Origin of the sequence: Xylanibacter ruminicola 23, from assembly GCF_000025925.1 — a bacterium.
Classification (GTDB): domain Bacteria; phylum Bacteroidota; class Bacteroidia; order Bacteroidales; family Bacteroidaceae; genus Prevotella; species Prevotella ruminicola.
Genome location: NC_014033.1, coordinates 2,302,452 through 2,417,794 on the forward strand (window position 1 = coordinate 2,302,452; position 115,343 = coordinate 2,417,794).

At 49.4% G+C, this 115,343-nt stretch carries 96 protein-coding genes (2 of these 96 cut by a window edge); 50 read left to right on the top strand and 46 right to left on the bottom strand.

The genetic code is table 11. From position 1 onward, the window contains the following. From PRU_RS09895 to PRU_RS09935, 9 genes are all read left to right on the top strand, one after another. On the top strand, positions 1 to 1,777 hold the 3' portion of the coding sequence (locus tag PRU_RS09895) for an LptF/LptG family permease (RefSeq protein ID WP_013065150.1). It extends 212 nt beyond the left edge of the window; 1,777 of the gene's 1,989 nt are visible here — the last part of the coding sequence; its start codon lies beyond the left edge, outside the window; it ends in the stop codon at positions 1,775 to 1,777. Between the two features lie 30 nt (positions 1,778 to 1,807). Continuing rightward, positions 1,808 to 3,019 carry a bifunctional 3,4-dihydroxy-2-butanone-4-phosphate synthase/GTP cyclohydrolase II gene (locus PRU_RS09900; protein WP_041386080.1) on the top strand — a complete coding sequence of 404 codons (1,212 nt, stop codon included), beginning with the start codon at positions 1,808 to 1,810 and terminating at the stop codon, positions 3,017 to 3,019. A 102-nt stretch (positions 3,020 to 3,121) separates the two neighbouring features. Next, on the top strand, positions 3,122 to 4,315 hold the full coding sequence (locus PRU_RS09905) for a pyridoxal phosphate-dependent aminotransferase (RefSeq protein ID WP_013063435.1): 1,194 nt from the start codon (positions 3,122 to 3,124) through the stop codon (positions 4,313 to 4,315). A 117-nt stretch (positions 4,316 to 4,432) separates the two neighbouring features. Then, entirely contained in the window at positions 4,433 to 5,263 is an 831-nt protein-coding gene (locus PRU_RS09910; protein ID WP_013065435.1) for a MotA/TolQ/ExbB proton channel family protein, read from the top strand. Positions 5,264 to 5,305: 42 nt separating this feature from the next. After that, positions 5,306 to 5,923: an ExbD/TolR family protein gene (locus PRU_RS09915; RefSeq protein WP_013065030.1), complete on the top strand. Its 618-nt coding sequence runs from the start codon at positions 5,306 to 5,308 to the stop codon at positions 5,921 to 5,923. A gap of 7 nt (positions 5,924 to 5,930) precedes the next feature. Continuing rightward, complete coding sequence (locus PRU_RS09920) at positions 5,931 to 6,596, top strand: ExbD/TolR family protein (RefSeq protein ID WP_013064302.1); 666 nt, start codon at positions 5,931 to 5,933, stop codon at positions 6,594 to 6,596. 22 nt (positions 6,597 to 6,618) lie between these two features. After that, complete coding sequence (locus PRU_RS09925; protein ID WP_013065441.1) at positions 6,619 to 7,452, top strand: energy transducer TonB; 834 nt, start codon at positions 6,619 to 6,621, stop codon at positions 7,450 to 7,452. A gap of 20 nt (positions 7,453 to 7,472) precedes the next feature. Beyond that, positions 7,473 to 8,432 carry a PstS family phosphate ABC transporter substrate-binding protein gene (locus PRU_RS09930; protein WP_013064523.1) on the top strand — a complete coding sequence of 320 codons (960 nt, stop codon included), beginning with the start codon at positions 7,473 to 7,475 and terminating at the stop codon, positions 8,430 to 8,432. 75 nt (positions 8,433 to 8,507) lie between these two features. Next, entirely contained in the window at positions 8,508 to 9,932 is a 1,425-nt protein-coding gene (locus PRU_RS09935; RefSeq protein WP_013063888.1) for a tetratricopeptide repeat protein, read from the top strand. A gap of 176 nt (positions 9,933 to 10,108) precedes the next feature. On the opposite strand, the gene PRU_RS15720 is transcribed toward PRU_RS09935, so the two are convergent. Next, positions 10,109 to 10,276, bottom strand: coding sequence for a 4Fe-4S binding protein (locus PRU_RS15720; protein ID WP_013065171.1), 168 nt, complete (start codon positions 10,274 to 10,276; stop codon positions 10,109 to 10,111). A 171-nt stretch (positions 10,277 to 10,447) separates the two neighbouring features. On the opposite strand from PRU_RS15720, the gene porT reads away from it, so the two are divergent. Beyond that, positions 10,448 to 11,155: a type IX secretion/gliding motility protein PorT/SprT gene (gene porT / locus PRU_RS09940; RefSeq protein ID WP_013065400.1), complete on the top strand. Its 708-nt coding sequence runs from the start codon at positions 10,448 to 10,450 to the stop codon at positions 11,153 to 11,155. A 2-nt stretch (positions 11,156 to 11,157) separates the two neighbouring features. On the opposite strand, the gene PRU_RS09945 is transcribed toward porT, so the two are convergent. After that, a complete protein-coding gene (locus tag PRU_RS09945) occupies positions 11,158 to 12,000 on the bottom strand; it encodes a bifunctional metallophosphatase/5'-nucleotidase (RefSeq protein ID WP_013063822.1) in 843 nt (280 codons plus the stop codon). A 4-nt stretch (positions 12,001 to 12,004) separates the two neighbouring features. Continuing rightward, positions 12,005 to 12,769 (bottom strand): 5'-nucleotidase C-terminal domain-containing protein, encoded by a 765-nt coding sequence (locus PRU_RS09950; protein ID WP_013064242.1) that lies wholly within the window; start codon positions 12,767 to 12,769, stop codon positions 12,005 to 12,007. A gap of 174 nt (positions 12,770 to 12,943) precedes the next feature. On the opposite strand from PRU_RS09950, the gene rplS reads away from it, so the two are divergent. After that, the gene (gene rplS / locus PRU_RS09955; RefSeq protein WP_013065233.1) at positions 12,944 to 13,303 is read left to right on the top strand and encodes a 50S ribosomal protein L19; all 360 of its coding nucleotides are present in this window, start codon (positions 12,944 to 12,946) and stop codon (positions 13,301 to 13,303) included. 42 nt (positions 13,304 to 13,345) lie between these two features. Here the strand turns inward: rplS and PRU_RS16115 are convergent, their stop codons facing one another. After that, on the bottom strand, positions 13,346 to 13,498 hold the full coding sequence (locus PRU_RS16115) for a hypothetical protein (RefSeq protein WP_155267466.1): 153 nt from the start codon (positions 13,496 to 13,498) through the stop codon (positions 13,346 to 13,348). Positions 13,499 to 13,568: 70 nt separating this feature from the next. Here PRU_RS16115 and PRU_RS09960 point away from each other — a divergent pair, with 70 nt between their 5' ends. The 3 genes from PRU_RS09960 to PRU_RS09970 are packed head-to-tail and all read left to right on the top strand — an operon-like array spanning position 13,569 to position 16,255. After that, positions 13,569 to 14,762 (top strand): phosphoribosylaminoimidazolecarboxamide formyltransferase, encoded by a 1,194-nt coding sequence (locus PRU_RS09960; RefSeq protein WP_255397378.1) that lies wholly within the window; start codon positions 13,569 to 13,571, stop codon positions 14,760 to 14,762. A 29-nt stretch (positions 14,763 to 14,791) separates the two neighbouring features. Next, the gene (locus PRU_RS09965; protein WP_013064993.1) at positions 14,792 to 14,980 is read left to right on the top strand and encodes a hypothetical protein; all 189 of its coding nucleotides are present in this window, start codon (positions 14,792 to 14,794) and stop codon (positions 14,978 to 14,980) included. A 21-nt stretch (positions 14,981 to 15,001) separates the two neighbouring features. Continuing rightward, positions 15,002 to 16,255 carry a glycosyl hydrolase 53 family protein gene (locus tag PRU_RS09970; protein ID WP_013065744.1) on the top strand — a complete coding sequence of 418 codons (1,254 nt, stop codon included), beginning with the start codon at positions 15,002 to 15,004 and terminating at the stop codon, positions 16,253 to 16,255. 25 nt (positions 16,256 to 16,280) lie between these two features. Here PRU_RS09970 and PRU_RS09975 read toward each other — a convergent pair whose 3' ends face one another. The 9 genes from PRU_RS09975 to PRU_RS10015 form a co-directional block, all read right to left on the bottom strand. Beyond that, positions 16,281 to 17,612 (bottom strand): TolC family protein, encoded by a 1,332-nt coding sequence (locus PRU_RS09975; protein WP_013065148.1) that lies wholly within the window; start codon positions 17,610 to 17,612, stop codon positions 16,281 to 16,283. 6 nt (positions 17,613 to 17,618) lie between these two features. Continuing rightward, positions 17,619 to 18,731: an efflux RND transporter periplasmic adaptor subunit gene (locus PRU_RS09980; RefSeq protein WP_013063976.1), complete on the bottom strand. Its 1,113-nt coding sequence runs from the start codon at positions 18,729 to 18,731 to the stop codon at positions 17,619 to 17,621. 44 nt (positions 18,732 to 18,775) lie between these two features. Then, a complete protein-coding gene (locus PRU_RS09985) occupies positions 18,776 to 20,020 on the bottom strand; it encodes an ABC transporter permease (protein WP_013064804.1) in 1,245 nt (414 codons plus the stop codon). Positions 20,021 to 20,051: 31 nt separating this feature from the next. Further along, entirely contained in the window at positions 20,052 to 21,308 is a 1,257-nt protein-coding gene (locus tag PRU_RS09990) for an ABC transporter permease (protein WP_013064327.1), read from the bottom strand. A gap of 82 nt (positions 21,309 to 21,390) precedes the next feature. Continuing rightward, positions 21,391 to 22,110 (bottom strand): ABC transporter ATP-binding protein, encoded by a 720-nt coding sequence (locus PRU_RS09995; protein WP_013064621.1) that lies wholly within the window; start codon positions 22,108 to 22,110, stop codon positions 21,391 to 21,393. A 41-nt stretch (positions 22,111 to 22,151) separates the two neighbouring features. Next, positions 22,152 to 22,514 (bottom strand): GntR family transcriptional regulator, encoded by a 363-nt coding sequence (locus PRU_RS10000; RefSeq protein WP_013065157.1) that lies wholly within the window; start codon positions 22,512 to 22,514, stop codon positions 22,152 to 22,154. Further along, on the bottom strand, positions 22,498 to 23,334 hold the full coding sequence (locus PRU_RS10005) for a hypothetical protein (RefSeq protein ID WP_013063679.1): 837 nt from the start codon (positions 23,332 to 23,334) through the stop codon (positions 22,498 to 22,500). Before PRU_RS10005 ends, PRU_RS10000 begins: the two co-directional genes overlap by 17 nt. 5 nt (positions 23,335 to 23,339) lie before the next feature. Then, a complete protein-coding gene (locus PRU_RS10010; RefSeq protein WP_013064987.1) occupies positions 23,340 to 24,140 on the bottom strand; it encodes a hypothetical protein in 801 nt (266 codons plus the stop codon). A 19-nt stretch (positions 24,141 to 24,159) separates the two neighbouring features. Further along, the gene (locus PRU_RS10015) at positions 24,160 to 24,975 is read right to left on the bottom strand and encodes an ABC transporter ATP-binding protein (protein WP_013065276.1); all 816 of its coding nucleotides are present in this window, start codon (positions 24,973 to 24,975) and stop codon (positions 24,160 to 24,162) included. Between the two features lie 568 nt (positions 24,976 to 25,543). Between PRU_RS10015 and PRU_RS10020 the strand changes: the two genes are divergently transcribed. After that, on the top strand, positions 25,544 to 26,956 hold the full coding sequence (locus PRU_RS10020; protein ID WP_041386084.1) for a YfjI family protein: 1,413 nt from the start codon (positions 25,544 to 25,546) through the stop codon (positions 26,954 to 26,956). A gap of 91 nt (positions 26,957 to 27,047) precedes the next feature. Further along, the gene (locus PRU_RS10025) at positions 27,048 to 29,657 is read left to right on the top strand and encodes a glycoside hydrolase family 3 C-terminal domain-containing protein (protein ID WP_013065423.1); all 2,610 of its coding nucleotides are present in this window, start codon (positions 27,048 to 27,050) and stop codon (positions 29,655 to 29,657) included. Here PRU_RS10025 and PRU_RS10030 read toward each other — a convergent pair whose 3' ends face one another. After that, positions 29,658 to 30,542 carry an NAD kinase gene (locus PRU_RS10030; RefSeq protein WP_013063591.1) on the bottom strand — a complete coding sequence of 295 codons (885 nt, stop codon included), beginning with the start codon at positions 30,540 to 30,542 and terminating at the stop codon, positions 29,658 to 29,660. Positions 30,543 to 30,648: 106 nt separating this feature from the next. Between PRU_RS10030 and PRU_RS10035 the strand changes: the two genes are divergently transcribed. The 6 genes from PRU_RS10035 to PRU_RS10060 all read left to right on the top strand — a co-directional run bounded on the left by PRU_RS10035 (position 30,649) and on the right by PRU_RS10060 (position 37,380). Next, positions 30,649 to 31,221 carry a DJ-1 family glyoxalase III gene (locus tag PRU_RS10035; protein WP_013064333.1) on the top strand — a complete coding sequence of 191 codons (573 nt, stop codon included), beginning with the start codon at positions 30,649 to 30,651 and terminating at the stop codon, positions 31,219 to 31,221. Beyond that, positions 31,221 to 31,883, top strand: a complete 663-nt coding sequence (locus tag PRU_RS10040) for a 2-C-methyl-D-erythritol 4-phosphate cytidylyltransferase (protein WP_013064790.1) — start codon at positions 31,221 to 31,223, stop codon at positions 31,881 to 31,883. The genes PRU_RS10035 and PRU_RS10040 overlap by 1 nt, the downstream gene beginning before the upstream one ends. After that, entirely contained in the window at positions 31,883 to 33,976 is a 2,094-nt protein-coding gene (gene recG / locus PRU_RS10045; protein WP_013065155.1) for an ATP-dependent DNA helicase RecG, read from the top strand. The genes PRU_RS10040 and recG overlap by 1 nt, the downstream gene beginning before the upstream one ends. Positions 33,977 to 34,065: 89 nt before the next feature. Continuing rightward, positions 34,066 to 34,614, top strand: a complete 549-nt coding sequence (locus tag PRU_RS10050) for a C40 family peptidase (RefSeq protein WP_013064209.1) — start codon at positions 34,066 to 34,068, stop codon at positions 34,612 to 34,614. 160 nt (positions 34,615 to 34,774) lie between these two features. Beyond that, the gene (locus tag PRU_RS10055) at positions 34,775 to 35,710 is read left to right on the top strand and encodes a M23 family metallopeptidase (protein WP_013064255.1); all 936 of its coding nucleotides are present in this window, start codon (positions 34,775 to 34,777) and stop codon (positions 35,708 to 35,710) included. A gap of 95 nt (positions 35,711 to 35,805) precedes the next feature. Then, positions 35,806 to 37,380: a helicase HerA-like domain-containing protein gene (locus tag PRU_RS10060; RefSeq protein ID WP_041386085.1), complete on the top strand. Its 1,575-nt coding sequence runs from the start codon at positions 35,806 to 35,808 to the stop codon at positions 37,378 to 37,380. On the opposite strand, the gene PRU_RS15395 is transcribed toward PRU_RS10060, so the two are convergent. From PRU_RS15395 to PRU_RS10070, 3 genes are read right to left on the bottom strand one after another with little or no spacing between them, the layout of a single operon-like run. After that, a complete protein-coding gene (locus tag PRU_RS15395; RefSeq protein ID WP_013063463.1) occupies positions 37,381 to 37,941 on the bottom strand; it encodes a 4'-phosphopantetheinyl transferase family protein in 561 nt (186 codons plus the stop codon). Between the two features lie 11 nt (positions 37,942 to 37,952). Beyond that, a complete protein-coding gene (locus PRU_RS15725) occupies positions 37,953 to 38,102 on the bottom strand; it encodes a GxxExxY protein (RefSeq protein ID WP_080517198.1) in 150 nt (49 codons plus the stop codon). 34 nt (positions 38,103 to 38,136) lie between these two features. Beyond that, positions 38,137 to 39,438 (bottom strand): DNA recombination protein RmuC, encoded by a 1,302-nt coding sequence (locus PRU_RS10070; protein ID WP_013065466.1) that lies wholly within the window; start codon positions 39,436 to 39,438, stop codon positions 38,137 to 38,139. Between the two features lie 654 nt (positions 39,439 to 40,092). Between PRU_RS10070 and PRU_RS10075 the strand changes: the two genes are divergently transcribed. From PRU_RS10075 to PRU_RS10105, 7 genes are read left to right on the top strand one after another with little or no spacing between them, the layout of a single operon-like run. Continuing rightward, positions 40,093 to 43,284: a SusC/RagA family TonB-linked outer membrane protein gene (locus PRU_RS10075; protein WP_013063744.1), complete on the top strand. Its 3,192-nt coding sequence runs from the start codon at positions 40,093 to 40,095 to the stop codon at positions 43,282 to 43,284. A 44-nt stretch (positions 43,285 to 43,328) separates the two neighbouring features. Continuing rightward, positions 43,329 to 44,861, top strand: a complete 1,533-nt coding sequence (locus PRU_RS10080) for a RagB/SusD family nutrient uptake outer membrane protein (RefSeq protein ID WP_013065666.1) — start codon at positions 43,329 to 43,331, stop codon at positions 44,859 to 44,861. Between the two features lie 34 nt (positions 44,862 to 44,895). After that, a complete protein-coding gene (locus PRU_RS15400; protein WP_049769142.1) occupies positions 44,896 to 47,319 on the top strand; it encodes a hypothetical protein in 2,424 nt (807 codons plus the stop codon). A 23-nt stretch (positions 47,320 to 47,342) separates the two neighbouring features. Next, entirely contained in the window at positions 47,343 to 48,440 is a 1,098-nt protein-coding gene (locus tag PRU_RS10090) for a family 16 glycosylhydrolase (protein ID WP_041386086.1), read from the top strand. Continuing rightward, positions 48,441 to 49,817 carry a CotH kinase family protein gene (locus PRU_RS10095; protein WP_013064014.1) on the top strand — a complete coding sequence of 459 codons (1,377 nt, stop codon included), beginning with the start codon at positions 48,441 to 48,443 and terminating at the stop codon, positions 49,815 to 49,817. It begins immediately after the preceding gene. Next, positions 49,814 to 51,076, top strand: a complete 1,263-nt coding sequence (locus PRU_RS10100; RefSeq protein WP_041386087.1) for a glycoside hydrolase family 5 protein — start codon at positions 49,814 to 49,816, stop codon at positions 51,074 to 51,076. Before PRU_RS10095 ends, PRU_RS10100 begins: the two co-directional genes overlap by 4 nt. 20 nt (positions 51,077 to 51,096) lie before the next feature. After that, positions 51,097 to 53,343 carry a glycoside hydrolase family 3 C-terminal domain-containing protein gene (locus tag PRU_RS10105; protein ID WP_041386789.1) on the top strand — a complete coding sequence of 749 codons (2,247 nt, stop codon included), beginning with the start codon at positions 51,097 to 51,099 and terminating at the stop codon, positions 53,341 to 53,343. Positions 53,344 to 53,605: 262 nt separating this feature from the next. On the opposite strand, the gene PRU_RS10110 is transcribed toward PRU_RS10105, so the two are convergent. The 9 genes from PRU_RS10110 to PRU_RS10150 form a co-directional block, all read right to left on the bottom strand. Beyond that, positions 53,606 to 55,819: a glutamine synthetase III family protein gene (locus tag PRU_RS10110; RefSeq protein ID WP_013063918.1), complete on the bottom strand. Its 2,214-nt coding sequence runs from the start codon at positions 55,817 to 55,819 to the stop codon at positions 53,606 to 53,608. Between the two features lie 196 nt (positions 55,820 to 56,015). Next, complete coding sequence (dapF, locus tag PRU_RS10115; protein WP_013063306.1) at positions 56,016 to 56,819, bottom strand: diaminopimelate epimerase; 804 nt, start codon at positions 56,817 to 56,819, stop codon at positions 56,016 to 56,018. Between the two features lie 24 nt (positions 56,820 to 56,843). Beyond that, on the bottom strand, positions 56,844 to 58,253 hold the full coding sequence (locus tag PRU_RS10120) for a glutamate synthase subunit beta (RefSeq protein ID WP_013064499.1): 1,410 nt from the start codon (positions 58,251 to 58,253) through the stop codon (positions 56,844 to 56,846). Between the two features lie 91 nt (positions 58,254 to 58,344). Then, complete coding sequence (gene gltB, locus PRU_RS10125) at positions 58,345 to 62,838, bottom strand: glutamate synthase large subunit (protein ID WP_013063255.1); 4,494 nt, start codon at positions 62,836 to 62,838, stop codon at positions 58,345 to 58,347. 155 nt (positions 62,839 to 62,993) lie between these two features. Continuing rightward, positions 62,994 to 63,362 carry a hypothetical protein gene (locus PRU_RS10130; RefSeq protein ID WP_041386088.1) on the bottom strand — a complete coding sequence of 123 codons (369 nt, stop codon included), beginning with the start codon at positions 63,360 to 63,362 and terminating at the stop codon, positions 62,994 to 62,996. A 29-nt stretch (positions 63,363 to 63,391) separates the two neighbouring features. After that, entirely contained in the window at positions 63,392 to 65,614 is a 2,223-nt protein-coding gene (locus tag PRU_RS10135; protein ID WP_013063610.1) for a DUF3987 domain-containing protein, read from the bottom strand. 249 nt (positions 65,615 to 65,863) lie between these two features. Further along, the gene (locus PRU_RS16335) at positions 65,864 to 66,562 is read right to left on the bottom strand and encodes a BRO family protein (protein ID WP_013063585.1); all 699 of its coding nucleotides are present in this window, start codon (positions 66,560 to 66,562) and stop codon (positions 65,864 to 65,866) included. Between the two features lie 463 nt (positions 66,563 to 67,025). Continuing rightward, complete coding sequence (locus tag PRU_RS10145) at positions 67,026 to 67,721, bottom strand: hypothetical protein (RefSeq protein ID WP_041386090.1); 696 nt, start codon at positions 67,719 to 67,721, stop codon at positions 67,026 to 67,028. Between the two features lie 2 nt (positions 67,722 to 67,723). Then, positions 67,724 to 68,359 carry a hypothetical protein gene (locus PRU_RS10150; protein WP_013065083.1) on the bottom strand — a complete coding sequence of 212 codons (636 nt, stop codon included), beginning with the start codon at positions 68,357 to 68,359 and terminating at the stop codon, positions 67,724 to 67,726. 238 nt (positions 68,360 to 68,597) lie between these two features. Here PRU_RS10150 and PRU_RS10155 point away from each other — a divergent pair, with 238 nt between their 5' ends. From PRU_RS10155 to PRU_RS10175, 5 genes are all read left to right on the top strand, one after another. Continuing rightward, complete coding sequence (locus PRU_RS10155) at positions 68,598 to 68,822, top strand: hypothetical protein (protein ID WP_041386092.1); 225 nt, start codon at positions 68,598 to 68,600, stop codon at positions 68,820 to 68,822. Then, complete coding sequence (locus tag PRU_RS10160) at positions 68,812 to 69,153, top strand: type II toxin-antitoxin system RelE/ParE family toxin (RefSeq protein ID WP_041386094.1); 342 nt, start codon at positions 68,812 to 68,814, stop codon at positions 69,151 to 69,153. Before PRU_RS10155 ends, PRU_RS10160 begins: the two co-directional genes overlap by 11 nt. 241 nt (positions 69,154 to 69,394) lie before the next feature. Continuing rightward, complete coding sequence (locus tag PRU_RS10165) at positions 69,395 to 69,595, top strand: helix-turn-helix transcriptional regulator (protein ID WP_041386792.1); 201 nt, start codon at positions 69,395 to 69,397, stop codon at positions 69,593 to 69,595. Next, entirely contained in the window at positions 69,592 to 69,915 is a 324-nt protein-coding gene (locus PRU_RS10170) for a HipA N-terminal domain-containing protein (RefSeq protein ID WP_013065151.1), read from the top strand. Before PRU_RS10165 ends, PRU_RS10170 begins: the two co-directional genes overlap by 4 nt. Continuing rightward, positions 69,908 to 70,852, top strand: coding sequence for a HipA domain-containing protein (locus tag PRU_RS10175; RefSeq protein WP_013063193.1), 945 nt, complete (start codon positions 69,908 to 69,910; stop codon positions 70,850 to 70,852). The genes PRU_RS10170 and PRU_RS10175 overlap by 8 nt, the downstream gene beginning before the upstream one ends. Before the next feature lie 232 nt (positions 70,853 to 71,084). Here PRU_RS10175 and PRU_RS10180 read toward each other — a convergent pair whose 3' ends face one another. After that, complete coding sequence (locus PRU_RS10180) at positions 71,085 to 72,494, bottom strand: Ig-like domain-containing protein (RefSeq protein WP_013063573.1); 1,410 nt, start codon at positions 72,492 to 72,494, stop codon at positions 71,085 to 71,087. Positions 72,495 to 73,131: 637 nt separating this feature from the next. On the opposite strand from PRU_RS10180, the gene PRU_RS10185 reads away from it, so the two are divergent. From PRU_RS10185 to PRU_RS10195, 4 genes are all read left to right on the top strand, one after another. Continuing rightward, positions 73,132 to 73,683, top strand: a complete 552-nt coding sequence (locus PRU_RS10185; RefSeq protein WP_013064352.1) for an HU family DNA-binding protein — start codon at positions 73,132 to 73,134, stop codon at positions 73,681 to 73,683. Positions 73,684 to 73,813: 130 nt separating this feature from the next. Then, entirely contained in the window at positions 73,814 to 73,915 is a 102-nt protein-coding gene (locus PRU_RS16120) for a smalltalk protein (RefSeq protein ID WP_177168134.1), read from the top strand. 204 nt (positions 73,916 to 74,119) lie between these two features. Continuing rightward, positions 74,120 to 75,715 (top strand): CTP synthase, encoded by a 1,596-nt coding sequence (locus tag PRU_RS10190; RefSeq protein ID WP_013064762.1) that lies wholly within the window; start codon positions 74,120 to 74,122, stop codon positions 75,713 to 75,715. Between the two features lie 41 nt (positions 75,716 to 75,756). Next, positions 75,757 to 77,505, top strand: a complete 1,749-nt coding sequence (locus tag PRU_RS10195; protein WP_013064081.1) for an amidophosphoribosyltransferase — start codon at positions 75,757 to 75,759, stop codon at positions 77,503 to 77,505. Between the two features lie 30 nt (positions 77,506 to 77,535). Here PRU_RS10195 and PRU_RS10200 read toward each other — a convergent pair whose 3' ends face one another. Beyond that, positions 77,536 to 78,768 (bottom strand): LL-diaminopimelate aminotransferase, encoded by a 1,233-nt coding sequence (locus tag PRU_RS10200; protein WP_013063476.1) that lies wholly within the window; start codon positions 78,766 to 78,768, stop codon positions 77,536 to 77,538. A 314-nt stretch (positions 78,769 to 79,082) separates the two neighbouring features. On the opposite strand from PRU_RS10200, the gene PRU_RS10205 reads away from it, so the two are divergent. From PRU_RS10205 to asnB, 4 genes are all read left to right on the top strand, one after another. Then, positions 79,083 to 79,430 (top strand): P-II family nitrogen regulator, encoded by a 348-nt coding sequence (locus tag PRU_RS10205; RefSeq protein ID WP_013065263.1) that lies wholly within the window; start codon positions 79,083 to 79,085, stop codon positions 79,428 to 79,430. 81 nt (positions 79,431 to 79,511) lie between these two features. Continuing rightward, positions 79,512 to 80,768 carry an ammonium transporter gene (locus PRU_RS10210; RefSeq protein ID WP_013064493.1) on the top strand — a complete coding sequence of 419 codons (1,257 nt, stop codon included), beginning with the start codon at positions 79,512 to 79,514 and terminating at the stop codon, positions 80,766 to 80,768. Between the two features lie 70 nt (positions 80,769 to 80,838). Continuing rightward, on the top strand, positions 80,839 to 81,576 hold the full coding sequence (locus PRU_RS10215) for a hypothetical protein (RefSeq protein ID WP_013063350.1): 738 nt from the start codon (positions 80,839 to 80,841) through the stop codon (positions 81,574 to 81,576). A gap of 58 nt (positions 81,577 to 81,634) precedes the next feature. Beyond that, positions 81,635 to 83,299: an asparagine synthase B gene (gene asnB / locus PRU_RS10220; RefSeq protein WP_013064937.1), complete on the top strand. Its 1,665-nt coding sequence runs from the start codon at positions 81,635 to 81,637 to the stop codon at positions 83,297 to 83,299. Positions 83,300 to 83,404: 105 nt separating this feature from the next. On the opposite strand, the gene PRU_RS10225 is transcribed toward asnB, so the two are convergent. The 9 genes from PRU_RS10225 to PRU_RS10265 form a co-directional block, all read right to left on the bottom strand. Continuing rightward, positions 83,405 to 84,079: an ABC transporter ATP-binding protein gene (locus PRU_RS10225; RefSeq protein WP_013064157.1), complete on the bottom strand. Its 675-nt coding sequence runs from the start codon at positions 84,077 to 84,079 to the stop codon at positions 83,405 to 83,407. A gap of 39 nt (positions 84,080 to 84,118) precedes the next feature. Further along, on the bottom strand, positions 84,119 to 86,470 hold the full coding sequence (locus PRU_RS10230; protein ID WP_177168133.1) for an ABC transporter permease: 2,352 nt from the start codon (positions 86,468 to 86,470) through the stop codon (positions 84,119 to 84,121). Between the two features lie 135 nt (positions 86,471 to 86,605). Next, positions 86,606 to 88,957, bottom strand: a complete 2,352-nt coding sequence (locus PRU_RS10235) for an ABC transporter permease (protein ID WP_013064984.1) — start codon at positions 88,955 to 88,957, stop codon at positions 86,606 to 86,608. 18 nt (positions 88,958 to 88,975) lie between these two features. After that, positions 88,976 to 89,530, bottom strand: a complete 555-nt coding sequence (locus PRU_RS10240; RefSeq protein ID WP_041386096.1) for a DUF3836 domain-containing protein — start codon at positions 89,528 to 89,530, stop codon at positions 88,976 to 88,978. A 156-nt stretch (positions 89,531 to 89,686) separates the two neighbouring features. Further along, positions 89,687 to 90,460, bottom strand: coding sequence for an ABC transporter permease (locus tag PRU_RS10245; RefSeq protein ID WP_187288009.1), 774 nt, complete (start codon positions 90,458 to 90,460; stop codon positions 89,687 to 89,689). Next, on the bottom strand, positions 90,382 to 92,040 hold the full coding sequence (locus PRU_RS10250) for an ABC transporter permease (protein ID WP_080517199.1): 1,659 nt from the start codon (positions 92,038 to 92,040) through the stop codon (positions 90,382 to 90,384). Before PRU_RS10250 ends, PRU_RS10245 begins: the two co-directional genes overlap by 79 nt. Positions 92,041 to 92,053: 13 nt before the next feature. Beyond that, positions 92,054 to 94,432 (bottom strand): ABC transporter permease, encoded by a 2,379-nt coding sequence (locus tag PRU_RS10255; RefSeq protein WP_013064771.1) that lies wholly within the window; start codon positions 94,430 to 94,432, stop codon positions 92,054 to 92,056. A 6-nt stretch (positions 94,433 to 94,438) separates the two neighbouring features. After that, on the bottom strand, positions 94,439 to 95,692 hold the full coding sequence (locus tag PRU_RS10260) for an efflux RND transporter periplasmic adaptor subunit (protein ID WP_013064155.1): 1,254 nt from the start codon (positions 95,690 to 95,692) through the stop codon (positions 94,439 to 94,441). After that, positions 95,680 to 97,047, bottom strand: coding sequence for a TolC family protein (locus tag PRU_RS10265; RefSeq protein ID WP_177168132.1), 1,368 nt, complete (start codon positions 97,045 to 97,047; stop codon positions 95,680 to 95,682). Before PRU_RS10265 ends, PRU_RS10260 begins: the two co-directional genes overlap by 13 nt. 228 nt (positions 97,048 to 97,275) lie before the next feature. On the opposite strand from PRU_RS10265, the gene PRU_RS10270 reads away from it, so the two are divergent. Together PRU_RS10270 and PRU_RS10275 are read left to right on the top strand one after the other, a co-directional pair. Further along, entirely contained in the window at positions 97,276 to 97,803 is a 528-nt protein-coding gene (locus PRU_RS10270; RefSeq protein WP_041386100.1) for a response regulator transcription factor, read from the top strand. 23 nt (positions 97,804 to 97,826) lie between these two features. Continuing rightward, positions 97,827 to 98,705, top strand: a complete 879-nt coding sequence (locus PRU_RS10275) for a sensor histidine kinase (RefSeq protein ID WP_143040028.1) — start codon at positions 97,827 to 97,829, stop codon at positions 98,703 to 98,705. Here PRU_RS10275 and PRU_RS10280 read toward each other — a convergent pair. Further along, positions 98,675 to 100,099 carry an ATP-dependent DNA helicase gene (locus PRU_RS10280; RefSeq protein WP_041386102.1) on the bottom strand — a complete coding sequence of 475 codons (1,425 nt, stop codon included), beginning with the start codon at positions 100,097 to 100,099 and terminating at the stop codon, positions 98,675 to 98,677. The genes PRU_RS10275 and PRU_RS10280 overlap by 31 nt on opposite strands. Positions 100,100 to 100,271: 172 nt before the next feature. Here PRU_RS10280 and PRU_RS10285 point away from each other — a divergent pair, with 172 nt between their 5' ends. Both PRU_RS10285 and PRU_RS10290 read left to right on the top strand, forming a co-directional pair. After that, positions 100,272 to 101,072: a DUF3822 family protein gene (locus PRU_RS10285; RefSeq protein WP_013064599.1), complete on the top strand. Its 801-nt coding sequence runs from the start codon at positions 100,272 to 100,274 to the stop codon at positions 101,070 to 101,072. Next, positions 101,069 to 101,620 carry an RsmD family RNA methyltransferase gene (locus tag PRU_RS10290; protein ID WP_013065358.1) on the top strand — a complete coding sequence of 184 codons (552 nt, stop codon included), beginning with the start codon at positions 101,069 to 101,071 and terminating at the stop codon, positions 101,618 to 101,620. Before PRU_RS10285 ends, PRU_RS10290 begins: the two co-directional genes overlap by 4 nt. Here PRU_RS10290 and cls read toward each other — a convergent pair. Genes cls through nadB form a run of 3 tightly spaced genes read right to left on the bottom strand, consistent with a single transcriptional unit; the run spans position 101,592 to position 106,526 of the window. Beyond that, positions 101,592 to 103,010 carry a cardiolipin synthase gene (gene cls, locus PRU_RS10295; protein ID WP_013063048.1) on the bottom strand — a complete coding sequence of 473 codons (1,419 nt, stop codon included), beginning with the start codon at positions 103,008 to 103,010 and terminating at the stop codon, positions 101,592 to 101,594. The genes PRU_RS10290 and cls overlap by 29 nt on opposite strands. Further along, positions 103,007 to 104,938 carry a DNA primase gene (gene dnaG / locus PRU_RS10300; RefSeq protein ID WP_013064913.1) on the bottom strand — a complete coding sequence of 644 codons (1,932 nt, stop codon included), beginning with the start codon at positions 104,936 to 104,938 and terminating at the stop codon, positions 103,007 to 103,009. The genes cls and dnaG overlap by 4 nt, the downstream gene beginning before the upstream one ends. A gap of 1 nt (position 104,939) precedes the next feature. Further along, positions 104,940 to 106,526 (bottom strand): L-aspartate oxidase, encoded by a 1,587-nt coding sequence (gene nadB / locus PRU_RS10305; protein WP_013063265.1) that lies wholly within the window; start codon positions 106,524 to 106,526, stop codon positions 104,940 to 104,942. Positions 106,527 to 106,647: 121 nt separating this feature from the next. Between nadB and PRU_RS10310 the strand changes: the two genes are divergently transcribed. From PRU_RS10310 to mutY, 4 genes are read left to right on the top strand one after another with little or no spacing between them, the layout of a single operon-like run. After that, entirely contained in the window at positions 106,648 to 107,862 is a 1,215-nt protein-coding gene (locus PRU_RS10310) for a carboxypeptidase-like regulatory domain-containing protein (RefSeq protein WP_033149566.1), read from the top strand. A 17-nt stretch (positions 107,863 to 107,879) separates the two neighbouring features. Continuing rightward, on the top strand, positions 107,880 to 109,109 hold the full coding sequence (gene dacB, locus PRU_RS10315) for a D-alanyl-D-alanine carboxypeptidase/D-alanyl-D-alanine endopeptidase (RefSeq protein ID WP_013064704.1): 1,230 nt from the start codon (positions 107,880 to 107,882) through the stop codon (positions 109,107 to 109,109). Positions 109,110 to 109,166: 57 nt separating this feature from the next. Next, positions 109,167 to 110,399: a phosphoserine phosphatase SerB gene (serB, locus tag PRU_RS10320; RefSeq protein WP_013063908.1), complete on the top strand. Its 1,233-nt coding sequence runs from the start codon at positions 109,167 to 109,169 to the stop codon at positions 110,397 to 110,399. Between the two features lie 13 nt (positions 110,400 to 110,412). Then, on the top strand, positions 110,413 to 111,429 hold the full coding sequence (gene mutY / locus PRU_RS10325) for an A/G-specific adenine glycosylase (RefSeq protein ID WP_013063479.1): 1,017 nt from the start codon (positions 110,413 to 110,415) through the stop codon (positions 111,427 to 111,429). Here the strand turns inward: mutY and PRU_RS10330 are convergent. From PRU_RS10330 to PRU_RS10350, 5 genes are all read right to left on the bottom strand, one after another. Then, the gene (locus PRU_RS10330) at positions 111,401 to 111,880 is read right to left on the bottom strand and encodes a C-GCAxxG-C-C family protein (RefSeq protein ID WP_013065475.1); all 480 of its coding nucleotides are present in this window, start codon (positions 111,878 to 111,880) and stop codon (positions 111,401 to 111,403) included. The genes mutY and PRU_RS10330 overlap by 29 nt on opposite strands. 78 nt (positions 111,881 to 111,958) lie before the next feature. Next, entirely contained in the window at positions 111,959 to 112,546 is a 588-nt protein-coding gene (locus tag PRU_RS10335) for a hypothetical protein (RefSeq protein WP_013064906.1), read from the bottom strand. Continuing rightward, positions 112,543 to 113,814 (bottom strand): cell division protein FtsZ, encoded by a 1,272-nt coding sequence (gene ftsZ / locus PRU_RS10340; RefSeq protein WP_013064148.1) that lies wholly within the window; start codon positions 113,812 to 113,814, stop codon positions 112,543 to 112,545. Before ftsZ ends, PRU_RS10335 begins: the two co-directional genes overlap by 4 nt. An 85-nt stretch (positions 113,815 to 113,899) precedes the next feature. Beyond that, positions 113,900 to 114,433, bottom strand: a complete 534-nt coding sequence (locus tag PRU_RS10345; RefSeq protein ID WP_041386105.1) for a hypothetical protein — start codon at positions 114,431 to 114,433, stop codon at positions 113,900 to 113,902. A 36-nt stretch (positions 114,434 to 114,469) separates the two neighbouring features. Beyond that, on the bottom strand, positions 114,470 to 115,343 hold the 3' portion of the coding sequence (locus PRU_RS10350; RefSeq protein WP_013063374.1) for a tetratricopeptide repeat protein. 1,172 nt of this gene lie beyond the right edge of the window; only the last 874 of its 2,046 coding nucleotides appear in the window; the start codon falls outside the window, past its right edge; the stop codon is at positions 114,470 to 114,472.

The window sequence follows — 115,343 nt, forward strand, 5'->3', positions numbered from 1 at the left end:
CATACTGTTGTCGTCGCTCATTGCCTTTGGTAACTTAGGTGAGAGCTCGGAGCTTACAGCCATCAAGGCTGCAGGCATATCACTTATGCAGGCATTCCGCTCGCTCATCATCATATCGGTGCTGATGGCAGGCATATCGTTCTACTTCCAGAACGTGGTAGGTCCACGAGCCAATCAGGACTTCTACCGCTTGTTGCTGGGTATGAAGCAAAAGAGCCCTGAACTTGAAATCCCCGAGGGCGTGTTCTACGACGGTATCCCAGGCTCGAACATCTACGTACAGAAGAAAGACCTGAACACAGGTATGCTGTACGGCATTATGATTTACCGCATGACGGGCAGCTACGAGGATCAGGCCATCATCCTGGCCGACTCGGGTATGATGCAGAGTACAGCCGAAAAGAAGCACCTGCTGCTTACACTGTATAACGGCGTGTGGAACGAGAACATGCGCTCGCAGGACCTGGCAGGTACAGCCGATGTACCCTACCGCCGCGAGACTTTTGTTACCAAGCGCATTGTACTCGACTTTGACAACAACTTCAGCATGGCCGATATCAACGATATTGCCGGCGATGCGCGTGCAAAGAGCTTAGGAAAGATTATGCACGATAAGGATTCGCTGCAGGAGTTTAACGACAGCGTGGGCCGATCGTACTACATAGATGGTAAGCGGTTCTACTTCAGAACCAACGAGGTATCGGCCAGCGACTCTGTCAAGATATCAAAGCTGGTAGCCGAGAACAACGAATCGCTCGACTCGATGTTCACGAAGCTGAACGATGGCAAGAAAAAATCGGTTCTGCAGACAGCTCTCAACAGTGCACAGTCGTGTGCTACCGATCTGGAGATGAAGGGCGCTTATGCCAACAGTCTGCATCGCTATTTCCGTACGCACCAGATTCAGGCCATCCTTAAGTTCACGCTGGCACTCACCTGTATCATCTTCTTCTTTATCGGAGCTCCATTGGGTGCTATCATCCGCAAAGGTGGATTGGGCGTACCAGTTATTATTTCGGTATTGGTATTCATTGTGTACTACATTCTGGACAGTACCGGACAGAAGATGGCACGCGACGACCAGTGGACCGTGTGGTACGGTATGACGATATCAACCGTGGTACTGGCCCCTATCGCCTGCTTCTTTACCTACAAGGCTAACAACGACTCGGTGGTATTCAACATCGATATGTACAAGCAGGTGTTTATGCGCATTCTGGGATTGCGCACCCATCGCCACATCTATCGCAAGGAGGTGATTATCGAGGATCCTATCTACGCACTCGACTCGTACCACCTGCTGCAGATCAGCGAGCAGATCAAGCAGTACAGCGAGGAGCACAAGCTGCTGCATCTGCCTAACCCCATCCACGTATTCTTCCGTCCTGGCGACGACCAGACCATCGAGAAGATTGTGGGTCAGCTGGAAGATGTTATCGACGACTTGGCCAACACCAAGGACGCACAGATACTGGGCTACCTGAACCACTACCCCGTAGTGGCCACCCATGCCCACACCCGTCCGTTCCGCCGCAAGTGGCTCAACATTATTTCGGGTTTGATTCTGCCATTAGGCATATTCTTCTACTGTCGCATGTGCCGTTTCCGCCTGCGTTTGCGCAAGGATCTGAACCGCATTCTCGAAACCAACCAGTGGGTACTTGAGCGCGTGGCCGTATATGCGGCACCCGCCCCCAAAACCATGGAAGATTTGGAGAACATGCCATTTATAGCCGAACTGGTGCGTGATTCTGAGACAAGAAAACATAAGGATTAACTACTATATATATAAATAAGGTGTAAGAAAATGGAAGAGATGAAGTTGAACAGCATAGAAGAGGCCGTAAAGGACTTCGAGCAGGGTGAGTTCGTAATTGTAGTGGATGATGAAGACCGCGAGAACGAGGGCGACCTGATTATCGCTGCCGAGAAGATTACAGCAGAGAAAGTGAACTTCATGTTGAAACATGCACGTGGTGTGCTCTGCGCTCCCATCACCATTGAGCGATGCAAGGAGCTCGACCTGCCACATCAGGTGCAGGACAACACCTCGGTTCTGGGTACACCCTTTACCGTTACAGTCGACAAACTGGAGGGTTGCACCACAGGTGTAAGTGCCCACGACCGTGCCGAAACCATCAAGGCACTGGCCGACCCAACATCAAAAGCCGAGACATTCGGACGCCCAGGACATGTAAATCCTCTTTACGCCCAGGACAACGGTGTGCTGCGTCGTAGTGGACATACCGAAGCCGCCATCGATCTGTGTCGTATGGCAGGACTCTATCCTGCAGGTGCACTGATGGAGATTATGAACGAGGATGGTACCATGGCCCGTATGCCCGAGCTCATGGCCTTTGCCAAGGAGTGGAATCTGAAGATTATCAGCATTAAAGATATGATTGCCTACCGACTGAAGAAGGAATCGCTGATTGAGGTGGGCGAAGAGGTGGACATGCCAACCGACTACGGTCACTTCCGCCTGATCCCCTTCCGTCAGAAGAGCAACGGTCTGGAGCACATGGCGCTGATTAAGGGCGAATGGAAGGAGGACGAGCCCATCCTGGTACGCGTACACTCATCGTGTATGACTGGCGACATCCTGGGCAGCAAGCGCTGCGACTGTGGTGAGCAGCTGCACAAGGCCATGCAGGCCATCGAGAAAGAGGGCAAGGGCGTGGTGATCTACATGCAGCAGGAAGGTCGTGGTATCGGCTTGATGAACAAGATTGCCGCCTACAAGCTTCAGGAAGAGGGACTGGACACCGTGGATGCCAACGTGCACTTAGGCTTTAAGCCCGACGAGCGCGACTATGGTTGCGGTGCCCAGATGCTGCGCCACATCGGTGTGCACAAGATGCGCCTGCTTACCAACAACCCCGTGAAACGCGTGGGATTGGAGGCATACGGCCTTGAGATTATCGAGAACGTACCCATCGAGGTTACCCCCAACCAGTACAATCTGCGTTATCTGGAGACCAAGAAGAACCGTATGGGACATACGCTCCACCTGAAATAACTCACAATTTGTCGCAAATTCACCTTAGGAAAGTGAAAAAGTGGCACATTTATTTCGTATTCAAAAATAAAATGCGTAATTTTGCACAAAATTTTTAATCATATGGCACAATTATCTAATCGTCTGCAGCGTCTGGCTCCATCGGCCACGCTGGCAATGTCTCAGAAAAGCTCCGAAATGAAGGCGCAAGGTATCGATGTTATTAACATGAGTGTTGGAGAACCCGACTTCAATACCCCCGACGCTATTAAGGAAGCTGCTAAGAAGGCAATAGACGACAATTTTTCACGTTACTCACCAGTACCAGGTTATCCCGATCTGCGCAAGGCCATCGTAGCTAAGCTCAAGAACGAGAACCAGCTCGACTATACTGTAAATGAGATTCTGGTAAGCAACGGTGCCAAACAGAGCGTGTGCAACGCCGTAATGGCTCTGGTTAACGACGGCGAAGAGGTGATCATCCCCACCCCATACTGGGTAAGCTATCCCCAGATGGTACTGCTGGCTGGTGGTACACCAAAGTTCGTAGAGGCCGGTTTCGACCAGAACTTCAAGATGACTCCCGAGCAGCTCGAGGCAGCCATCACCCCCAAAACACGCATGATTATCCTCTGCTCGCCCAGCAACCCTACGGGCAGCGTGTACAGCAAGGCTGAACTGAAGGCGCTGGCAGATGTAATCCTGAAGCACGACGACCTGTTTGTGCTGGCAGATGAGATCTACGAGCACATCAACTATATCGGCAAGCACGAGAGTATCGCCCAGTTCCCTGGCATGAAGGAGCGCGCCATCATCGTAAACGGTGTATCAAAGGCGTATGCTATGACAGGATGGCGTATTGGCTACATTGCCGCCCCAGAGTGGATTGTAAAGGGCTGTAACAAGCTGCAGGGCCAGTATACCAGTGGTCCATGCTCAGTAAGCCAGAAGGCCGCTGAGTTTGCTTACGTAGCCGATCAGCAGTGCGTAGAGGATATGCGCCAGGCATTTGAGCGCCGCCGTAACCTCATTGTCAAGCTGGCTAAGGACATCCCCGGACTGGAGGTAAACGTGCCCGAGGGCGCCTTCTATCTGTTCCCCAAGTGCAGCAGTTTCTTTGGCAAGAGCGATGGTGAGACAACCATCAATAACTCTACCGATTTTGCTATGTATTTGTTGGAAAAAGGTCACGTAGCAACCGTTGGTGGTGATGCGTTTGGCGACCCTGAATGCTTCAGAATGAGCTATGCTTTGAGCGATGAAAACATCGTAGAAGCAATGAAGCGCATCAAAGAAGTGGTAGCAAAACTAAAATAATTCGGAAATTCATAGTTAAAATGTATTAATTAGGCTTGTATTCCGCTTTATTTTGCTACTTTTGCGAGGTGAAACAAATCTTTATTTATTTATAATAACTAAAAAATTAATTATTTTATGGCAACAACAACAAAGGCTGCAGCCCCAGCCAAAAAGAATTCGGGCTTTGGTGGTATTAAGGCAGCATGGATTATCCTGGTAATTTGTGCATTAGCTGGTTATGGTGTATGGTACTTCGTAATGGGTAACCCCGACAACTTCGTTGGTGGCGATCGCAGCGGTCATCCTGCAAACCTGCTGGGTACTGTTTATAAGGGAGGTTTCGTAGTAGGTCTGATCCTGACTCTTCTCTTCACCGTTATCTGCCTGGGTATTGAGCGTTTCTTCGCTATCAAGACCGCTTCTGGTAAGATCAACCTCGCTAAGTTCACTGCACAGGTTAAGGAGCTCATCAAGGCTCAGAAGTTCGACGAGGCTGACAAGCTTTGCGACAAGATGCAGGGTTCTGTATCTAACGTAGTTAAGGCTTCTATCGCCGCTTATAAGGACGTTGAGGGTAACGACACTCTGAAGAAGGCTGCTAAGGTTGCTAAGATCCAGCAGGCTCACGAGGAGGCTACTCAGCTTGAGATGCCTACTCTGCAGATGAACCTCCCAATGGTTGCTACCATCGTATCTCTGGGTACTCTGACCGCTCTGTTCGGTACCGTACTTGGTATGATCGGTTCGTTCCAGGCTCTGTCTGCTGGTGGTGGTGCTGACTCTATGGCTCTGTCTGCAGGTATTTCTGAGGCTCTGGTTAACACAGCTTCTGGTATCTTGACATCATGGGTAGCTACCGTAGTTTACAACTTCTTCTCAAACAAGATCGACAAGCTGACATACGCTCTCGATGAGATTGGTTACACAATCGCCGCTACATACGATTCTAACCACAACGAGGCTTAATTTTTTACCATTCATTTATTAACGCATTAAAGCAATTAGAGAATGGCAAAAATTAAGATACAGAAAAAAGACATCTGGATTGACATGACGCCAATGTCAGACGTGATGACGCTGCTTCTGTGTTTCTTTATGTTGACTTCAACATTCTTGACACCAGAACCAGTTCAAGTCACAGCGCCTAATTCTGTGTCTGAGGTTAAGATACCAGAGCAGGACGTGCTCAACATTCTGGTAACTCCAGAGGGACGCATCTTCTGTGGTACCGAAAACAAGAACAACATGCAGGCCATGTTGGAGACCATGACAGACAAGTTTGGTATCCAGCTGAACGCCAACCAGATCAAGCACTTCCGCGAGGATGCTATGGTTGGAGCTCCAATGGCTCAGCTTGGTAACTATCTGAACCTCGATACAGAAAAGATGGGTGAGGCAATCCAGAAGCTCGGTCTGCCGCTTGATAGTATCAACGGTGGTAAGAGCGAGTTCCAGGAGTGGGTTACAGCAGCCCGCGAGGCTAACCCCGACATCAAACTCGCCATCAAGTGCGATTCTAAGACTCCTTATGCTTCAATTAAGAAGTTGATGTCAGAGCTCCAGGATATGAGCGAGAACCGTTTCCAGCTGATCACGAATCTCGATGTTAAACGTTTAAACGACTAGTAGTATTATGGCAAAAAAGAATCTATCAAAGCAGAAAAAGATGGATACCCGCGTGAACTTCACGCCAATGGTAGACATGATGATGCTTCTTATCACCTTCTTCATGCTGTGTACTACACTGGCTAAGCCGCAGGCTATGCAGCTTACCATGCCGTCAAACGACGACACCAAGCAGATGAACGAAGAGGATAAGCAGGTAACAAAGGCTTCTCACACTATCACACTCTATCTGGGTGCTAACGATAAGGTTTGGTATGTAGCTGGTCTGCCCAACTACGACGATCCTTCATGCGTAAAGCCAACCAGCTATGGTAAGGATGGTATCGAGAAAGTTCTTAACGAGCACACTACTGAAGAGGGTGTTAACCCCGTAGCCAAGATTAAGATGGCTAAGAAGGAGCTCGATGCTAAGAAGAATGAGTATAACTCAAAGATGACCGACGAGCAGTATCAGGAGGCTCTGAAGAAGCTGAAGAAGGGTGAACTGCCCTCAGGCGAGAAGGTGCCTACTATGACCGTCATCATCCGTCCTCTCAACTCAGCTACCTATGAAAATATGGTTGCTGCGCTCGACGAGATGCTCATTAGCAATATTGATAAGTATGTGATTGACAATGTCGACAAGATGAGTGACGACGATAAGGCTCTCATCGAGAAGGCAGGCGTCAAGTAACCCCTAAAATGTAGAATAGACTATGGCAAAAATAGATCTTATTGACAACAGCTGGGTCGACCTCGTATTCGAAGGTAAGAACCAGGCATACGGAGCTTATCAATTGCGCAAGAGCACAGGTACACGTAACCTGAAGGCACTGATCACAATGTTCGTTGGTTTTGCTATCATCGCAGCCATCGTCATCGCTAAGGTGTCTATCGATAATTACATGGCCTCTCGTAACGCTGCTATCGAAACCGACGTAGAGCTCGCCAGTCTGGCTGAGAAGAAGGAGGCTAAGGTAGAGCGCAAAGATGAGCCCGAAGTTGAGAAAATTGAGGTAGAGAAGGTAAAGAGCTCAGTAGCCTTCACCGTTCCTGAGATTAAGAAAGACTCTGAGGTTAAGGAAGACCAGGAGATGAAGTCACAGGAAGAACTTCAGGAAACTAACACTGCAATCGGTGCATTCGATGTAAAGGGTGACGACGATGCAGCTGGTGAGGTACTGAAGGTTAAGGAAACTATCGCAGAACCCGAGCCACCAAAGGTTGAAGAGACCAAGGTATTCGACGTGGTAGAGGAGATGCCTCAGTTCCCTGGTGGTAGCTCAGCTCTGTTCGAGTATCTGTCTAAGAATATCAAGTATCCAGTAGTAGCCGAGGAGAACGGTGTACAGGGTCGTGTAGTTGTAACCTTCGTTGTAGAGCGTGATGGTTCTATCACCGACGTTAAGGTTGTAAAGAGCGTTGACCCATCACTCGACAAGGAGGCACAGCGCGTTGTTAAGTCAATGCCACACTGGATTCCTGGTAAGCAGAACGGTAGCGCAGTACGTGTAAAGTACACCGTACCTGTAACATTCCGCCTGCAGTAATTGCTCAACAAAATTTTGAAATGAACGCATTCAACAAAATATATCATTTAGTTGGATTAACACTGATATTAGGCTTGTTCCCTGGATGTGGGAACAAGCCTAATCCTGAAAAGGAGCAAGCATATCAGAAGGCTGCCAGCATACTGACGGCCGACGAAAGTTTCTTCCCCATCATCGATGAGGAACTATATTATTTTACCAATCAGACCCTCGACTCTATCACACCCGTTTACATCAACGAGCAGGATGCAGTTAAGAAGCTGATGAAACAGGAAACATGGTTGGCATTCACCACACGCGACTTTACAAAGAAAGAGCGCCAGGACCTGATTGCCCAGAAGTTCCTGCCAAGAGCCATCCCCATCGCTTACGACGGACTGGCCATTATCGTAAACAACTCAAACCCCGACTCGTGCATTACCATCAAGGATTTTGCACGTATCCTGAAGGGCGAGATTACCAAGTGGGACGAGATTTACCCACAGAACAAGCTGGGAGTCATCGACGTGGTATTCGACAATCCACTCTCGAGCACCGTTCGCTGGTGTGTTGACTCTATCCTTGGTGGCAAACAGTTTAAGGCTCCAAACATTGGAGCTGCCAAAACAAGTGCTGCCGTTATCGACTATGTTGAGAACCACCCCAACTCACTGGGTATCATCGGTTCGAACTGGCTGAACGACAAGCGCGACACCACCAACGTTACCTTTAAGAAGAATATAACAGTGATGGGCGTTTCAAAGCTCGACTCAGCAACGAAGCATAACAGCTGGAAGCCCTATCAGTACTATTTATATAATGGCAACTATCCCCTGCGCCGCACTATCTACGCCCTGCTGAACGATACCCGCAACGGTGTACCAAGCAGCTTTACACACTTTGTGCAGCTACCCAAGGGACAAAAGATTATTCTTCGCTACGGATTACTGCCACGCATAGCCAATATGAACATTAGAGATGTAATTGTAAACAATAAATAATTTAAACCAAATTCTAATCAAAACGTCATAAAAGAGAGAACAATAAACAGAATGTAGAACTTAAAAACAGAAATTATGAAAGCAATTAAATATCTAGTTATGGGTGCGTTGCTGACAGGTTTCAGCGCCACCGCTAATGCACAGGAAGCAGAGCTCAATGCAGCTCTCGACGGTATTAAGTCAAAGGCTCCCAATGTAGCCGAGTTAGCAAAAGCTGCCTACAAGAAGAACAAGAAGGACGCTGCTGCGCTGATTAAGATTGGTCAGGCCTTCTATGCTCAGAAGGACACAGCAAATGCCCGCTTGTTTGCCAACTACGCTAACGAAGCTGGTAAGCCTAAGTATCAGTTTGCTCCTGCCTATCTGCTGTTAGGCGACATCGAGTCGGCTTACGGAACAGATGGTGGTAAGGCTGCAGGTTACTACAACCAGGCTATCACTTTTGACCCAAAGAATCCTGAGGGTTACAAGAAGTGGGCTATGGTATATCGTAAGATCAGCCCAAGTCAGGCTGCCAAGAAGCTGCAGGAAATGAAGGCTCAGTGTCCCAACGAGGATGTTGACGCTATCACAGCTCACATCTACATGCTGGCTGGTGATGAGAAGCAGGCTTACGAGAACTATGCCAAGGCTAACATCGGCAAGCTGGATAAGCTGGGACTGAACGAGTTTGTACGCGCCAGCTACTTCACTGGTCACTTCCAGGATGCACTCCGTGCTGCCGAGGCTGGAATCAAGCTCGAGCCACGTAACCCAACATTCAACCGTTTGGCTATGTTCTCAAACTACGAGCTGAAGAACTACGAGGCTGCTAAGGCTTACATCCACAAGTACTTCTTCGAGACCGACAGTGCCAAGGTATCTGAGTACGACCACTTCTACACAGCTCTGATTTATCAGGCTCTGGAGGATAAGGCTAACATGTACACGCACTATGACAAGGCTCTTGAGCTGGTTAACGATCAGTCAATGATCAAGCGCTGGGCTATTCTGAAGAGCGTATCAGACTCTTATCTGAAGGACAAGGAGTTCGACAATGCCATCAAATACTACGATCAGTATCTGGCATGTAAGCCCGATGTTAACTCTGACGATATGGAAGGTGTAGCAAAGATCTACTCTAAGTACGCTGACGAGGACGAGGCTCGCAAGGCTGAGTTCATCAAGAAAGCTATCGAAGCTTATCGCGCTATGGCCGAGAAGTTCCCTGTACAGAGCACATACGCTGCTTACCAGTGCGCTACAATGAACAACAAGCTGGATAAGAACGGTGAGAAGGGTCTTGCTAAGCCCGACTACCAGAAGGTTGTAGAGCTGCTCGAGTCTAAGGCTGATCGCACTAAGGGCGAGGATATCATGCTGAAGTACAGCTTACACTACCTGATGTCGAACGCTTTCCTGTATGGTAAGAATAAGGCTTTGGCTAAGGAGTATGCTAACAAGATCCTGGCTATCGACCCAGAGTATCCTGCAGCTAAGCAGATTCGTGATCTGAAGTAATTCAAGCATTACAATACAAAGAAAGAGGTGTTCAGCAAAGAACATCTCTTTTTTTGTGATTATTTTCCAAGTTAGAAAATGGTGTTTTCTAAGTTAGAAAACATCGGTTTCCAATAAAGAAAACAGGTGTTTCCTTATTGGAAACACCTGCTATACTTTCAATATGTCCTATCTTATTAGGGAAGGCTGATAGCCTCAGAGGGACAAACAGAAGCACAAGTACCACACTCTGTGCAGAGATCGGGGTTGATAGAATACTTCTCACCCTCAGAAATAGCCTCTACTGGGCACTCACCCTGACATGTACCGCAAGCGATGCAGTCGTCACCAATTACATATGCCATAATTCTTAATCAATTAAATTGTTAATACTGTTAATACTCACTTTTAATGATGCAAAGGTACGATAAAATTTTGTTCATACCAAACTTTAGGTAGAAAATTTAAGTAATTTATACAATGTCGAAATAAGATTTTATATAATAAGATGACCATTTTTGCGTTATTATATATGTATGAGACTTAGAATTCTATCCATCATAGCAGCACTCTGCATCGCCACAAGCTGTGTAGCCCAACGACGATACGTGATACAGCACAAGCCATATATCGACTTGCGCCCTATGCACTTTGGTATTGCAGTAGGCATGAACCTGCAAGATATTGAGTTTGAAACCGAAGCTCCAATCGTGTGCGATGCCGACCGCTGGAATACCGGATTCTCGGTAGGTGTACTGGCCGACATGCGCCTATCCAACAATCTGAACCTGCGCATCGTACCCACCATGCACTTTGGTGCCAAGCACCTAACCTTGCACAAGTTGGACGAGACAGACACGCATGGCAACCCAAGAACTGAGACACAGGACCTGAAGAATACCTATCTTTCGGTACCCGTCGACCTGAAGTTCTCGGCCCAGCGATGGAACAATATCCGCCCTTACATGCTGGCAGGTGTTAACGGCATGGTGAATCTTACCAACAAGAGTCAGGAGATAGTGCAACTGCAGCGTACCGACCTGATGCTGGAAGTTGGCTTGGGATGCGATCTGTATCTACCCTTCTTCAAACTGGCACCCGAATTGAAGTTCTGCTATGGATTAGGCAACAGGATCGACAAAAGTCACGTAGCCGATATCAAGGACGACTATAAAAAAACGTATGCCAACTCGATTAAGAGCGGGCATACGAAGATGATTGTATTAACGTTCTACTTTGAATAAACTTACTTCTCGAACGTAAGCACCATTTTGCCGATAAACACGCCGTGCTTACCGTTCTGGTCGTCAGGAATCTGCTTGCCAGTCTTATCAGGTGCGTACTCCAGTGTGGGCATGTAAGTGTGGGTATGTCCACCCAGCACCAAGTCGAGTCCCTGCACCTCGCTCATAAACTTATGATCGGGATACTCAGAAATCGCCCAACCTAAGTGTGAGAGACAGATAACCACATCGCACTTCTCGCGACGGCGCAGGATATCGATATACTTCTTCGATGTCTCAATAGGATCGAGGAACTTGACGCCTTCGCAGTTCTTATTAGCCACAAGTCCCTTCATAGGAGCACCCAGAGCATAAACACCAATCTTCAAGCCATTACGCTTCAGGATGACATAATCCTTTACCAGACCTTCGCAAGGTGTACCTGTAAAGTCATAGTTCGAACAAACTACAGGGAAATTAGCCATACGGAACAGCTTGGCCATATTCTCCAATCCAAAATCAAACTCATGATTACCGATGGTAACAGCATCGTAGCCCATCTGATTCATCAAGCCAATCTCAACCTCACCCTTGAAGAGGGTATAGAAACCAGAGCCCTGCGAGAAATCGCCTGAGTCGAAGAACAACAGATCAGGATTCTGACGGCGCTCTTCCTTAATCATATTAATACGGCGTATAAAGCCACCGCGACCTGCCAGATCCTTATTATCAAGATTCTCGTTAAGCGGCATAATGCACGAGTGGGTATCGTTGGTGTGCAGCACTACAAGCTGCTTCTTGGTTTTAGCGCTGGCAGAAACAAAAGCCAGGAGCGCAACCATTATAATAAGATGAAATTTACGCATAGCTTTACTGGATTTTAATACGTCCTTCAACTTTAGAATCTACTTCAACACCACGAGCCTGATGATCCTTGAAATAGTTCATAATCAGGAATCGGGTGTTATTGCTCTTTGCATCGGGGGCGATAATATCCCTACCCTCTTTAAGAACAGGCATACCATCGTTACCCTCAATCAGGTAATTGATAGTAGCAATACGATAATCGGCCTTAGGGTCGATTTCCTTACCATGCAGCTTACCCGACAGCAGTTTGCCATCCTCAGTGGCCACAATCTCCACGCCATGACTTACACCCTCGCCACCACGATGAGCAATCTGGGCATACAGCGTAAGAACCTGCTCGCCTGTAAGTGTAATAAAGCAAATCTTGTTCTCGAAAGGTGCCACATCAAGCACATCGCCATAGGTTACCTTACCCTTTGTCAGGTCGGCACGTATTCCACCCATATTGTAAATACCCAATACAGGATCCTCGCCATAATCCTTACCCGACCATACCAGAATATCGGCCAGGAGATTAGAGAGATTACTCTCAGGACGTGTGGCATGCATGTTACGTGCCACGGTACCAACAATGGGCCCCATAATACTGTCGTTTACATGCTTGTAAGGCTCAAGAAACTTCACAGCAGCCTCATCAGGATTCTGATCGTAACGACTGTCTACAATCACGCGAGTGCGCTCAATACCAGTTAGTTGGAATTGTTTGGGTGCACACGAAACCAATAATAAAGAGGCTAATGAAGCATAAAAAACATGTCTTTTATCCATCTCAACTTAATTTAATGGTGCAAAAATACAAAAAATATCCGAAATATTTCTTTGATTCCAAAAAAAGTTGTACCTTTGCACCCGCTTTTCGGCGTAATCGCTGGCAGGAAGTTTCGTGAGGCCTGTTATGTTGCGTTGGAACGATACAACAATTTAATTACATATTAAAGTACAATGGATTTAATTAAGATTGCTGAAGAAGCATTTGCAACCGGCAAGAAGTTCCCAGAGTTCAAGGCTGGTGACACAATCACTGTCGCTTACAAAATTATCGAGGGTTCAAAGGAGCGTATCCAGCTCTATCGTGGTGTAGTAATTAAGATTGCTGGTCACGGTGACAAGAAGCGCTTCACTGTACGTAAGATGTCAGGCACCGTTGGTGTAGAGCGTATCTTCCCAATCGAGTCTCCCAACATTGAGAGCATCGAGGTTAACAAGGTAGGTAAGGTTCGCCGCGCTAAGCTTTACTATCTGCGCAAGCTCACTGGTAAGGCTGCTCGTATTAAGGAGAAGCGCCACAACGTTGGTGAATAAAAAAGAAAAAGAGGCTGCACCTAAGTGTGCGAGCCTCTTTTTTTATTCCCCATGCAGGGCGTGCTGAAAATCATCCCAACTCTGAAATCCTGCCAACAGCGCCAAACGGTCGAGTGTTTTCTTATCAGGTTTCTTCAGAATCTCCTTCTCTACTGCCTCCAGCAGCTTTCGAAGCGCCAATCGTTTCTTCTCCATGTTAATAATTTAAGTTTGGTGCAAAATTACAAAATTATTTTGTACCTTTGCACACAGAAATAAAAAAAATATCGCAAAAATGAAAGAATTAGCACTCAAGTACGGATGTAATCCCAATCAGAAGCCCTCGCGCATTTTCATGACCGAGGGTGAGCTACCTATCGAAGTCATCAACGGTCGTCCTGGATATATCAATTTCCTCGATGCTTTCAATGCCTGGCAGCTTGTTAAGGAGCTGAAGGCTGCTACCGGTCTGCCTGCAGCAGCTTCGTTCAAGCACGTTAGCCCTGCCGGTGCTGCAGTTGGTCTGCCTCTGAGCGACACACTGAAGAAGATCTACTTTGTAGATGACGTGAAGGACCTTGATGAGAGCCCCATCGCTTGTGCTTATGCACGTGCCCGTGGTGCCGACCGCATGTCGAGCTATGGCGACTTTGTAGCTCTGAGCGACACCTGCGATGCTACCACCGCCAAACTGCTGAAGCGTGAGGTGAGCGATGGCGTGATTGCGCCTGATTTTACACCTGAGGCTATCGAGATACTGAAAGATAAGCGTAAGGGTACCTACAACGTGATTAAGATTGATCCTAACTACGTACCCGAGCCTATCGAGCGTAAGCAGGTATTCGGCATCACCTTCGAGCAGGGTCGTAACGAGATTAAGCTCGACGACGATGCACTCTTCGAGAACATGCCTACACAGAATAAGACCTTTACTGCCGAGGCTAAGCGCGACCTGATTATCGCACTTATCACCCTGAAATATACTCAGTCTAATTCAGTTTGCTATGTAAAGGATGGTCAGGCCATTGGTATCGGAGCTGGTCAGCAGAGCCGTATCCACTGCACACGCCTGGCTGGTAACAAGGCTGATATCTGGTGGCTGCGCCAGCATCCAAAAGTGATGAATCTGCCTTTCATCGACAATATCCGCCGTGCTGATCGCGATAACACCATCGACGTATATATCTCAGAGGACCACGATGATGTACTGCGTGATGGCACCTGGCAGCAGTTCTTTAAGGAGAAGCCCGAGGTGCTGACGATGGAAGAAAAGAAGGCATGGATAGCTCAGAACACCAAGGTGGCTCTGGGTAGCGACGCTTTCTTCCCCTTTGGCGACAATATCGAGCGTGCTCATAAGAGCGGCGTAGAGTTCATTGCTCAGGCTGGTGGCTCAGTTCGCGACGACAATGTAATTGAGACTTGCGATAAGTATGGTATCGCAATGGCGTTTACTGGTGTACGTCTGTTCCATCATTAAACATTAAACATTAAACATTAAACATTTTAATGGACGATTTTCAGAACATTCTTGAGAACGGCATCAACTTCGGACGTGGAGGTGACAAGCCGAAAGACGATGGCAAGGTAAAAACCAAGGCCAAAAAGAAAAAGTATATCACTGGTGCTCATGGTAGTGGCTCTGCAAGGCAGAAAGCCAAATACCGTGAGCAACGGGCAAACAGACATAAGAAATAACACTCTTATAAAAAGGAACTAATGAAACTACTAAAACTACTATTCTCAGCTACCCTACCACTTCTGAGCACGAGCAATACTTTTGCTCAGAAGTACGTAGGTGGCGATATCTCCATGCTACCCAAATACGAAGAGGCTGGCGTGGCATATAAGGATCAAGCAGGTAATACAGTAACTGATGTACTGGCATTCTTTAAGCAAGAAGGCCTGAATGCTATGCGTGTGCGCTTGTTTGTCGACCCGAGCAAGGACAACGACAAGGCCGTATGTCAGGATCTGGAGTATGTAAAAACCTTAGGCAAGCGCATTAAGAACGCGGGCTTAAAACTAATACTCGACTTTCATTATAGCGACACCTGGGCCGATCCTGGCAAACAGTGGACACCCGATGCGTGGAAATCGCTTACTGACGAGCAACTGAACACCAAGATTTACGAGTACACCAAAGATTGCTTGGAGCAGTTGACAGCCGCAGGGTCAACACCCGACTTTATCCAAACAGGCAATGAGATTTCGTTCGGCATGCTATGGGGCACCAAAGCAGTAGCTGATGGCAATAACACCAATCGCTGTTATACCAACTCGCCCGCAGCCAACTGGACGCGCTTTATCAGCCTATTGAAACAGGCAGGCAAGGCTTGTCGCGAGGTGTGTCCTGAGGCCAGAATCATTATCCATAGTGAACGTACCCCAGATACCGATGTGCTTGCAGATTTCTTCGACCGTATGAAGACAGCCTCGCTCGATTTCGATATCATCGGTCTGAGCTACTACCCTGCCTATCATGGCGATCTGAACCAACTCGAAGCGGCCATCACAACCTTGGAGAACAAGAATTATGGCAAGGACATCATGGTGGTAGAAACTGGCTACAGCTATGCATGGGCATTAAGCGAGACCACATTCGATTATAGAGCCACCTACCCTTACAGCGAAGAGGGCCAGCGACAGTTTACCGCCGACCTTGTGACGATGCTGAACAAGCACGAATCAGTAAAGGGCCTGTTCTGGTGGTGGATGGAAGATAACGGAGAAAAAGGTGTTACTGATGGTTGGTGGAACGCAGCCTTATACAATCACAAAACAGGGCAACCCTACGCAGCCTTCTACGAGCTGAAGAACTTTGCCAACAGCAGTACCGGCATACAAGGTGTTAAGAATGGTAGATGCGAGGATTGTGCATGGTACTCGATGGATGGGAGGCGATTAGCCAGCACGCCATCCAAAAACGGCATATACATCAAGAACAAACAAAAAGTAGCTTTTCGCAAATAGAAAAGCTACTTTCTGTTTTTATGCATTAGAAGTTCAAATCCTTACCTCGGTAGAACTCTAACAGGGCCTGCTGGTAGAGATTCTCGTATCGGGCCTGAACCAGATCCGACTCTGATTTCATATAATTATTCTTAGCCTCGTTAAACTCCGTGATAGTAGCTTTACCATTCTCGTACTTAGCCTGTACCAGATCGAAGGCATCCTTCGAACTCTTAACAGCCTCAGCAGAGCTCTGAGTCTTGGTCTGCGCATTCAGGGCATTATAGTACACCTGCTGAATCTCCTTATACAGGGTTTTCTTGGTGTTGTCGAGCTGCAGCTGCTGATTAGCCTGATCTACACGTGCACTACGAATGCGATTCCGGGTAGAGAAACGGTTAAAGATAGGCACACTCAGATTTAAGCCGATATACTGACTGAAGTTGTTCTCCAACTGCTTACCCAAACCATCTGACTTGAGACCTGAAGTGGTGTAGTAGTTAGTACCCAAACCGCCACTGAGCGAGAGTGTAGGATAGTAACCTGCCTGAGCAATCTTAATGCTATGAGCAGCACCCTTCAGTTTTAACTGCTGTGAGAGAATCTCTGGTTTGATACCAAGCGCCTCTGCATAAACCTGATCAGGAGTAACAATATTAACCAGATTGGCAATCATATCCAAATCTTCTTTGGTTGGGCGATTAATTGCGAATCCCTCAGGTGTATCAAGTTCCAGCAGTTGGGTTAGCGTCAGGACGGCCAGACGCATATTGTTATCTGCCTGAGTAGCAGTCAGCTTACTGTTGGCCAGAGTAGCTTTCTGCTGTGAGAGTTCAACACCACTGGCCTTACCATTATCAACAAAAGCCTGAAGTCGAGCCACCTGAGCAGAGTCGATTTCAATCTGGCGATGAGCCACATCAGCCATCTCCATATCGTACAGAATCTGCACATAAGCCTGAGCCACCTGCATGCGGATATCGTTCTTAGCCTTCTCCAGATCAGCAGTAGCTGCTTCGAGATTCAGCTGATTCAGTTTAATCTGGTTGGGGATCTCGAAACCTGTGAACAAAGGTACACTTGCGCCCAACTGCAGCGATGTGCTACTGGTATTCTTATTGGTATAGGTATTATCCATTGTCAAACCACGTCCGAACGAGAAGTTCTGACTTACACTACCGCTCAAATCTGGCAAACGCGAGTTCTTGGCAGTAGAGAGTTGTATCTCCTGCTGGCGGCACTGGTTCTGCTGCTGCTTAATGCCGATATTATGCTCCACTGCATATTCACAGCATTCACGCAAGCCCCATGCCTTCTGGGCACTAGCAGTACCAAGGCCCAGCGAACCAATCATCAATGCAAAAACATATCTTTTCATAATCGCTTATTTTTCATTATCGTCTGTAACAATCTCTGGGCCACGTACCTTATCCTTGGCAGTTATACCCTTCTTAATCTCAATGTTCACACCGTCAGAGAGACCTGTTTCAACAAAAGTGCGATCGTAGGTTTTATTTTTGCCTTTACCTTTGATCACGTAAACAAAGGTGCTGTCGCCACTAAACTCGATGGCGCTTTCTGGGATGCAGAGCACCTTGTTGGCCTTGTCCAACACGATTTCGGCATTAGCACTGTAGCCAGAACGGATTTTTCCACCCTCTACAAGTTTTACAGCTGCCTTAATCTCAAACTGGTTGGTTCCGTTGCTCTCGATAGCCTTTGGCGAGATGTATTCCAATGCAGCATCAAACTTCAGGTCCTGCAGGGCACCAATCGTAATTTTCATATTCATGCCGTTAACCAACTGTCCTACCTCAGTCTCATCGATATTACCACGGAAAATCAAATCCTTCATATTAGCCACTGTGGCAATCGTGGTACCATCGTTAAAGGTATTCGACAGGATAACCGAATTACCCACCTTAACAGGGATATCGAGAATAACACCGCTAATGGTAGAACGGATGAGAGTTGAAGAAGCTTTAGCATTCGACTTCGACACACCATCGCGCACCACTTCGAGAGCATCCTGTGCAGCCAGCTTTTCGTGCTTGGCCTGATTCAGGCTAATCTTAACCTTATCAAACTCATCAGCACTCACCAGTTTCTGGTTAAAGAGGTTCTGCTCACGCTCGAAATCAGTCTGAGCCTGCTTCAGGTTGATCTCAGCCAGACGTACACGCATCTCAGCACTCGACAGCTGGGCCATATCAGGAATCACCTTAACCTTAGCTATCACATCGCCAGCGTTCACATAGTCGCCAGGCTCTTTCAACAATTCTGAGATGATACCAGAGATCTGGGGTTTGATATTCACCTCGTTACGGGGCTCAATCTTACCTGTAATAATGGTGGTTTTCTGGATGCTGTCGAGCTTTGGAGTAAACTCGTTGTAAACAACTTCCTTGGGCTGGCTCTTCTGCCACAGGAACACGAATGTTCCGATGAAAATCAACGCGATAATAGCGGCGATAATCAGTTTGCTGTACTTTTTCATACTTCTTATAGTTTTTATTATTATATTCTATATTTTTGCTAATTTTACTCGTCTCTCATTGCGTCTACCGGTTTAATGCTCATGGCTCGAGCGGCAGGGGCTAATCCAGCTAACAAGCCAAGCGAGCTTACGATAAAGGCGCAGAATATAGCCGTCCAGAAGGTCACCTGGAAGTGAATACTCACGATGCCATCTTCTGTATTGGCCATTTCGAGCATCTGCAGTATCATGACGGCAAACAGGATGCCGCTCATACCCGCCACAAGCGTTAGCACAATGCTCTCGCTGATAATCTGCGATAGGATCATCTTAGGGGTAGCACCGATGGCACGACGGATACCGATCTCTGTGGTACGTTCCTTAACCGTTACCATCATGATGTTCGACACGCCTATGGCACCAGCCAAAAGAGTTCCAAGACCAACCAACCAGATGAGGATATTCACACCCTTAAACAGATTATTAATCAACTGGAACATCAGTTCGGTATTAAATACAAACACCCCTTGCTCGTCAGTAGGATCCACATAGTGCGCTCTGGCCACCGTCTCACGGATACGTGGTGTGATTTTACTCATCAGCACACCTGGGCGACCAATAGCAGCAATGACGTCAACGGCGTTACCACGATTAAAGGCTGCCTTCATCATCGTGATGGGAATGGTGACTCTTTCTTCTGATCGACCACCAATAGAAATACCGCCTGCACTATAATCGACACCCACCACCTCGTAATAGGTGGAATCCACACGTATTTTCTTTCCGCAAGGGTCGCCACCTTCCTTAAACAGGTCCTTGTAGATTTTTTTACCAATCACGCACACCTTGCGTTGTTCCTGTATGTCCATCTCGTTGATGAAACGACCGTAGTACATCTTTGGTGCGATGATTTTCACCATCTCAGGCACGGCACCCTGCATATTAGGTGTGGTCTTCTGGTCGCCATAGTAGGCCGTCGAGCCACGTCCCATCAGGATAGGAGCTACAGCTTCCAGTTCAGGAATCTGCTGTTTCAGGCGTTCCACATCCTTATAATCCATATACCAGCTACGCCCTTTACGGAACCCTTTATAGGGTTTCGAGGTCTGCTCGGCACCAACAATCACTGTATTCTGCGCAAAGCCTTCGAAATTGCTATACAACTTCTCCTTCACGCCCTTTCCGCCTCCCATCAGGGCAACAAGCATAAACACGCCCCAGAACACACCGAAACCGGTGAGGAACGAACGCGACTTGTTTCGCGTCAGCGTGTCGATGATTTCTCTGTATGAATCTATATCCAGTCTCATTTGACTATTTCACTATTTACGATTTTACAATTTAATCTGCGCGAAGTGCCTCAATGGGGCGGATTCTACTTGCTTTATAGGCTGGAATAAGTCCTGCGATAGTACCTGCAATCACCATCACCAGTGTGGCCTCGATACAAACATCCAGTCCCACGGTAGGGTTAACAAACAGTGTAAGCTTCTCAACTCCCAGGTCGGTAACCTCATGCCCCAGCGTTGCGTCCATATACTCATTAGCAAACACACCACACAGCATACCTACGTAGCCAAACAGGGTGGTGATAATAACACTCTCGACAATAATCAGTCGCAGGATGCTCCAAGGCTTTGCACCAATAGCCTTACGGATACCAAACTCGTGGGTGCGCTCCTTAACGGTGATGAGCATGATATTACTTACGCCCACGATACCAGAGAGCAGTGTGAAGAGTCCGATGACCCAAAGGAAAGTATGGATGATATCTATTCCTTTCTCCATCTGCTGGCTTTGAGCATAGTTATTCCATATCCAGATGCCGCGATCATCCTCAGGGTGAATCTGGTGCATACCATTCAGTCGGCGACGATAGTCCTTCTCAAAGGCCTCGTTGGCATCCTCAGAGGTCAATCCCTTAAACGTAAACTCGATGCTGCCCAGACTAGGTGTATCGGCGCCATAAATACTCTTGATCGCAGTGTAAGAAGAATAGGCTCTGCCATTACCTTCGCCACGGCTCTTGTAGATGCCAACAACCTTGAACGAGATATCGCCCACCTTGATATACTTGCCCAACAACGTTTTATAGTCCTTAGGTTCCAACTCCTTAGCCTGGTTATCACCGAGCACAATCACCTTACGGCGATCCTTCAGGTCGATATCATTAATGAATCGGCCACACAGCATGTGCTCTTTGACAATCTTGGTATGAATAGGATGCACACCTGCGATGCGGATATTCATGTAGTTCTCGCCATAGCTGGCAGTGCCACTGGTAAAATAGTTGGCTCCCACCTCGTCAATATTCTCAGTAAACTCTGTCCGAGTGGCTTCCAGGTCCTTCACGTTCAACTGTATATCGCGCCCTTCCTTCAAGCCTTTATAGGGCATCGAAGTCCAACCGCCATCAACCTCCATCGAGTTGGTCAGGAAGTCGCCGTTCATCTTCATCGTGGCATTGATGAGACCGTTTCCGGCTCCCAACAGCACGATGATCATAAAGATGCCCCACGCCACAGCAAATCCCGTGAGCGTAGTACGAAGTTTATTCCTTCGCGCTGTCTGCCATATTTCAGTTATTATATCGTGCATAATCTTTATTCTTTTGCAACGGACTACAGGACTTTACGATTTTTCCTTAGTCATTAAGTCGTGTTGTCCGTTGCTAAAAATACTACTTCATTAAACCTCCGCTGCCAAAAGGACTAGCATTATGATCGAGATTCTCTTCTATCTGACCTATGACACCATCCTTGATATGTACAATCTTGTTGGTTTCATTAGCCACACCGCTCTCATGAGTTACCACTACGATGGTCATGCCATCCTCTTGGTTCAGCTTCTTCAGCAGCTGCATCACCTCCACAGATGTCTTCGAGTCGAGTGCACCTGTAGGCTCATCGGCCAGGATAATCTGTGGACGGGTGATGAGTGCTCTGGCTATTGCCACACGCTGTTTCTGTCCTCCCGACAGTTCGTTGGGGTAATGTTCGGCCCAATCGGCCAAGCCCAGCTTATCCAGATATTCCATCGCCATCTGGTGACGCTTCTTTCTGGATACCCCTTGGTAGAATAATGGCAACTCAACGTTTTCCACGGCGGTCTTGAAAGAGATGAGATTAAAGCTCTGGAAAATAAAACCTATCATCTTGTTGCGATACTCGGCAGCCTTACGCTCTGAGAGGTTCCAGATGGGAGTTCCGGCGAGCTCGTAGCTCCCTGAGTCGTAGTTATCCAGAATACCTAAGATATTAAGCAGCGTGCTCTTACCCGAGCCCGAAGCACCCATGATGCTGACGAACTCACCCTTTGCGATGTCGAGCGAGATACCCTTCAGCACATGCAGTGGCTGGGCACCCTGATAGGTCTTGTTGATGTCTTTTAAATGTATCATTGTTATTTATAACTTAGTTTATTTGTATGTTTTGACGTAGCTTACTCGCCAAAAGTTGCATTATATGCATTTTTAACATCTTCTAACGTGATGCCTAACAGCTGCATCTGGCGGAATAATTCTGGCAGTCGCTCTTTCACGAACTCCTGCTTGCGCGCCTTCAGAATCTGCTGTTTGGCACCTGGAGTAACAAAGTATCCCAGTCCACGCTTGTTGTAGATGATTTCCTCGCGTGCCAACTGTTCATAGGCTTTTACAGCGGTATTAGTATTCACCTCGAGCAGCACGGCATACTCACGTACGCTGGGGATGCGATCATCGTCTTTATATACACCCGAGAGGATCTCCTCGCACAGCCTGTCGGCCATCTGGATGTAAATCGGTTTATCATTTGTAAAAGTCATAATTCAACCACTTATTAGTTATTAATTCAAATCCTTTGAAGATACGGAACGATAACCAGTAATTTACAACAGAGAAGACAGCGAAGAATGCTGTAAGTACATAGGTCATGGCACCAACCCCCTCTTCCATCACATCAGCTGTATAGTAAGTATAAAACATGCTTCCGCCATGATGACGCTTAAACCATACAAATGCTGTAATGCCTGCCACAAGTACAATGCTACTGATTACGAATGCATACTTGCGGAACAGCGTGCCACCAAGGGTATAGAAAGAATGCAACCATACGAGTCCACTCACCAGAAATGCCAGAGACATCAGGCGATAACCCAATGAATGATATGAACTTATACCATCAAATGTCATCATCTTAACCACTTCCGGAAAAACAAACGAATTCCACGAATCACCATAGAACAGAGCACGGAACACTACACGCAGCGTATCGCCTACGATAAACGACAGGTGCATCGTCAGGAATCCACATACAGTAGAGAATATGGTGGCTGCCAGAAACTTCTCTAAGTTGGTAGCAGGCAGCATCAGGAATGCCTGGCGATTTGGTTTCTTATCCAGCTCGACAAACAGGTTACAAATACCTGCCACTACACCAATAATGATGAAAACCACAAAGAATCCAGCCAGGCCACCAGTATGGGTTCCTACAGGTTCTGTAGAACGGAATATGCCCAACACCATCATCTCCCCCAAGAAAACACCCAGTATGAGTGTCAAGGCCCACATCAGCTTCGAGTGCATGTTTACACTGATCATCCAGCGCAAAGCCTTTCCAAATCTATTAATATCGAAACTATTCATAACTTTCAAATGTTTACAAATTTACCAATGTTCTGAGTGCGGCAGAAAATCCTGTACGACAACCAGTAGTTAACGATGGCCCAAATGCCGTAAACGGCATCAGAGATATGAAGCAGCGTAATAGCATCACCGTGAATCATATCAAACTGATTTTCGTAAGAAATAGGGAACAACCATGTTTGTACCATCGACAAGAAGATGAGCACCAATAAGGTGAAAATCCACGAGTACTTGTGCGAACGGAAGAAGGTGGCACCAAGGGCGAAACACGACTGAAGCCAAAGAAACAAAATAATCAGGGCATTAATAACCGTAACCTTCTTTGAGCCAATGGCTTCCCAATTAACAGTGAAAGGATTTAAGCGACCGAACAGAGCGCCTGTTACAGACTGCGGATTGTTACCTATCAGCCAGTTAAAAACATACTGCACCAAGTCGGCTCCAAAATAAGCTACAACTATAATACCTATTACAAAAATCCAAGTGGCATAGCGCATCAGGTATTTCTCGAAATTCGAGGCTGGCAACAACAACAGAGCCTGCATATCGTGTTTCCCTTTCATGCTGTTAAACATCATCGCTGGGCCTAAGGCTACTTGAATAAAAAACATCATCACCACAACCACGCAACAAGGTTTATAACCTGTATCAGCACCTTTCAGCCAATAAAAGCTGGTAGTAAAAAACAGGAACACCAGCGTAAGAAACACAAACATCTGGAGCAGCGAGCGCATGTAGTAGCTCTTGTCGTTAGTGAGCGACCAACGAGCCACCTTTGCAAACCTATGTATATTAAACTGTATCATAAGATTTAATGTTTAATCTCTAAATTTTACCCTCGTTTACAGCATTAAACAGCAACTCCAAATTAACCTGAGTTTCAGCACTATCCTCCTTGCGTGGTGCAATCACAGCATTACCCTGAAGCGAAGGCTCGGCATAAAGCACATCGTCCATCTCGGCAGGTGTGCGATACTCAAAAGTAAACTTCTCCTGGATATCAGCCACACTGGCATTCAGCAACAGCTTCTGTGGACTCAAGATAAGGATATGATCCAACAGCGATTCCACATCGTGCACCTGATGGGTTGAGATTATCAGCGTGCGATCGCCAGTCATATACTGGGTAACCACCTTACGGAACTGACTCTTCGAAGGGATATCCAGTCCGTTGGTAGGCTCGTCCATCAGTAGCACACGGGTGTTGGTAGCCAAGGCAAAGGCCATAAACACCTTTTTCTTCTGTCCCATCGAGAGGGCATTCAGTTTCAGGTCGGTGGTCAGTTCAAAATCCTTCAGACAGCCCTCCAGAACGGTTGTGCTGAACAAGGGATAGAAGGGGCGGTTGATCTTTACATACTCATCGAGCGACATAGCGGGCAGGTCGAACTCCTCAGGAACGATAAAGATATCCTGCAGTGTTTCAGGGCGGCGCAGTTTGGTCTCGATACCATCAAAGCTTACAGTACCCTTCTTGGGGCGCAGCAGTCCAGCAATCAGGTAAAGCAGTGTACTCTTACCTGTACCGTTCTTACCCAGCAGACCATAAATATTATCCTGCTTCAGTTCCAGACTGAAATCATCGAATACCAGGTTCTTACCACCTGCGTACTTAAAACTGATGTTGTTTACCTCGATCATAATTCTATTTAATTTTAATGTTCAATGTTACGTGTTATAGTGTACCACTTTAATAGTACACTGCAAAAGTAGAATAAAAACAAATACGCTCCAAGCTTTTATGCAAAAATCTGCAATCTATTAACACTATTTAGCACTTCAACCCTCACGCGTACATAACTAATAAACAGGGAGATAGTACGGCACTATCTATGAGATACTCGTAACTTATCTGGTAGATATCCGGCACTTATCTGCCCACGAAGTTACGGTTACTATTAATGGTAGCGATTGCTACATTTAATGGTAGCAAAAATTCCCATTAATGGGAACAATGGCAGCACAGTGTAACACTGTAACATACGACAGGAGAGAGAAAAAATATGGTCAAGATAGAACAAGTAATAGCTTATAAGATTATTTATATATTATAATATATAAATAATTAATATATAATATTATTATAATAATAGATATTATACAACCATGACCAAACTTTTTTTCGTTCCTGTCGTAAAATTAACGTTACACTCTTGGTAGATTGAAATATTTTTTGTACCTTTGCAGTGTAATCTTAAAAGACTGAATAATGACAAAAGAGACTAACTTAAATGACCGTTCAATCATCGAACGACAGATGCTATTCGCAGGTAAAGAAATCGAGAAGCTGATGGATGTATATCCCTGCTTACGCGAGGTGTGCAAGGGCCTTAAAACCGAGGCCTACCCTGCTGCTATGTTTGCATCGTCGGCCTTCCTGGGTACGCTGATGACACGTTGTACCTATCGTTTTTACCATCGCCCTCAGGAGTTGCGTCGCCTCAACTATAGCGTGTTCATCATTGGCGACCCTGGTTCAGGAAAATCGTTTGTAACCAATCTCTACGAACTTTTAGCCGGTCCTATCCGCAAAGTATCTAAGGAGGGGCAGAATGCCGAGAATCGCTATCGTCGCAAATACAAGGAGTGGCTGGACAACGGACAGAAAGGCGATGGCCCCAAGAAGCCCCAGGTAATTATCCGTACCCACCCTGCCCGTACATCCAACAAGGTGTTTATCGAAGACATGAAGCATGCCGTTGAGATGGTGGATGGCCAGGAGATGCACCTGCACATGCTCTCGTTCGACACAGAGCTCGACAATGCCATCAATCAGCAGGGCGAGGCATGGAGCAACAAGACCTATCTGGAATTGAAGGCTTTCCACAACGAGGAGGATGGACAGTTCTTCTCGAACTACGACTCAGAGCTTTGCGACTTCAATGTGTTTTGGAACTTTGTTTATACAGGCACACCCCGCGCTCTGAAAAACAAGGTGAATGCCAACAACGTAGGCAATGGATTCTCAACCCGACTGGCAGCTATTCCCATGCCCTCAACCCACTTCGAGATGCTGAAACGTGAGGAGTTGGAAGATGCGAACGTAGAGCCTGAGGAGCACAAAACCCTGCGCATGTGGGCCGAGCGATTAGACTCTACCCATGGCGAACTGCCCATTGGCAAACTGGTAGAAAGCACCTACGAATGGGCCAAGGAGCACATGGAAGAAGCCGAGGAGGACCAGTCGAAAACCGACGAACTGTTGCTTAAGCGTGTACCCTACTATGGCATCGCCGTAAGCGTACCTTTCATTATGATGCGCCATTGGGATGAGTGGCAGCAGCACCACACCCTCACTCTCGACGACACCGACCTGTACTTGTGCCGTTTGGCCATGAACATCCAGTTCGCATGCCAGCGCCATTTCTTTGGCAAATACTGGGATTACTACTTTATGCAGCAGGCTAACTGCATTAGCTATCCCACCCGCAAGCGCCACACCAAACTGATGCGTTCGCGTTACAGTGTTCTACCTGATGAATTCAGCGTGCCTTCCATGCAGATATTCCTAGGCGTGTCCCAGCGTACCGCCGAAAAGATGATAGAGCGCTGGCTCAACGATGGCTACATCAAGCGCATAGAACCCGGCAGGTACCAGAAATTATATCTCGAGCTAACATAATTGCTTATTGCAATTAAACTTTCTACCACTTACAACATCTAAGATTTACAGCATTATCTAACAATTACAACTATATCAAACAAACAGTGAAATGAAAAGGCTTTTAACTTTAACCATCGCGGCGATGATGGGGGCAAGTGTGTTTGCCCAGGTTAAGTATCCGTATCTGGATACAAAGTTATCAAACAAAGAGCGCGTTGAGAACTTGCTGAGTCTGCTCACACCCGAGGAGAAGGTGGGACTGATGATGAACAAGTCGATCTCGATCGACCGTCTGGGCATCCCTAGCTACAACTGGTGGAGCGAGGCTTGTCATGGTGTGCGTCAGGATGGCTATACGGTTTATCCACAACCCATCGGCATGGCAGCAGCCTTTAATGCACAGCTGTTCTACGATGTATTCTCGCAGGTGTCCGACGAAGCCCGTGCCAACTGGAACCGTACCGACCACAACGATCCTAAGCTGTTTAACGTGCCCATGGGCGTTACCTATTATCCTGGCAACCCTGAGCTTACGTTCTGGTGTCCGAATGTAAATATCTTCCGTGACCCTCGCTGGGGACGCGGACAGGAAACCTGCGGCGAGGACCCTTATCTGAATGCCGTATTAGGCGTACAGACCGTATTGGGTATGCAGGGTAACAACGACAAATACTTTAAAACCCACGCCTGCGCCAAGCACTATGCCGTGCATAGCGGTCCAGAGCCCTTGCGCCACTCTATGAACGTAGAGCCAACCAACCGCGACCTGTGGGAAACTTACCTGCCAGCCTTTAAGGCACTGGTAAAGAAAGGTAACGTGCGCGAGGTGATGTGCGCCTACCAGCGTTTCGAGGGTAAGCCCTGCTGCACCAGCGACCGTTTGTTGATTGATATCCTGCGTAACAAGTGGGGCTACGACGCCATCGTACTGACCGACTGCGACGCTATCAACAACTTCTTTAATCGTGGACAGCACGAAACCCATAAGGATGGCTTGTCGGCCTCGGTTGATGCTGTGTTGAACGGTACCGACCTGGAGTGCGGTAAGGTATTCATGTCGCTGGTTGAGGGACTGAAGAAAGGCCTCATCAAGGAGAGCGACCTTGACAATCATCTGCGTAAGACCCTGATGGGCCGCTTTGAGTTGGGTATGTTCGATCCTGCCGATATGCTACCTTGGGCCAAACTGGGTGCCGATGTGATTAGTAGCGAGAAGAACGATGCGATGGCTGTTCAGGCTGCACGCGAGAGTATGGTACTGCTGGAGAACAAGGCTGGTATCCTGCCACTCTCAAAGAGCATCAAAACACTGGCAGTGCTTGGTCCTAATGCCGACGATGTGAACATGCTGAATGGTAACTATGGTGGCACACCTACTGCCGCCCACCAGCACTCACTGCTCTCAGGTATCAAGGCTGCAGTACCTGGTGCCAAAATCATCTATAACAAAGCTTGCGAACTGAACGACGAATATACCACCATCCACCATCTGCAGGACTTTAACGATGGCAAGGGTGTGAAGGCAGAGTTTTATAATAATAAGGAATTAGCAGGCGAACCTGCCAAGACTGATTACTACAACGAGTTGAACTTCTCGACCTTTGGTGCCTGGGGATTTGCTCAGGGCGTGAATCGCGATACCCTCAGTGTTCGCATCAGCGGTAAGTACACCTCAACTTTTACTGGCGAAATGAAGTACACCCTGACTACTGACAACGGCTACGTGCTGAAGGTAAATGGCGAGGTAGTAGAAGAGGCTCAGGCAGGTGGCCGTCGTGGTTTCTTCGGATTTGGTCGCAAGCCCCAGTACAAGTCGTTCCCTGTTGAGGCAGGTAAGACCTACGACGTAGTCATCGAGTACAAGCATGGTAACGGACAGTTTGCTATGCTGCGTGGCGATATCTGCGAGCGCAACCTGGTTGACTTTACCGACCTGGCCAACCAGGTGAAGGAGGCCGATGCTATCGTGATCATCGGTGGCATCTCAGCCCAGATGGAAGGCGAAGGTGGCGACAAACAGGACATTGAGCTGCCAAAAGTTCAGCAGATGTTGGTAAAAGCTATGCACAAGACTGGCAAGCCTGTTATCTTTGTAAACTGCTCAGGTTCGGCCATTGCCTTTGGTAGTGTCGAGGGCGAGTACGATGCTCTGTTGCAGGCCTGGTATGCTGGTCAGGGTGGTGCTAAGGCTTTGGCCGAGGTGCTGTTTGGCGATTACAACCCTGGTGGAAAACTGCCCGTAACCTTCTATCGCTCTAACAACGACCTGCCCGATTTCCTCGACTACTCGATGAAGAACCGCACCTATCGTTACTTTACAGGTGTGCCTCAGTATGCATTCGGCTATGGTTTGAGCTACACCACCTTTGCGCTCGGCGATGCCAAGATTTCAGCCAAACAGATGAAAAAGAATGGTAAGGTAACCCTGACCGTACCTGTAACCAACACTGGCAAGCGCGAGGGAACCGAGACCGTTCAGGTATATGTAAAGCGTCTCGATGATGCAGGCGCACCTATCAAGGCCCTGAAGGGTTTCCAGAAGCTGAATCTGAAAGCAGGTGAGACACAGAAGGCCACCATAACACTGGATGGCGAGGCATTCGAGTATTACGATGAGATGATCGACGAACTGGCCACAAAGGCAGGTCGCTATCAGATTCTTTACGGTACCTCATCAATGGATAAGGACCTGAAAACCATCGATTTTGTTGTTAAGTAATCAGCGTGTATCAGCACCCCACATCATTTTTTCACGAAGGGTGTTGAAATAACGATGATCAGAACGCTTAACAACCTTGATATCATATGGGGCACGACGGAGCACAATCCTCGTGCCCTCTTTGCATTTCTCCGATCGACCGTCGATAGCCACCAGGAAGTTATGCGAGCGGCTCTCTACATCGAGCTCAATCACCGACGAATCGGCCAACACTATGGGGCGCACATTCAACGAATGGGGCGCAACTGCCGTCATCGAGAACACCTTGGTGCCAGGCACAATGATTGGGCCGCCATTTGAGAGCGAGTAAGCCGTTGAACCCGTAGGAGTAGAAATCACCAGTCCGTCAGCCTGATACGTATTCAGATACTGTCCGTTCACACTGGCACGTATCGAAATCATCGATGCTGTATCGCGTTTCAGGATGGCCACATCATTCAGTGCACAACTGCACTCTCCCAATGGTGCACCATCAGCCTCCACCTGTATCAGCGCACGACTCTCTACCGCATAGTCGTCGTTATAGAGTGCACGCATACAATGTTCGATATCATCGGGACTGATATCAGCCAGGAAACCCAGTCGGCCCATATTTACGCCTAAGATGGGGATATTCTTCTTGCCCACACGGCAAGCCGCCTTCAGGAATGTACCATCACCACCCATCGAAATCACAAAGTCGGCATCAAAATCATTGTCCGAGAAAACCTTAGTAGCCTTCACGTCCAGTCGCTGATTATCCTTCAGGAAGTAATAATACTCCATGTCAACATAGAGCTCCGCGCCATAGTTGGCGATCGTTGAGAGCACCTTCTGGATACTGGCCGATTTGCGGGCCTGATAAATATTGCCCAACAGGGCAAACCTGAGTTTACGATGTTCCATTCTTGTATCTTTTGGGTGCAAAGATATAAAAATTCGTGCAATTCGTGTAATTCGTGCCAAAAAATTTGTATCTTTGCCGTCAGAATAACAAATTATCGAGAATATTATGGCAAAAGTTTATGTTTTCCTAGCAGAAGGTTTCGAGGATGTAGAGGCCTTGATTCCTATAGATGTATTACGTCGTGGAGGTGTTGATGTAACCACCGTTAGCATCTCTGAATTTCCTTTGGTAACGTCGGCCCACGGCGTGAATATCGAAGCTGATATTCTGTTTGAGCAGGGCGAGTTCGATAATGCCGACCTGCTGATGCTGCCAGGTGGTATGCCAGGCGCCAGCAACCTGTTCAACCATTCTGGTTTGTGCGAAGCCCTGAAGGCTCAGTACCAGGCAGGCAAGAAGATATCTGCCATCTGTGCTGCTCCAGGCGTAGTACTCGCCCCACTGGGTATTCTGGAGGGCAAGCAGGCTACTTGCTATCCAGGCTTTGAGAAAGCATTAGCCGAGAATGGTGCCCGCTATACAGGCGATTTGGTAACCGTAGATAGTAACATCACCACTGCCGAGGGTCCTGCAGCAGCTTTCCCCTACGCCTACGAACTGCTCGGACAGTTGGTTGACAAGCAAACTGCCGACCAGATTGCCGAGGGTATGCGCTTTAAACATTTAATGCAGAAATAATGGATTATATTATCATAGTAGCAGGCGGTAAGGGCTTGCGCATGGGGTCGGACATCCCCAAGCAGTTTCTGCCCATTGGTGGCAAGCCCGTACTGATGCGCACACTGGAGCGATTCCGCGAGTACTCTAAGGACATCCAGATTATTCTGGTATTACCCGAAGCCCAGCAGGCCTATTGGCATCAGCTGTGCCAGGAGTACCATTTTGATGTGGAGTACACCTTAGCCAATGGCGGACAAACACGCTTCCACTCAGTACAGAACGGACTGGCCAAGGTACCCGATGATGCTATCGGCGTGGTAGGTGTACACGATGGTGTGCGCCCCTTCCCCAGTATCGAGGTAATTCGTAACTGCTATACGACAGCAAGAGAAAAAAAGGCCGTCATTCCAGTCATCCCCGTTGTTGAGACCGTACGCCATCTGGAAGGCGACCAATCCAAAACAGTGCCTCGCGATGCCTATCGACTGGTGCAGACACCCCAGACCTTCGACATCCAACTGCTGAAGGCAGCCAATCGTCAGCCCTACAACGACGGTTTTACTGATGACGCCTCGGTAGTTGAAGCATTCGGCTACAACATTACCTTGGTAGAAGGCAACCGCGAAAACATCAAGATTACCACTCCCTACGATTTAAAAATCGCAGAGGTTCTTATATAATGGACATACTCAATCAGGATATCAAATACTTACCCGGCGTGGGACCTAACCGTAAGAAGATGCTGAGCAACGAGCTTGGCATTGAGAGTTACGGCGACCTGCTGGAGTACTACCCCTACAAATACGTCGACCGCTCGAAGGTGTACACCATCCACGAGCTTACGGGCGACATGCCGTTTGTACAGGTGGTAGGACATATCCTGAGTTTCGAGACCTTTCCGATGGGCCCGCGTAAGGAGCGCGTAGTGGCACACTTTACAGATGGCACCGGCATCTGTGACCTTACCTGGTTTAATGGTGGCAAATACGCCAAACAGAATTATAAGATAGGTACCGAGTATCTGGTGTTTGGCAAACCCACTGTGTTTAACAACCGCATCAACTTCACCCATCCCGACCTGGATGATGCTTCTAAGGTTGATCTCACAGCGATGGGACTTCAGCCCTATTACAACACCACCGAGAAGATGAAGAAGAGCGGATTGAACTCGCGTGCCATCGAACGACTCACCAAGACGCTCATCGAGAAACTTCCGCCACAACCCGAAACCATCCCCGATTTTATCTACCAGCCCTTGCATCTGGTAGGTCGTGACTTCGCCCTGCGCACGGTACACTATCCACAGAACGCCAAGGACCTGGAGCGTGCCCGATTGCGTTTGAAGTTCGAGGAACTGTTTTTTATACAACTTAATATATTAAGGTACGCGAGCGATCAGCGTCGCAAGTTCCGTGGGTATGTATTCTCTACGGTAGGCGATGTATTCAACACTTTCTATAGTCAGTATCTGCCCTTCCCACTCACAGGTGCCCAGAAGCGTGTGATTAAGGAGATTCGCAAGGATATGGGTTCTGGCCGCCAGATGAACCGATTGTTGCAAGGTGATGTGGGTAGCGGTAAAACACTTGTGGCACTGATGTCAATGCTGATTGCCATCGATAACGGCTATCAGGCCTGTATCATGGCCCCAACCGAAATCCTGGCCGAACAGCATCTGCAAACCATCATGGGATTCCTCAAGGATATGAACCTGCGCGTAGCCCTGCTTACCGGTATGGTAAAGGGGAAACGTCGCGAAGAGGTGCTCGAAGGTCTGTTGGATGGTACCATCAACATTCTGGTGGGCACCCACGCTGTCATCGAGGATACTGTGCAGTTTGCCCGATTAGGCTTTGTGGTGGTCGATGAGCAGCACCGCTTTGGTGTGGCCCAGCGCGCCAAGCTTTGGAGTAAGAGCACTAACCCACCCCACGTATTAGTGATGACTGCCACGCCTATCCCACGCACCTTAGCCATGACTCTGTATGGCGATCTCGACGTGAGCATTATCGACGAGTTGCCTCCAGGCCGTAAGCCCGTACAAACCACACATGTGTTTGATTCGCGTATGACGTCGCTCTACGATGGCATCCGTCGGCAGATTAACGAGGGCCGACAGGTTTACATCGTGTTCCCCCTGATCGAAGAGAGTGCCAAGAGCGACCTAAAGAACCTTGAAGATGGCTTTGAGGTACTGCGCGAAGCCTTCCCCGAGTTCCGGTTGAGTAAGGTACACGGACGTATGAAACCTAAGGACAAAGAGGAGGAGATGCAACGCTTTGTACGTGGTGAGACACAGATACTTGTGGCAACAACGGTGATCGAGGTAGGTGTGAATGTTCCTAACGCCTCAGTCATGGTTATTCTCGAGGCCCAACGCTTCGGACTGGCCCAGTTGCACCAGCTCCGAGGTCGTGTAGGTCGAGGTGCCGACCAGTCGTATTGCATTCTCGTCACTCCCTTCAAACTGAGCGAGGACACCCGCAAGCGTATCGACATTATGTGCGATACCAACGACGGTTTCCGTATAGCCGAGGCCGACCTGAAACTCCGTGGTCCTGGCGACCTGGAAGGCACCCAGCAGAGTGGTATGGCTTTCGATTTAAAGATTGCTGACATAGCCCGCGATGGACAGATTGTGCAGATGGCCCGCGACGAGGCACAAAAGATTATTGACGAGGACCCAGAATGTAACTCTGAGAAATTCAGCATGTTATGGAACCGACTGCGCCAATTACGTAAAACAAATATTAATTGGGCGGCTATATCCTAAAACTATGTTAACTTGTGCTGTTATCGCGCACGTAGTTTAAAAAAAATTACTACCTTTGCAGCAGAAATCTTTTTCTATTGCAAACCATTATGAAGAAATTGTTTATATTTGCCCTGATGTTGATGCTTTCTATGAGCGACCTCGCTCTTGGAAAGGTTAACCCTGACCAGGCTCCAGACGAGGAGGAGATTGGCAACTTCGACTTCATTTATGGAACACAAGACGATTTGAACGAGGCATTCGAGAAGACCGAGATGATTATGAGCGAGGCTTTCTCACACATGGGTGCCCGCTACCGCTCAGGTGGTAAAGGTCCAAGCGCTTTCGACTGCTCTGGCTTTACCAGCTATGTTTACAAGCAGCAAACCGATTTGTTTATCGGTGCTTCATCAAGAGATCAGTATGCACGCAATATCCCCATCACCCGCGATGAGTTGCAGAGTGGCGACCTGGTATTCTTTACCAGTCCACGTTCTGGTCGAGGTGTTGGCCATGTAGGTATCGTGGTTGATGTAGATCCCATCAACAATACATTTACCTTCATTCACGCCAGTACCAATAACGGTATTACTATCAACAGTTCTACCGACTCGGGTTACGCCCGTCGTTACATCGGTGCACGTAGAGTGCAGCAGTAAACGGAAATCGACACATTTAGCCATATTAACCTGAAAAAACAACAAAATATCGGCGAAAGTGTTAAAAGTGAACAAAAAACACCAATATATTTCCGTTTTTCATGCAATATTAGTACCTTTGCACCGGATTTTTTAATTTGATATTAACTCAACTAAGTATATGAACATTAAAAGCTTTAAGAAAATAGCTGTTTTGGCATTCTCAGTTTTTGTTGCAGCCCCCGCGTCTGCACAGGATCTGTTGGCTAAGCAGGCACCAGTCGATCGCAAGATGAAGGCAGTCGACTCGATGGTTCTCAAGCGAATCATTGAGCAGGAGGAGAAGTACAACCCCTCAGCCGACCTCTACGAAGACTGGAATAATGTATATGCCCACCGCGAAACAGTACTCCCCGACTCATTCCGTATCGACCTGAGAGGTTTCCACATGCCTACCGATAGCCGTGTGCTCACCTCAAACTTCGGCGCACGTTGGGGACGTCAGCACAAGGGCCTCGACATCAAAGTATATATTGGTGATACCATCCGCGCCGCCTTCAGCGGTAAGATCCGTATCGTAAAATATGAGCCTAAGGGTTATGGTAAGTACGTAGTTATCCGCCACCACAATGGTCTGGAGACTATCTATGGTCACATGTCAAAGCACCTGGTAGTTGAGAATCAGGAGGTTAAGGCTGGTGATCCTATCGGATTGGGTGGTAACACTGGTCGTAGTACTGGTTCACACCTGCACTTCGAGACACGTCTTTGCGGTGTAGCCCTGAACCCAGCTCTGCTGTTCGACTTCCGCAATCAGGATGTTGTAGGCGATTTCTACATGTTCCGTCGCAGCAAGTACGCTGCTGAGTCGGCTATGGCCACTCGTCTGCGTGGTGTTGGTGGTGTAACCGCTGGCGATAACGATCAGGACGACGAGCTCGAGATTGCAACAGCCCCACGTACATCATCTAATGTACACTTCCACAAGGTTAAGAAGGGCGATACCCTGCAGGCCATTGCCCGCAAGCATCACACCACGATTGCTAAGCTCTGCGAGCTGAACCACATCGGCAAGAACATACGCTTGCGCCCAGGACAAATTTTGAAATACAACTAAAAAAATATCAGGAATCCCGTCAAGTTGACGGGATTTTTTTTGGTATATTGCTCACTTATTTGTATATTTGCGCCATAAACTTAAAACAAAAGCGTATGTACGACAAGGAAAGAGGGCTTTACATAGCCCACTGCTCTAACGGAGCACTGAGTATTACAGGTAAGATGGCCAACCGTCATGGTTTGATTGCTGGTGCCACAGGTACAGGTAAAACCGTTACCCTGCAGGTGATGGCCGAGACCTTCTGCCAGGCAGGTGTACCCTGCTTCATGGCCGATATGAAGGGCGACCTCTCGGGTATCTCGCAGACTGGTAAGCTGAGCGGCTTTATCGAGAAGCGCATGCCCGAATTTGGCATCGAGAATCCTGAGTTCCAGAGTTGTCCTGTACGCTTCTTCGATGTATTTGGCGAACAAGGACATCCCATGCGTGCCACCATCTCACAGATGGGTCCACAGTTGCTCAGTCGTCTGCTCGACCTGAACGAGACACAGGATGGCGTACTGAACATCGTGTTCCGCATTGCCGACGAGCGCGGACTGCTGATTCTCGACCTGAAAGACCTGCGCGCCATGCTCGACTATGTATCGCAGCATGCCAAGGAGTACACCACTAAATATGGTAATATCTCAACTGCTTCGGTAGGCGCCATCCAGCGCGCCCTGTTGCAGTTGGAGAACCAAGGCGCCAACCAGTTCTTTGGCGAGCCCTCGTTCGACATCTTCGACCTGATGCAGACCGAAGGTGGCAAGGGTATCATGAATGTGCTGGCTGCCGATAAGTTGATGATGCAGCCCAAGTTGTACTCTACATTCCTGTTGTGGCTTTTGAGCGAGCTCTACTCTACCCTCCCCGAGGTAGGCGACATGCCGCTGCCTAAGTTGGTATTCTTCTTCGACGAGGCACACATGCTGTTCGACGGCACATCAAAGGCATTGCTCGATAAGATTGAGCAGGTTATCCGTTTGATTCGTTCAAAGGGCGTGGGTATCTACTTTATTACCCAGAGTCCTACCGATATCCCCGAAAACATCCTCGGACAGTTAGGCAACCGTGTGCAGCATGCCCTGCGTGCTTACACACCAAAGGATCAGAAGGCTGTTAAGACCGCTGCCGACACGTTCCGTCCTAACCCAGCATTTAAAACCGACGAGGCCATCATGAACCTGGAGACAGGCGAGGCGCTTGTTAGTTTCCTCGACGAGAAGGGTGCACCCACCATTGTTGAGCGCGCCAAGATTCTGTTCCCGCTCTCGCAGATTGGTGCCATCACCGAGGGGCAGCGTCTCGATATCATCAAGCAGAGTCGCATCTATGGTAAGTACGACACACCAGTGGATCGCGAGAGTGCCTTCGAGGTACTGATGGCCGAAGCCGATCGCGCCCTGCAGGAACAGGAGCAGACCGAAGTTGAGGTTCCACAGCCTGAAGCTAAGGCCGAGAAAAAGAAGTCGGGTATACTGGCAAAGGTAGGAAAGGCCATTCTGACTGCCATCACCTCTACCCTGGCAGCTATGTTAGGCACCTACGTAAGCGATAAGGTAACGGGTAAGAAAACCAAGAGTCGCACCTCGGCAAAAGGTCGCGTAGTGAAAAACGCCACCAGTGCCGCTACCCGAACCATTACCAAGGAACTTACAAGAGACATCCTTGGTAACCTGATTAAGTAATTAAAGATATTCACAAACAGTATAAATATACCGCTGTCGCTCGACGGTGGTATATTTATATTTGGTGGAGTTGATCAGGGATTTCACATCGTGAGTGATGCCAGTGCCGACAAGCTTGGCAGTGGCCTCTTTCATCGTCCAAAAGCGGATGAAAGTGGCTTCGGGATTATCTGACCTTGACATTTCAGCTTTCTCCTCATCGTTCATGGTGTAGTTTACCAGGCTATCCTTGAATTCGCGGATACACTCCACATCTACGCCAACGGGCTTATCGCTGATGACACAGATGGCAGCCTCCTTGCAATGACTCAGATTAAAATATATCTTCGGATGGCCCACAATGCTGGGTTTGCCGTGCTCGTTATAGTCGAAGATGGGATTATCGGTGATGCCATACTCCTGGCGTAAGCCCTCCTTCAACAGCTGGTAGGCCAGCACGCACAAACGCTGCCCCTGTTCGTGTTTAAACTTCAGGGCCTGCTCGCGGCGCTGCTCCGAAATCTCAGCCAATGCCGCTTGCAAGTCAAAATCCCATATCTTCTCGCTTATATATACTCCCATTTTCTTTTTTTTTAGCAATGTCTTTCATACGAAACACCCAATTCGTCAAGTTCTATACATAGAGCATTTTCATATACAGACTCTAAGAAACCTGTCCCTAAAGTACTTAAGACTGTAAAATATGCCTTTAGTATCTTCCCTGATAGTTCTTCGTATAACATAAATCCTAAAATCCTGTAGTCCGTTGCTAAAAAATCATTCAATACCAATCTCAGGTGTGGGGATTTTACGGTTTGGATTCTCCTTGGCACCTAGGGTGATTAGTTCTTGGGCTTTTTGGGTGACGCTTTGACGACCAGTTATCAACTTGTTATTGGTGTTGTCGTAAGCCTTCTGCACAGCCTCAATCTTACTACCCAGGTCGTTATAGCGCTGCACAAAGTCGCCTAAGCGATCCAACAACTGCTCAGCCAAGCCAAATACTTTCTCCTGATTCTCGGCCTGCTGGTTCTGCACCCAGGCAATGTGTATCATGTGCAGAATGCCCAACAGGTTCTGCTCGCCCGTTACAAACACCTTCTTTTCGAAAGCCTCGCGCCACAACGTAGGATCATTGGCCAATGCCAACTGCAGCGATGACTCGAAGGGTACGAACATAATCACGAAATCAATCACATCGCGACCATTCTTCACATACTTCGAGTAGTCCTTACGTGCCAACTCGTTTACATGCTGACGCACACTCTTGATGTGGTCCTGCAGGTAACGCTCCTTATCCTCGGGTGTCTCGGCATTCACGTATTTCTCGTAGGCTACCAACGATACCTTCGAATCGATGATAGCATCCTGCCCCTGTGGGTAATGCAGAATCACGTCGGGCTGCATCTCGCGACCGGTCTCATCGTGTTTCATGGGACGTCCGAGTTCATCGCGCAAACGGGCCTGCACCTCGTAGTGGATGCCCTCCGTCAGACCCTGACTATTCAGCAGGTCGCCCAGAATAATCTCGCCCATGTTACCACTCACCTTGTTATCGCGTCGCAGCACATTCGTCAAGTTTTCAGCCTTCTCACCCAGTTGCTGCGTTTGTTGCATCATCAGCAGCATCTGCTCACGAAACGAAGCCGAATGGGCTGCGCTCTCCTTTTGGTTTTCACTGATAGCCTTCTGCATGTTGGCGATAGCATCCTTCAATGGTTGCGTGATGCCAGATATTGTTTCGGTATTCGACTGCTTCAGTTTCTGGGCACTCTGCTCCAGCAGTTGCTGAGCCATATTCTTAAAGCGCTCCTCATGGCGCTGCGACTCTTCAGCCATCTGCTGATGCAGCAACTGCAACTCTCGCATCTGAGCTTCGGCACGTGCATGCAACTCACGGTTCTCACCCTCCAAGTGGCGCACTCTGCTGGTGCTCTCTGCCAACTGCTCATTCTTCAGTTTCAGCTCCATGCCAGTTTTGCCACCCTCTATACGGAGGTGATCCATTTTGCGATCCATCAGCAGGTAAAGCGCTACAGCACCCACTGCGATACCTATTATAATATAAAGTACAATCATAAGTCGTATTGTTTTTATTTTGCTGCAAAATTAAGCAATTTCTTCGTAATAAGGACCAAATGAACCTATAATTTTGCACAAAAAAAATGTGCATTCATTCGTTTTTCGAAATCACGCACATTTTCACTCGTTCCGTATATTACTTCATGTCAGATTAAAGGTAAACTAGATCAGATTGTTCAATAAAACTTAAAAAACTGTTGTACGAGTGCAAATGTACGCATTTTAATCTACCAAACCAAATATTCTCTCCATTTTCTTTGCTTTGTTAACTCTATTTAACTTTAAAAAGAGGTTGTGTTCGTCCACACAACACGAAAAACACACTAACTATGACTTTTTCTTTGCTTGGAACGTATAACCATGATTGACGACCAATGCAGTGAAAGACGTTTTTGACTAATTAAAGCGAATTTTTGGTTAAAGAATCTGTAAAATGTACGTTTTACACCTCTATATTTCGTCCACTCTTTTTAGATTTTTTAAAAATCTTATCACACTGTTAATCAGCACTTTAGACATTTTAAGCGTATCATTTCGTCCACTTTTCGCTCTGTGCTGCCAAATGCGAGCATTAAAATTAATTATCTTTGCAGCAGAAAATCCTAATAGGGTATATTCTAACTTAACATTAACATTTAATAAAACCAAAGTATGAAGAAAAGCAGGTTAGTAATGATGTTTCTGGCACTTATGGTGACCATGACATCTTGGGCCCAGGGAATCGTGGGCACTGTGATTGACGACCAGGGCGAGACCGTTATCGGTGCTTCGGTCGTTGAAAAAGGTAATCCTCAGAATGGTACTATTACCGACTTTAATGGAAACTTCACCATTAAGGTTAACGAGGGCGCTACTATCGTAGTAAGTTACATTGGTTATGTAACCCAAGAACTAAAAGCAACCCGCAACATGCGTGTGGTGCTGAAAGAAGATGCACAGACTCTGCAGGACGTAGTTGTTATCGGCTACGGTGTGCAGAAGAAGAGCGTGGTAACAGCCTCAATCGCCAAGGTTAGCTCGGATGACCTGGAGGGTAAGACACGTCTGCGTGCCGATGATGCCCTGAAAGGTCTGGCTGCTGGTGTAAACGTTACATCTGCCAACGGACAGCCTGGTTCACAGTCGATGATTCGCGTGCGCGGTACAGGTACTATTAATGATACCAACCCGCTGTACATTATCGATGGCATGCCTACCGACCAGTACGGTCTGGAGAGCGTTAACCCTTACGATATCGAGAGTATCGAGGTACTGAAGGATGCGGCATCAGGTGCCATCTATGGTGCTCGTGCTGCCAACGGTGTCATCCTCGTTACTACTAAGAAAGGTAAAGTGGGTAAGGCTCAGATCAACTATAACTTCAGCTACGGTTGGCAGAGCGCCTGGAAGCATCGCGACGTGACCAGTGCTACCGACTATGCCATCCTGCAGAACGAGAAATACGTGAACGGCGGACAGGCTCCTTTGTATGCCGATCCTTATAACCTGACCGATGCCAACGGTAACAAGATTACCGGTTTTGGTACCGATTGGCAGGAACTGCTGTTTAACGATAACGCCCCTGTAGTACAGCACGACGTATCGGTTAGCGGTGCTACCGAAAAGGTAAACTACTACCTGTCGCTGGGTTACTACACTCAGGATGGTATCGTGGGTGGTAACTACGGCCGCTCTAACTACGACCGTTTGACCATCAACTCAAACAACCAGTTCAACCTGTTCGACGACTCAAAGGAGCGCAACTTCCTGAACAAACTGGACATCAGCGCAAACCTCTCTTATATGCGCACACATAGCACAGGTATCGACACCAACTCTACATGGGGTTCGCCCCTGGGTTCGGCCCTGTACCTGGCTCCCACACTGCCCGTAACACTCACTGGTGCTGTGGCTCAGGATATGATTGACCGTTACAGCGCTTACGACCTTTATCGCGACGAGAACGGCAATCCTTATACTATTCCCAACTACGTAGGTAGCTATCAGGAGCAGAACAACCCCATCGCCATGATGCAGGGTAACCCCAGCCGCGGCTGGAGTCATAAGTTCAGACCTAAGTTTGCTATCGATCTGCAGATCTGGGACAACCTGAAGTACCACTTCACCTGGAGTGCCGAGCAGAGTTTCTGGGGCAGCGAGGGTGCTACCGTATCAAAGTACTACCTCTCTGGTAACAACAACAGCGACCACACATCGGCTTCAGCCGAGAAGGCCGACGCTACACAGTGGCAGGTTGAGAACACGCTGACTTACGACAAAGAGTTTGGCAAGCACTCTATCGGTGTAGTACTGGGTCAGAGCGCCCTGAAGTACAAGGGTAGCTACGTAGGTGCATCGCACTGGAACCTGATTAACGTAAACAAGCCTTATGTTGACTACACCACTGGTGGTAGCATTGAGACCACTACCGATGCCGACGGCCACATTACAGGTGTTAAGAGTCTGGTTAGCGGTTGGGCTGGTCCTAACGTAGAGCATCACCTGGCTTCGCTCTTTGCCCGTTTGAGCTACAACTACGACGAGAAGTACATGTTCCAGGGCACCATCCGCCGCGATGGTTCAAGCCGCTTCGGATCAAACAACAAATATGGTGTGTTCCCCTCATTCTCTATCGGTTGGAACATCATGAACGAGGACTTCATGAAGAACACCAGCGACTGGCTCAGCAACCTGAAGTTCCGCGCCAGCTGGGGTAAGAACGGTAACGAGAACATCGGTGACTTCCGCTACACCGTGCTCACCACCACTGGTGGCACAAGCAACTACTACTTTGGCCGTCAGGGCGTGATGAATTACGGTTCGAAGGCCAACGGACTGGCTAACGAGAACCTGAAGTGGGAGGAGAGTGAGCAGACCGACCTGGGTATCGACCTGGGCCTGTGGAACAACAAGCTTACATTTACTGTTGACTACTATATCAAGAAGACCAATGGTATGCTGATGACCATGCCTATCCCAAGCTACGTAGGTGAGACCAAGCCTATCGGTAACGTGGGCGACATGGAGAATAAGGGTATCGAGTTTGAGCTGGGTTACAAGTTCAACATTGCCGATGCACACTTTGCCATTAAGGCCAACGCATCGCACCTGAAGAACACCCTGAAGAACCTGGGTAACGATACTGGCTTCCTGAACTACGGTATCAGTCAGTTCAGCGATGGTGGCACACGTGCCGAGAACGGTCAGCCTTTCCCATACTTCTATGGTTACAAGACTGCAGGTGTACTGCAGAACCAGGCCGAGGCCGATGCTTACAATGCTAAGAATCACGCTTCGTCGGTTCCTGGCGACCTGATCTTCGTGGATGTAAACGGTGATGGCTACATTACCAGCGACGACCGTACCAAGATTGGTAAGCCAACACCCGACTGGACTTACGGTTTGAACCTGAATGCCGATTGGAAGGGCTTCGACTTCAACATCTTCTTCCAGGGCGTTTATGGTGCCGATATCTTCGACGCTACCTGGCGCCAGGATATCGCATCGGGTAACTACCCAACTTGGGTGCTGCAGCGCTGGACCGGCGAGGGCACATCAAACAAGATTCCTATGCTGAAGCTGGGCGACAGCAAGAACTGGGTGGTTAGCGACATCTACGTACAGGACGGCAGCTACCTGCGCCTGAAGAACATCTCATTGGGTTACACACTGCCTAAGCAGCTTACCAAGCGTGTAAACATCGAGCGATTCCGCGTGTATGTTCGCGCCGAGAACCTCTTCACCTGGACCAAGTACTGGGGATTCGATCCTGAGATCGGTTCTGGCAGCACATCAATGGGTGTAGATTACGGTGTATATCCACAGGCACGCATCTTTACTGTAGGTTGCAACCTCTCGCTGTAAAATGTAAAAATGTAATAATGTAAAAATAAAAGAATTGAAGTATTATGAATACGAAGATATATAAAACACTGTTCGCTGGAGTAGTAGCCGTATCGCTGACTGCTTGTAACGACAGTTTCCTGGAGGTAGAGAACCCCACTGGTGAGCCTCTGGAGGAATATTACATGACCGACGAGCACCTGAGCGAGGCTTGCACATCGGCCTATGCCCCACTGCACTGGCCCGACTGGGACGGAACAGCCTATAACGACCTGACTTGCGACGCCGAGATTATGGGCGACGACTTCTGGGTTGGTGGTTCGAGCATCAGCGACAACCAGCACTGGCACAAGCTGTTCAACTTTGAGGGCGACGGCAACAACACCCTGGGTACTCTTTGGGGCGACTTCTACAGCGGTATCAAGCGTTGTAACGACGTGATTAAGTACTGCTCATGGGGTGGCGGCAACGAAAAGAACCGCACATCGTACGAGATGCAGGCCCGTCTGCTCCGCGTGTACTATTATAATATTCTGTGGCACTACTACGGCAACGTTCCTTTCTATCTGGAGAACCTGAGCGAGCCTTACACAGCCCCACAGATTACTGCTGATGAGATTTATGCACAGCTGCTGCCTGAGCTCGAGGCCATCATCGCTTCGAACGTGCTGCCTATGCGTTGGGATGCAGCCAACGAGGGTCGCGTATCACAGGCTATGGCCTACATGCTGTATGCCGAGATGGTAATGTACCAGAACGACGCAGCCCGCTATCCTACTGCTCTTACTTACATGAAGCAGATTATCGGCGACAGCAACTACTCGCTGAATCCCGACTTCAAGGATCTGTTCTCAGAGAACGGTGAGATGTGCTCAGAGAGCATTTTTGAGATTACTTACGACGACGATAACGCCCAGCGCGACTGGGGCACACCACTGCATGCAGGTGGTACCGTATTCCCTACACTCTGCTCGCCTAACGGTTGGGCTGGTGGCGAAGGCTGGGACAGCGGTAACGACGGTTGGGGCTTCCTGCCCATGCGCTTAGAGGCCTACAATATGTATGCCGATAACGACAAGCGTCGCGATGTTACCTGCTGGGACGTTCGTGGCTACACCTATACCGAGCGTTATCAGGACACTCACATCTGGCACGGTAAGTATCGTCCACAGAGTGCCAACAATCAGGACTGTCCTACATCAAAGAACCTGAACTACAATAACAACAAGCGCATCTACCGCTATGCCGAGACCCTGCTGAATGCAGCCGAGCTACTGTTGCAGACAGGTGGCAGCGCAACCGAGGCCACTGGTTATGTTAACGAGGTTCGTACACGTGCAGGTCTTGCTAACCTGAGCAGCGTTACTATCGACGACGTACTGAATGAGCGTCACCTGGAGTTCTGCGGTGAGGGCAAGCGTTACTTCGACCTGGTTCGTGCCGAGGGTATCAGCGGTGCCACCGAAAAGGCTACCCTGAAGCTGGTTCCCGACACCTACGGCTATCGTACTAACACCTGGAGTGCCAGCAAGAAGCACATTCCTCTGTCACAGAGCGAGCTTGATGCCGACCCAACACTGGTGCAGAACAACTATTAATATTAAACATTAATGATTAAACATTAAAAAGATTATGAAGAATCTGATTAAATATACAATGGGTGCGCTGGCAGCAGGTGTGATGATGACCGCCTGCTCGCCCGAAAAATTCGACGGCGCCGACCCCAATGGTATTCCATCGGTAAGCGGTGTTGACTTCAACATCAGCGTCGATCAGGAAACCAACCAGATGATTGCCAACTACACCCCACAGCCAGGCACATACCCCATCTGGATTATCAACGGCAACACCTACTCTACACTGCAGGAGGTGGGATTCCAGAATCCTGAGGCCGGCACCTATACTATCGACATGAAATTGGGCAACCGCAATGGTTTCAGTCAGGGTGTCATCAGCAAGACATTCACTTTCAACGAGACTAAGATTGACTACTCTGCCGATTTCCGTCGTATCTGCGACAAGGAGTGGCGTATAGCCAACAAGGAGCAGGGACACCTGGGCTGCGGCCCTGCCGGAACAGCTGCCACCGAATGGTGGAGTGCTGCTCCCAACGATAAGAAGGACTTTGGTGTTTACGACGACCGCATCACCTTTACAGCCACCACACGCAAGGGCGGTAGCTATACCTACAATGCTGGTGCCGACGGTAACACCTATGTGAATAAGGGCGTAACCAAATGGAACACCCAGAACGACAATGCCGACGTAGATGTAGCTGTGGGCAACCAGACATCAAGCTGGAGCTTCGAGATCTACGACTGGGAGGATGCCGAGGGCAACGTGACCAAGCAGACCTACATCCAGCTGGCCGACAACACCGCATTCCCCTACATCTCGAGCGACGCTCAGTACGAGAATCCTAAGTTCCGTATCGAGACCCTCACAGCCACCAAGCTGGTGCTGGTTTACGACGCTCCTGATCGCGGTATTGCATGGCGCTACATCCTGACAAGCGCTCCTGATGAGCGCCTCGTTGAGGAGCAGGGATTCGATGCCAACAGCGACTTCAACCTCTGGAAGGGCATCACTCCTAACGCCACATTCTACTTCAACCCAGGTTGGGGCACAGAGCGCACTGGCGAGATGGAAGCTGGCTACACTGGTGGAAACAACGACTACACCGTGACAGTTCCCGATGCTTGCTCAGACCGCTGGCAGGCTCAGTTCCACCTCCACACCGACCTGAATCTGAAGGCTGGAACCAACTACGACTTCTCTGTTATCTTCAATGCTGATAAGGATATCGACGGTGTGACTGTTAAGCTCACCGACGAGGCAGATGCCGATGCTATCATCGACGTAGCCGACGTGAACCTCAAGGCTGGTCAGGATATCGTATTCTGGCAGAGCGACATAGCAGGTAAGGACCTTTCTAAGGTGAAGTTGGTATTCGACTTCGGTCATGCTACCGGTGCTACCAAGATCAACGTAAGCAACGTGGTTATCAAGGATCACGCTAACGACGATGGTACCATCGTTTCAGGTGGTGGCGAAGAGGGCGAGAAGCCTGTGATGGATTGGAACTATGAGAGCGGCGCCAACCTTTGGAAGGCTGTTGACGATGGTACAGTAGCTAGCGAGTTCGCTTACTGGTTTGCTGATGACAGCTGGACACAGATTACAAGCCCAGTATGTACACACAGCGGCGACACTTACGAGCTCACCATGCCTGATGGTATCGGTGGCAGCCAGTGGCAGGGCCAGTTCCATATCGACACCAAGCTTACAGCAAGTGCATCAAAGGCCTATAATTTCTACTGTGTATTAGAGGCCGACAACGACTGCGCTGGTGTTACCTTCAAGCTCACCGACGGTGGCGATTCTAACTTCCTGCTCGAGGAGCGCATCCCTGTTAAGGCCGACGAGCCACTCATCGTGAAGCGCGAGGGCCTGACACTGAAGGATGGTGCTGATGCCGACCAGCTGCGCATGTTCTTCGACTTTGGTGGTACACCTGCTGGCACTCACGTGAAGATCAGCAAGATCTATCTCGAAGAGGCTGTAGTTCTGAACTACGACGATGCCAGCAACCTGTGGAAGGGTGTTGACGATGGTTCAGTAAAGAGCACATTCGCCTACTGGTTCGCTAACGACGCTTGGACAGAGCTGGCCAACCAGCCTGTAGCTACTCGCAACGGCGACACTGTTGAGCTCACTCTCCCAGAAGGAATGGGTGGCAGCCAGTGGCAGGGTCAGTTCCATATCGACACCGAGCTGACAGCCAAGGCCAACAAGGAGTATCACTTCCAGGTGGTAGTAACTGCTGATGCCGACTGCCCAGGCGTGACCATCAAGCTCACCGACAGTGGCGATAGCAACTTCTTCTGCGAGGGTCGTCACGACATCAAGGCCGACGAGCCTTACACATTCACACTGAAGAATGCAACACTGAAGGAGGGTACTGATGCATCGGCAATCCGTCTGTTCTTCGACTTCGGAGGATCAACACCTGGTACAAAGGTGAAGATTAGTAAGATTGTCTTTAAAGAGGCATAACAAATAAAAAAATTGAATAATTAATGAAACGTTACATGTTTAACACTCTATTGCTCGCGCTCACCGCAGTCTTTACTGGCTGCGGTGGGGGTGGCGATGATCCACAACCCGCTGCTCCAACGATCACCGTATCGCAGGAGAGCATCAATGCACCTGCCGAAGGAGGCAGCTACACAATTAACGTTACCACCACTGGAAAAGAGTGGGGTGTTTATGCCGATGGCGACTTCGTGAAGGCCACGGCTCAGTATGCTAACAATGCGGTGGCTGTGACCATCGACGAGAACCCTAATACCACGGAGCGTACAGGTAACGTCATCATTATGTCGGGTACTGCCCGTAAGAACATCACAGTGACTCAGGCCGCTGCTGCAAAGCCTGCCTACAACGCCCCCGAAGGTTACACACTGGTATGGCAGGACGAGTTCGAAGGCACCAGCAATCAGCTGAATGCCGCCGACTGGACCCACGAGGTGAAGAACTCAGGTTGGGTGAACCACGAACTGCAGAACTATGTGAACCAAAAAACGCCAGAGGGCCAGTTGGTGACCGAGGTTAAGAACGGCACCCTGCGCATCACCGCACGCAAGGAGAACGGAAAGGTTTACTCTGGTCGTGTGTATGCCAAGGTAAAAGAGGGCTGGACCTACGGCTATATCGAGGCCAGCATCAAACTGCCAAAGGGCAAGGGCACATGGCCTGCCTTCTGGATGATGCCTGTGAACTTCAAGTCATGGCCTGCTGATGGCGAGATTGATATCATGGAAGAGGTGGGCTATCACCCAAACTACGTATCATCAAGTCTGCATGCCAATGCCCATGTACACTCTAACAATACGCAGGTAACCCACGAGATGAAGTGCGATGGTGCCGAAGGCGAATTCCACACCTACGCTATCCTGTGGACAGCCAAGAACATCACCACCTATGTGGATGGTAAGGTTCAGTTGAGCTACGACAACCGCGGACTGGGTCGCGACGACTGGCCCTACGATGATCCGTTCTACGTGATCCTCAACCTGGCTTGGGGTGGCGATTGGGGTGGCGCTCAAGGCGTTGACGAGAGTGCATTGCCAGCCACCATGGAAGTAGATTACGTGCGTGTATTCCAGAAGAAATAAATGAAACCAAAATTAATACTCTCTATTTTGTTGACGATTGCCTGGGCTGGCCCTGTGCTGGCCCAGCAATATCAACAACTCACCGATGTACCAACGGTGTATATCGAGACGGAGAACGGTCAGAACATCACCAGTAAGGAAGAGTACATCATATGTACCTTTACGATGGTGGATGGCGACAACACGCTCCGACTCGAGAACACACAGATAAGAGGACGAGGCAACTCATCGTGGTGGAATTCTGACAAGAAACCCTACCGAGTTAAGTTCGACAAAAAGCAAACACTGTTAGGTGAGGACTTTGCGAAAGCCAAAAGTTGGACCTTGCTGGCCAATCACGGCGACAAGACCATGATTCGCAATGCCCTGACTTATCAACTCGGACGTTTCATCGGCATGAAGTTCTGTCCAGCTGCCAAGTTCATCGATCTTTATCTTAATGGCAAATACCGCGGAACCTACCAGATTAGCGACCAGGTGCAGGTGCACAAAAAGCGCGTTGAGGTAGATGAGGACAACGGTTGGCTGCTGGAGGTGGCCAACGAGAACTCGCGCGAGGAGCCCTACATCACATCCACCCGCTACGGCATCATGTACAACATCAAGAATCCTGATGACGAGCTGCTCACCATGGATAAGCGCATCGCCATCGGACAGTGGCTGGAGGCCTTCGAGAAGGCTGTGGCCAGCAATGACTACAAGGACTCCGAGAAAGGTTATCGCGCCTATATCGATGAGACCGATTTTATTAACTGGTACGTAGGCGCTGAGCTCACGGGCAACATCGATGCACTTTACAGCATCTACATGTACAAGGAGGCCGACGAACAGAAGATGCACTTCGGACCGCTGTGGGACCTTGACTTGGGCTACGACAATAGTTCGGAAAAGAGTCTGCTGCGACAGATGGAGGCCTACTTAGGCTTGTGGAACCGTCCATTCGAAAAAATTCTGCAGCGCCTGTGGCTCGACCCTTGGTTTGCCAAGGCTTGCAACGACCGCCTGAACGCGCTGGTAGAAGCCGGACTGCAGCAGCACCTGATGGCATCTATCGACAGTTTGCGTGGTGCCATCTGGCAGACACAGGCTCAGAATTTCAAGGTGTGGCCCATCAACCAGCAGGTGTACGACTGGGAGAAGCACAAGTACCACAACGACTACGACAGCTACATCAGCGATCTGAAGGCGTTTGTGAACACTCATATCCCCTACCTGCAGGAGGCCTTCGCCCAGAAGTTGAGTGCCACCGGTATTACACCTGCCAAGACAACAGAAAAGAACAGCAGCACCCTCTACGACCTGCAGGGCCGAAAGGTGCAACAACCCAATAAAAAAGGAATATACATCCAGAACAGACAAATCATAACAAAACAATGAAGAAAGCATTCGTTTATCTCTTTGCGCTCCTGCTGATGGCCTGCAACATGGGCAAGCAGAACAATACCAATGGGTTCGTCACCATCAACGGCCACGACCTCATCAAGCCCAACGGTGAGAAACTCCTGATTCAGGGCACCAACCTGGGCAACTGGTTGAACCCCGAGGGTTACATGTTCGGTTTCGGACGTACCAACTCGGCGTGGATGATCGACCTGATGATGAAAGAGGCCGTGGGTCCCGATGCCACTGCCGAGTTCTGGCAGCAGTTCAAGGATAACTACGTGACACGTAAGGATATCGACTTCATTGCCAATCAGGGTGCCAACACCATTCGTCTGCCTTTCAACTACAAGCTGTTCTGCGACGAGGATTACATGGGACAGACAGGCAAGAAGGATGGCTACGCACGCATCGACTCGGTCATCACCTGGTGCAAGGCCAACAACCTGTATCTGATTCTGGATATGCACGACTGTCCAGGCGGACAGACGGGCGATAACATCGACGACGGACACGGTTACCCCTGGTTGTTCGAAAGTGAGAAGTGCCAACAGCAGTTCTGCAATATCTGGCGCGAGATAGCCTATCGCTATCGCAGCGAGACCACCATTCTGGGCTACGAACTGATGAACGAGCCCATCGCTCACTATTTTGCCAACAAGGACTCGCTCTACCAATTGTTGCAGCCGGTATATAAAAAGGCGGTAGAGGCCATCCGACAGGTAGATAAAAACCACATCATCCTGCTGGGCGGTGCCCACTGGAACAGCTTTTTCTGGATGCTGAACGACAGCACCTACGACGATAAGCTGATGTACACCTGCCACCGTTACGGCGGTCCTGCCACCAAAGAGGCCATCACCCACTACATCAATTTCCGCGACTCCATCAACCGTCCGATGTATATGGGCGAGTTCGGTCACAACACCATGGAGTGGCAGCGCGACTTTGTGAAGGTGCTGAAGGAGAACAACATCGGTTACACCTTCTGGCCTTATAAAAAGGTAGATGAGTCGTGCATGATGGGCATCAAGCGCCCCAAGGGTTGGGATAGCATCGTGGTGAAATATGCCGAGACATCGCGCAACACCTATCAAGAATGGCGCGAGGCACGCCCCAATCAGGCTCAGTTCCGCCAGCTGCTCAAGCAGTTTGCCGAGAACTGTCGCATCGAGAACTGCAAACCACAGGCGGAGTATATCCAAAGCATGGGGATGGGGAAATTGAAAAAAAAAGGTGAGAAGGTGAGAAAATGAACAATAAAACTAATTATAGAATGAAGAAATTTATCATGTCAGCACTACTGATTGGCGCTACTGCAGCGGCACAGGCTCAAAGCATACCTGTGTATCTCGACGAAAGTAAACCCATCGAGCAGCGCATCGACGACGCACTCAGTCGAATGACACTCGAGGAGAAGATTGCCGTGATTCACGCGCAGTCAAAGTTTTCAAGCCCTGGTGTAAAACGTCTGGGATTCCCCGACCTGTGGACCGACGACGGTCCTCACGGTGTGCGCCCCGATGTACTGTGGGACGAGTGGGAACAGGCCGGTCAGACCAACGACTCATGCGTGGCCTTCCCTGCCCTCACCTGTCTGGCTGCCACCTGGAATCCCCAGTTGGCCCGCATGTATGGCGAGAATCTGGCCGAAGAAGCACTCTATCGCAACAAGAGCGTGATGCTGGGCCCTGGCGTGAATATCTATCGCACCCCACTGGGCGGTCGTAACTTCGAGTATATGGGCGAAGACCCCTGGTTGGCCTCACGCATGGTGGTGCCCTACGTACAGGGACTGCAGTCGAAAGGTGTAGCAGCCTGCGTGAAGCACTATGCCCTGAACAACGACGAGGAGTATCGTCATCAGGTGAACGTGATTGTGAGCGACCGTGCACTGCACGAGATTTATCTGCCAGCCTTCAAGGCTGCTGTGCAGGAGGGTGGTGCCTGGAGCATCATGGGTGCCTACAACCTGTATCAGAACCAGCACAACTGTCATAACGCCACGATGCTGAACAAGATCCTGAAGAAGGACTGGGGCTTCGACGGTGTGGTGATCAGCGACTGGGGTGGTTGCCACGACACTGAGGAAGCCATCAACAACGGTCTCGACCTGGAGTTCGGCTCATGGACCAACGGTCTGAGCGAGGGCACCTCTAATGCCTACGACAACTACTATCTGGCAGTGCCATACAAGAAGCTCATCCAGGAGGGAAAATATACCACCAAGGAGCTCGACGAGAAGGTGCGCCGTGTGCTGCGCCTGTTCTATCGCACCACGATGAACCGCCACAAGCCCTATGGATTCCTGTGCAGCGAGAGTCACTATCAGACTGCGCTCAAGATTGCTCAGGAGGGTATTGTGCTGCTGAAAAATGATAAAATTAATGAATTAAAAAATGAACCCCTTTTGCCGCTCAACCTGCAGAAGATGAAGCGCATCCTCGTTGTGGGCGAGAATGCCATCAAGATGATGACTGTGGGCGGTGGTTCGTCGTCGCTCAAGGCCCAAAAGGAGATTCTGCCTCTCGACGGCATCAAGGCCCGTTTTGCTGATGCCGAGGTGGATTTCGTTCGCGGTTACGTGGGCGATACCGTTCAGAGTTACAACGGCGTAACCGTAGGTCGCTCGCTGTACGAAACCCGTACACAGGCCGAGTTGACTGCCGAGGCTGTTGAGAAGGCCAAGCAGGCCGATGCCGTGATTTTTATTGGTGGACTGAACAAGAGCGACTATCAGGATTGCGAGGGTCACGACCGCAAGAGTTACGATCTGCCTTACGCCCAGAACGAGGTGATTGAGGCCATCCTGAAGGTAAACCCACGCTTGGTTTATGTAAACATCTCGGGTAACGCTGCTGCCCTGCCCTGGATTAACAAGGTGCCCGCTGTGGTACAGGCCTGGTTTATCGGCTCCGAGGCTGGCGAGGCCATCGCCTCGGTACTGGCTGGCGACGTAAACCCATCGGGCAAGCTGCCATTCACCTGGTACGCATCGCTCGGTCAGTGCGGCGCCCATGCCACAGGCAGCTACCCCGGCAACTGGCGCGAGGATTATAAGATTATCGACGAGGAGTACAAAGAGGGTATCTACGTGGGCTACCGCTATACCGATGCCAATAAGCTCAAGCCACTCTTCGCATTCGGTCACGGTTTAAGCTACACCACCTTTAAGTTAGGCAAGGTAACCACTAACACCCAACACCTAACACCCAGCACAAAGCTCACCTTCACCGTGCCCGTAACCAATACCGGCAAGGTGGCTGGTAGCGAAACAGTTCAGCTGTACATCGCCGCCAAGCAGAGCAAGGTTGATCGCCCTGTAAAGGAGCTCAAGGCCTTCCAGAAGGTATATCTGCAGCCAGGCGAAACCCGCAACGTAACACTTACCATCGGTGCCGATGCCGTAAGCTATTACGATGAGACTGCCAACAGCTGGTGTGCCGAGCCAGGCACTTACGAGGCCCTGATTGGTACAGCCTCGGATAAGCTCCCAACCAAGTACACATTCAAACTGAAGTAGATTCATGCGTTATTTTAAATATTTAGGTACACATATAGTTGATATTAGTTAGTAATTAGTAGTTCCAAAATGATTGTTTTACCAGGATTAACACAAAAGGAGCCGGCAGCAATGCTGGCTCCTTTGCTAATTAACTAACACAAAATTATCACATAAAAGAGGGATTCAATACTCTCACAGTATCAAATCCCCCACGCAAACTTCAATAAATCGCTTTTTGCGATTTTCAAACAACCAAAAAAAGAATTGTTTGATTTATCGATTATCGGATGAACAGCAGTTCTCTGTACTTAGGCAGTGGCCACAGTGCATCGTCGACAATCAGTTCGAGCTTATCGATCTGATAGCGAATCTCATCGAGCTTTGGCTCTACCTTATCATGATAAGCGATAGCCTTCTCATGCTCGTCCTCGATCTTGTTGGCCAGCTTGCGAGCGTTAACCAACTCCTCAACACCCTTCTCGATGGCAGATGTGCGCTCGGCAATCTCCTCGATAATCTTCAGGTTACGGGCGTTCAGCTTCTCGGCTTTGTCAACGGGGAATACAGCCACCATATTTTCTACATTCTTCAGCAGCTGGCTCTGATAGCTGGTAGCCACTGGAATGATGTGGTTCATGCTCAGGTCGCCCAGTACGCGAGCCTCAATCTGAATCTTCTTGGTGTAGGTCTCCCACTTCACCTCGTTACGTGCCTCAAGCTCCTTCTTGGTCATTACACCCAGGCTCTCAAACATCTTAACGCTGGCGTCGTCGAGGTAACGCTCAAAGATTTTTGGACAGCTCTTCTCAACGTCCAGACCGCGTTTCTCGGCCTCGATAACCCACTCGTCTGAGTAGCCGTTACCATCAAAGCGGATAGGCTTACAGGTCTTGATATCCTCGCGGAGCACGTCGATGATAGCGTGGAACTTAGCGCTGTGCTCAGTACCAGCCAACTTCTTCTCGAACTCAGGAATGCGGGCATCAACACGCTTCTTGAAGTCAACCAGAGCCTCGGCTACGGCACTGTTCAGGGCAATCATAGCGCTGGCACAGTTAGCCTCGCTACCTACGGCACGGAACTCAAAGCGGTTACCGGTAAAGGCGAATGGTGATGTACGGTTACGGTCGGTGTTATCGATGAGCAGCTCAGGAATCTCGGGGATATCCATCTTCAGTCCCTGCTTGCCAGCCATAGCGAGGAAGTCCTTATCGGCAGTCTCGATGTGGTCGAGCAGCTCAGAAACCTGCTTACCGAGGAACGAAGATACGATGGCTGGGGGAGCCTCGTTAGCACCCAGACGGTGAGCGTTGGTAGCACTCATGATGCTGGCCTTCAGCAGTCCGTTGTGCTTGTAAACACCCATCAGGGTCTCAACAATAAAGGTAGCAAAGCGCAGGTTGGCCTCGGGAGTCTTACCAGGAGCGTGCAGCAGTACACCATTGTCGGTGCTCAAGCTCCAGTTGTTGTGCTTACCCGAACCGTTAATGCCAGCGAATGGCTTTTCGTGCAGCAGCACGCGGAAACCGTGCTTACGGGCTACGCGCTTCATAACCGACATCAGCAGCATATTGTGGTCAACAGCCAGGTTAGTTTCTTCAAAGATTGGTGCCAGCTCAAACTGGTTAGGTGCCACCTCGTTATGACGGGTCTTGCAAGGAACACCGAGTTCCAAAGCCTGAATCTCAAGGTCGCGCATGAAAGCAGCCACACGCTCGGGGATTGAACCAAAGTAGTGGTCGTCCATCTGCTGGTTCTTGGCACTATCGTGTCCCATCAGGGTACGACCGGTAAGCAGCAGGTCGGGGCGTGCAGCATACAGTCCCTCATCTACCAGGAAGTACTCCTGTTCCCATCCGAGGTTTGAGGTTACTTTCTTTACTGCGGGATCAAAGTAATGGCAAACATCAGTAGCAGCCACGTTGACTGCATGAAGAGCGCGCAGCAGAGGAGCCTTATAGTCAAGGGCCTCACCGCTATAACTGATAAATACTGTGGGGATACAAAGTGTATCGTCTATAATAAATACTGGAGATGTGGGATCCCATGCAGAATAACCACGTGCCTCGAATGTAGAACGGATGCCACCAGAGGGGAATGAAGAAGCATCAGGCTCCTGCTGAACGAGCAGCTTTCCGCTGAACTCTTCAACCATACCGCCCTTGCCATCATGCTCGATAAACGAGTCGTGCTTCTCGGCAGTACCTTCGGTCAGGGGTTGGAACCAGTGAGTATAGTGAGTTACGCCATTCTCGGTAGCCCACTGCTTGATACCAGCAGCTACAGCGTCGGCAACAGTACGATCCAAACGTGCGCCATTATCAATTACGTCGACCATTTTCTCGTACACGTCCTTTGGCAGGTACTTGTACATTTTCTCACGATTAAAGACCTTCTTGCCAAAATACTCGCAAGGTCTCTCACTTGGTGCTTTTACGTCGAGTGGCTTCTTCTTAAAAGCCTCGCCGACAACCTGAAATCTTAATGCTTCCATAATTACTGTTTATGTTGTTATACAATTTGCTTACACTTTGCTATGATTTCGATGCAAAGGTACTACAAATTGAAAGTAAATTACCTATTTTATCGACACTTTTTATCTTGTTTTTATCTCGAAATTACAAATTGTAAGTTCTGTATATGTATTTTCTTACAGATTGTAATCAAAATACGGGATTTAGCTAATACCTTTATAAAGCTATTTCGCCATCACACACAAACTCGGCCGGACCAGTCATGTACACGTGGTTGTCCTGTTCGCTCCACTCGATGGTAAGCGTGCCGCCATCCATCACAATCTGCGATGTGCGACTGGCCTTACCTGTAAGTGCGGCGGCCACAGCGGTGGCGCAGGCGCCTGTACCGCAAGCCTGGGTGATACCACTGCCACGCTCCCACACACGGGTACGGATGCCGCCGTCAGCCTCTACACGGGCAAACTCGATGTTACATCTTTGTGGGAATGCAGGGTGATATTCGAGTGCGGGGCCTGCTTCGCCAACCTGATCCACATCATCGGTAAATATCACGTAGTGGGGATTGCCCATCGATACGAATGTGCCATGACCAGGGTTACGCGATGGCAGGAACTGCGACTCGTTTTCAAGTACAGGCTCGCCCATATCTACGGTAACACTCTCTACAAAACCATCGGTTACGTGCAGACTGAGCACTTTTACACCCGAAAGGGTGAGCAGGCGAATCTCGGTCAGGTCGGTCATACCGCGCTCGTAAAGGTACTTACCTATACAGCGACTGGCATTACCGCACATCATGGCCTCGCTACCGTCGGCATTAAAAATGCGCATGGTAAAATCAGCCTCAGGAACGGTAGATTTGCCAATGAGTACCAGTCCGTCGGAACCGATGCCCTTGTGGCGGTGGCTCCACTTAATGGAGGCCGCCTCAGGGTCGGGTATATTGTACTGCGTGGTGTCAACGTAGATGTAGTCGTTACCACAGCCGTGCATCTTGGTGAAATGGATCTTGCTCATGCTAATTTTTACATTTTTGCATTTTTACATTTTTGCACTTAAAAAGCTGTTCACCTTCTGGGCTGTCTGGCGGCCGCTGGCCATAGCGCGCACTACAAGAGAGGCGCCATTGGCCGCATCGCCACAAACAAACACATTATTACCATAAGCGGGATGCTCTGGCTTCAAGAATCCCATGGCCAACAATACCAGTTCAGCTTTTATAATCTCGGGCTTACCCTTCTCAACCATGATGGGGCGACCGCCTTCGGGATTTGGTTTCCAATCTATCTCCTGTACCTTTACGCCGGTAAGCTTACCGTCCTTACCTAGGAACTCCAGGGTATTGATGTTCCAACGGCGGGTGCAGCCCTCCTCATGACTTGATGTAGTCTTCAGGGTGCGAGGCCATTCGGGCCAAGGGTTCTGTGGGTCTTCGGGCCCCTCAACGGGCTTAGGCATAATCTCAATCTGGGTAACGCTCTTACAACCCTGACGATGGGCTGTACCAATGCAGTCGCTACCTGTATCACCACCACCTATTACCAGCACGTCCTTGCCTTTGGCTGTTACGCGCTCGTCCTTACTGAACTCCATGCCTGCCAGCACGCGGTTCTGCTGCGACAGCATGTCGAGAGCAAAGTGTACGCCCTTGAGTTCGCGGCCAGGGGCTTTCAGATCGCGGGCTGTTGGAGTACCTGATGCAATCACGATTGCATCAAAGGCCTCTCCCCCCGCCCTCTCCAAAAAGAGAGGGAGCTGCTGTGCATCGGTGTCCCCACTCCCTTTGGAGGGGGTTAGGGGGAGGCTCACACCGTACTTAAACTCGATACCCTCCTGCTCCAGCAGGGCGATACGACGGTCGATAACGGCCTTGTTCAGTTTAAAGTTAGGGATACCGTAGCGCAGCAATCCGCCTGCAGCTTCGTTTTTCTCAAACACGGTAACGGTATATCCCATGTGGTTCAGGTCGTTGGCAGCAGCCAGTCCGGCAGGGCCGGCACCAATCACAGCCACCTTCTTACCGTTGCGAACGATGTCGGTCTTAGGCTGGATAAAGCCCTCCTGAAATGCCATCTCGGTGATGGCAGCCTCGTCCTCACGGTTGGTGGTTGGCTCGTGGTTAAAGCGGTTCAGCACGCAAGCCTTCTCGCACAGTGCAGGACAGATACGACCTGTGAACTCGGGGAAGGGGTTGGTGGTGTTCAGCAACTGATAGGCCAACTCAAAGTCGCCTTTGTACAGGGCGTCGTTCCACTCGGGTGCTTTGTTGCCCAGCGGACAGGCCCAGTGGCAGAAGGGCACGCCGCAATCCATACAGCGGCTGGCCTGCAGTTTGCGTTCGCGAGTGCTGAGCGTCTGCTCTACCTCGCCAAAATCGTGGATTCTATCGTGAATCGGACGGTAACCCGCCTCCTGGCGGTGTATCTCTAAAAATGCTTTTGGATTTCCCATTGTGTAAAATTTAAAAATTTAAGAATTTAAAAATTTAAAAATGAAATGCGACAACTTTTACATTATTACATTTTCTAATTTTTACATTTTACTAATAGTCGCGCTGGATGTCGGCAATCTTCTCGTGCAGGCGCGCCATCTTCTCTTCTTCGAGCACGCGTTTGTACTCGATAGGCACAACCTGGATAAAGTCCTCGATGTAGCGGTGCCAGTCGTCGAGCATACGTCCTGCCAGGGCCGAGCCTGTGTGCAGATAGTGCTCACGAATCAGCTCCAACAGTTCTTTGCGCGATACGCTGTCCTCAACCAGCGAGAGTTCAACCATATCCATGTTGCAGAAGTAGTCGAATGTGTGATCGGGGTCGTAAACATAGGCCACGCCACCACTCATACCGGCAGCAAAGTTTCGGCCTGTCTTACCCAGCACTACCACACGTCCGCCAGTCATGTACTCGCAGCAGTGGTCGCCGGCACCTTCAATCACAGCGATGGCACCCGAGTTACGCACTCCGAAGCGCTCGCCTACCTTACCATTTATATAGAGTTCGCCCGATGTAGCACCGTAAAGTCCGGTGTTACCTGCGATAATATTTTCTTCAGCCTTAAAGTCGTCGCTGCGGCGAGCTGGAGGCAGAATAGAGATGCGACCACCCGAAAGGCCCTTACCAAAGTAGTCGTTGGTCTCACCCTCGAGGCGCAAATCCAGTCCCTTCACGGCAAAGGCACCGAAACTCTGACCAGCCGAGCCCTTGAACTTAATTTTGATAGTTCCGTCGGGCAGTCCTTCCTCGCCGTACTTCTGGGCAATCACACCACTCAGCATGGTACCCACGGCACGGTCGGTATTCTTGATGGCATAGTCGAGTGTTACCTCTTCCTGGTTCTCGATGGCCTTCTGTGCAGCCTTAATCATCTCCTCGTCCTTCACGCCTGTCACCTTGGTGTAGGCACCGCGATCCCAGTACAGAGCCTTGTCGGTTGCAGGCTTGTGCAGCAAGCGTGCAAAGTCGATGGTCTTCTGCTTGTCGGTAGCGTTCTCGGTGTTCACCTCAATCAGTTCGGTGTGTCCGATAATCTCCTTCAGACTCTTCACGCCGATTTCACTCAGGTATTCGCGCACCTGCTCGGCCAGGAAGGTAAAGAAGTTAACCACGTACTCGGCTCTACCCTCAAAATGCTTACGCAGCTCGGGGTTCTGGGTAGCCACACCCATGGGGCAGGTATTGGTATTACACTTACGCATCATCACACAGCCCAGAACAATCAGGGGCAGTGTTCCGAACGAGAACTCGTCGGCACCAAGCATAGCCATGATTATCACGTCCTTGGCAGTCTTCAGCTGTCCGTCGGTCTGCAGGCGAACCTGGTTACGCAGGCCGTTCATCACCAGTGTCTGCTGGGTCTCGGCCAGTCCGATCTCAGGACTAATACCTGCAAATCGCATACTTGAAGCAGGGCTGGCACCTGTACCACCCTCGGCACCACTGATAACAATCAGATCGGCCTTGGCCTTTGCCACACCAGCGGCAATGGTTCCTACACCGCTCTCGGCCACCAGTTTTACGCTGACGGCAGCTGTGGGGTTGATATTCTTCAGGTCGAAGATAAGCTGTGCCAGGTCCTCGATACTGTAGATATCGTGATGTGGTGGAGGCGAGATGAGCGAGATACCGGGGATGGCGTTACGTGTCTTGGCGATAATCTCGTTAACCTTAAAGCCAGGCAGCTGTCCGCCCTCACCAGGTTTTGCTCCTTGTGCCACCTTAATCTGTATCTCCTCGGCATTCACCAGGTACTCGGCGGTTACACCGAAACGTCCACTGGCAATCTGCTTGGTCTTCGAGCTCAAGCTTACACCGTCAACCTCCGAGTGGTAGCGGGCGTTGTCCTCACCACCCTCACCGGTGTTACTGCGGGCGCCCAGCTTGTTCATGGCCAGTGCCAGTGCCTCGTGGGCCTCGATGCTCAGGGCACCGAAACTCATAGCACCTGTAACAAAATGCTTAACAATGCTTTCTACGCTCTCAACCTCGTCGATTGGGGTTGGCTTAGCAGCCTTCTTGAATCCGAAGAAGTCGCGGATAAAGATGGGGCTCTCCTTCTCATCCACCAGCTTCGACCACTGCTTGAACTTTTCGTAGTTACCCTGACGGGTAGCCAACTGCAGCTTAGCGATGGTCTCGGGGTTCCAGGCGTGCTTAATACCATCCTTACGCCATGCAAACTGGCCCTGGTTCTGCAGCAGTGTCTGCTCCTTGGCAGCCTCGTGCAGCGCAATGGCATCACGGGCTATCTCCTTCAGGCCTACACCACCAATGGTGCTCACCTCGGTACCGAAGTAGCGGCGCAGCAGATCCTCGCTCAGTCCGATGCTCTCAAAGATCTTGGCACCGCGGTAGCTGCGGATGGTGCTGATACCCATCTTACTCATAATCTTCTTCAGACCCTTGTCCACGGCCTTGATGTAGTTCTTCTCGGCGGTGGCGTACTCCTCCTGAATCTTGTGGTGCTTCACCAGATCGTCGAGTACCGCAAACGTCATGTATGGGCACAGGGCGCTGGCTCCGTAACCCAGCAGCAGGGCTGCGTGCATTACCTCGCGAATCTCACCGCTCTCAACAATCAGAGCTGTCTGCACACGCTTACCTACGCTAATCAGGTAGTGGTGAACAGCACTAACGGCCAACAGCGATGGGATGGCGGCATGGGTATCGTCCAGGTCGCGGTCGCTCAGGATAATGTAGTTCACACCCTCATCTACACTGGCTTCGGCCTGGTGGCACAGGTCGTCCAGAGCCTGGCGCAAGCCTTCCTCACCCTTGGCCATCTCAAACACGATAGGCAACTTCTTGGTGTTGAAGCCCTTGTAGCGGATGTTACAAAGTATATCAAGTTGTGTGTTGGTTAAAACTGGTTGCGGCAGGCGCACCATCTTACAGTTAGATGCGTCGGGTGTCAGAATGTTGGTGCCTACAGCGCCGATATACTCGGTTAGACTCATCACCAGTTCCTCGCGGATAGGGTCGATGGCAGGGTTGGTAACCTGTGCAAACTGCTGACGGAAGTAGTTGAACAGCACCTGTGGACGGTCGCTGATAACGGCCAGCGGTGTGTCGTTACCCATGGCAGCTACAGGCTCCTGTCCGGCTGTGGCCATAGGGATAATCGTCTTGTCGATATCCTCCTGACCGAATCCGAAGGTAACCAGCTTCTGCTGCAAGTCGCTCACACCGTTATCCACCTTACGTCCGCTCTTCAGTTTCTCAAGCTGCACGCGGTTCTCGGCCAGCCACTCGCGGTAAGGATGCGCCTTGGCCAGCTTCTCCTTAATCTCGCCATCGTAGTAAATCTTGCCTTCCTGCGTATCAATCAGCAGAATCTTTCCTGGCTGCAGGCGTCCCTTCGAAACCACGTCGCCGGGCTCAAAGTCCATCACGCCAACCTCAGAGGCTACCACCATCATACCTTGCTTGGTGATGGTGTAGCGGCTGGGGCGCAGTCCGTTGCGGTCCAGCATACCGCCTGCGTAGCGACCATCGCTAAACAGCAGTGCGGCAGGACCGTCCCACGGCTCCATCAGGATAGAGTGATATTCGTAGAAGGCTTTCAAATCTTCTGAAATAGGGTTCTTATCGTTAAAGCTCTCGGGCACCAGGATGGCCATGGCCTGTGGCAACGAGAGTCCGCTCATCATCAGGAACTCGAATACGTTGTCCAAGCTGGCCGAGTCGCTCATGCCGTCCTGCACAATCGGGCGCAAGTCCTTGATATCGCCCAGCGCCTCGCTGCTCAGCACACTCTCTCTTGCCTTCATCCAGCCGCGGTTACCACGAATGGTGTTAATCTCACCGTTGTGGGCCAGCAGACGGAAAGGCTGTGCCAGCTTCCATTTTGGGAATGTATTAGTCGAGAAACGCGAGTGAACCAAGGCCAGTCCGCTCGTAAAGTAATCGTTCGAAAGATCAGGGAAATAGCGACGCAGCTGTCCGCTGGTAAGCATCCCCTTGTAGATAATATTCTTGCTTGATAGCGAGCACAAGTAGAAGTCCTCATCATCAATGCGGTTCTCAATGCGCTTGCGTACCTTATATAATATACGCTCAAACACGGGCACGTTATCCTCCGACACGCCCGTTACAAATATCTGCTTAATGTCGGGTTCCACCTCGCGGGCAGCCACACCCAGCACCTCGGGGTTGGTGGGCACCGTACGCAGGTGCATCAGCTGCAGGCCCTCGCGCTCAATCTCCTCAATCATCACGCTCAGAATCTGCTGCTGGGCCTTCTCGTCCTTAGGCAGAAAAACCAGACCAGTGCCGTACTTACCCTTTTCGGGCACGGGGATACCCTGTAACAAAATAAACTCGTGGGGTATCTGTACCATGATACCCGCACCATCACCGGTCTTGTCGCGTGTCTCGGCGCCACGGTGTTCCATGTTCTCAAGCACCTTCAGTGCATTGTCAACCAGATCATGACTTTTTCCGCCGTGTATGTTAACCACCATACCCACGCCGCAAGCATCATGCTCATAGTCAGATTGGTAGAGTCCTTTTTTGGGTTGAGTTTGCTTTCTTTTTGTCATATTATCCTTTGTTAATCTTACATTTTGTCCGATTTCGACCGCAAAGGTATAACGTTTTGCTATCAAACAAGCCGAAACGCTGACGTTTTTATCTACATTTTTGTCGAAAATAACAATCTGTAAGCAAATCGCATTGAAATGCTTACAGATTGAAACTAATTTTTCTTTTTCTTATTAACATTTAACGGTGTGCTATGCGGAAAGGCTACGCTATAGGCACTGTCGAGCGCCTTCAGATCGATGCGCCAGAAGCTGATGCCGGTGCTTACGGCCACGATGGCACGCAGCAGCTCGCGATGCTTGCGCGGATAGAGATTGGGCAGAGGCAGCTCGTTCCAGCCCTCCTGCTCGCACAGATGGCACACGTGCCATATCATATCATCGTTGGCCGCAGCACCGAACCATGCTTTCAGCACGTTACGTATGCAGAAGCGCTTGCACTGCCCGCCCAGCAGGCGCCTTGTGCGCTCCAGCTTGCGCCAGAGCTGCACAAAACATTCTTGATTATTTTCGATTTTGACCATTTTGACTTTGACATTTTTAACCATGACTATTATGACACCTTACGATAATTACCATTCTCATCGATTGTTACCAGCCCCTGTTTGCGCCAGTTTTTCAGCATCTGGCGCACGGTGTTGATGTTAACCTGGGCACCCTTGATGGCCACCGAGTGCTGCATGGCCTGATCGAACGTAAACTGGCAGTCCAGTCGCCCAAAAATCGAGTCGTTCTTGCCACGCTTGGTGCGTTCACCATTCATACCGCCAGCATAATCACGACTCTGGAAAGCGTTCTCTATGCGGTCGCGGAAAAAGTACAGGGCATTCTCCAGCAGCTGGTCGGCTATCACATCGTAGGCATCCAGCATGGTTGGTGTCTGTGCTTTCAGCAGCAGCTCTTTCCACAGCCCGGGCTGCTGTTTCAGCTTTGCCTCGGCACCGGTCAAGCCGTGCTTCTGTATCAGTGTTTCGCACACCTTGCAAAGCATCAGGCAGCACGTCATTCGCTGGGCTGTTACGCACACGCGGAAACGCTGACGGGCACGGGTCCTATCGTCGTTCTTCATCGTTTCCAGTCGTATTTTCTCCAGCCACTCCCTACCCCTTGCCTCCAGCTTGGGCAGCACCACCTCGCCGAACATCAGCGGTAGCAAGTGTGCCACCTGCTGTATGCGGTCGCGCTGGCGATCGGTCAACACGTTAGGCTTATCCTCCAGCGGTGCAAAGGTATTGTCGGGTGTGCGGGCCACGGCAATACGACTCTGGAATCCGTCGGTGTAGTTGTTTACCACACGATACAGTGCATCGGGCGTACCGCACATACACACGTTCCACAGCAGGTGCTCTATATGTACGTTAACGGCATCGGCACTGCGGGCTTCGCGTTCGTACTTACTGCCGTCGTAACTCTGTCGCAGCATCACCGAAAAGTCGCTCATGGTCGATTTCCATTTCTGCGCTACCGTATCCGCCTCGGGTGTGAACGAAAAACCGTGCTTACCCTCGGTGTTGGCCAGTCGCTCGGCCAGGTTGGCCACGGTGTTGTTCAGCGTCAGGCAGCGCACGGGCAGCTTTGGTTCTTCGGGCTGTTCCTTCTTGTTTTTGGCGGCACGTTTCTTGGCGCGCCACTCATCCTCCTGCTGCTGGTACATCTTGTCGAGCGCAGCCACCTCGCTCATCCAGGCCTCTACCACAGGGTCGATACTCCCCTTACCACTGGCAAAGTCGCCGGCTATGTAAGATATCAGATTCAGTCCGCGCTTGGTGCCGTGCACATCCAACTGTACGCCCGTAGCCAGCGTACCGATACAAGGGCAGATGGCCGTTACAACCGGCATCGCCAGTCCCGCACCCACGGCATCTACAGAGTCCTTCACTCCCTGCGGAAGCTTAGGGATTTTTAGCAACGGACTACAGGACTCTAGGAGGTTTTGTTCACCCAAGTCAACTTCTTCAGCATCTATACAATCAGTCTTGTCAGTCCTCTTGTCCGTGGCTAAACAATTAAGCACATTTTTTAATCGCAGCGGGAAACCGTTGTACTCCGAGGTGAGGGCGTTCTTGATTTTTTCGCGTTTTTCCTCGGGGGTAAAGCCATCGTAGCAGGGTATCACCTGATCCAGCCAGTCGGCATTCTTGCCACAGATATGGCGCAGGTCGCAGGCCAGTTGGTAGGTAAGCGTATCGCGGTCGCCCTCGGTAGGTTCATAGCCCTGGTTGTTCACCTCCCAGTACTTTTTGATAATCCTATCAAACGGTATCCCGTGGTACTGCGTAGGATATTTTTTTTGCAACGGAACACAGGACTTTAGGATTTTTCCTTCGAGGGAATTGTCAACAGAATCAGTCTTGTTAGTCCTGTTGTCCGTTCTTGCGTCCCCCCGGTAGCAAGCGAGCGGAGCTCGAGCGGCTAAATCTATCTCAAACAGTTCATCATCCAAGTAAATCAGTTCATTGCCCGATGTAGTAAAGAACACGCGGGTGATATCCTTAGCCCCACTATCATAAGCTACAGATATCAACTCGCTCGCCCATTTCAGGTTCTCCTCCTGACTCAGTTCGGGCTTTCGCGCAAACACCAGATGGTAGCCACCACCACGGGCACTCTCCTCCATCATCTTCAATCCCAGCTCATCTTTCTTAGCTAAGATGCGCTCACGTACGGCGGGCATCTCATCGGGTGTCAGGTGGTCGATATCCATGCCAACGGTGGTGCTCATTCGGGTGCTGCCCTTTAGGCTGCCATCATCGTTAGGCAGACAGCTGTAGTTCATCTGCAGCAGCTTGTGTTTCAAAGCCTCCTCACCTGCGCGTATCCGCTGCACCAATTGCTGTTGCTCGCCACCATTTCGCAAACTCAAATACTCCTCTCTCGTTAGGACGGGACGCATCATCTTCGCCCCATCCTTTATATAAATTACATGTACACTCATAGTTTTTCATTTTTTTGCAACGGATAACAGGACTTTACGATTTTTCTAATCAATCTTGTCAGTCCTGTAGTCCGTTGCTAAATATATTTATTAGAAATTAGGATAACCAAGTTTAGAATTAAGGAATCTCACGCCATCAAGGGTCCAGGTCATATAAACCTTTACTTTCTTCTGGCCCTTTAAACTATAGGATACGTGCGTGCGCAGGCGTGTAAGGTTGCGGTCGGCCAGATCGTCGCTGATGTTCCAATGCCCATCGCGGCGGTACTGTATGCCCATGTCGCGCAGAATGGCGTTAAAGTCGTAGGTAGTCATGTTAAACGTCTTGGCCACCTGCGTAGCCGTCAGTGTATCCTCGGCGGGCTCGTTCAGCATGCGCAAGGTGTTACCAACAATCGCATCGGCTCGGTGCAGGATTTCAACGGCAGAAAGGTCGCGGCCATCAGCAGCGCGGGTTGGAATGTAACCGCCCGTCTGGCGAATCTGTGGCAGCACCTCGCTGGTAACCCAGTGCTTAAAGGCCTTGGCTTGTGGAAGCTTGGATGAGAGGATGAGTGCGTAAAGTCCGCTCTCGTTGATGATGATGACACTTCGAACTTGACCTGACAGAACGAATCGTTCGGTCAGCTTATCGTCGTCGTCAATATGGTCGCGAATAGCTTTCGGGGTATTAGTATACCCCAATGCTGTGGCAACATCCTTAGCCACAAACATGATTTGATTATTAACCTGGCAAGTACGAATCTCGCCGAAAATTTCACTAGTAAAAATCTGTATTGCTGTTTTCATTTTGTTGTGAGTTTAGCGAGGGAAGAGGCATCTGAAACGCTGGCCAGCTTGTCTCATGAGATTCCTTCTGCTCACTTCACTCAGCATCCCGCTGCCTTTTCAGCGGGGATAAATTGTTATTAATGTTTGTTGTTGTGCATCAGTCATGGATTAGAATAACTAAGGTACGCATGTGTATGCATATGTGCTGTGTACGCTCGGGCCTACCCGTGCGTTTCGAAGTATCAACATGTCAAAGAACGCTTTCGAAGTATGTGCCTCTCGCCAGAGGTGCTTCTATAGTAATAATGTTTGGGGAGTCAGCGTTAATTGGAAAAAAGAAATAACGCTGAGCGAAAAAGTTGGGTATAGCACATAAAAAAAAACGCAGAAATCCTTGCTATAAAGGTTTTCTGCGAATCTCAAAAAAAATCGAAAAAAAATTCTGCCTTCAGCCGCAAACGCTGAGTGAGGCTATTTTTCGCTAAGCGGTCATTTCATCGAACAGCGCGTCTAAATCCTGATAGGGATCCAGCAAACGCACCAGCCACTTGATGGTTTCCATCTTGTCTATCGGAGCCGTCGTACAGCGTAGGCGGTCGTTACCAAACTCCTTGTTACCCTCTTTGTTCCAGAAGTGAGCGTTAACCATCACCCAAATGCTGTAGCCCTCGGGCAGACCAACGTATTTCTTGCGGGTCACCAATTCACGGAACAGCTCGGCCAGCACATTCACATCGTCGAGCCAAACCACACGGGCGTAGCTTTCCTGGCCTGAGAACAAGTCGATGAAGTCGCGCTGCTGCGTATTGGCTGCAATCCAGCCCATCTGAACCAGTGCCGTATAGAGTTTCTGAAGCCTGTCGTTCGTCTCGCCACGTTTGGCTTTGTACGAGAACGTCTTGCCAATCTTCTCGCTGGTTTTCTTTGGACGGCCACGTTTGGCGGGTATTTTAACCACCCTGCCGTTGTTGTTGTTGTCAGAGGCAGGCGATCCTTGCAGCCGCTGTTTATCGTATCTCTCCATATCCTTAAGAAAACTGAGAATCCTCGGGTCGTGCGTCTCGATATAATCGGTTATACGCTGCTCAAGGGCAGCCTTTCCAGTCTGCCATCCACAAATCCTGAATACATCCTCGATGCCTTCAAGATTAATGCCTTGTGTATTCGTTGTCGCCACGCCTATAGGTTCTCTACAAATCCTTCTGCCGTTGATGATTCGGGAGTGTATTTAATCTTTATAACGTGGTCGTATAAGTCCTCCCAGTACTCACGTTCCTCAGTCAGACGTTTGCCCAATTCTTCAAGCGTTGGCTCAATGTGGTGTAGATTCAGGATTGTCAACTCCATGAGCTGTGCAAAGTAGCCGTCACTACAACCGCCAACTTCGATGCCAACCTCGACAACCGGTTCTTTCGACTTGAAGCCGATGCCATATTCGCGCAGTTTCTCTTTCAGCGGTTCGGCCTCTTCGGCAGAATTTTCCCAGGCTTCGTATCCCCAAGGATCGTCACCATCCGCGTTTGCTTTCTGTGTTGCGCGTTGGATGCACAGCAGGAAGAACTTCTGCACGTCTATGCGCATGTCGTCCTCGCTGCAAAGCACTTCGCAGTCGGTCAGTTCCGCACGGTTCCACACCACACCTTTTGCGCCATGCTTGTACTGCACAATCGGATGACTGTGCGTTTCCAACGTATATTTGCCGTCCTCACCGATGCGGCTTTCGCCCACAATGTACGTAGCTATATGCTTGCCCACCTCGCCATTACAATAGATGTAGTCGAAGGGCGCTTCCAGTTTTAAAATCTGAGTTTCCATAAAATCCTGTATAGTAACATTCTTTTCGGTTGCAAAAATAATACTTTTCTATCAATAAAGCATGCAAAAAATCAAAAATGTTACACAAACGGTTCCATATTACCTGATGCCACAGAACCGTCCCCTGACAGGTTTCGGCACGGCTCTCGTTTTGCGATTTTTTATTTTCTGATTGAAAAACTTGCACGTTTCAAAAATACTTCGTATCTTTGCAACCGTAAGACAAATTTATCGCATTATGACAGCAATTACTATCAACATTCCCAATCACGAAGTCAGCTTCTTTAAGAAGATGATGGCGAAGATGGGGTGGACGTACAGCGAAACCGATGTTGTGCGGTCAGCTGCCACACCCAAGGAGAAGACACTCGCCAAGGTTGACCACGCTTTCAAACAGTTGCGTCAAATGAAAGACGGCCAGTTGGAAGGTGTTAATGCGGAGGATTTGCTTAATGAACTGTAAGATTGAAGCAACCCCAGACTTTGCCCGCGAACTCAAACAACTCGCCAAGCGCTATCCCTCGATGAAGGACGACTATCGTAACTTCATCGATGCACTACGCAAGTCACCCCTCATGGGCGAGCCGCTTGGCAAACACCTACGCAAGGTCCGTTTCTCAATTGCATCAAAGGCCAGGGGGAAGAGTGGTGGCGCTAGGGTTATCACTCATACTGTGCTTGTGGAGTCTGATGGTGCAGACATCAAGCTTGTTACTATCTACGACAAGTCTGACCAAGTCAACATAACAGACAAGGAACTGAAGCAACTGATGAAGAAGAATGGTCTCGAATAGTATATTACGCCAGCACTGTGATACCATTTATATATGAGGTTATCGCCATCCAAGCGTAGCAAAAAATACAGAGAGCCATGCCCCAGCGGCACGGCTCTCTTTTTGCGATGCGATAACTCTGCGAAAGGGATTTTTATATCTGTTCGGGTATAATTTTGTTATAATTACTTAAAATTATACCCGTATTGATATAATCAAACGATTTAATACTTATCTTTGTACCCGTTAAGGTATAATGATAATGACTTTATCGGAGTATATTAAGCAAAAAAGGAAAGAAAACGGCCTTTCTCAGGTTGAATTAGCAGAGAGGGCCGGAGTAGGTCTCAGGTTTGTGAGAGACTTGGAACAGGGGAAGCAGACCTTGCGAATGGACAAGGTTAACGACGTGCTGGCCCTGTTTGGCGAATGTCTCGGACCAGTAAAAACTAACGTTGTATGAAACAGGCAGGTATTTTTGTAAACGACGTCTTTTGTGGTATATTGACAGAGGACGAAGAAGGGTTTCATTTTGCTTACGACAAATCGTATCTTGAACGTAAGGATGCAGCCCCAGTAAGTCCCACTATGCCTCTTACGCAACGGCAATACGACAAGGAAATGATGTTCCCTGTTTTCGACGGACTCATACCTGAGGGATGGCTGCTGGATATTGCCTCTTCGTCGTGGAAGATTAATCCACGCGACAGGATGTCGCTCTTAATGGCATGTTGCAAGGATTGTATTGGAAACATCAGTGTAAAACCAATGAGCCATGAGTAAGTGCCTGTTTTGTTATAAAGAACTGGAAGAAGGCCAGATTGACGTTCATCCTGCATGCGCCAGAAAGTTTTTCGGCAGTACTGATGTGCCCATCATTCCTTATACTCGTGATAACATGTCGGAACTGGCCCGACAGGTTATTCGTACCAGTGCATCTGTTACGGGTGTGCAGGCAAAAATGTCGCTCGACGTGAATCGTGGCAGCAGAAAAGAACCGGCCAAGTTCACCATTGTCGGACTTTGGGGTAAGTATATCTTCAAGCCGCAAAGCGGGCATTATCCCTGTCTGCCTGAATTAGAAGACCTGACGATGAAGATGGCCGAAGCTGCCCGTATCCGTACAGCCCGACATACACTGATCCGACTGGCTGATGGCGAACTGGGCTATCTGACGCTCCGTATGGACCGTGGGCGGAAAGGCGAGAAGATTTCGATGCTTGATATGTGCCAACTTACCAACCGGCTTACAGAACATAAGTATTACGGCACCTACCAGCAATTGGCCGATACCATCAAGAAATATTCATCAGCCCCCATGCTCGACGTACAGCGGTTTTGGGAAGTGGTGTTATTCTCTTGGATAACAGGCAACTCAGACATGCACTGCAAGAACTTCTCGCTGATAGATACAGGAGGCGGTAAGTATGCTTTGGCTCCAGCTTACGACCTGCTTGCCGTGTTGCTGGCCGACCCTGCGGATACCGACGAGATGGCAATGACATTTACGGTGGGTGGCCAGAAAATAGGGTTCGACCGCAATACCTTCATGACTGCTTTTACCCAGAGTGGTATTCCTGTTGCCGTTGCATCTAAAATGATAGATCGCATGAAGCGCAATCTCCCCGTATGGGAAGAGCTTGTCAGCCAATCCTTCTTGCCAGATAAGATGAAGGCAGCCTATTGTGATTTGCTACGAAAACGAATAAGCAAATTATAGCACAAAAAACAACCGCCAGTTCAGGCGGATTCCCCGCTAAAACCGGGCAGTGTCGCGAATCGCGACGGCACCCCCCCAAACCACTGCCCTGATTCAGGGCACTGGTTTTTATCCGTCAGAAAGCGATCAGCCGTTTTATGTACAAAAAAGTCGCCCACACACAAAAAGTGCCCGCGCCATCGCGGCGCAGAGCACTTGAACTTAAAATTACGATAACGTTCTTATTGTGACTTTAATAGCCTACTCTTACGTATTTTGTAGTTGGTGTGGTAGCTGCAGTGTACTCTGTCCAAGATGTACCATCGTCGCAGGTCTCAATCTTGCCGGATGTGTAGCCGGCATCCTTGGTGAGGGTGACTTGGTTAAAAGCTTTACCCCCGGCACATTCAGCCCACAGCTTGCCGCCATGGACGGTGACGTTTGAATTGGTGCCGCCCGTAATTCCTTTGCTGTTTCCCTTACCTACGGCCTTGACATCGCCTCCGTAGATATTCATTGAGCCATTGGAAGCCAGATGAATTCCGTAACCGTAATTAGAACCTGTGTATGTGTATTCGGCATCAATCGACCCGCCATATACGTTAAATGTATCTATACCATAGAAGCCGCCACAATTTCCAGAAGAAGTAGTTGATTTTACCTGGCAGCCGTGAACTTCCAATGTGGTTATGTACTTAATGGCATCACCATTTTGGCAATTAACAACCAATTGGCCTGTCTTATTGGCTTGGCCATAAATGCTGAGACTGTAGCTTTGGCCGCCATTAATCAGGTTGGCAGTCAACTTGGCGCCGTCCTTGATAATCAGTTCGACATTACCCTTTAATGTGATATTTCCGTTGATGGTGACATTGCCTTCCACCACATAGGTGCCAGCTGCCCAATTGACATTCCCGCTAGCATTCTCCACCGTGGTATAAGTATCCGGCATCAGTGTTGCCACCAGTTCCTTCATCGTGTTATCCCACTTCAGATAGATCGCTTTCACGGTCACCTTGATGGCTGTGGCTGCAATCTCGCTGTCGGCGTGCTGGGCATCGGCCTTGGCGTAGTACCATATATAGTAGGTGCCTGCTGCCAGTGTTGCTGCCGTGGGCACTGTGGCGTTGAAGCCATCGGTAGTGGTGGGCTGCGTGTTAGTCTCAGTCACCTGATACATCATCGTGCCGCCGTCGGCCTCGCCTGCTGTAACAAGGGCTGTGGCTGAGCCTGCGAGGATGTCGCCCGCTGTTGCTACAGGATCAGTAGTGATAGTAGCAGCTGGGAGGGTGGCTGGTTTAACTGTTACCACGTAGGATTTCGAATCGGTGAGGAAGATTTTCTTGCCGCCGGTGCTGTAGCCAGTAGCGGTAGCGGTGATGGTAGTTGTGCCCTCAGCTTTGGCGGTTACAAGGCCCTCGTTGTCAACCGTAGCCACATCGGTTTTGCTTGATGTGTACTCTACCACGGCTGTGGTCACCGATATAGCTTTGCGCCTATAGGTATCGCCAACCTTGAGGGTTACGGGCTTGTCGCTCATTGAGAGGTAAGCCGGTATGGGATTGTCTTCGCTGGCGAAGATGTCGTCGCAAGCCGTAAAGAGCACAGCCAAGCAGCACATCAGCGATGCCTGCAGCAGTCTTGAAATACTTTTCTTTGTCATGATTAGATCGTTTAAATATTAAAATTGTTATTTCGGTAAAAATATGTCGTTGGGTTCTCTGCTGCAAAGGTAAAAAATTTTTCGGCTGCATTCACCCCCCCCCGAGTTAAATTTTGTTAATCTAATAGATATTTCTAAGTTTCGTAGCACAAAACACCGCCGACATCCCTTTAAAATAAGCAGATATCGGAGAGAGGGGTTATGATTGCTCGGTGGTCATGGTGGTCAAGGTCAAAGTGGTCATTTTCGTTTTCGGAAACGCGGTCATTGCTCACTATATATAAATAGAATATTTATATTATAGTGGCGGAATTTGACAGTTGGTTTTCGATTTTGACCAAAATGACTTTGACCATCGCGACCGCGATGCGACATTAAACATGAAACATTAAACATTAAACATTAAAGATTAAACATTAAATATTCGTGAACCGCAATGGTAATGTTGTACCTTTGCATCGTTGATTTGAGAGAGATAATTTGCGCGCCCACGAGAAAAAATTTACGGGCCCACGGGGGAGGCGATTTTTCGATTGAAATGAGACAGCGAGAGATTAAACATTAAACATTCTTGCGTCCCTTCGGTAGCAAGCGCCACCCTACGGGATGTCGAGCGAAACATTAAACATTAAAGATTATGGCATTGAAAGTAAAAGCTAAGGAACAGTTGCAGAACATCGGCAAGTATGCTGGTAAGTATCGTTACGTGATGATGCCGGAGCTGTACACGGCTCTGACTCAGGACAAGGTGATTAAGGAGGCTGCTCTGCGCAGCGGCGTGAGCAAGGGTGTGATGCAGGCCTGCTGGGATGCGGCTGGCGAGGTGATTAAGGCATGGGCCACCGAAGGTCACTCGGTTGCGCTGCCCGGACTGGGTACCATGCGATTCGGCTTGCGCGCCAAGAGCGTTGAGAAGGTGGACGAGGTGAAGGCCGGACTGATTTCGAGTCGCCGCATTATCTTTACCCCCGACACCGATCTGAAGGAGGAGCTGTCGAAGACGGCCGTGCAGATTACCTGCTTTGACCGCGACGGCAAGGAGGTGAAGCGCGTGACCAGTACCGACGATGGTAACGTGGAGGACCCCGACCAGCCTACCAATGGCGACAACGGTGGAAACACCGGAGGCGGAAACCAGGGCGGTAACACCGGAGGCGGCGGTCACAGCAATGAACCAATCGGCGATTAGTTTTTAGGCACGGATTAACACGGCCTTTTTAAAAAAGGACACGGCTGTTATCAACGAAAAAAAGCAGCGTTTCTCTAAAAGAGAGCCGTGTAATCCGTGCCAAATTATTAACCATCAAACATTAAACATTATGAGTAAGAGAGAAACCATCAAGTTTATCGTGCAAATGATTGCAAGTATCGCTACGGCGATAGTAACGGCGCTGGGCACGACCAGCTGCATGAGCATGTGAACGGAGCTGCATGAGCATGTGAACGGAGCGGCCATCAATCAATGTGATTGGTGGCCGTTTTTGTTTTAATCTGTAAGCAAAATAAAAGCGATTGCTTTCAGGTTGATAGTTGGAGCCAAAATGAAGATTTAAAATTATGCCCTAATATTGACTGGAAACGGGAAAATGCTTACCTTTGCAGTCCATAAAAAGGATAAGGTTTTTATGGAAACAAAGTACATTTTCGTAACAGGTGGTGTGGTTTCCTCATTAGGCAAGGGAATTATATCGGCCAGCATTGGAAAGTTGCTGCAGGCACGCGGCTACAAAGTAACTATACAGAAATTCGACCCGTACATTAACATCGACCCGGGCACGCTGAACCCCTACGAGCACGGCGAGTGCTACGTAACAGCCGACGGCTTTGAGACCGACCTGGACCTGGGACACTACGAGCGATTTACAGGCATACACACAACACGAAACAACAGCATAACAACAGGACGCATTTACAAAACGGTAATCGACCGTGAGCGTCGCGGCGACTACCTGGGTAAAACGATCCAGGTAGTGCCACATATCACAGACGAGATTAAGCACCGCATGCTGCGCGAGGGCCTTGACGAAGGCTTCGACTTTATCATTACCGAGGTGGGCGGCACCATCGGCGACATTGAGAGTGCCCCATTTATGGAGGCTATCCGACAGCTGCGTTACCAGCTGGGCCGCAATGCCGTATGCGTACACCTTACGTATGTACCTTACTTAAAAGCCGCCGACGAGTTGAAGACCAAACCCACACAGCACAGCGTGAAGGAACTGCAGGGTATGGGTATTCAGCCCGATATCCTGGTACTGCGCACCGAGCGCCATCTTGACGACGGCATGCGCATGAAGGTGGCATCGTTCTGCAACGTGGATCTGGAGTGCGTGGTGCAGAGCGAGGACCTGCCCAGCATTTACGAGGTGCCCGTGAACATGCAGCACCAGGGACTTGACGCAGCCATTATGCGTAAGATTGGTATTCCCGTAGGCGAGACACCTGCCATGAAGCCCTGGCGCGATTTCCTTGACAAGCAGCGCCGTGCCACCAACGAGGTACACATCGGACTGGTAGGAAAATACGACCTGCAGGATGCTTACAAGAGTATTCGCGAGAGCCTGAATCTGGCTGGTATCTACAACGATGTGAAGGTAAAAATGCACTTTGTGAACAGCGAGGAGATTACCAAAGCCAATGTGGCCGAGAAGCTGAAGGGTCTGGCTGGAATCGTGGTTTGTCCGGGATTCGGACAGCGCGGTATCGAGGGTAAGATCATTGCCGCCGAATACACCCGCACCAACGATATCCCCACATTCGGTATCTGCTTGGGTATGCAGATGATGGTGATTGAGTTTGCCCGCAACGTGCTGGGCTACAAGGATGCCAACAGCATGGAGATGGACGAGAACACGCCACACAACGTGATAGACATTATGGAGGAGCAGAAGAATATTACCGAGATGGGCGGCACCATGCGCCTGGGCGCTTACGAGTGTGAGCTGGTAAAGGGCAGCCGCGTGTACGAGGCCTACGGCGAGGAGACACTCATCAAGGAGCGCCACCGCCACCGCTACGAGTTTAACAACAAGTACCAGGAGGAGTACGAGGCCAAGGGCATGAAGTGCGTAGGTATCAACCCCGATGCCAACCTGGTAGAAATCGTAGAGATACCCGAGAAGCGCTGGTACATCGGTACCCAGTTCCACCCCGAATACTCATCTACGGTACTGAACCCACACCCACTGTTTATGAGCTTCATTGCAGAATGCAAACATTAAACATTAAAGATTAAACATTAAACATTAAAGAGTAAACATTAATGGAGCAACTGAAGCATGAGTGCGGAGTGGCGATGATTCGCCTACTGAAGCCGCTGGATTACTACGAGAAGAAATACGGTACCTGGGCCTATGGTTTTAACAAGCTGTACCTGATGATGGAGAAACAGCACAACCGCGGACAGGAGGGCGCCGGTATAGCCAGCGTAAACCTGAACAACAAGCCCGGCACCGAGTATATGTTCCGCGAAAAGGCGGAGGGCAAGAATGCCATTACCGAGATATTCAGTCGCGTTACCGAGGAGATGAAGGGCGAGCTGTTGATGGGCCACCTGCGCTACTCGACTACCGGCAAGAGCGGACTGACGTTTGTTCACCCCTTCCTTCGCCGAAACAACTGGCGCGCCAAGAACCTGTGCCTTTGCGGTAACTTTAACATGACCAACATCGACGAGGTGTTCGACTTCCTGACCGCCCAGGGACAGAGTCCACGTATCTACGGCGACTCGTACATCACCCTGGAACTGATGGGACACCGACTGGACCGCGAGGTGGAGCGCCTGTATCAGGAGGCCACCGCACAGGGTCTGACGGGCATCGACATTACCAACTATATCGACAACCACATTGAGATGGCCAACGTACTGCGCACCACCATGCAGCACTACGACGGCGGTTTTGTGATGTGCGGACTCACGGGTAGTGGCGAGATGTTCAGCGTGCGCGACCCCTGGGGCATACGACCCGCCTTCTACTACCGCGACGACGAGATTATAGCCCTGGCCAGCGAGCGCCCCGTGCTGCAAACCACATTTGATATTGATAGTAACGACGTGCATGAGCTGCTGCCAGGTCAGGCACTGATAGTACATAAAAACGGCGAAAGCCGACTGGAGCAGATTATGCCTGCCCAGAAACTGAGCGCCTGCTCGTTCGAGCGCATCTACTTTAGTCGCGGTTCCGACTGCGACATCTACCAGGAGCGCAAACGACTGGGCGAACAGCTGACTCAACCCATCTTAAAGGCCATCGACGGCGATGTAACCCATTCAGTTTTTTCCTATATCCCTAACACCGCCGAGGTGGCCTTTTATGGGATGACAGACGGATTCCGTAAGCTGCACGGCGACGTGCGTACCGAGAAGGTGGTGTGGAAGGATATTAAACTGCGCACCTTTATTACCGACAACAGCGAGCGCAACGATCTGGCTGCCCACGTTTACGACATCAGCTACGGCAGCTTGCAGGCCGGTGTGGATAACCTGGTGATTATCGACGACTCGATTGTGCGCGGCACCACCCTGAAGGAGAGCATCTTTAAGATTCTGGACCGTCTGCACCCCAAGAAGATTGTGATGGTATCGAGCTCGCCACAGATCCGTTACCCCGACTACTATGGTATCGACATGGCCCGACTGGAGGAGTTCTGCGCCTTCCGTGCCACCATGGCCCTGATTGAGGAGCGCGGCATGTGGCAGCTGGTAAACGACACTTACCTGGCCTGCAAACGCGAGCTGGAGAAACCCAAGGAGGAGATGCAAAACTGCGTGCGCGCCGTGTACGAGCCGTTTACAGTAGATGAGATTAATAAGAAAATTGTTGAGATGTTGCGACCAGCCGACATGCAGGCACCCATCGAACTGGTTTTCCAGAGTATCGAGGGCCTGCACAAGGCTTGCCCCAACCACCCAGGCGACTGGTACTTTACAGGCCACTACCCCACTCCGGGTGGCGTAAGACTGGTAAACCAGGCGTTTATAAACTATGTAGACAAGGTAACAAAAAAATAGGTTCCGATTGGAACCTATTTTTTTCGTTCTTTACTTCTTTAACCAGTTCTCGATGCGGTGCAGCGCCTCGTCGGTTTGTTCGTGACTGCCGAAGGCCGTGAATCGTACGTAACCTTCGCCCGATGGACCGAAGCCCACACCTGGCGTACAAACCACATGGGCACCGTACAGCATCTCTTCGAAGAACTTCCAAGAACTTGAGGTTTCGGGGGTCTTAGCCCAGATGTAAGGGGCATTCTCGCCACCGTAACACTCAAAGCCTAAGCCACGCAGGGTGGTAAGCATCTTCTTGGCATTTTGCATGTAGTAGTTGATAGTTTCCTTAACCTGCTGCTTACCCTCGGGGGTATAGATGGCCTCGGCAGCACGCTGCGAAATGTAGCTGGTACCATTAAACTTGGTACACTGGCGACGGTTCCACAGGGGGTTAAGAGGGATGCGCTCGCCATCGAGCGTGGCAGCCGTAACCTCCTTAGGCACGATGGTGTAGCCGCAGCGCACACCGGTAAAGCCTGCCGTCTTGGAGTACGAATGGAACTCGATAGCGCACTTGCGGGCACCACGAATCTCGTAGATGCTATGAGGAATCTCATCGTCCTGGATGTAAGCCTGATAAGCAGCATCGTAGAAGATGAGGGTATCGTTCTTAAGCGCGTAGTTTACCCACTTGCGCAGCTCGGCCTTAGAGATAACGGTACCTGTGGGGTTGTTAGGATAGCACAGGTAGATCACATCAACGCGGCGGTCGGGCAGCTGGGGTACAAAACCGTTCTCGGCATTACAAGGCATATACAGCACATTAGACCAACGACCATTCTCCTGAACTCCCGCACGACCAATCATCACGTTCGAATCGATGTAAACAGGATAGATAGGATCGGTAACGCCGATAGAGTTATCCCAGCGCACCAGTTCCTGAATGTTACCCGTATCGCTCTTGGCTCCATCGTTGATAAACACCTCGTCGCGATCCAGATGGATACCACGTGGCAGGAAATCGTTCTTCAAGATAGCATCGCGCAAGAAATCGTAGCCCTGCTCAGGTCCGTAGCCACGGAACCCTTGACGGGTGGCCATTTCGTCGGCAGCCTTGTGGATAGCCTCGATAACGGCTGGTGCCAGTGGTTGCGTTACATCGCCTATGCCCAGTGAGATGACATCCACCTTGGGATGCATGGCCTTAAAGGCGTTTACCTTTTTTGCAATGTCGGCGAACAGATAATTGTTCGGCAGCTTCAAGAAGTGGTCGTTTACTAATGCCATATAATATAAACCTATTTAATTTCGGGTGCAAAGGTAGCACTTTTTGGAAGAAAATTCAAAAAATACTTAGCATAATCACCTTCGATTTAATGAAAAGTAACAATTTGTAAGCATTAATAGTTGTTTTGCTTACAATTTAAAAGTAAAACACTGTTAACGCTAACAAAAAGATAACGACACAAAATCTTTTATAACAAAATGAAACAAAAAGCACTTGTTTTACTTACAAAATGCATTAACTTTGCACCCAAGAAATGACAAAGTGTCATCAATTTAACAATTTATTATAATAATTAGGTAAAAGTTTAAGAGGTATGAAAAAGATTGAAGCGATTATCCGAAAGACTAAGTTCGAGGAGGTGAAAGCTGCTTTGCTATCATCCGACATCGACTGGTTTGAGTACCACGACGTTCACGGCATTGGTCAGAGCCGTCAGGAGCGCATCTATCGTGGTGTACAGTACAGTACCGACGTGATCGAGCGTGTGGCCATCACCATTGTGTGCCGCGACATATTCCTCGATCCAACCGTAAAGGTTATTCTGCAGGTAGCTCACACAGGTGAAATCGGCGACGGTCGTATCTTTGTAAGCGATGTGATTGACACTTGGAGCATTCGCACAGGCGAGAACGGCGACACCGTATTGAGAGATAAGAAATAGTTCAATATTAAACATTAAACATTAAACATTAAACATTAAATATTGAACATTAAAAATTAAACATTAAACATTTTCAGGATTATGAACGAAATTGGAATTTCACTCGATACCGTATGGATGCTATTGGCAGCTATGTTGGTTTTCTGGATGCAGCCAGGTTTTGCGCTGTGTGAAGCTGGATTTACACGCAGTAAGAACACCGCTAACATCCTGATGAAGAACTTTGTAGATTTTATGTTCGGCTCGCTGCTGTTCTTCTTCCTTGGCTTCGGCTTTATGTTTGGTGGCGACGTGCTGGGCGGTTTTATCGGTATGCCTAACTGGGGCGACCTGAGCTTTTACGAGAGCGACCTGCCTGTAGAGGGTTTCCTGATTTTCGAAACCGTATTCTGTGCCACTGCCGCAACCATCGTTAGTGGTGCTATGGCCGAGCGCACAAAGTTCTCGATGTATCTGGTTTACAGTGCAGTTATCTCACTGATTATCTACCCTGTAGAGGGTCACTGGACATGGGGTGGCGGCTGGCTTTGCAACGATGCTGCCGATAGCTTTATGATGACTACCTTTGGTGATGTGTTCCACGACTTTGCCGGTTCGGCTATCGTACACAGCGTAGGTGGTGTGCTGGCCCTGGTAGGTGCTATCGCCCTTGGTCCCCGTGTAGGCAAGTATGATGAGGACGGTAAGAGCCGCGCTATTCCTGGTCACAACCTGGCCATGGCTGCTCTGGGCGTATTCATCCTGTGGTTGGGATGGTTCGGATTCAACCCCGGTTCACAGCTGGCTGCCAGCGGCGAGGTTAACCGCATTGCCATCAGCCACGTATTCCTTACCACTAACCTGGCTGCTGTAGCAGGTGGAACTGCTACCATGTTCCTTACCTATATCAAGTATGGCAAACCATCACTCTCACTCACCCTTAACGGTGTGCTGGCAGGATTGGTTGGTATCACCGCCGGTTGCGACCTGGTATCACCCTTCGGCGCAGTTATCATCGGTCTTGTTTGCGGTATCGTACTGGTTTACGCCATCGAGTTTATCGATCACAAGCTGCACATCGACGACCCTGTAGGTGCTTCGTCAGTACACGGTGTTTGCGGTATCCTGGGTACCCTGATGACCGGTCTGCTGTCAACCTCAAACGGTGCTTTCTACGGTCACGGTTTCGGTTTCTTCGGTGCTGAGCTGTTCGGTGTTCTGGTTATCGACCTCTGGGCTGCTGCCTGTGGTGTAGTATTGTTCTACAGCATTAAGAAGATTCACGGTCTGCGCGTTAGCAAGCGTATCGAGGAAGAGGGCTTGGATATCTACGAGCACGGAGAAATGTGCTATAACTGATTGAAGATTGAAAATTGAAAATTAAAGAGAGAGATTTTACCATTAGTTAAAAATTAAAAGTGAACGAATTATGAAAAAGATTGTTTTAATGGCGCTTATGTTCGCCGCAGGAATGGGTGCTTCGGCACAGGATGAAGTTGAAAGGCTACGGGTAGGCGAGCGCAGCTCGGGAATGACAACAGTAGCTGCAGATGTAGTAAGCTCGTATATCTGGCGTGGCCAGGATTGCGGAAGTGCAGCCATCCAGCCTACACTGGGCATTGGCTACAAAGGCCTCTCGCTCACAGCATGGGGCAGCTACGGACTGGTTGACACCAACGATGCCAAGGAGTTCGACCTGACACTGGCCTACACTGCAGGTGGTTTCAACATCGGCTTGACCGACTACTGGTTCAACGCCGGACTGGATCCTGAGGGTCGCTACTTTAAGTACGATGCCCATGGCACCAACCATATCTTCGAGGCAAACATCGGTTACGACTTTGGTGCCGCCAGCATCCAGTGGTTTACCAACCTCTCGGGTAACGACGGTGTAAACAAGGATGGTAAGCGTGCCTACAGTTCGTACGTAGAGCTGGGCGTGCCCTTCAAAGTAGCCGCAGTAGATTGGAGCGCAACCGTAGGTGCTGTGCCTTACGCCACCAGTTTCTATGGTACCGATGGCTTTGCCATCACCAACCTGGCACTCAAAGCTACAAAGGATATTAAAGTAACCGATTCGTTTAGCATCCCAGTGTTCGCCCAGGTGGCTGCTAACCCCTGTGCCCAAAAGGCATACTTCGTCTTTGGATTCACGCTTCAGCCGTGAGTCCAAGGACTCTTTTAAAAAAGCAAACATTCAAACAACTATAAAAAAATAAAATATTATGTGTGGAATAGTAGGTATTTTCAACGTAAAAGAGCAGTCGCAGCAAATGCGACAGAAGGCTTTGAAGATGAGTCAGAAAATTCGCCATCGTGGTCCCGATTGGAGTGGTATCTACTGTGGCGGCTCGGCTATCTTAGCCCACGAGCGATTAAGTATTGTTGATCCAGAGTCGGGTGGTCAGCCCCTGTTCTCGCCCGACCACAAACAGGTGCTTGCCGTTAACGGCGAGATTTACAACCATCAGGAGATACGTCGCCGCTATGCCGGTAAGTACGATTTCCAGACGGGTAGCGACTGCGAGGTAATCCTGGCCCTGTACCGCGAAAAAGGTATCGATTTCCTGGAAGACCTGAGCGGTATCTTTGCCTTTGCCCTTTACGACCAAGAAGCCGACGAATTCCTGATTGCTCGCGACCCTATTGGCGTTATCCCACTGTACATTGGTTGCGATGCCGACGGAAAGGTGTACGTAGCCTCGGAGCTGAAAGCCCTCGAGGGCCAGTGCGAGCACTACGAGCCTTTCTTGCCCGGCCATTACTACTGGAGTGCCGACCCAGGACAGAAGCGTTACTACAAGCGCGACTGGATGGAGTACGATGCCGTGAAGGACAACCCCGCATCGGTAGAGGCTATCCACGACGCACTCGAAGGTGCCGTTAAGCGCCAGCTGATGAGCGACGTGCCTTACGGTGTACTGCTGTCGGGCGGACTCGACTCGAGTGTAATCTCGGCCATCGCCGAGAAATACAGCGAGATGCGTATCGAGGACGACTCGAAAACCAAAGCCTACTGGCCCCGCCTGCACTCGTTTGCCGTAGGACTGAAGGGTGCACCCGATCTGGCCAAGGCCAAGCTGGTGGCCGACCACATCGGTACCGTTCACCACGAAATCAACTACACCATACAGGAAGGTCTGGATGCCATCCGCGACGTAATCTACTTTATCGAGACCTACGACGTGACCACCGTACGTGCCTCAACACCTATGTATCTGCTGGCGCGTGTCATCAAGTCGATGGGTATCAAGATGGTGCTGAGCGGCGAAGGTGCCGACGAGATTTTCGGTGGCTACCTGTACTTCCACAAAGCCCCAACGGCCAAGGACTTCCACGAGGAAACCGTCCGTAAACTCTCTAAGCTGCACCTCTACGACTGCCTGCGTGCCAACAAGAGTCTTTCGGCATGGGGTGTTGAGGGTCGTGTGCCATTCCTCGACAAGGAGTTCCTGGATGTGGCCATGCGCACCAACCCCGAAGCTAAGATGTGCCCAGGCAAAACCGTTGAGAAGAAGATTGTACGCGAGGCCTTTGCCGACATGCTGCCCGAAGCCGTAGCCTGGCGCCAGAAGGAGCAGTTCAGCGATGGTGTAGGCTACTCGTGGATCGACACCCTGAAGCAGATTACATCCGAGGCCGTTACCGACGAGCAGATGGCCCACGCCGCCGAACGATTCCCAATCAACCCACCAAAAAATAAAGAGGAGTATTACTACCGCTCTATCTTTGCCGAGCACTTCCCCAGCGATTCAGCTGCCCTGAGTGTGCCCAGCGAGGCCAGCGTAGCATGCTCTACCGCCATCGCCCTGGAATGGGACGAGGCCTTCAAGAATATGAACGATCCTTCGGGACGTGCCGTTAAAGGCGTGCATGAGCAGGCCTATTAACGGAACGCCTTCACGTTCCAAAGGCGTGCATGAACAAGCATACTAAAAAAAGCGGCCCTTCCTTTTCGGAGGAAGGGTCGTTTTTCTGTTATGACAATGCGGCGCTTACAGCGTAACCTCAGGCACTACCTGACCGTCGAGCAGGTTGATGGTGCGCTGGGCATAACCGGCATCGCGCTCCGAGTGGGTTACCATTACCACGGTGGTACCCTCCTGATTCAGCTGGGTAAGAAGCTGCATCACCTCAAGTCCGTTCTTTGAGTCGAGGTTACCAGTGGGCTCATCGGCGAGGATAATCTTAGGATTCATCACTACGGCACGGGCGATGGCCACACGCTGTTGCTGACCTCCTGACAACTGCTGGGGGAAGTGGTGGGCACGATGACTGATGGCCATGCGGCGCAGTACCTCCTCTACCCTTGCCTTGCGTTCCTTCTTGGGCACACCCAGATAAGTAAGAGGCAACTCTACATTCTCTTCAACATTCAATTCATCAATCAGGTTAAAGCTCTGGAACACGAAACCAATCTGGCCCTTGCGAACCTTGGTACGCTGACTCTCCTTGAGCGAGCCCACATCCTGACCATCCAGCAGATACTGACCACTGGTAGGATTATCGAGCAAACCCAGAATGTTAAGTAAGGTTGATTTACCACAGCCCGATGGACCCATGATGGCCACGAACTCGCCTTTCTTTACTTCGAGCGATACACCGCCCAATGCAACGGTCTCCACCTCTTCGGTACGGAACACCTTCTGAATGTTTTCTAACTTAATCATAAGCTTATTGTACTATTTGACTATTTACTATTTCACTATTTATTCGTTCTTAAGATAATCTACCGGGTTGCTGCTGGCCACACGATAACAGCCGATGCAAACTACCGAGAGGATAACCACCACTACTGCCAGGGCACAAAGACCGAAGAGTACTGGCAACAGGACAGCCTTTTCGCTGAATTGCTCTAACCACAAGCGCGACACATACCAGCCACCGATGGCACCGATAACCACTGCAGGCAAGGCCAGGCGCAGAATATCGCGGATAAAGAGCTGCAACACATCGATGATATGCGCGCCGTTCACCTTGCGCACGGCAATCTCCTTCTGTCGGCGAGCCAACTCACCAGCCAGATAACCAATCAGTCCGATCAGGGCAATAATCAAAGCTACCATTCCACCAATCATCACGGTACTGCGGAAACGGTGGGCGTCGGTATAAAGCTGCGTCATTAACATGGTATAGGGGCGCATGACTACATCGGGATTCTCGGGAATCAGCTCGTGCAAACGCTTGTTGGCGGCATCGAGCGCACCCATATCGTGGAAACGCACGGTGATATGGTGGGTGTATCTCATGTTCTGGTCGTAGAAACAGATGCTGGGACGCGTGTCGGGATGGGTGATACTACCGATACGGGGATCGTCGAACACACCCACGATGGTGTAAGGACCTTCGTAAGAGGTACAGATTACCTGCTTGCCAACAGCCTGATCCCAACCAGCCAACTGCTTCATCTTCTCCTCGAACTTACGACTTACCATCGCCTCGCGCATGGTGTCGGTCTGCTGCGTAAAGGTACGACCAGCAATCACGGGTATGCCCATCACCTCGAAGTAATCATCGCCTACATCAAACAGGTCGGCCACATTCATGTATTCCTTGTCATCGCCTGGCAGGAAGATGTTATCGCCACTCTGCATCTCAGGCAGGTAGGCATAAGATGTGGTAACACCTTTCACACCCGACAGCTTTTTGAGCTCACTAACCACCAGTCGTTTCTGTGTCAACGAGAGCTCGTCGGTATTGAGATCGGCCAGGGTTGAATAGTCGTAACCTGGATTATCGTTCACCATCAGCTGATACTGGCGACCTACCACTAGCAGTAGTACAAAGAGGAAGGTGGCCGAACCGAACTGCAATCCCAGCAACAGCATTTTCCACGCACGGTGCGAATGGTTGTAATGCTTAAAGGCGGCAGTCATGGGGATGTGGGTGTAAGCCCAACCGGGCACCAGACCTGTGATAACCAGCACCACCAGACAAGTAAGGGCGATGAACCCAATGTTATGACCTGTAGTAAGGATGACCGGTAGTGGCGTGCCCGTAAGTTCCTGGATGGTATCCTGGAAGACGAACAGCAAGCCTGCGGCCAGCGCTAACGATAACAGCAGGTGCAGCACACTCTCGATCATCACGCGACCATAGATATTTCGCACCTCGGCACCATAGCAACGGTGTACAGCCATCTCACGAGCGCGGCGACTAATGCCACCAATCACCAGCAACAGATAGTTCATCACCGCACAGCCAATCAGCACCATGGCCAGCAACGAGATAATCCATATCATACGACGTGTAGCATCGTCCTGTGTATGATAGTCGGCCAACGGGCGCAGCGAGTAATCGAGATCCACACCGGCCTTCTTCAGTTCGTCGGCAGGCAGGTTGTCGCGTCGCATCTTCGCAATCTGTGCTTTCAAATCGTCGGGAGTGATTCCCTCGGCCAATCGCACATAGCCAAAGTAGCGATCGTTACCCACCCAGTTGTCGCGACCATCCCAGGTTATCTGGGGCAGTGTAGGCATCGATACCAGCACCTCCAAGTCGTGCAGTCGGGTGTTCAGGGGGATATCCTCGTAGATACCGCCAATAGTGAGTGCCAGATTGCCACGCTTATTATAATACACCTTCTTACCAATCACGTCGCCCCCCAGTTTCTCGGCTATCGACTGCGGAATCATGCAGTAGTTGGGCTGACTGAGCGTTTTCTTTGGATTACCTGCCAGAATACGGTAGGGAAACACATCGAAGAAACAGCTATCGGTAAAGAAAAAATTGGTACGTATGCGCTTATCGTCTTCGGTAACCAGTGGCAGGTCCCAACCAAAGCCTGTATAGCGGGTAGCGGCCTCAACCTGCGGGCAGTAGCGCTTCAAGCCGTGAGCGATAGCACCCGATGTTTGTGAGTAATGCTGATATTCACCATCGCGGATGATATCCTCATAGAGCACATAGATGCGGTCGCTCGTATCGAAGTCTTTATCCCACGACTGTTCGAAACCAGCCTTACCTATTAATACAATACCAGTAGCCAGACCAACAGCCAGACAGAGAATCTTAATCCAGTTGTGCTGACCACGCTGATTGAGAGATTTGATAACGTTCATATGCATTATTTGTTGATGTTTACGCTGCAAAGATACGGCTATTAACCAATATCTGCAAGCTTTTTGCACGGCCCGTAGGCGGTATGTCTAAACATTATACGGTTCACTGTATGATTTTTATACACTTGCCACCAGTTACTCGGTTTTAATGCTCTCAACCGGGTTGGTACGCACGGCTTTGATAATCTGGATGCTAACCGAGAGTACAGCTACCAGCAGGGCAAAAGCACAGGTAACGGCGAATATCCATGGGCTCAAGCTGATGCGATAGCTGAAGTTGCTCAACCAGTCGGTCATCACGTACCACGACAGCGGGATAGCGATGACAAACGATACCAGCAATGGTGCACAGAAGGTGCGCAGCATGAGTGCCATCACCTCGTGCGAGGTTGAACCCATAATCTTGCGGATACCAATCTCCTTCTGTCGCTGACGGATAAAGAAAAGCGACATACCGATGAAGCCCATCACCGAAATTACAATCGCCACAATGGTAAAGAGCGAGATAATCTTGAGCGTATTCTTTTGATCGGCGAAGGTTTCGGCGATACTCTCCTCCAGCGACTGCACAGACCATTCCATATCGGCCTCGGGCACACCTTGTTCCTTCAGCATGGCTGTGAAAGTCGCCTTGGCCTGCTTGTCGCCATTGGTCTTCACCAGGAACGAAGGATAGTTGAACGAATCCTTGAATTGGATGACAAAAGGCTCAACACCTTGCAACACATTGATACGATGGATATCGTTAAGCACACCAGCGATAGGTTTATTCCAAACAGTCTGTGTGGTGGTGTCGGTATATTCCATCTGGCGCATAGCCTCCTCCGTCAGATAGTAACCATCACTGGTTTGTCCATAGTCTTTCTTTTTCTTAAACCCATAAAGGTCGTAGGCCGTTTTGTCAAGGTCTAATAAGTAGAGAGTCACCAATTTATCGTTACGCGTCACACTTTGCATGCTACAGCTACCAGTAGCCAGCGAGGTTTTCTCGAACCTACCTATTTTCTCCACAAAAGGCATCTTCTCCAAGAGGTTTCTCACAGTTTGATGTTTGCCATCGGGAGCGTCGATAACAAACAGATGCTCTGTGTTGTAGCCCAGCGGCGCATGAATCAGATGATTCAGTTGCAACCAGATAACGAGGGCCGACGTAAGCATCACCACGGTTACCACATTCTGCAGAATGATAAAGATCTTGCTCAGCACCATCTTGGAGCGATAGCGGAAACTGCCCTTGACGATGTCGATAGGCTGGAAACGTGAAATCTGCCACGAAGGCATGATGCCCGAGATGATACCCACCAACAGGATGAAAGCGATGCTAACACTAACGGTACCCAGACTGATATCGCCAGCAAGGTCGATCTTGCCCTTAAACAAATCGATAGCCTCATCCTGCAAGGCAAAGGCTAAAGCCAGACCGATGGCAAACGATACAGCTACCATCAGGGTTGATTCGGCAATCAACTTCAACGAGATATCCTTCTGACTACTACCGAAGAGTTTTCGGGTGGCCATCTCCTTGGCACGGAAGCCTGTGTTGGCAACCGTCAGGTTGATGTAGTTGCTGATGGCAAAGAAGAGGATGGCCAGCACAGCAGCCAACAGGATGCGAAGTCGCGACTTATCACCTTTCTGCATACCGGCTCCACTATTCTGTGGCGCAAACATAATGTCTTTGAGTGACGTAAAGGTCAGCTCCGTAGCCTCCCACTTACCATAGTAATTCTTATCCAGATAATCGGCAATAACAGACTTCTTGCTATCGAGACTGGTGCCTGGGTGCAGCATGAAGAATACCTTACTAACACCATTGGGGCCATAGGCCGCTGTGTAATTCTCGAGCTGATAGCCCATCACCTGCGGATAGCGCTGCATGCTCACGATAATCTGCGTCTCGTTAGGCAGTACGGTATGATCAAAGTCCTTTGCTATCGCACTAACGGTATAGACCAGCGTACTGTCGTAAGGGTCGTCGTGCCCGATACGCACGTGGCGCTCGCCAGTAATCTGAACCGACTCACCAATGGGGTTCTTATCACCAAACAAGCGCTTAGCCAGTCGCTCTGTAATCACGCACTTATCGGGTTTATCAAGTGCATAACGCTTGTTACCCTGCGTCAACTCATAGTCGAAGAAGTTGAAGAAAGTAGAGTCGGCCAGCATGATCGTACTCTTGTCGTCGCCATCTTCCACCACGCGGTCGCCATATTTGATTTTTCCACTCTGACTCATCACACAGCAAGTCTGCTCCACCTCAGGGCACATCGCTTTGATATCGGTGGCAGCCTGAGGCCACATAAAGAAATTATCCTGACTACCTATCAGAACAATCTGGTCGGCATGCTTGTGCCACGAGTCGATAGTAAACTGGCGCCAGGTGTAGTCGCCCAGCAGGATGATAAACATGAGTGACACTACAAGCCCTACCACATTGATTAATGTGTAGAGCTTGTTGCGTGAGAGAAAACGGAAATAACTCTTCATTTTTTATTCTTTATTTTTTTATTTCTGTGTAAGATAATAATCCATGTTCAGTGTATGGCTCTCAACAGGTGCCTGCCACTCCAGTTGCAAATCGGTTTTGCTACGCTGACGGGTGTAACAAGCCACGCTGGCGATGCTTTCATCGGGCATCAGGGTATAGGTAATCTTACCTACGGGCTCGTCGAAGTCGGCCTTCTTCTTGTTCCAGCGACTATAAGTGGCGGTGTAGAATCCGGCATCCAGCGAGTAGCTGTGGCGACCTGCGCACTGCCACTGGTTCTTGCGCCATACGTACTTAGTACGACTGGTAAGCATGCCATCGGCAGCATAGTTGTACTGGTAGCGGTAGATGGGCTTCAGGGTGAAGTTACCCTTGCGCTGGGGCTGTTCCTGATATACCACCATCGTAGCAATCTTACCATCGGCATCACGATCAGCATTGTAAACAAACTCTGCGTCGGAGGCTTGAGAGACTGTGTCGAAAATCTTATCGACTGTTGCAGATGTCATTACTTGTGCATTTGAGGTCAGAGCCATCAGGCACATCATCGAGCTAATCATAAACTTTTTCATAATCGTACTTATTTAAAATGTTACTACTTTGTTTTTTTCTTTTCACATTGCAAAGTTACGATCATTTCATATTATATGCAAGCTTTTTTGAGTGCCCGGAGGGCGTTCGTCTAATCTTTATACACACTATCGTATGATTTATTTACACTACCCTGATTATTCGGTTTTGATACTCTCAACAGGATTGGTACGCACAGCCTTCATAATCTGAATGCTGACAGAAAGGACAGCCACCAAAAGGGAGAAAGCACAAGTGGCGACGAATATCCATGGACTGAGACTGATGCGATAACTGAAGTTCGAGAGCCAATCGTTCATCACATACCACGACAGGGGGATGGCCATCACAAACGATACCAGCAACGGCACACAGAAAGTGCGCAGCATCAGCATCATAACCTCGCTTGAGGTGCTACCCATAATTTTACGAATACCTATATCCTTCTGTCGCTGACGGATGAAGAAGAGCGACATGCCGATAAAGCCCAAGACAGACACCACGATGGCAATGAGCGTAAAGAGCGTGATGAGCTTCAGCGTATGTTGTTGATCCTTGAATGTCTCAGCAATGCTTTCCTCAATACTCTGCACGCTATTTTCTGCAGATCCATTCAGTTTTTTCATCATCTCATCAAAGGCAGCCTTTGCCTGCTTATCACCATTTGTTTTTACCAGAAACATTGGGAACTCTTTGTCCTTCTGTACTCGGATAGCAAATGGTTGTATAGGCGAAAGAACATTGACAGAATGGAACTCTTCGAGTACTCCAGCAACCGGTTCTTTTCCCCCATCATACCAACCTAATTCTCGGGCATCGATTTTATTGTCTAACTGCCGTAGTGCCTCTTCATTCAGATAAATACCGTCATTACTGGTTCCATGATTATGCTTGATTTGCAGTCCCAACAATTCGAAAGTAGTCTTGTCCATATCCGTCTCAAACATAGATACAAACTTGTCGTCACGGACAATGATATAAACACCTGTATGAAACTGATTGAATGTGCACCCGTTAAAGGTCCTATTCTCTCTACAAAAGGCATCTTTCTCAGCTTACTTCTGACAACCTGCTCCTTCCCTTCGGGACTGATGATATAGAAGAGATTTTCTGTATTAAAGCCAAGGGGGGCATGGATAAGATGGTGCAACTGAAGCCAGATAACCAAACTGGCCGTGAGCATCGTAACAGTAATAACATTCTGTAGGATGATGAACACCTTACCAAGTACCATTTTGGAACGAAAGCGGAAATTACCTTTCACGATATCGATGGGCTGATAGCGGGTCATCTGCCATGAGGGCAAAAGACCTGAAACAATACCAACCAGGAAGATACCTCCAAGACAGAGGCTCACACTCACAATATTGATATCATCTGTGATGGCTATCTTACCTTTAAACAGACTGATGGCATCATCCTGGAAGCACAGCGCCAAAGCCAATCCTATAGCAAAAGCAAGTGCTACCATCAATGTCGATTCGGCTATCAGCTTCCACGCAATCATTCGTTGACTACTACCGAAAAGCCGTCGGGTAGCCATTTCTTTGGATCGGAATCCCGTATTGGCTACAGTTAGATTGATATAGTTGGTGATGGCAAAGAATAGCAGAGCAAGCACGGCTGTAATCAAAATATGCAGGCGTGTTTTGTCGCCTTTCTGCAGACCCTTTCCATCATTCTGAGGTGCAAACATCACTTCTTTGAGCGGCGTTACACTCACCTTATATTCTCCGAAAGGAATGAAATAGTTATTGACTATATAGTTATCAATGGTTTTCTTCTTGTTATCGAGAGTCATCCCTGGACGGAGCATGAAGAACACCTTGCAGGCACCTGCATTACTGAATGCATAGGAGTAGCTAGGAAACTCTGCACTCAGCATCTGTGGATAGCGTTTCATATTAGCGATGATCTGCGTCTCGTTAGGCAGCACTGTATGGTCGAAGTCCTTTGCAACGGCACTGACGGTATATACCAACGTGCTGTCGTAAACGGTATTGCCAGGCTCCACATCATACTCGCCTACAATCTGTACTGATTCGCCAATAGGATTCTTATCTCCAAACAGTCGGTGAGCCAGTCGTTCTGTGATGACACATTTATCTGGGGAGTTTAAGGCTGTTTGACGACTTCCTGTCTCCAACTCAAAGTCGAAGAACTGGAAAAAAGTGGAGTCTGCCACCATGATGATGCCATTTTCGTTTTCGCCGTCCTTCACCTCCTGCCGACCATACTTGATTTTTCCCCTCACACTCATCACACAGCATTTCTGCTCTATCTCAGGACACATCTCCTTAATCCTATCTCCAGCCTGAGGCCACATGGAGAAACTTGTCTGGTCCCCCACCAGATAAATACGATCGGCATTCTTGTGCCACGAGTCGATGCTGTACTGGCGCCAGGTGTAGTCGCCCAGCAGGATGATAAACATTAACGACACGACAAGCCCTACCACATTGATTAATGTGTAGAGCTTGTTGCGCGATAGGAAGCGAAAGTAACTTTTCATGCGGTTTTATGGTTTATTCGTTCTTAATGTTGTTGATAGGATTTTCGGTTGCGGCGCGCCATCCCTGCAGGGCGGCAGTAAGCACATTTACTACCAGCACGATGATCAGCGAGAGTACCAACGGCGTGAACTGCATCTCTACATGCAAACCTGATATACTGCCTGCCGTAGGTGCCAGCCAGTAAGCCAACGGGATAGCAATGATGGCGGCTACCAGCGACTGTACAAACACCGTTCGTAACAAGTGCAGGGTGATACTGCTTACTTCGGCACCAAACACACGGCGCACAGCAATCTCACGCCTACGCTGACCTACAAAGTAACTGTTCATCGCCATCAGTCCCAGGATAGCTATCAGCAAGGCCACAAACGTAAACACGGTAAGCACACTCAGGAATCGCTCGTAATCCTCGTACCATTCCTGATGCTTCTGACTCAGCGAATGAACCTCGGAAGCCTCATGACCAGTCAGCTCCTGGAACAAGGTTTTCATCTTTGCCTCTACCCGCTCGCGATCGCCATGATATTTCACAATCGTCATACGTGGCGAGCCGTACATACGCTGCACAAAACTGGTGGTGTCGTTAACATATTCATCCGTTTTCAACATCATGATAGGTGTGGGATGCATCTCCTCGTTCATCACGGTCTGATAGATAATATCGGGATAAACAGCCGAAATAGTCATATTGAAGTGACCACTGGTGCTCACTATCTCTCGGGTATCATCACTCTTACCAAACTGGCGCAGTAACTGGTGGTTCACACCTACTCCATTATCCGAATAAGTCTTCTCAGGATGCAGGTTCAAGATATTGAAGAAACAGCTGTCGCCCATCAGGTAGCGCATACTTACCACTGTACCATCGTCGGCCTGGGTGGTGTTGTTCTCCAAGAAATCGAGCGGCGTACCATAGCCATAGCCCACGCCATCAACCTCGGGCATCTGCAACAACTTCTGACGATAGGTCTGACGCTGTGTCAAACTCAGGTTATGAAGTCCCCAGGTTTCCAGAATATTCTCGTAATCGTAACCTAAGGGCTGATGCATCTTTTCGCGGATATTGCTACTGAGCAACAAGGTTACAGTGAGCATCACGATGGCAAACACAGCCTGAATCACCATCAGCACATGACTCCAGCGCTGGCGCACACGGCGACGGAAGGTGCCACGAACGATATCGATAGGCTGGTAGCCGCTAAGTATCGAGGCGGGCACAAAACCTGCCAACGCCCCCACCAAAGCTATCATCACCACAAAACCAATGATGGTAACAATACCAGTATCTTTGAGCAGATCTATCTGACAAGCAGCCATCTCGATAGCCTTATCCTGCAGGGCAAGGGCAACCAGATAGGCCACAGCAAAGGCGATGGCGGTGAAGAAGATGCTCTCGCCTATCAGCTTCAGGAACACCTGCAGGCGCGAGAGACCTAACAATCGGCGTGTGGCCATCTCCTTCGAGCGCTCGGTAGTGAGCGACACACTCAGGTTGACATAATTAAAAATAGCGAACACCAGCACCAGCAGGGCTATCACCACATAGAGGTGAGCCATATCGCGATTGCCATGGTTCAGGTCGCCCGACTGGAATGAGCATTCCTTGGCGTCGTAATACAGATTGGTCAGCGATGTAAGCACCACCTTCTTAACAGCCTCCATGCGATAGAGCCAGAAGAAGGTCTTCATATACTCGCGCATGGCATCGGCCTTACTGCGCAGGTCGCAACCCTCTTTCTCCATCAGAAACAGTACCGTACTGCCGGCATTGGTCATCTCCTCGGTATAAGCCGAATAGTTAAAATGCTTATGACTCTCGAGGTTCACCACGCACTCGTGACTGCTGGGGATGACAGAGCGGTCGAAATCGTCCATCACACCGCTGATGGTATAGGTGACATGCCCGTCGGGATCGTTCTTATCACCCAGCACCACCTCCTTGCCTACTGCATCGCCCTCGGGCCAATAGCGTTCGGCAAACTTCTTGCTCACCACCATCTGGTTGGGGGCTTCGAGCACTTTATGCTTGTCGCCAGTCAGCAACTGGTAGTCGAAGAACTCAAAGAAGTTAGGTGCCACCACCAGGATTTTGGTTTTGGCCTCCATGCCTCGGATATCGAAGGAGGCATCATAACCAGAGACAGAGCACCACGCCTCTATTTCAGGGAAACGGTCCTGCAATTTCTGACCCACACGGAAGTGCGACATGGTGAACTCCTCGTTACCCAATGCGAAGATACGCTCGCCACGGGTCTGGTAGTTCTCTACTGATGTCTGACGGTAGATGAGGTCGCCCAACAGCAACAGGAAGGCCATCGACAGGCACAGGCCCACAATATTAATAATGGTAAACAGGCGATGGCGACCCAGGAACTTAAAATAGCTTTTCATAACGCTTTACTTAATCACTAACACTTCGTTATCCTTAAATGCTTCGTAACCACTGGTAACCACGCGCTCGCCTGGCTCCAGACCTTCGAGAATCTCGTAGTACTGAGGGTTCTGGCGACCTACACGGATGTTACGACGATAAGCCTTAGAGCCACTCTTGTCGAGTACAAATATCCACTGTCCACCTGTGGTCTGGAAGAAGGTACCACGAGGGATGATGATGGCCTGCTCGGGCTGACCCAGTTCCAGGTCGATATAATAGGTCTGACCAGAACGGATGTTCTCAGGGCGCTCGCCTTTGAATACGAAATCACAACGGAACTTACCATCGCGCACCTCGGGGTACACCTTGTGCACCTGCAACTGGTACTGCTTGTCGCCACGGGTAAAGGTAGCCGAAAGACCTGGACGAACGCGGTCGATATAATGCTCGTCGATGCTGGCCTGCACCTTGTAGTCAGAGAGGTCGTTCAACTGACCAATCTTCTGTCCAGGCTGAATGCTCTGTCCTAACTCCACATCCAGCAATCCCAGTTCGCCATCGATAGCCGAACGTATCTCGAGCTTATCCTTACGCTGGCGAACCAATACCACGTTCTTACGCATGTTCTGCAGATTGTCCTCCATCTGGTCCATCTGCACGGTGCGATAGATAGAGTCCTGCTTCAGGCGCTTGGTAATGAGCGAGCGCTTCTTGGCAGAGAGCTGGTAATCCTCCTGCGACTTGATGTAATCCTCCTTGCTAATCAGCTTCTCGGCATACAGGCGCTTGTTCTGATCGTAGGTGCGCTGTTTGCGATGGGTGTCCATATCCAACTGAGCCTGCTCAGTCTGGTTGTTCAAACGGTCCTGTTGCATAGCCACCTGGGTGTTACGCAGCAGGTTCTGCTTCTCGGCCAGTTCGGCCTCGGCATTCAGAATCTGCAGGTCGAGGTTCGAGTTGCTCAATCGAACAATCACATCGCCCTTGTGCACCATCGTACCTTCTTCAACCACCTTCTCCATCACGATACCACCTTCTTCGGGCGAAATCTGTACTATCTGGATGGGCAGCACCTGTCCGTTGGTACGTACATAGTCCTTAAACTCAGCACGCTGTGCTTCGCTGATGGTCATCTCGTCCTTGCTCACCTTGAGCGTCGAGGCATGGTTGCCAAAAATCAGCCAAGCTAACATAACTAACAACAAGCTACCGCCTGCTGCGTATGGCCAATACTTCTTCAGTTGCTGACTCTTAGTTTTTTCGATTACTCTGTCCATATTGTTTCTCCTTTATAATATCTTACTAATTGTTCCTTTACCATAGCCATGAGCTGACATTGCAGCAGGGTGGCTTTTGAGTTGAGTAGCTGTGCCGATGTGGTGTGCAGATCGATGGCTGTTGCAAGTCCCTCTTCGAACTGTCGACGGGTAAGCTGATAGGCGATGCTATCGGCCTCAACCTTCTTCTCCATCTGTATGGTCTGCTTCTGATAGCCCTGCCAGTCCTGCCAAGCCTCGCTACTCAGTTTGGCCAGTTCCAGTTGTTTCTGGTCGTAAGCCTCCTGGGCAATCTTGTAGTTGTTCTTGGCCTTGCGGATGCTGGTAAGGGTTTGCAAACGGTTGAACAGGGGGATGTTGACTGATACGCCAAAGTATTCACCCATATTATTCTTCATCTGATTGCGGAATGTCTCCGCAGCATCGTTATGTAGCGTTTTGTAATAAGTGGTGCTCAGACCCGCACTGAGAGAGAGTGATGGGTAAAGAGAAGCGCGAGCCTGATGCCACTCATGTTTCGATGCCTGCATGCGATAACGGGCCACCTGCAGTTCTGGATGGCGCTCGTTATCCAGATTTTTTTCTTGCGTCCCGTTGGTAGCAAGCGGCGAGCCGATTACCCACGTTGGGAATGAATTGTTCCCACACTGGGAATCAAACATTCCCACGTTGGGAATATATTCCAGGCTCAGACTATCACCCAAGGGATAGTTCATGGCCTTTTTCAGTTCCAATATAGCCGAGGCATAAAGGTTCTGCTGGCGTGTCAGTTCGTAATCGGCCTCAGCCTGTTGCGATTCCACCTGAGCCACATCAGCAGCACTCTTTCGCCCCACCTCTTCAAGCACTTTTACCTGCTTGAGCAACAACAACGTTTCTTCTACTTTCTCCTCGGCCATTTTTACCAAACCATCGTAGTAAGCCACGCTGGTATAGGCCTGCAGTACGTCGAGTGCCGTCTGATCCTGACGCTGGCGCAGACTGGCGCGTCCCATCAACTCGCTGGCCTTAGCGGCCTTGAGGGCATGCAGACGACTGAATCCGTCGAATACTGGCAACGACGCCGAGAGTTGATAGCCATTATAAAAGGTACTCACATCGGTATAGCCGTTGGTCTCTGGGTCGATGGCACGTCCAAAGTTATACTGGGCACCGATGCCAGCATCCACAGAAGGCAGGAAATTACCGATAGCACCGGTCTTCGATGCCTTATAGTTGTCGAGTTCCAACTCGGCCTGTTTCACCTCGTGGTTATGCTGCACCGCATACTGCATGCATTGCTGCATGGTCCAATCGCTCTGAGCCGAGGCTTGCTGGACGGCCATTGCCAAACATATCTTCAATAATGCTTTCATACGCTTTATCATTTTTTTCTGATGCAAAGATAGGGTAATAAATATTACCTGCCAAGCAAAAATAGGGCTCCAAAGGCTGATTGTCTAAAATTTATACACCCTTTTGTATGACTTTTATACAATTCTTCGTATCTCTGGCTTCGCCGAAGATACTTTCGTTCGAAAAAGCTCAAATAAAATTTGGCTTTTTGCTCACTTATTCGTATCTTTGCACACAAAAATTACATTATGAACAAGTACGGAACCATATTAATCGTTGATGATAACGCGGCCATCCTTACCGCTATGCGTTATCTGCTTGACGGCACTTTCGAACAGGTGCTGACCTCGACCAACCCCGATGACATTCTGAAACTGATGGCCCAGCAAACCATCGACATCGTAGTACTCGACATGAACTTTACCCTTGGTGTAAACAATGGTAACGAGGGCCTTTTCTGGCTTCGCACCATCCGCAAACAGCACCCCGAAACACCTGTGGTACTGCTCACAGCCTATGCCGACATTAACCTGGCGGTAAAGGGACTGAAGAACGGCGCCGCCGATTTTATCACCAAGCCTTGGGATAACGACGAACTGCTACGCAAACTGAAAGATGTGCTGGATATGCAGAACGAAATCGTCAGTCTCGACGAAGTGGAACAGGAGCATATCCGTCGCACCATCGACCACTGTCATGGTAATCTCACTCAAGCCGCCCAGTTGTTGGGTATCACCCGTCAGACTCTTTACAACAAGATGAAGCGACTTAGTTAGTTGATAGTTGACAGTTGATAGTTATGGTTACCTTGTGTATTATTATAGGTGTGGTACTGGTAGTGTTGGTGATAGCCATTGTGCACCACCAGCATAAGTTGCGATTGCGTGCCCACCTGATGAAAGAGGCCATACGCAATCAAGACTTCTCGTTTCGCCTGCCCACCAACAATCTGTTACCTGGCGAGCGTGCCATGCAGGAAGCGCTCAACGAGCTGGGCGAGAATATCCGTCAACAGATGAACAAGAACGAGGTAGAATCGTGGGAGCGATTAACCCGTGTGCTTACCCACGAGATGATGAACGCCACTGCACCTATCACCAGCATCAGTCAGTCGTTACTGAGCCGTCCCGACGTAAAGGGCACACTCCTCGAAGATGGTATCAAAGCCATCTACGACACCTCGCGCCATCTGAGCGATTTCGTAACCAATTATCGTAAGATGTCGGAGCTCGAAAAGCCTGTCCTTTCCGAAGTGCCCTTGCACCCTATGCTCGACGAGCTTTGCAAAACCTATCAGCAGTTGGCTTGGACCATCGATGTGCCTGCCGATACTATCTTAAAAGCCGATAAGGGCATGCTGCGACAGATATTGATGAACCTCATCAAGAACGCCATCGAGGCCGAAGCCACCAAGATTATCATTGAACTCACCAACCAGCCATCACCTAACACCCAACACCCATCACCTATCACCCTACTTATCGGCAACGATGGCAGTCCTATCCCTGCCGAAAACCGCCAGTCGCTGTTTGTGCCATTCTTTACCACCAAGCGCACAGGTAGCGGTATCGGCTTGTCGTTAAGCCGACGAATGATGATACAACAAGGTGGCATGCTGGATCTGGCAGAAAAGAATCTACCAGGTTGTCATGTTACGTTTGTACTCTCCTCTATCTGAGTGGTAGGCCAGTTTACCAAAAACAGTTTTTCGGTAGCACGTGTAAAAGCGGTGTAAAGCCAGTGGATATAGTCGGGCGTCAACATATCGTCCGTCATATAACCTTGGTCGATATACACATGCGCCCATTGTCCGCCCTGCGCCTTATGACAGGTAACGGCATAAGCAAACTTTATCTGCAGGGCATTAAAGTATTTATCTTTCTTCAGTTGCTTAATGCGGTCGGCCTTCAGGGGAATATCGGCATAATCTTCCATTACCGCATTATACAGTTGTTCCTGTTGTTCGCGCGACAGAGCAGGCGATTCGGTAGTCAGCGAATCGAGAATCACGGTAGCCGTGAGTTCGTAGTTATCGTAATCGGGTAGCGTCATCGTCACATCAGCAAAGCGGAACCCGAACAGTTCGTGAACATTGCGCACACGCTGCACCACAGCGATATCGCCGTTGGCCAGGAACGATATCTCCTTGGATTGTTCAGTCCAGTAATAGTTGTTCTTCACAATCATCAGTTGGTCGCCACGACACAGTTCGTCTTCGCGATCCAGCACCGTGTTTCGGATACCCTGATTGTAGATGTTAGCGCGCTTGTTACTACGGGTAATCACCATCGTCTCGTCCATCCCCACCCTACTGTAGCTGGTGGCCAGCGATTCTATCAGCTCATCGCCTGGCACACGCACAATATCAGCAAAGCCCTGGAATCGGATTTTGGGCAGAATCCAATCGTCAATCAGCGTTCTGATACGGGTAGCATTCCAAAGTATACCCGAATCCTCTGATTGTCTCAGCACCTGGTTCAGGTCGCACTCGTACACTTTCAGACCGTAGGCACGTAGCACATCGCTCATCAGCGCCGGACTCTCATCCTCGCCCACAGGTGGCAACTGGGCCTTATCGCCCACCAGCACCATACGACAGTTCTGTCCACTATACACAAACTGCATCAGGTCGTCCAACAGGCATCCGCTACCAAACGCGCTCTCGCCATAGCCTTGGTTGGCAATCATCGATGCCTCATCTATCATAAACAAGGTATCGCGGTTATTGTTGAAGTTCAGATTAAAGGCCGAGATATCGCCAGCCGATTTCTGACGATAGATACGACGATGGATGGTGTAAGCCGGATGACCAGCGTTGAGTGCAAACACCTTTGCTGCACGGCCTGTTGGGGCCAACAGAATCATCTTCTGTTTCAACACATTCATCGCCCTTACGATGGCACCCGCCAAGGTGGTTTTACCCGTACCTGCCGAACCACGCAGAATCATCACCACGTGGTCGTCGCGGTCGGTCATAAAAAGCGAGAACACGTCGATGGCGTGCTCTTGTTCGGCCGTAGGCACCATGCCCATAGCCTCCCGAATGCGGAATTTAAACTCGTCGCTAATCATTTCGGCCACAAAGGTACGAAAAATTAAACATTAAACATTAAACATTAAAAAAAAAGTAGTATCTTTGCACCCAGATATGCATATCAACAACAAATTAGTGAATATTGTGCTGGCTGTGATAGCTGCGTGCTTGCTTGCGCTGTGCGTGGCCAGTGTGATGAACGTGAAGTAGATGGACGCGAAGACAACAATCATACGCATAGGGCGCAACACGCTCTCATTCACCGCACTCGATGTTGCCAACACCGTGCACCCCATCGACTATCGTCCGTACGTGGTTCGCGGCGGTATCTCGATGTCGGCCAATCTGCGCGAGGCATTCAAGACAGGCGACTATGTAGACGAGGATACTGCCAAGGTTTTTATCATGGTAGATACCCCTTCGTTGCTGGTACCCATCGAACAGTTCGACGAGAACGACATGGAAGCGCTCTTTTCGTATTCGTACCCTCCTGGTCAGGAAAAGCGTGTGATACTGTACAATGTATTGCCCGACCTGAAGGCCGTTTGCGTCTTCGCCATCAACAAGAATCTGGATACGGTTATCAAGGACCGTTTTGAAAGTGGCTATAACTTTGTGCATGCCCTTACGCCTGTTTGGCGCCAACTGCATCAGCGTAGCTTTACTGGTCATCGCAACAAGCTGTATGGCTACTTCAACAGCAAAAAGCTTCATATCTTCAGTTTCCAGCAGAACCGCTTTAAGTTCTGCAACACGTTTGATGCTGCCCATGCACACGATGCTCTTTACTATCTGATGTACGTGTGGAAGCAACTGCGACTGGAACCTGAGCACGACGAACTGCATATCCTAGGCAACATACCCGAAGAAGAGTGGTTGCTGCAGGAGTTAAAGCGATTCCTGCACAACGCCTACCTGATTAATGCTACGGCCGAATTCCCCGATTCGCCCGCTACCGGCATCAAGGGTATGCCCTACGATTTAATAACCTTTATATCACGCGGACGATGAGAATTATTACAGGTATCTATAAGGGGCGACATTTTGATATCCCCCGCTCGTTCAAGGCACGCCCTACCACCGATTTTGCCAAGGAGAACATTTTTAATGTACTGAACAGCTATATCGATTTCGAAGGTATCAACGCCCTCGACCTGTTTTCGGGTACTGGTAGTATCTCGCTCGAGCTGGTATCGCGTGGTTGCGAACATGTGGTAAGTGTTGAGATGGACCGCGACCATCACAAGTTTATTACCGAATGTCTGAAAAAGCTTGATACCGACGTTTGCCTGCCCTTGCGCGGCGATGTGTTCCGCTATATCAAATCGTGCAAACAGCAGTTCGACTTTATTTTTGCCGATCCCCCTTACGCACTCAAGGAACTGCCCACCATCCCTGGACTGATTTTCGAGAAGAACCTGCTGAAGGATGGCGGTATCCTGGTGTTCGAGCATGGTAAGGAGCACGATTTTTCTAACGCCCCACACTTTGTAGAGCATCGCAGCTATGGTAGCGTAAACTTTTCGATTTTCAGAAAAGAGGCGACAGCATCCTTGTAACACTCTCCCACAGGCGTACCAGGAAATTGTTACGCATGCGTTTCTTCAAGTCCTTCAGCAGTACACTCTGCTCAAGGTCGCGTAAGAAAATGGTTTTCATTCGCATAGCCACACCTTCGTCGAAAAAGAAGATGTTGGCCTCGAAGTTATTCTCGAAACTACGGAAATCGAGATTGGTTGATCCACAGGTGGTGATAGCATCATCGCACACCAGCATTTTTGAGTGCAGGAAACCAGCCTCGTACAAGCTAACCTGTACACCTGCCTCAAGCACCTCGCGCAGATAGCTCCTGCTAGCCCACTCCACAAACTTGGCATCACTGCGTAACGGACAAATCACTCGCACATCCACACCACCCAAAGCGGCTGTTTTCAGGGCAAACAGCACCGAATCGTTAGGCAGGAAATAAGGCGTTTCGAGATACAGATAACGCTTGGCACCTAAGATAATGCGCACATAACCCTGCATAATCTCAGGGTAAGGCGTGGTAGGACCGCTGGTAACCACCTGTGCCAGACAGTTGTTGTTGATATCCTCGCATCGTGGATAGTACTTTTTATCCGACAACAAGGTACGATCCACAAAATACCAGTCAACCAGGAACGCACGCTGTAAGGCATGCACACCACCTCCGCTAACCCTCAGCATGGTGTCGCGCCAAGGCATATCGCCAGTACCTTTTACGTAGCGCTGGGCAATATTCATACCACCGATATAGCCCACCAGACCATCAATCACAATAATCTTGCGGTGGTTACGATAGTTCACCTTACTGGTAAACGACGGGAATCGCACAGGCATAAACGAGCGCACCTCGATACCCGCCTCGCGCATCCGTTCAAAAAAGCGATGGTGCACATTCCAACACCCCACATCATCGTAAATCACCTTTACCTCAACACCCTCACGGGCCTTGTCAATCAAGGCATCGGCCACCAACATGCCCAGGGCGTCGTCGGCAAAAATATACATATCCAGATGTATGTGATCCTTGGCCTTGCCGATATCCTCCATCAGCTCGGCTATAAACTGATAGCCATCGGTACAGATATCCACCAGGTTGTCCTTAAAAGGCAGCGACAGGTTCTGGTTAATAAACAAGTCAATCAATGGTTTGTGGCGCTCGGGCAGTCGCAGGTTCTGTTGCTCAGCAAACTCCAGCATCGAACGCTTGGTAAGCTGGTTCATCGAACGTTCGCTCACATAGCGCTCCTTGCGATGGTTAATGCCAAAAAACAAATAAAAGACGATGCCCACCACTGGCACAAAATAAATCACCAGCGCCCAAGCCATCGTCTTTGCAGGTTGACGGTTGTCCATAATCACGTGTACCACCGCCATGATAGCAATGATCTGGTACACTATGAATATGATATTCAGCCAACTCATCGTCCTAATTTCTTTGCCACTTCCTTATATATCAAGTCAACATGTTGATACTCGGCCAGCGTTGCCATCACATCGCCCTCGCCTTTCTTGATAGAGGCCAACAGTTCCTTCACCTTGGCACCCAGGCAGTAATAACGGAAGTCGAGCACAATATGCTCCACATGCGACCGCAAACCGCCCTCACGTTCTTTCAGTTGGAATCCCTTACCCAGCTGATATGAATCCACAGCCATGCTGGCCGCTATCGAACTGATTTCGTAATCGGTATGGCGCGTCAGGTATTCCTCGGCCTTAAAACCTTCTTCGCCGCAATGAGCCACCACCTCTTGCAGAATCTTGTTATATACAGGCTTACTGAAACTCAGTCCGTCCTCGCCCATATCGTAGCTGATAAACTGTGCTACCGAGAGGTTGATGGTTTGCCCGTCTTCGGTCTGAAGGTTTTCGTAGATAATCTTCTCGCCATCGCGAACAATGGTTTTGATCAACAGGTCCTCTACCTGCTGAATCTGGTCGCTGATGGTATGCAGACCGATAGCCATGGGCTTGCCCTGCGCCTCGCGCTCCTGTTGGATGGCGTTCTGTGTCTGCTCGCGATTGTATTCCTTTTCCTTCTCCTCGCGATCGCGACTAATCATGCCGTTCATCGATTGGAGCAGGGTTTCCTCCTTGATGCCCAAACGGCGCGACAACTGGGTCAGATACTCATCGCGCAACAGGTTATCATCCACCACCGAGATACTCTTCACAATACCACCGATAGCCTCCGAACGCTTCACGGGGTCGCTCACGTTCTCAACCGTCAGTTTGGTTTTGAACGAGATAAAGTCCTCGGCATGCTCTTCGATATACGCCTTGAACTCCTGGGCGGTATGCTTACGTGAGAACGAATCCGGGTCGTCGCCATCGGGCAGTAACAGCACTTTTACCTTCATGCCTTCGGCCAACAGCATATCTGTTCCTCGCATGGCGGCATGGATACCGGCCTCGTCGCCATCATACAGCAGGATGATGTTAGGCGTAAATCGTCGCAGAAGTTTTATCTGATATTTCGAGAGAGCCGTACCACTGTTGGCTACCACATTCTCCAGTCCGCACTGGTGCATGGCAATCACATCGGTATAGCCCTCAACCATATACACACAGTCTTCCTTGGCAATGGCTTTCTTACCTTGGTACAAACCATACAGCTCGCGCTCCTTGTGGTAGATTTCCGAGTCGGGCGAGTTCACGTATTTCTGTTGCACACCCTTGGTACGCGCATCCAGCAGTCGTCCACCAAAGGCCACCACCTTTCCACTTACGTTGAACCAGGGGAAGATAACACGACCCGCATAGCGATCGTACACACCCTTCTCGCCTTTGATACACAAGCCCGTCTTAATCAGGAACTCCTCCTGATAGCCCGCTTTCTTAGCGGCAATATCAAGCGCATCGCGCTTTGAAAGCGAGAAACCCAGGTTGAACTTCTCCACAATATCATCGCGGATACCACGACTACGGAAGTACTGGCGACCGATGGCCACACCGTCGGGATCGTTGTTCAGCACATCCTTAAAGTAGTTCATGGCCCACTCGTTAACAATGAACATCGACTCGCGGTCGCTCTGCTCACGTTTCTCCTCCTCGGTCAGTTCCTTTTCCTGTATCTCGATATTGTATTTCTTGGCCAGCCAGCGCAGGGCCTCGGGATAGGTAATCTGCTCGTGCTTCATCAGGAAGTTGATGGCCGTTCCGCCCTCACCACACGAGAAACACTTGCATATCTGCTTGGTTGGCGACACCATGAACGATGGCGTTTTATCGTCGTGGAACGGGCACAAGCCTTTATAGTTAACGCCCGATTTTCGCAGCGTTACAAACTCGCCCACCACGTCAACGATGTTCGTGGCATCAAGAATCTTGTCTATCGTTTGTCTGTCAATCATCCTACTTATCGTAAGCGTGTACAGGATAATCAGTTGTATAGTGCAAACCGCGACACTCCTTGCGCTCCAAAGCCCAACGTGTAATCAGATAGCCCACGTTAATCATGTTACGCAATTCGCAGATATCCTTCGAGGCCTTTACACGCTTAAACAGGCGCTCGGTCTCCTCGTAAAGCATATCCAGACGGTCCCAGGCACGATGCAAACGCAGGTCGCTACGCACAATACCTACGTAGTTCGACATAATCAGGTTTACCTCCTTCACGCTCTGGGTAATCAGCACCTTCTCCTCGTTGGTCAGTGTACCCTCGTCGTTCCACTCAGGCACCTTCTCGTTGAAGTCGTAGAAATCCACATGCTCCAGCGAGTGCTTTGCGGCCGTCTCGGCATAAACCACTGCCTCAATCAGCGAGTTGCTGGCCAAGCGGTTACCACCGTGCAAACCAGTGCACGAGCACTCACCAAGGGCATACAACTGTTCTATGCTGGTTTGTCCGTTCAGGTCCACCTTGATACCACCGCACATATAGTGGGCGGCAGGACGAACGGGGATATAATCGGTAGTGATATCGATACCCATCGACAGGCACTTCTGGTAGATATTGGGGAAGTGCTTGCGTGTCTCGGCGGGATCCTTATGGGTCACATCCAGACATACGTGATCCAAGCCGTGAATCTTCATCTCCTTATCGATGGCACGCGCCACGATATCACGTGGTGCCAGCGACAGACGCTCGTCATACTTCTCCATAAACGTCTCGCCATTAGGCAACTTCAGTATGCCACCATAACCACGCATAGCCTCGGTAATCAAGAAGGCTGGGTGCGTTTCGTTAGGGTTATGCAGCACGGTGGGGTGGAACTGTACAAACTCCATATCGGCCACTGTACCCTTGGCACGATACACCATAGCGATACCGTCGCCAGTAGCAATCACGGGGTTCGATGTGGTCAGATACACAGCACCGCAACCACCAGTACACATTACGGTCATCTTAGCCAGATAGGTATCCACCTTCTGGGTATCAGGATTCAGCACGTAGGCACCATAGCAGTTAATGTATGGCGAACGACGTGTAATTCTGGCACCTAAGTGGTGCTGGGTGATAATCTCCACCGCAAAGTGGTTCTCCTTAATGTCGATATTGGGATTGTTGCGCACAGCCTCCATCAGTCCGCGCTGTATCTCGGCACCCGTATCATCCTTGTGGTGCAGAATACGGAACTCAGAATGTCCGCCCTCGCGATGCAAATCAAATTTGCCATCGTGATTCTTATCAAAGTTCACGCCCCAGTTTACCAGTTCTTTAATCTGTTCGGGCGCCATTCTTACTACTTGTTCTACGGCTTTGGGGTCGCTGATGTAGTCGCCCGCAATCATCGTGTCTTCTATGTGTTTCTCGAAGTTATCCAGTTCGAGATTGGTAACCGATGCCACGCCACCCTGAGCAAACGATGTGTTGGCCTCATCCAGCGAGGTCTTGCATATCATACACACCCTACCCTTGTTGGCGCGAGCCACCTTCAGTGCGTAGCTCATACCGGCCACGCCAGCTCCTATCACCAGGAAATCATATTTGTATACCATGTGCTGATGTTATATTTTGTCACAAATCTGCTGCAAAATTACTTAAAATTTCCAATATTCTTTGCATCTTATCAATTTTTTTGTAACTTTGCAGCAAATAGACACCAAACTCATTACAACAATGAAACAACTAGCGCTTATAATCATGCTGATGGTTCCGATGGTGGCACTGGCACAACAGACTACCGTAGGTGGAACCATTATCGACGAGAAATCGGGGCGCCCATTGCCCCAGGTGAGTGTTTCTGCAGGCCGCATCTCTGTGGTCACAAACGAGGATGGTGCCTTCCTTCTAAAACTGGGCGATAAGCCCGCAAACATCACGGTATCGCACTTAGGTTACAAAACCAAGAAAGTGGCATTACGCGCAGGCGAGACCGAGAACCTGAAGATAAAACTTCAACCCACCACCATACAACTGCGCGAGGTGGTGATACGTACTGGTAATCCACGCGACATTGTAGAGATCGCCATCAAAAAGATTCCCGAGAACTACAGTCGCCAGCCCGAGCTGCTCAAGGCGTTCTATCGCGAAACAGCCATGAAGCGCAAGCACTTCATCTATGTGGCCGAGGGCGTGGAGGACATGTACAAAACCAGCTACACACGCGGTGTAGGTCGCGACAGAGTGGCTATCATCAAAGGTCGCCGACTGCTCAGTCAGAAACAGGGCGACACCCTGGGCTTAAAGGTCATGGGCGGTCCGGTACTGCCCGTACAGCTCGATGTGGTAAAGAACACCGAGTTACTGCTCAACCAGGAGGACATGGATGCCTACAGCTACAGCTGGGGCACACCCGAGATGATCAACGACCGCCTGCAGATGGTGGTTCTGATTGAGCCTCTCTTCAGCAAGGAGTATGCGCTGTATCATGGCAAACTGTATATCGACAACGAGCGCCTGGCATTTACCCGCATCGAGCTCAGTCTCGACATGAGCGATAAGGAGAAAGCCACCCGTACCATGCTGGTACGCAAGCCGTTCGGTGTAAAATTCAAGCCACGCGAACTGTCGTGTGTAGTCGATTATCGCTATACCGACGGTATTACACGCATCAGCTATCTGCGTAACACCTTTAAGTTCAACTGCGACTGGAAGAAACGTCTGTTCAGCACATCGTTTACCGCCACCTGCGAGATGGCCGTTACCGATAGCCAGTCCGAAGGTGTACAGCCCATCGTCAGTCGCAACTCGTTCGACTCGCACGATGCCTATTACGACAAGGTAGAATATTTTATGGATCCAGAATACTGGAACAACTACAACATTATAGAACCCTCAGAATCGCTGGATAAAGCGATACGCAAACTGGTATCAACTTACCAGCGCAATTGATTAGGTAGTAATTTAAAATGAAGCAGAATATAAGGAATTGGATTTTTTCACTCTTATTGGCAGGTACGGTAGGCAGTTTGCAGGCGCAAACGGTCGATACACTCGTAGTAGATACCTGCGCCACAGATACCATCGTTGAACTGCCCTGGCCACAGAACCTGCAGGCCCGGTTAGACACGCTTACCAGCGACCGCATGTTCGACTATACCCAACTGGGCCTGATGGTTTACGATATCACTGCCGACTCAACCCTTTACACCTATGGTGCCAAACAGATACTGCGCCCAGCCTCAACCATGAAGCTGCTCACAGCCATCACCGCACTCGATCAGTTAGGCATTAAGCACAAGTTCCGCACCTCACTTTACTACACAGGCGAGGTAGTGGATAGCGTGCTGGTAGGCGATCTGTATTGTGAGGGCGGTATGGATCCCTTGTTCGACACTACCGATATGAAGGCTTTCTCGGCCAGTGTTAAGGCATTAGGCATCCACACGGTGAAAGGCAAACTGGTAGATGTAAATACCTTTAAGGATCAGGACCTGCTGGGCGAAGGCTGGTGTTGGGATGATGATAACCCATCGCTCAGCTCGCTGCTCATCAATGGCAAGGACGATTTCATCAGTCAGTTCGCACAACAGCTCGACAAGGACAGCATCTTCCCCGATGGCCCTGCCGAATATGCAGCCCTGCCAAAGGATGCCGTTCTGCTATGCCAGCGTAGCCACTCGTTAGAGGATGTGCTGGTACCGATGATGAAGGACAGCAACAACCTCTATGCCGAGTCGGTATTCTATCAGATTGGTGCCGCTACAGGCGCCCGTCCGGCCAAGTCATCGCATGCCCGCAACGCCATCAAGCGCACCCTGCATAAGGCCGGCATCACAGGTTCGCATTATAAGATAGCCGATGGTAGCGGACTCTCGCTTTACAACTATGTAACCCCCGAGTTGCTCACCAAACTGCTGGTTTATGCCTATCGCCACCCCAGCATCTATCGCTACCTGTACGTATCGCTACCCGTAGCAGGCGAGGATGGCACTCTGAAGAAACGCATGAAGGATACCCCTGCACAAATCAGCGTGCGTGCCAAAACGGGTACCCTCACTGGTATATCATCGTTGGCAGGCTATGCTGTAGCCACCAACAACCATGTGTTGGCATTTGCCATCATCAATCAAGGCGTTATGAAGAACGATCAAGGACGTAACTTTCAGGATAAAGTATGCACAGCGATGTGCAAATGACATTAAACATGAAACATTAAAAATTAAAGATTAAACATTAAAAGATTAACGATTATCATGAAGAAAGAACAGATACTAGTTAGAATTACAGGTCAGGATCGCCCAGGCCTTACCGCCTCAGTAATGGGCATCCTCGCAAAATACGATGCACAGATTCTCGACATCGGCCAGGCCGATATCCACTCTACCCTGTCGCTGGGTATCCTCATCCGTATGGACGAGACCAACTCAGGTCAGGTAATGAAGGAGTTGCTTTTCAAGGCCACCGAGCTGGGTGTGCAGATAGGTTTCTCACCCATTAGCGACAATGAGTACGAGGACTGGGTAGGCCATCAGGGTAAGAACCGTTACATTCTCACCGTGATGGGTCGCCAGTTAGAGGCACGCCAGATTGAGGCCGCTACCTCGGTGATTGCCGAGCAGGGGTTAAATATCGACTCTATCATCCGTCTTACCGGTCGTAAGAGCATCAAGAACCCCGCCAAGCACACCCGTGCCTGCATCGAGTTCTCGCTGCGTGGCGAGCCCAAGGACCGTCAGGAAATGCAGTCGAAACTGATGAAACTGTCGAGCGAGATGGAGATCGACTTCTCGTTCCAGCTCGATGACATGTTCCGTCGCATGCGCCGTCTGATTTGTTTCGATATGGACTCTACACTGATTCAGACCGAGTGTATCGACGAGCTGGCCGAGCGCAATGGCGTTGGTGCACAGGTACGCGCCATCACCGAGAGTGCCATGCGTGGCGAGATCGACTTTAAGGAGAGTTTCACCCGTCGTGTCAGTCTGCTCAAGGGTCTCGATGTGAGCGTGATGCAGGAGATAGCCGAGAAACTACCTATCACCGAGGGTGTAGATCGTTTGATGACTACCCTGAAGCGCTATGGATATAAGATTGCCATTCTCTCAGGAGGATTCACTTACTTTGGCGAATACCTGCAGCGCCGTTATGGTATTGATTATGTATATGCTAACGAACTGGAGATTGGCCCCGACGGCAAACTCACAGGTCGTTATGTGGGCGAGATAGTAGATGGCCATCGCAAGGCCGAACTGCTGAAGTTGATTGCCCAGGTTGAGAAGGTGAACCTGGCACAGACCATTGCTGTGGGCGATGGCGCCAACGACCTGCCAATGATCTCAGAGGCCGGTCTGGGTATCGCCTTCCACGCCAAGCCCCGTGTGGTGGCCAATGCCGAACAGAGCATTAACACCATCGGTCTTGATGGCGTACTCTACTTCTTAGGATTCAAGGACAGCTACCTGGGCGATCAAGGAGTGATGCAATAATAATAGGCACTCTATGGAGTTTGCAAGCGTTTTGTTGGAATGGTATCGTGAGAACGGTCGTGATTTGCCCTGGCGGCAAACTCACGATCCATACGCCATATGGCTCTCCGAAATCATCCTTCAGCAAACGCAGGTAAAGCAGGGCTGGGATTACTGGACCCGCTTTATGCACCGCTGGCCCACTGTAGAGGCGCTGGCGTCGGCTACCGAGGATGAGGTGCTACGCGAGTGGCAGGGTCTGGGCTACTACAGTCGTGCCCGCAACCTGCACTTTGCCGCTAAGCAGATTGTGGCCATGGGGCATTTCCCTGATACGTTAGAGGATATCAAGAAGCTGAAAGGCGTTGGCGATTACACTGCCGCGGCCATTGCCAGCTTTGCCTTTGGCATCCCTGCAGCAGTGGTAGATGGCAACGTTTATCGTGTGCTCGCCCGCCACTTCGGCATCGACACTCCCATCAACACCACCGAGGGCAAAAAACTCTTCGCCGCCATGGCCCAGGAGCTACTCCCAACTGTCAATTGTCAATTATCAACTGTCAATTCTGAATATAATCAGGCCATCATGGACTTCGGTGCCATCCAGTGTACCCCCGCATCGCCCAACTGCATGTTTTGTCCGCTCGTAGAGTCGTGTGTTGCCTTCCGTTCAGGTACGGTAGCCGAACTACCTGTAAAACTCAAAACGCTCAAAGTTACCGAGCGTCATCTGGCCTATGTCTATATCCGGTGCAATTATCAAACCGCCATCCATCGCCGTGGTCCCGGCGACATCTGGCAAGGGTTGTGGGAACCCTGGCTGGTAGAATCACCAACCCAAATCCCTCATGATACTGTGATACTGCGTAAGAATGTGAAGCACGTGCTGACCCATCGAGTGCTCTATGCCGACTTCTATCTTTTAGAAGTAGATGAGCGCCCGAAGCTACCTGCTGATTATATATGGATAAAAGAATCGGAGCTCGACGATTACGCCAAGCCCCGACTTATTGAGAAACTGCTCAGCAGCCTTTTGCCTTCAGATAATTAGCAAATATCCTTGCTGCACTCTCCACTTTCGCAGCACAAGGACGCGACTTGTAATATTCCGCAGTACGCTCCGAAGCTACATAATTGTTGTGTGCTTTCTCGTAGCCTTTCAGTCCGAGAATCTCCGCACAGATGATACTGCCATTCTCCTCCTTCGATTTGGCCAGCAAATCCTGCACCACCTTATAGCAGGCCGATTTGCCCTCGCGGTCGCTACCTTCGGTCTGTCCACAGTCCAGGCCCACCAGCATCACAATCCCCGATACGGCACCACACATCATACGCAGGCGTCCCACGCCACCGCCAAATCCTGCGGCTATCTTCTTAGCCAGGGTATCGTCAAGCCCATACAGGTCGGCAAACGCCGCCACCACACTCTGGCAACAGCCATACCCTTGCATAAAATTATCTACTGCACGATTAACTCTCTCATCTAATTCTTTATCTGTCATCATCTTCTATCAAAACCTGTTTATAAAAACTCGGCGCAAAGATAGCACAAATCAGACAATACACCAAACAAATAACAATTAATTATGCAAAAGTACAACCAATTCCCTAGGCAAGGTAATAATTTTCAGGCGTTCGTACCAGATACGGTTTGAGCCTTCAAAGTGTTTCTGCGTGTGACTACTGATAATATAGTAGCTGGCCGTGTATTCGTCCATCATATCCAGGAACGTCTTTTTAATGCGCGAACATTTCTCGTTGATGGCATTATCCAGAGGGTTTACCAGATGGTCAACGCCCTCAATAATCTTATCCCTATCCAAACCTTTGGCCGTAGCAGTATAGTACTTTATTAGTTCATCGCGATAATCAGCCAATCGTTTAAACTCTATACCCTCAGGATGCGCCAAGAACAGCAGATACACCGCCTTATGCACAGGTTGCAGTTCTATCTCCTTCTGATAATCAGCCAAAATAAAGCGATAATCTTCCGTAATAATAAGCCGGCTCAATTTGGCCTTAGACGCCTCTATGCGTAGCTCCTCCAGTAAAGGTGCACCAATAGCCTTTAGCAACAGGTCTTTTCGCCCTGCTGCATGCAATTGCTTAGCCAATGTACTCACCTGCTCAGCAATCTCCTCTACCGTATATGGTGCCTCGTGGTTCATTCTGTTACGCTCTTCATCACTTTATCCAACCAAGCCTTCAGTTTCGTTACCGTGGTAGACTCCTTTGGCACAATCTCCTCTTCCACCACAGGCTCAACTACTACAGGGGGCTCGGGTTCTACTACTGGTGGCTCGGGGGCTGGCGCAGGTTCCACGTCGAACTTTATTTCTGTCTGTATAATTCTTTCCGCCATAGTGGTGGGCTTTTGGGGCTTATATAGCTTCGGAATCAAATCTTCATAATAGTCATTCTCATCATGGTGCACCTCTTTCTTTACCTCGTTGCTCAGGTCGTCCTCCAGTCCCGTAGCCAATATCGTCACCTTGGCATCTTCGCCTAAGGTATCATCAGTTGCCGTACCCCAAATCACATCAATATTAGGATCCAACTGGTCAAAAAAGTCGTCTATCTCCTGTAGTTCGCGCACAAAAATCGGATACTCATCGCTGGCATAGATATTAAAAAGAATACGCTTGGCCTTACCGATATCGTTGCCATAAAGCAAGGGAGAATCGAGCGCATCCAAGATAGCCTTTTCTACACGATGTTCGCCACTAGCACGTCCCATCGCCATAATGGCACCACCACCATTACGCATCGTTGTTTCCACATCACGAAAGTCACTTTTTATCCCCCCATCACTCGGCATGGTAATCAGTTCTGAGATACCTTTAACAGCATCCATCAGGATGTTATCTGCTCGTTGAAAAGCCTCTTTTACCGACAATTCTGAATCGGCATACACATCACATAGGCGTTCGTTGTTCACAATCAGCAAAGCGTCCACATTCTTACGCAGCTCATCAACACCCTTCAGTGCCTTGATAATCTTTCGTTTTTTCTCGAAGTAGAAAGGGATGGTTACCACGCCCACCGTAAGCAGGCCCATTTCCTTGGCCACACCAGCCACCACAGGGGCCGCACCAGTACCAGTGCCACCACCCATACCAGCAGTCACGAACACCATCTTGGTACCATCGCTCAGTAGCTTCATTATATCGTTAATGTTAGCCTCAGCCTCCTTCTTACCAAGTTCGGGATTGGCACCCGCTCCCAGGCCACTCTCACCCAGCATGATCTTTACAGGCACAGGCGAACGCGACAACGACTGACTATCCGTATTACAAACCGCATAAGTCACGCCCTCAACGCCCTCGTTATACATATTCCTAACGGCATTGCAACCACCTCCGCCAACACCAATCACCTTGATGATGCCCTGCATCGTATCCTTTACGGGACCAAAATCTAATATCTCTTCACCCATACCTCAAAATATTACTGCTGCAAAGATACAAATAATCCTCGAAACAATCAACCCTTCCACTCCTCGCAAGCCTTGCGAAGGTTAATTATTTCGGGTTCCAATCATGCACCAACTCCTTCAGGCGTTCCACTTGATTATCTTCGATTCCCTCAGGATAGTCTAATGCGAGCACAAAGATATCTTCATCACCCAATACGTATTTCTCATAGCATTTATATTCATTGTTTTTCGCTCTGCTTTCCATATAGAAATAGTTTAAGTGCAATTCCTTCATGGTAATAGTATCATTCCCAATCTCCATGATAAATCTTTCTACAGAATTAGCGAATGTATTTACGTCCCAGAGTTCATATCTTGGAATAGAAAAAGTCCTAAGCGCAACATTATTTCCATTGATAGTATAGTAGAACGAGGCATGCCCACTATCCTGCTCTGCAGTATTAACCTCAAAGTAATCTGGATACACTACCCTATACATTGGATTCACAAACACAAACGTGTCCAACCTCTCCCAAGTAATCACCTTTTGCGGACTAACCTGATGGTTCTTTTTAGCACAGCACATCAACAACAATATGATGCCTGCCCCTGATATCACTCCTAATATTAACTTTTTCATAAGTTTTGGAGTTTTTCGCTCACAAGATAATTACTATTACGGATTGGTAGTTTGTGTTATCTTTAGAACATCCCTGCCATTATCGATTTCTATTCTACCTAATCTTCCAAGCACACTCTGGCCTAACAACAATGGTGCTTTTTGGTTTCTAACCACCGAGGCACGAACATTCTTTAATTCTAATCCCCCAAAGTTTACTTTGCGTAAATTGATAATAGTACCAACACTTACTTCACCATTGGCATCCATGTAGTGTTGACTGCCAACGACATCTTTATCTGTAAGATAATCGTTCTTCATCATAAAGGTGGCTTCAACCATCGACAAAGTAACATCACTTGCCCCAGTATCAAACACAAAGTGCAGAGGTAAGTCATTAATTGTGCATTTTACCTTGCACACCCCACCTTCTTTGGTAAAGGGGACTTCAGTAACTTCTGTTTTACCTGATTGTTTGCTTTCAACGGAATCGTCCTCGTATTCTTTCAGTTCTCTTTGATGCTTTTCTTTGTATTCATTTACCATACTTTTAAACTCAGATAAATTGCGAATATTATCCAAGTCTCTATCTATCGCAATGTGTGCAAATCTTCTATATCCGTGTGAAAAAGCCATTCTAAGATAGCTCAATGCTGTTTCTTTTTCATCCATCAACGAATACAAACATGCTGCATCATAATAAGAATCATTTGATTTTTCAATAATCTTGTTCATGAAATCAATAGCTTTCTCCTTTTCCCCCAAATGGAAAAAAGCAAATTGAGCTACAGAGTGATCGCTTGGCTCAACATCCAGTTCTATAGCTTTCAAGAAATCTTCTTTTGCCAAATCAGAATCCTTTCTTTTCTCATACATTTTACCTCTACAGAAATAGGAATATGCATCCTCTGGGTCAAGTGTTACAGCTATT

Coding starts and splice junctions, on each gene's coding strand:
- PRU_RS10075 (WP_013063744.1), top strand. CDS start 40,093: ATGAAGAAAAGCAGGTTAGTAATGATGTTTCTGGCACTTATGGTGACC.
- PRU_RS10335 (WP_013064906.1), bottom strand. CDS start 112,546: ATGAACCACGAGGCACCATATACGGTAGAGGAGATTGCTGAGCAGGTG.
- PRU_RS10025 (WP_013065423.1), top strand. CDS start 27,048: ATGAAAAGGCTTTTAACTTTAACCATCGCGGCGATGATGGGGGCAAGT.
- PRU_RS10290 (WP_013065358.1), top strand. CDS start 101,069: ATGAGAATTATTACAGGTATCTATAAGGGGCGACATTTTGATATCCCC.
- PRU_RS09980 (WP_013063976.1), bottom strand. CDS start 18,731: ATGAAAAAGTACAGCAAACTGATTATCGCCGCTATTATCGCGTTGATT.
- ftsZ (WP_013064148.1), bottom strand. CDS start 113,814: ATGGGTGAAGAGATATTAGATTTTGGTCCCGTAAAGGATACGATGCAG.
- PRU_RS10275 (WP_143040028.1), top strand. CDS start 97,827: ATGGTTACCTTGTGTATTATTATAGGTGTGGTACTGGTAGTGTTGGTG.
- PRU_RS10030 (WP_013063591.1), bottom strand. CDS start 30,542: ATGGAACATCGTAAACTCAGGTTTGCCCTGTTGGGCAATATTTATCAG.
- PRU_RS10310 (WP_033149566.1), top strand. CDS start 106,648: ATGAAACAACTAGCGCTTATAATCATGCTGATGGTTCCGATGGTGGCA.
- PRU_RS09965 (WP_013064993.1), top strand. CDS start 14,792: ATGGACGATTTTCAGAACATTCTTGAGAACGGCATCAACTTCGGACGT.
- PRU_RS09925 (WP_013065441.1), top strand. CDS start 6,619: ATGGCAAAAATAGATCTTATTGACAACAGCTGGGTCGACCTCGTATTC.
- PRU_RS10000 (WP_013065157.1), bottom strand. CDS start 22,514: ATGACTTTTACAAATGATAAACCGATTTACATCCAGATGGCCGACAGG.
- nadB (WP_013063265.1), bottom strand. CDS start 106,526: ATGGTATACAAATATGATTTCCTGGTGATAGGAGCTGGCGTGGCCGGT.
- PRU_RS10285 (WP_013064599.1), top strand. CDS start 100,272: ATGGACGCGAAGACAACAATCATACGCATAGGGCGCAACACGCTCTCA.
- PRU_RS16115 (WP_155267466.1), bottom strand. CDS start 13,498: ATGGAGAAGAAACGATTGGCGCTTCGAAAGCTGCTGGAGGCAGTAGAG.
- PRU_RS09900 (WP_041386080.1), top strand. CDS start 1,808: ATGGAAGAGATGAAGTTGAACAGCATAGAAGAGGCCGTAAAGGACTTC.
- PRU_RS10245 (WP_187288009.1), bottom strand. CDS start 90,460: ATGGACAAGACTACTTTCGAATTGTTGGGACTGCAAATCAAGCATAAT.
- PRU_RS10195 (WP_013064081.1), top strand. CDS start 75,757: ATGGAGCAACTGAAGCATGAGTGCGGAGTGGCGATGATTCGCCTACTG.
- PRU_RS10345 (WP_041386105.1), bottom strand. CDS start 114,433: ATGAAAAAGTTAATATTAGGAGTGATATCAGGGGCAGGCATCATATTG.
- PRU_RS10090 (WP_041386086.1), top strand. CDS start 47,343: ATGAAACGTTACATGTTTAACACTCTATTGCTCGCGCTCACCGCAGTC.
- PRU_RS10095 (WP_013064014.1), top strand. CDS start 48,441: ATGAAACCAAAATTAATACTCTCTATTTTGTTGACGATTGCCTGGGCT.
- PRU_RS10250 (WP_080517199.1), bottom strand. CDS start 92,040: ATGAAAAGTTACTTTCGCTTCCTATCGCGCAACAAGCTCTACACATTA.
- porT (WP_013065400.1), top strand. CDS start 10,448: ATGAGACTTAGAATTCTATCCATCATAGCAGCACTCTGCATCGCCACA.
- PRU_RS15400 (WP_049769142.1), top strand. CDS start 44,896: ATGAAGAATCTGATTAAATATACAATGGGTGCGCTGGCAGCAGGTGTG.
- PRU_RS10210 (WP_013064493.1), top strand. CDS start 79,512: ATGAACGAAATTGGAATTTCACTCGATACCGTATGGATGCTATTGGCA.
- PRU_RS10055 (WP_013064255.1), top strand. CDS start 34,775: ATGAACATTAAAAGCTTTAAGAAAATAGCTGTTTTGGCATTCTCAGTT.
- PRU_RS10190 (WP_013064762.1), top strand. CDS start 74,120: ATGGAAACAAAGTACATTTTCGTAACAGGTGGTGTGGTTTCCTCATTA.
- PRU_RS10100 (WP_041386087.1), top strand. CDS start 49,814: ATGAAGAAAGCATTCGTTTATCTCTTTGCGCTCCTGCTGATGGCCTGC.
- PRU_RS10215 (WP_013063350.1), top strand. CDS start 80,839: ATGAAAAAGATTGTTTTAATGGCGCTTATGTTCGCCGCAGGAATGGGT.
- PRU_RS10120 (WP_013064499.1), bottom strand. CDS start 58,253: ATGGGAAATCCAAAAGCATTTTTAGAGATACACCGCCAGGAGGCGGGT.
- PRU_RS10020 (WP_041386084.1), top strand. CDS start 25,544: ATGACAAAAGAGACTAACTTAAATGACCGTTCAATCATCGAACGACAG.
- PRU_RS10230 (WP_177168133.1), bottom strand. CDS start 86,470: ATGAACGTTATCAAATCTCTCAATCAGCGTGGTCAGCACAACTGGATT.
- PRU_RS10185 (WP_013064352.1), top strand. CDS start 73,132: ATGGCATTGAAAGTAAAAGCTAAGGAACAGTTGCAGAACATCGGCAAG.
- serB (WP_013063908.1), top strand. CDS start 109,167: ATGAAGAAAGAACAGATACTAGTTAGAATTACAGGTCAGGATCGCCCA.
- PRU_RS10180 (WP_013063573.1), bottom strand. CDS start 72,494: ATGACAAAGAAAAGTATTTCAAGACTGCTGCAGGCATCGCTGATGTGC.
- PRU_RS10225 (WP_013064157.1), bottom strand. CDS start 84,079: ATGATTAAGTTAGAAAACATTCAGAAGGTGTTCCGTACCGAAGAGGTG.
- PRU_RS10040 (WP_013064790.1), top strand. CDS start 31,221: ATGGATTATATTATCATAGTAGCAGGCGGTAAGGGCTTGCGCATGGGG.
- PRU_RS09970 (WP_013065744.1), top strand. CDS start 15,002: ATGAAACTACTAAAACTACTATTCTCAGCTACCCTACCACTTCTGAGC.
- PRU_RS10255 (WP_013064771.1), bottom strand. CDS start 94,432: ATGAAAAGCTATTTTAAGTTCCTGGGTCGCCATCGCCTGTTTACCATT.
- PRU_RS10015 (WP_013065276.1), bottom strand. CDS start 24,975: ATGATCGAGGTAAACAACATCAGTTTTAAGTACGCAGGTGGTAAGAAC.
- gltB (WP_013063255.1), bottom strand. CDS start 62,838: ATGACAAAAAGAAAGCAAACTCAACCCAAAAAAGGACTCTACCAATCT.
- dapF (WP_013063306.1), bottom strand. CDS start 56,819: ATGAGCAAGATCCATTTCACCAAGATGCACGGCTGTGGTAACGACTAC.
- PRU_RS10260 (WP_013064155.1), bottom strand. CDS start 95,692: ATGGACAGAGTAATCGAAAAAACTAAGAGTCAGCAACTGAAGAAGTAT.
- PRU_RS10155 (WP_041386092.1), top strand. CDS start 68,598: ATGACAGCAATTACTATCAACATTCCCAATCACGAAGTCAGCTTCTTT.
- PRU_RS10270 (WP_041386100.1), top strand. CDS start 97,276: ATGAACAAGTACGGAACCATATTAATCGTTGATGATAACGCGGCCATC.
- PRU_RS10150 (WP_013065083.1), bottom strand. CDS start 68,359: ATGGAAACTCAGATTTTAAAACTGGAAGCGCCCTTCGACTACATCTAT.
- PRU_RS10035 (WP_013064333.1), top strand. CDS start 30,649: ATGGCAAAAGTTTATGTTTTCCTAGCAGAAGGTTTCGAGGATGTAGAG.
- PRU_RS09950 (WP_013064242.1), bottom strand. CDS start 12,769: ATGGATAAAAGACATGTTTTTTATGCTTCATTAGCCTCTTTATTATTG.
- PRU_RS09910 (WP_013065435.1), top strand. CDS start 4,433: ATGGCAACAACAACAAAGGCTGCAGCCCCAGCCAAAAAGAATTCGGGC.
- recG (WP_013065155.1), top strand. CDS start 31,883: ATGGACATACTCAATCAGGATATCAAATACTTACCCGGCGTGGGACCT.
- PRU_RS15720 (WP_013065171.1), bottom strand. CDS start 10,276: ATGGCATATGTAATTGGTGACGACTGCATCGCTTGCGGTACATGTCAG.
- PRU_RS10170 (WP_013065151.1), top strand. CDS start 69,592: ATGAAACAGGCAGGTATTTTTGTAAACGACGTCTTTTGTGGTATATTG.
- dacB (WP_013064704.1), top strand. CDS start 107,880: ATGAAGCAGAATATAAGGAATTGGATTTTTTCACTCTTATTGGCAGGT.
- mutY (WP_013063479.1), top strand. CDS start 110,413: ATGGAGTTTGCAAGCGTTTTGTTGGAATGGTATCGTGAGAACGGTCGT.
- cls (WP_013063048.1), bottom strand. CDS start 103,010: ATGAGTTGGCTGAATATCATATTCATAGTGTACCAGATCATTGCTATC.
- PRU_RS09985 (WP_013064804.1), bottom strand. CDS start 20,020: ATGAGACTGGATATAGATTCATACAGAGAAATCATCGACACGCTGACG.
- PRU_RS10205 (WP_013065263.1), top strand. CDS start 79,083: ATGAAAAAGATTGAAGCGATTATCCGAAAGACTAAGTTCGAGGAGGTG.
- PRU_RS16120 (WP_177168134.1), top strand. CDS start 73,814: ATGAGTAAGAGAGAAACCATCAAGTTTATCGTGCAAATGATTGCAAGT.
- PRU_RS09935 (WP_013063888.1), top strand. CDS start 8,508: ATGAAAGCAATTAAATATCTAGTTATGGGTGCGTTGCTGACAGGTTTC.
- PRU_RS10050 (WP_013064209.1), top strand. CDS start 34,066: ATGAAGAAATTGTTTATATTTGCCCTGATGTTGATGCTTTCTATGAGC.
- PRU_RS10200 (WP_013063476.1), bottom strand. CDS start 78,768: ATGGCATTAGTAAACGACCACTTCTTGAAGCTGCCGAACAATTATCTG.
- PRU_RS09920 (WP_013064302.1), top strand. CDS start 5,931: ATGGCAAAAAAGAATCTATCAAAGCAGAAAAAGATGGATACCCGCGTG.
- PRU_RS10110 (WP_013063918.1), bottom strand. CDS start 55,819: ATGGAAGCATTAAGATTTCAGGTTGTCGGCGAGGCTTTTAAGAAGAAG.
- PRU_RS10235 (WP_013064984.1), bottom strand. CDS start 88,957: ATGAAGAGTTATTTCCGTTTTCTCTCACGCAACAAGCTCTACACATTA.
- PRU_RS10135 (WP_013063610.1), bottom strand. CDS start 65,614: ATGAACTACAGCTGTCTGCCTAACGATGATGGCAGCCTAAAGGGCAGC.
- dnaG (WP_013064913.1), bottom strand. CDS start 104,938: ATGATTGACAGACAAACGATAGACAAGATTCTTGATGCCACGAACATC.
- PRU_RS10165 (WP_041386792.1), top strand. CDS start 69,395: ATGACTTTATCGGAGTATATTAAGCAAAAAAGGAAAGAAAACGGCCTT.
- PRU_RS15395 (WP_013063463.1), bottom strand. CDS start 37,941: ATGGGAGTATATATAAGCGAGAAGATATGGGATTTTGACTTGCAAGCG.
- PRU_RS16335 (WP_013063585.1), bottom strand. CDS start 66,562: ATGAAAACAGCAATACAGATTTTTACTAGTGAAATTTTCGGCGAGATT.
- PRU_RS10240 (WP_041386096.1), bottom strand. CDS start 89,530: ATGAAAAAGTTTATGATTAGCTCGATGATGTGCCTGATGGCTCTGACC.
- PRU_RS10175 (WP_013063193.1), top strand. CDS start 69,908: ATGAGTAAGTGCCTGTTTTGTTATAAAGAACTGGAAGAAGGCCAGATT.
- PRU_RS15725 (WP_080517198.1), bottom strand. CDS start 38,102: ATGTTATACGAAGAACTATCAGGGAAGATACTAAAGGCATATTTTACA.
- PRU_RS10070 (WP_013065466.1), bottom strand. CDS start 39,438: ATGATTGTACTTTATATTATAATAGGTATCGCAGTGGGTGCTGTAGCG.
- PRU_RS09995 (WP_013064621.1), bottom strand. CDS start 22,110: ATGATACATTTAAAAGACATCAACAAGACCTATCAGGGTGCCCAGCCA.
- PRU_RS09990 (WP_013064327.1), bottom strand. CDS start 21,308: ATGCACGATATAATAACTGAAATATGGCAGACAGCGCGAAGGAATAAA.
- PRU_RS10005 (WP_013063679.1), bottom strand. CDS start 23,334: ATGAATAGTTTCGATATTAATAGATTTGGAAAGGCTTTGCGCTGGATG.
- PRU_RS10130 (WP_041386088.1), bottom strand. CDS start 63,362: ATGGTCAAAATCGAAAATAATCAAGAATGTTTTGTGCAGCTCTGGCGC.
- asnB (WP_013064937.1), top strand. CDS start 81,635: ATGTGTGGAATAGTAGGTATTTTCAACGTAAAAGAGCAGTCGCAGCAA.
- PRU_RS10160 (WP_041386094.1), top strand. CDS start 68,812: ATGAACTGTAAGATTGAAGCAACCCCAGACTTTGCCCGCGAACTCAAA.
- PRU_RS10265 (WP_177168132.1), bottom strand. CDS start 97,047: ATGAAAGCATTATTGAAGATATGTTTGGCAATGGCCGTCCAGCAAGCC.
- PRU_RS09975 (WP_013065148.1), bottom strand. CDS start 17,612: ATGAAAAGATATGTTTTTGCATTGATGATTGGTTCGCTGGGCCTTGGT.
- PRU_RS10010 (WP_013064987.1), bottom strand. CDS start 24,140: ATGATACAGTTTAATATACATAGGTTTGCAAAGGTGGCTCGTTGGTCG.
- PRU_RS10330 (WP_013065475.1), bottom strand. CDS start 111,880: ATGACAGATAAAGAATTAGATGAGAGAGTTAATCGTGCAGTAGATAAT.
- PRU_RS10105 (WP_041386789.1), top strand. CDS start 51,097: ATGAAGAAATTTATCATGTCAGCACTACTGATTGGCGCTACTGCAGCG.
- PRU_RS10280 (WP_041386102.1), bottom strand. CDS start 100,099: ATGATTAGCGACGAGTTTAAATTCCGCATTCGGGAGGCTATGGGCATG.
- PRU_RS09915 (WP_013065030.1), top strand. CDS start 5,306: ATGGCAAAAATTAAGATACAGAAAAAAGACATCTGGATTGACATGACG.
- PRU_RS09930 (WP_013064523.1), top strand. CDS start 7,473: ATGAACGCATTCAACAAAATATATCATTTAGTTGGATTAACACTGATA.
- PRU_RS09945 (WP_013063822.1), bottom strand. CDS start 12,000: ATGCGTAAATTTCATCTTATTATAATGGTTGCGCTCCTGGCTTTTGTT.
- PRU_RS10060 (WP_041386085.1), top strand. CDS start 35,806: ATGTACGACAAGGAAAGAGGGCTTTACATAGCCCACTGCTCTAACGGA.
- PRU_RS10080 (WP_013065666.1), top strand. CDS start 43,329: ATGAATACGAAGATATATAAAACACTGTTCGCTGGAGTAGTAGCCGTA.
- PRU_RS09905 (WP_013063435.1), top strand. CDS start 3,122: ATGGCACAATTATCTAATCGTCTGCAGCGTCTGGCTCCATCGGCCACG.
- rplS (WP_013065233.1), top strand. CDS start 12,944: ATGGATTTAATTAAGATTGCTGAAGAAGCATTTGCAACCGGCAAGAAG.